The sequence below is a fragment of the Priestia sp. KCTC 13724 genome, assembly GCF_056820425.1.
Genome location: NZ_JBXDLD010000072.1, coordinates 115,343 through 202,545 on the forward strand (window position 1 = coordinate 115,343; position 87,203 = coordinate 202,545).

The 87,203-nt window shown below is 38.0% G+C and carries 103 protein-coding genes and 1 riboswitch (1 of these 104 cut by a window edge); of the genes, 9 read left to right on the plus strand and 94 right to left on the minus strand.

The genetic code is table 11. The features are described from left to right. From AC1UFB_RS10550 to AC1UFB_RS10725, 36 genes are all read right to left on the minus strand, one after another. Window positions 1–233: the 5' portion of a hypothetical protein gene (locus tag AC1UFB_RS10550; RefSeq protein ID WP_025908811.1), read on the minus strand. It extends 157 nt beyond the left edge of the window; only the first 233 of its 390 coding nucleotides appear in the window; it begins with the start codon at window positions 231–233; the stop codon falls past the left edge of the window. A 96-nt stretch (window positions 234–329) separates the two neighbouring features. After that, window positions 330–566 (minus strand): YlbE-like family protein, encoded by a 237-nt coding sequence (locus AC1UFB_RS10555; protein ID WP_100346888.1) that lies wholly within the window; start codon window positions 564–566, stop codon window positions 330–332. Window positions 567–572: 6 nt separating this feature from the next. After that, complete coding sequence (gene ylbD / locus AC1UFB_RS10560; protein ID WP_025908809.1) at window positions 573–986, minus strand: YlbD family protein; 414 nt, start codon at window positions 984–986, stop codon at window positions 573–575. 70 nt (window positions 987–1,056) lie between these two features. Further along, on the minus strand, window positions 1,057–1,659 hold the full coding sequence (gene lhaT, locus AC1UFB_RS10565) for a lipoprotein heptaprenylglyceryl N-acetyltransferase LhaT (RefSeq protein WP_061784787.1): 603 nt from the start codon (window positions 1,657–1,659) through the stop codon (window positions 1,057–1,059). A gap of 126 nt (window positions 1,660–1,785) precedes the next feature. Beyond that, on the minus strand, window positions 1,786–1,947 hold the full coding sequence (locus tag AC1UFB_RS10570) for a hypothetical protein (protein WP_326046449.1): 162 nt from the start codon (window positions 1,945–1,947) through the stop codon (window positions 1,786–1,788). Between the two features lie 105 nt (window positions 1,948–2,052). Then, window positions 2,053–2,823, minus strand: coding sequence for a menaquinol-cytochrome c reductase cytochrome b/c subunit (locus tag AC1UFB_RS10575; protein ID WP_025908807.1), 771 nt, complete (start codon window positions 2,821–2,823; stop codon window positions 2,053–2,055). A gap of 57 nt (window positions 2,824–2,880) precedes the next feature. After that, on the minus strand, window positions 2,881–3,555 hold the full coding sequence (gene qcrB, locus AC1UFB_RS10580; RefSeq protein WP_025908806.1) for a menaquinol-cytochrome c reductase cytochrome b subunit: 675 nt from the start codon (window positions 3,553–3,555) through the stop codon (window positions 2,881–2,883). A gap of 3 nt (window positions 3,556–3,558) precedes the next feature. Next, window positions 3,559–4,068: a Rieske (2Fe-2S) protein gene (locus AC1UFB_RS10585; protein WP_025908805.1), complete on the minus strand. Its 510-nt coding sequence runs from the start codon at window positions 4,066–4,068 to the stop codon at window positions 3,559–3,561. A gap of 207 nt (window positions 4,069–4,275) precedes the next feature. After that, window positions 4,276–4,734, minus strand: a complete 459-nt coding sequence (locus AC1UFB_RS10590; protein ID WP_061784786.1) for a YpiF family protein — start codon at window positions 4,732–4,734, stop codon at window positions 4,276–4,278. 91 nt (window positions 4,735–4,825) lie between these two features. Beyond that, the gene (locus AC1UFB_RS10595; protein WP_025908803.1) at window positions 4,826–5,374 is read right to left on the minus strand and encodes a ReoY family proteolytic degradation factor; all 549 of its coding nucleotides are present in this window, start codon (window positions 5,372–5,374) and stop codon (window positions 4,826–4,828) included. A gap of 97 nt (window positions 5,375–5,471) precedes the next feature. Continuing rightward, window positions 5,472–6,728, minus strand: a complete 1,257-nt coding sequence (locus AC1UFB_RS10600) for a tetratricopeptide repeat protein (protein ID WP_078989324.1) — start codon at window positions 6,726–6,728, stop codon at window positions 5,472–5,474. A gap of 208 nt (window positions 6,729–6,936) precedes the next feature. After that, on the minus strand, window positions 6,937–7,080 hold the full coding sequence (locus AC1UFB_RS10605) for a hypothetical protein (protein WP_482589164.1): 144 nt from the start codon (window positions 7,078–7,080) through the stop codon (window positions 6,937–6,939). Between the two features lie 123 nt (window positions 7,081–7,203). Beyond that, window positions 7,204–8,304 (minus strand): prephenate dehydrogenase, encoded by a 1,101-nt coding sequence (locus AC1UFB_RS10610; RefSeq protein ID WP_100346887.1) that lies wholly within the window; start codon window positions 8,302–8,304, stop codon window positions 7,204–7,206. A 64-nt stretch (window positions 8,305–8,368) separates the two neighbouring features. Further along, complete coding sequence (hisC, locus tag AC1UFB_RS10615; protein ID WP_061785467.1) at window positions 8,369–9,472, minus strand: histidinol-phosphate transaminase; 1,104 nt, start codon at window positions 9,470–9,472, stop codon at window positions 8,369–8,371. A 4-nt stretch (window positions 9,473–9,476) separates the two neighbouring features. Beyond that, on the minus strand, window positions 9,477–10,292 hold the full coding sequence (trpA, locus tag AC1UFB_RS10620; RefSeq protein ID WP_061785466.1) for a tryptophan synthase subunit alpha: 816 nt from the start codon (window positions 10,290–10,292) through the stop codon (window positions 9,477–9,479). Beyond that, on the minus strand, window positions 10,279–11,493 hold the full coding sequence (gene trpB, locus AC1UFB_RS10625) for a tryptophan synthase subunit beta (protein ID WP_025908797.1): 1,215 nt from the start codon (window positions 11,491–11,493) through the stop codon (window positions 10,279–10,281). The genes trpA and trpB overlap by 14 nt, the downstream gene beginning before the upstream one ends. Further along, window positions 11,471–12,112 (minus strand): phosphoribosylanthranilate isomerase, encoded by a 642-nt coding sequence (locus AC1UFB_RS10630; RefSeq protein WP_061785465.1) that lies wholly within the window; start codon window positions 12,110–12,112, stop codon window positions 11,471–11,473. The genes trpB and AC1UFB_RS10630 overlap by 23 nt, the downstream gene beginning before the upstream one ends. Next, window positions 12,102–12,869 carry an indole-3-glycerol phosphate synthase TrpC gene (gene trpC / locus AC1UFB_RS10635; RefSeq protein ID WP_061785464.1) on the minus strand — a complete coding sequence of 256 codons (768 nt, stop codon included), beginning with the start codon at window positions 12,867–12,869 and terminating at the stop codon, window positions 12,102–12,104. Before trpC ends, AC1UFB_RS10630 begins: the two co-directional genes overlap by 11 nt. Continuing rightward, the gene (gene trpD / locus AC1UFB_RS10640) at window positions 12,862–13,884 is read right to left on the minus strand and encodes an anthranilate phosphoribosyltransferase (protein WP_078989321.1); all 1,023 of its coding nucleotides are present in this window, start codon (window positions 13,882–13,884) and stop codon (window positions 12,862–12,864) included. Before trpD ends, trpC begins: the two co-directional genes overlap by 8 nt. Continuing rightward, window positions 13,877–15,394, minus strand: a complete 1,518-nt coding sequence (trpE, locus tag AC1UFB_RS10645) for an anthranilate synthase component I (protein ID WP_061785462.1) — start codon at window positions 15,392–15,394, stop codon at window positions 13,877–13,879. The genes trpD and trpE overlap by 8 nt, the downstream gene beginning before the upstream one ends. A 254-nt stretch (window positions 15,395–15,648) precedes the next feature. After that, window positions 15,649–16,737: a 3-dehydroquinate synthase gene (gene aroB / locus AC1UFB_RS10650; protein WP_025908792.1), complete on the minus strand. Its 1,089-nt coding sequence runs from the start codon at window positions 16,735–16,737 to the stop codon at window positions 15,649–15,651. Beyond that, window positions 16,737–17,909 carry a chorismate synthase gene (aroC, locus tag AC1UFB_RS10655; protein ID WP_100346885.1) on the minus strand — a complete coding sequence of 391 codons (1,173 nt, stop codon included), beginning with the start codon at window positions 17,907–17,909 and terminating at the stop codon, window positions 16,737–16,739. Before aroC ends, aroB begins: the two co-directional genes overlap by 1 nt. Window positions 17,910–18,036: 127 nt before the next feature. Next, a complete protein-coding gene (locus tag AC1UFB_RS10660) occupies window positions 18,037–18,810 on the minus strand; it encodes a CheR family methyltransferase (protein WP_482589167.1) in 774 nt (257 codons plus the stop codon). Between the two features lie 329 nt (window positions 18,811–19,139). After that, entirely contained in the window at window positions 19,140–19,589 is a 450-nt protein-coding gene (gene ndk, locus AC1UFB_RS10665; protein WP_025908386.1) for a nucleoside-diphosphate kinase, read from the minus strand. A gap of 110 nt (window positions 19,590–19,699) precedes the next feature. Further along, window positions 19,700–20,665 (minus strand): heptaprenyl diphosphate synthase component II, encoded by a 966-nt coding sequence (hepT, locus tag AC1UFB_RS10670; protein ID WP_100346884.1) that lies wholly within the window; start codon window positions 20,663–20,665, stop codon window positions 19,700–19,702. Window positions 20,666–20,746: 81 nt separating this feature from the next. Further along, window positions 20,747–21,454, minus strand: coding sequence for a demethylmenaquinone methyltransferase (locus tag AC1UFB_RS10675; RefSeq protein WP_100346883.1), 708 nt, complete (start codon window positions 21,452–21,454; stop codon window positions 20,747–20,749). Window position 21,455: 1 nt separating this feature from the next. Further along, window positions 21,456–22,250, minus strand: coding sequence for a heptaprenyl diphosphate synthase component 1 (locus tag AC1UFB_RS10680; protein ID WP_482589170.1), 795 nt, complete (start codon window positions 22,248–22,250; stop codon window positions 21,456–21,458). Between the two features lie 220 nt (window positions 22,251–22,470). Continuing rightward, the gene (gene mtrB / locus AC1UFB_RS10685) at window positions 22,471–22,701 is read right to left on the minus strand and encodes a trp RNA-binding attenuation protein MtrB (RefSeq protein ID WP_025908382.1); all 231 of its coding nucleotides are present in this window, start codon (window positions 22,699–22,701) and stop codon (window positions 22,471–22,473) included. A 24-nt stretch (window positions 22,702–22,725) separates the two neighbouring features. Continuing rightward, a complete protein-coding gene (gene folE / locus AC1UFB_RS10690) occupies window positions 22,726–23,292 on the minus strand; it encodes a GTP cyclohydrolase I FolE (RefSeq protein ID WP_025908381.1) in 567 nt (188 codons plus the stop codon). Window positions 23,293–23,441: 149 nt separating this feature from the next. Beyond that, window positions 23,442–23,714 carry a non-specific DNA-binding protein Hbs gene (hbs, locus tag AC1UFB_RS10695; RefSeq protein ID WP_025908380.1) on the minus strand — a complete coding sequence of 91 codons (273 nt, stop codon included), beginning with the start codon at window positions 23,712–23,714 and terminating at the stop codon, window positions 23,442–23,444. A 426-nt stretch (window positions 23,715–24,140) separates the two neighbouring features. Continuing rightward, window positions 24,141–25,619, minus strand: coding sequence for a stage IV sporulation protein A (spoIVA, locus tag AC1UFB_RS10700; RefSeq protein WP_061785456.1), 1,479 nt, complete (start codon window positions 25,617–25,619; stop codon window positions 24,141–24,143). Between the two features lie 228 nt (window positions 25,620–25,847). After that, on the minus strand, window positions 25,848–26,573 hold the full coding sequence (locus tag AC1UFB_RS10705; protein WP_100346881.1) for a hypothetical protein: 726 nt from the start codon (window positions 26,571–26,573) through the stop codon (window positions 25,848–25,850). Window positions 26,574–26,597: 24 nt separating this feature from the next. Beyond that, window positions 26,598–26,804 (minus strand): DUF2768 domain-containing protein, encoded by a 207-nt coding sequence (locus AC1UFB_RS10710; RefSeq protein ID WP_025908377.1) that lies wholly within the window; start codon window positions 26,802–26,804, stop codon window positions 26,598–26,600. Window positions 26,805–27,051: 247 nt separating this feature from the next. Then, window positions 27,052–28,092 (minus strand): NAD(P)H-dependent glycerol-3-phosphate dehydrogenase, encoded by a 1,041-nt coding sequence (locus AC1UFB_RS10715; protein ID WP_025908376.1) that lies wholly within the window; start codon window positions 28,090–28,092, stop codon window positions 27,052–27,054. A 17-nt stretch (window positions 28,093–28,109) separates the two neighbouring features. Then, window positions 28,110–29,420: a ribosome biogenesis GTPase Der gene (der, locus tag AC1UFB_RS10720; protein ID WP_100346880.1), complete on the minus strand. Its 1,311-nt coding sequence runs from the start codon at window positions 29,418–29,420 to the stop codon at window positions 28,110–28,112. A gap of 251 nt (window positions 29,421–29,671) precedes the next feature. Beyond that, entirely contained in the window at window positions 29,672–30,289 is a 618-nt protein-coding gene (locus AC1UFB_RS10725; RefSeq protein WP_100346879.1) for a YphA family membrane protein, read from the minus strand. 120 nt (window positions 30,290–30,409) lie between these two features. On the opposite strand from AC1UFB_RS10725, the gene AC1UFB_RS10730 reads away from it, so the two are divergent. Beyond that, entirely contained in the window at window positions 30,410–30,547 is a 138-nt protein-coding gene (locus AC1UFB_RS10730) for a YpzI family protein (RefSeq protein WP_064484030.1), read from the plus strand. A gap of 49 nt (window positions 30,548–30,596) precedes the next feature. Here AC1UFB_RS10730 and AC1UFB_RS10735 read toward each other — a convergent pair whose 3' ends face one another. The 12 genes from AC1UFB_RS10735 to prsW form a co-directional block, all read right to left on the minus strand. Then, complete coding sequence (locus AC1UFB_RS10735) at window positions 30,597–30,746, minus strand: hypothetical protein (protein WP_156413419.1); 150 nt, start codon at window positions 30,744–30,746, stop codon at window positions 30,597–30,599. Between the two features lie 114 nt (window positions 30,747–30,860). Next, window positions 30,861–32,069 (minus strand): MFS transporter, encoded by a 1,209-nt coding sequence (locus AC1UFB_RS10740; protein WP_076512197.1) that lies wholly within the window; start codon window positions 32,067–32,069, stop codon window positions 30,861–30,863. 167 nt (window positions 32,070–32,236) lie between these two features. Further along, window positions 32,237–33,286, minus strand: a complete 1,050-nt coding sequence (fni, locus tag AC1UFB_RS10745) for a type 2 isopentenyl-diphosphate Delta-isomerase (protein WP_328101707.1) — start codon at window positions 33,284–33,286, stop codon at window positions 32,237–32,239. 12 nt (window positions 33,287–33,298) lie between these two features. Then, window positions 33,299–34,423 (minus strand): 30S ribosomal protein S1, encoded by a 1,125-nt coding sequence (gene rpsA, locus AC1UFB_RS10750; RefSeq protein WP_482589174.1) that lies wholly within the window; start codon window positions 34,421–34,423, stop codon window positions 33,299–33,301. A 163-nt stretch (window positions 34,424–34,586) separates the two neighbouring features. Next, window positions 34,587–35,168, minus strand: a complete 582-nt coding sequence (locus AC1UFB_RS10755) for a lysophospholipid acyltransferase family protein (protein ID WP_025908370.1) — start codon at window positions 35,166–35,168, stop codon at window positions 34,587–34,589. Further along, complete coding sequence (gene cmk / locus AC1UFB_RS10760; RefSeq protein ID WP_328101709.1) at window positions 35,165–35,845, minus strand: (d)CMP kinase; 681 nt, start codon at window positions 35,843–35,845, stop codon at window positions 35,165–35,167. Before cmk ends, AC1UFB_RS10755 begins: the two co-directional genes overlap by 4 nt. A gap of 120 nt (window positions 35,846–35,965) precedes the next feature. After that, the gene (locus AC1UFB_RS10765; protein ID WP_160169862.1) at window positions 35,966–36,142 is read right to left on the minus strand and encodes a YpfB family protein; all 177 of its coding nucleotides are present in this window, start codon (window positions 36,140–36,142) and stop codon (window positions 35,966–35,968) included. Window positions 36,143–36,211: 69 nt separating this feature from the next. Continuing rightward, window positions 36,212–36,862, minus strand: coding sequence for a flagellar brake protein (locus tag AC1UFB_RS10770; protein ID WP_482589177.1), 651 nt, complete (start codon window positions 36,860–36,862; stop codon window positions 36,212–36,214). Window positions 36,863–36,949: 87 nt separating this feature from the next. Next, window positions 36,950–37,201, minus strand: coding sequence for a hypothetical protein (locus AC1UFB_RS10775; RefSeq protein WP_482589179.1), 252 nt, complete (start codon window positions 37,199–37,201; stop codon window positions 36,950–36,952). 116 nt (window positions 37,202–37,317) lie between these two features. Beyond that, complete coding sequence (gene ypeB / locus AC1UFB_RS10780) at window positions 37,318–38,667, minus strand: germination protein YpeB (RefSeq protein ID WP_061784711.1); 1,350 nt, start codon at window positions 38,665–38,667, stop codon at window positions 37,318–37,320. A 14-nt stretch (window positions 38,668–38,681) separates the two neighbouring features. After that, window positions 38,682–39,806 (minus strand): spore cortex-lytic enzyme, encoded by a 1,125-nt coding sequence (gene sleB / locus AC1UFB_RS10785; RefSeq protein WP_328100960.1) that lies wholly within the window; start codon window positions 39,804–39,806, stop codon window positions 38,682–38,684. Between the two features lie 145 nt (window positions 39,807–39,951). Next, complete coding sequence (gene prsW / locus AC1UFB_RS10790) at window positions 39,952–40,602, minus strand: glutamic-type intramembrane protease PrsW (protein WP_100346873.1); 651 nt, start codon at window positions 40,600–40,602, stop codon at window positions 39,952–39,954. A 129-nt stretch (window positions 40,603–40,731) separates the two neighbouring features. Between prsW and AC1UFB_RS10795 the strand changes: the two genes are divergently transcribed. Further along, the gene (locus AC1UFB_RS10795; protein WP_328100961.1) at window positions 40,732–41,703 is read left to right on the plus strand and encodes an asparaginase; all 972 of its coding nucleotides are present in this window, start codon (window positions 40,732–40,734) and stop codon (window positions 41,701–41,703) included. 30 nt (window positions 41,704–41,733) lie between these two features. Here the strand turns inward: AC1UFB_RS10795 and AC1UFB_RS10800 are convergent, their stop codons facing one another. The 9 genes from AC1UFB_RS10800 to AC1UFB_RS10840 all read right to left on the minus strand — a co-directional run bounded on the left by AC1UFB_RS10800 (window position 41,734) and on the right by AC1UFB_RS10840 (window position 50,535). Then, window positions 41,734–42,702: a YpdA family putative bacillithiol disulfide reductase gene (locus tag AC1UFB_RS10800; protein ID WP_119542507.1), complete on the minus strand. Its 969-nt coding sequence runs from the start codon at window positions 42,700–42,702 to the stop codon at window positions 41,734–41,736. A 158-nt stretch (window positions 42,703–42,860) separates the two neighbouring features. After that, the gene (locus tag AC1UFB_RS10805; RefSeq protein ID WP_175384180.1) at window positions 42,861–44,129 is read right to left on the minus strand and encodes a Glu/Leu/Phe/Val family dehydrogenase; all 1,269 of its coding nucleotides are present in this window, start codon (window positions 44,127–44,129) and stop codon (window positions 42,861–42,863) included. Between the two features lie 311 nt (window positions 44,130–44,440). Continuing rightward, window positions 44,441–45,046, minus strand: a complete 606-nt coding sequence (locus tag AC1UFB_RS10810; RefSeq protein WP_061784716.1) for a genetic competence negative regulator — start codon at window positions 45,044–45,046, stop codon at window positions 44,441–44,443. 122 nt (window positions 45,047–45,168) lie between these two features. Beyond that, window positions 45,169–46,089: a MerR family transcriptional regulator gene (locus tag AC1UFB_RS10815; protein ID WP_328100962.1), complete on the minus strand. Its 921-nt coding sequence runs from the start codon at window positions 46,087–46,089 to the stop codon at window positions 45,169–45,171. A gap of 108 nt (window positions 46,090–46,197) precedes the next feature. Next, window positions 46,198–46,965, minus strand: a complete 768-nt coding sequence (locus AC1UFB_RS10820; protein ID WP_328100963.1) for a metallophosphoesterase — start codon at window positions 46,963–46,965, stop codon at window positions 46,198–46,200. A gap of 19 nt (window positions 46,966–46,984) precedes the next feature. After that, window positions 46,985–47,353, minus strand: a complete 369-nt coding sequence (locus AC1UFB_RS10825) for a hypothetical protein (protein ID WP_100346869.1) — start codon at window positions 47,351–47,353, stop codon at window positions 46,985–46,987. Window positions 47,354–47,415: 62 nt separating this feature from the next. Then, a complete protein-coding gene (locus AC1UFB_RS10830; RefSeq protein WP_025908357.1) occupies window positions 47,416–47,865 on the minus strand; it encodes a DUF2663 family protein in 450 nt (149 codons plus the stop codon). 69 nt (window positions 47,866–47,934) lie between these two features. Next, window positions 47,935–49,467 (minus strand): RecQ family ATP-dependent DNA helicase, encoded by a 1,533-nt coding sequence (locus AC1UFB_RS10835; RefSeq protein WP_100346868.1) that lies wholly within the window; start codon window positions 49,465–49,467, stop codon window positions 47,935–47,937. 15 nt (window positions 49,468–49,482) lie between these two features. Beyond that, a complete protein-coding gene (locus tag AC1UFB_RS10840; RefSeq protein ID WP_025908355.1) occupies window positions 49,483–50,535 on the minus strand; it encodes a YpbB family protein in 1,053 nt (350 codons plus the stop codon). A 258-nt stretch (window positions 50,536–50,793) separates the two neighbouring features. On the opposite strand from AC1UFB_RS10840, the gene AC1UFB_RS10845 reads away from it, so the two are divergent. After that, a complete protein-coding gene (locus AC1UFB_RS10845; RefSeq protein WP_025908354.1) occupies window positions 50,794–51,042 on the plus strand; it encodes a ferredoxin in 249 nt (82 codons plus the stop codon). 46 nt (window positions 51,043–51,088) lie between these two features. On the opposite strand, the gene AC1UFB_RS10850 is transcribed toward AC1UFB_RS10845, so the two are convergent. Beyond that, complete coding sequence (locus tag AC1UFB_RS10850; protein WP_482589184.1) at window positions 51,089–51,664, minus strand: ECF transporter S component; 576 nt, start codon at window positions 51,662–51,664, stop codon at window positions 51,089–51,091. A gap of 147 nt (window positions 51,665–51,811) precedes the next feature. Continuing rightward, window positions 51,812–51,950, minus strand: a riboswitch (FMN riboswitch). Window positions 51,951–52,326: 376 nt separating this feature from the next. Here AC1UFB_RS10850 and serA point away from each other — a divergent pair. After that, a complete protein-coding gene (serA, locus tag AC1UFB_RS10855; RefSeq protein ID WP_061784721.1) occupies window positions 52,327–53,901 on the plus strand; it encodes a phosphoglycerate dehydrogenase in 1,575 nt (524 codons plus the stop codon). A gap of 35 nt (window positions 53,902–53,936) precedes the next feature. On the opposite strand, the gene AC1UFB_RS10860 is transcribed toward serA, so the two are convergent. From AC1UFB_RS10860 to AC1UFB_RS10915, 12 genes are all read right to left on the minus strand, one after another. Beyond that, entirely contained in the window at window positions 53,937–54,620 is a 684-nt protein-coding gene (locus tag AC1UFB_RS10860) for a peptidoglycan DD-metalloendopeptidase family protein (RefSeq protein WP_025908351.1), read from the minus strand. Window positions 54,621–54,778: 158 nt separating this feature from the next. Then, window positions 54,779–56,557, minus strand: a complete 1,779-nt coding sequence (locus AC1UFB_RS10865) for an ATP-binding protein (protein WP_482589186.1) — start codon at window positions 56,555–56,557, stop codon at window positions 54,779–54,781. After that, on the minus strand, window positions 56,557–57,273 hold the full coding sequence (locus AC1UFB_RS10870; RefSeq protein WP_025908349.1) for a response regulator transcription factor: 717 nt from the start codon (window positions 57,271–57,273) through the stop codon (window positions 56,557–56,559). The genes AC1UFB_RS10865 and AC1UFB_RS10870 overlap by 1 nt, the downstream gene beginning before the upstream one ends. 221 nt (window positions 57,274–57,494) lie before the next feature. Beyond that, window positions 57,495–58,673, minus strand: a complete 1,179-nt coding sequence (ccsB, locus tag AC1UFB_RS10875) for a c-type cytochrome biogenesis protein CcsB (RefSeq protein WP_025908348.1) — start codon at window positions 58,671–58,673, stop codon at window positions 57,495–57,497. Window positions 58,674–58,684: 11 nt separating this feature from the next. After that, window positions 58,685–60,307, minus strand: coding sequence for a cytochrome c biogenesis protein ResB (gene resB / locus AC1UFB_RS10880; RefSeq protein WP_100346866.1), 1,623 nt, complete (start codon window positions 60,305–60,307; stop codon window positions 58,685–58,687). A gap of 12 nt (window positions 60,308–60,319) precedes the next feature. Beyond that, window positions 60,320–60,841 carry a thiol-disulfide oxidoreductase ResA gene (resA, locus tag AC1UFB_RS10885; protein ID WP_025908346.1) on the minus strand — a complete coding sequence of 174 codons (522 nt, stop codon included), beginning with the start codon at window positions 60,839–60,841 and terminating at the stop codon, window positions 60,320–60,322. A 227-nt stretch (window positions 60,842–61,068) separates the two neighbouring features. Beyond that, window positions 61,069–61,794 (minus strand): pseudouridine synthase, encoded by a 726-nt coding sequence (locus AC1UFB_RS10890; RefSeq protein WP_061784724.1) that lies wholly within the window; start codon window positions 61,792–61,794, stop codon window positions 61,069–61,071. Window positions 61,795–61,919: 125 nt separating this feature from the next. Further along, the gene (locus tag AC1UFB_RS10895) at window positions 61,920–62,453 is read right to left on the minus strand and encodes a spore maturation protein (RefSeq protein WP_025908344.1); all 534 of its coding nucleotides are present in this window, start codon (window positions 62,451–62,453) and stop codon (window positions 61,920–61,922) included. Beyond that, window positions 62,450–63,049 (minus strand): nucleoside recognition domain-containing protein, encoded by a 600-nt coding sequence (locus AC1UFB_RS10900; protein ID WP_100346865.1) that lies wholly within the window; start codon window positions 63,047–63,049, stop codon window positions 62,450–62,452. The genes AC1UFB_RS10895 and AC1UFB_RS10900 overlap by 4 nt, the downstream gene beginning before the upstream one ends. Window position 63,050: 1 nt before the next feature. Beyond that, window positions 63,051–64,187, minus strand: a complete 1,137-nt coding sequence (locus tag AC1UFB_RS10905; RefSeq protein WP_078989305.1) for a D-alanyl-D-alanine carboxypeptidase family protein — start codon at window positions 64,185–64,187, stop codon at window positions 63,051–63,053. A gap of 167 nt (window positions 64,188–64,354) precedes the next feature. Next, window positions 64,355–64,927 carry an SMC-Scp complex subunit ScpB gene (gene scpB / locus AC1UFB_RS10910; RefSeq protein WP_100346864.1) on the minus strand — a complete coding sequence of 191 codons (573 nt, stop codon included), beginning with the start codon at window positions 64,925–64,927 and terminating at the stop codon, window positions 64,355–64,357. Next, window positions 64,924–65,685, minus strand: a complete 762-nt coding sequence (locus AC1UFB_RS10915) for a segregation/condensation protein A (protein WP_082802678.1) — start codon at window positions 65,683–65,685, stop codon at window positions 64,924–64,926. Before AC1UFB_RS10915 ends, scpB begins: the two co-directional genes overlap by 4 nt. 178 nt (window positions 65,686–65,863) lie before the next feature. Here AC1UFB_RS10915 and AC1UFB_RS10920 point away from each other — a divergent pair, with 178 nt between their 5' ends. After that, the gene (locus AC1UFB_RS10920; protein ID WP_076512182.1) at window positions 65,864–65,959 is read left to right on the plus strand and encodes a YjcZ family sporulation protein; all 96 of its coding nucleotides are present in this window, start codon (window positions 65,864–65,866) and stop codon (window positions 65,957–65,959) included. 73 nt (window positions 65,960–66,032) lie between these two features. Beyond that, on the plus strand, window positions 66,033–66,557 hold the full coding sequence (locus AC1UFB_RS10925) for a DUF309 domain-containing protein (RefSeq protein ID WP_100346863.1): 525 nt from the start codon (window positions 66,033–66,035) through the stop codon (window positions 66,555–66,557). Between the two features lie 20 nt (window positions 66,558–66,577). Here the strand turns inward: AC1UFB_RS10925 and AC1UFB_RS10930 are convergent, their stop codons facing one another. Next, window positions 66,578–66,931, minus strand: a complete 354-nt coding sequence (locus AC1UFB_RS10930) for a GNAT family N-acetyltransferase (RefSeq protein ID WP_025908338.1) — start codon at window positions 66,929–66,931, stop codon at window positions 66,578–66,580. A 201-nt stretch (window positions 66,932–67,132) separates the two neighbouring features. Then, window positions 67,133–67,567 carry a peptidylprolyl isomerase gene (locus AC1UFB_RS10935; protein WP_025908337.1) on the minus strand — a complete coding sequence of 145 codons (435 nt, stop codon included), beginning with the start codon at window positions 67,565–67,567 and terminating at the stop codon, window positions 67,133–67,135. A 270-nt stretch (window positions 67,568–67,837) separates the two neighbouring features. On the opposite strand from AC1UFB_RS10935, the gene AC1UFB_RS10940 reads away from it, so the two are divergent. Beyond that, a complete protein-coding gene (locus AC1UFB_RS10940) occupies window positions 67,838–68,701 on the plus strand; it encodes a DUF1002 domain-containing protein (RefSeq protein WP_373688723.1) in 864 nt (287 codons plus the stop codon). A gap of 31 nt (window positions 68,702–68,732) precedes the next feature. Here AC1UFB_RS10940 and lysA read toward each other — a convergent pair whose 3' ends face one another. The 20 genes from lysA to AC1UFB_RS11040 all read right to left on the minus strand — a co-directional run bounded on the left by lysA (window position 68,733) and on the right by AC1UFB_RS11040 (window position 85,360). Further along, window positions 68,733–70,052 carry a diaminopimelate decarboxylase gene (lysA, locus tag AC1UFB_RS10945; RefSeq protein ID WP_025909082.1) on the minus strand — a complete coding sequence of 440 codons (1,320 nt, stop codon included), beginning with the start codon at window positions 70,050–70,052 and terminating at the stop codon, window positions 68,733–68,735. Between the two features lie 165 nt (window positions 70,053–70,217). Beyond that, a complete protein-coding gene (locus AC1UFB_RS10950; protein WP_411831128.1) occupies window positions 70,218–71,669 on the minus strand; it encodes a spore germination protein in 1,452 nt (483 codons plus the stop codon). A 7-nt stretch (window positions 71,670–71,676) separates the two neighbouring features. After that, window positions 71,677–72,258 carry a stage V sporulation protein SpoVABEA gene (spoVAEA, locus tag AC1UFB_RS10955; RefSeq protein ID WP_061784729.1) on the minus strand — a complete coding sequence of 194 codons (582 nt, stop codon included), beginning with the start codon at window positions 72,256–72,258 and terminating at the stop codon, window positions 71,677–71,679. 10 nt (window positions 72,259–72,268) lie between these two features. Next, window positions 72,269–72,619: a stage V sporulation protein AE gene (spoVAE, locus tag AC1UFB_RS10960; protein WP_025909085.1), complete on the minus strand. Its 351-nt coding sequence runs from the start codon at window positions 72,617–72,619 to the stop codon at window positions 72,269–72,271. Window positions 72,620–72,621: 2 nt separating this feature from the next. Next, the gene (gene spoVAD / locus AC1UFB_RS10965) at window positions 72,622–73,635 is read right to left on the minus strand and encodes a stage V sporulation protein AD (RefSeq protein ID WP_025909086.1); all 1,014 of its coding nucleotides are present in this window, start codon (window positions 73,633–73,635) and stop codon (window positions 72,622–72,624) included. A gap of 18 nt (window positions 73,636–73,653) precedes the next feature. Continuing rightward, the gene (spoVAC, locus tag AC1UFB_RS10970; protein ID WP_025909087.1) at window positions 73,654–74,112 is read right to left on the minus strand and encodes a stage V sporulation protein AC; all 459 of its coding nucleotides are present in this window, start codon (window positions 74,110–74,112) and stop codon (window positions 73,654–73,656) included. A gap of 17 nt (window positions 74,113–74,129) precedes the next feature. Further along, a complete protein-coding gene (locus AC1UFB_RS10975) occupies window positions 74,130–74,552 on the minus strand; it encodes a stage V sporulation protein AB (RefSeq protein ID WP_025909088.1) in 423 nt (140 codons plus the stop codon). Then, window positions 74,542–75,162 carry a stage V sporulation protein AA gene (locus AC1UFB_RS10980; protein WP_100346861.1) on the minus strand — a complete coding sequence of 207 codons (621 nt, stop codon included), beginning with the start codon at window positions 75,160–75,162 and terminating at the stop codon, window positions 74,542–74,544. Before AC1UFB_RS10980 ends, AC1UFB_RS10975 begins: the two co-directional genes overlap by 11 nt. Before the next feature lie 144 nt (window positions 75,163–75,306). Continuing rightward, on the minus strand, window positions 75,307–76,065 hold the full coding sequence (gene sigF, locus AC1UFB_RS10985) for an RNA polymerase sporulation sigma factor SigF (protein WP_025909090.1): 759 nt from the start codon (window positions 76,063–76,065) through the stop codon (window positions 75,307–75,309). Window positions 76,066–76,077: 12 nt separating this feature from the next. Then, window positions 76,078–76,521 carry an anti-sigma F factor gene (spoIIAB, locus tag AC1UFB_RS10990; protein WP_025909091.1) on the minus strand — a complete coding sequence of 148 codons (444 nt, stop codon included), beginning with the start codon at window positions 76,519–76,521 and terminating at the stop codon, window positions 76,078–76,080. Next, the gene (spoIIAA, locus tag AC1UFB_RS10995; RefSeq protein WP_025909092.1) at window positions 76,521–76,871 is read right to left on the minus strand and encodes an anti-sigma F factor antagonist; all 351 of its coding nucleotides are present in this window, start codon (window positions 76,869–76,871) and stop codon (window positions 76,521–76,523) included. Before spoIIAA ends, spoIIAB begins: the two co-directional genes overlap by 1 nt. 107 nt (window positions 76,872–76,978) lie before the next feature. Further along, window positions 76,979–78,145: a D-alanyl-D-alanine carboxypeptidase family protein gene (locus tag AC1UFB_RS11000; RefSeq protein WP_482589194.1), complete on the minus strand. Its 1,167-nt coding sequence runs from the start codon at window positions 78,143–78,145 to the stop codon at window positions 76,979–76,981. 113 nt (window positions 78,146–78,258) lie between these two features. Next, window positions 78,259–79,563 (minus strand): pyrimidine-nucleoside phosphorylase, encoded by a 1,305-nt coding sequence (locus AC1UFB_RS11005; protein ID WP_482589196.1) that lies wholly within the window; start codon window positions 79,561–79,563, stop codon window positions 78,259–78,261. Between the two features lie 93 nt (window positions 79,564–79,656). Further along, window positions 79,657–80,484, minus strand: a complete 828-nt coding sequence (locus AC1UFB_RS11010; RefSeq protein ID WP_025909095.1) for a purine-nucleoside phosphorylase — start codon at window positions 80,482–80,484, stop codon at window positions 79,657–79,659. A 16-nt stretch (window positions 80,485–80,500) separates the two neighbouring features. Beyond that, window positions 80,501–81,685 carry a phosphopentomutase gene (deoB, locus tag AC1UFB_RS11015; RefSeq protein WP_100346859.1) on the minus strand — a complete coding sequence of 395 codons (1,185 nt, stop codon included), beginning with the start codon at window positions 81,683–81,685 and terminating at the stop codon, window positions 80,501–80,503. Window positions 81,686–81,932: 247 nt separating this feature from the next. Then, window positions 81,933–82,826, minus strand: a complete 894-nt coding sequence (xerD, locus tag AC1UFB_RS11020) for a site-specific tyrosine recombinase XerD (protein ID WP_025909097.1) — start codon at window positions 82,824–82,826, stop codon at window positions 81,933–81,935. Between the two features lie 6 nt (window positions 82,827–82,832). Beyond that, the gene (locus tag AC1UFB_RS11025; RefSeq protein WP_025909098.1) at window positions 82,833–83,060 is read right to left on the minus strand and encodes a YqzK family protein; all 228 of its coding nucleotides are present in this window, start codon (window positions 83,058–83,060) and stop codon (window positions 82,833–82,835) included. A gap of 436 nt (window positions 83,061–83,496) precedes the next feature. Next, window positions 83,497–83,955: a ferric iron uptake transcriptional regulator gene (gene fur / locus AC1UFB_RS11030; RefSeq protein ID WP_025909099.1), complete on the minus strand. Its 459-nt coding sequence runs from the start codon at window positions 83,953–83,955 to the stop codon at window positions 83,497–83,499. Between the two features lie 111 nt (window positions 83,956–84,066). Further along, complete coding sequence (gene spoIIM, locus AC1UFB_RS11035; RefSeq protein WP_025909100.1) at window positions 84,067–84,711, minus strand: stage II sporulation protein M; 645 nt, start codon at window positions 84,709–84,711, stop codon at window positions 84,067–84,069. A gap of 97 nt (window positions 84,712–84,808) precedes the next feature. Beyond that, complete coding sequence (locus AC1UFB_RS11040) at window positions 84,809–85,360, minus strand: NUDIX domain-containing protein (RefSeq protein WP_025909101.1); 552 nt, start codon at window positions 85,358–85,360, stop codon at window positions 84,809–84,811. Between the two features lie 71 nt (window positions 85,361–85,431). On the opposite strand from AC1UFB_RS11040, the gene mciZ reads away from it, so the two are divergent. Next, entirely contained in the window at window positions 85,432–85,584 is a 153-nt protein-coding gene (gene mciZ / locus AC1UFB_RS11045; RefSeq protein ID WP_076512177.1) for a Z-ring formation inhibitor MciZ, read from the plus strand. Window positions 85,585–85,699: 115 nt separating this feature from the next. Next, on the plus strand, window positions 85,700–86,608 hold the full coding sequence (locus AC1UFB_RS11050; protein ID WP_025908916.1) for an aldo/keto reductase: 909 nt from the start codon (window positions 85,700–85,702) through the stop codon (window positions 86,606–86,608). A 31-nt stretch (window positions 86,609–86,639) separates the two neighbouring features. Here the strand turns inward: AC1UFB_RS11050 and AC1UFB_RS11055 are convergent, their stop codons facing one another. Both AC1UFB_RS11055 and AC1UFB_RS11060 read right to left on the minus strand, forming a co-directional pair. Next, window positions 86,640–86,885: a YqkE family protein gene (locus tag AC1UFB_RS11055; protein WP_328100969.1), complete on the minus strand. Its 246-nt coding sequence runs from the start codon at window positions 86,883–86,885 to the stop codon at window positions 86,640–86,642. A 68-nt stretch (window positions 86,886–86,953) separates the two neighbouring features. Then, on the minus strand, window positions 86,954–87,203 hold a 250-nt coding region (locus AC1UFB_RS11060; RefSeq protein ID WP_482589200.1), incomplete at its 5' end, for a CoA-transferase.

An 87,203-nucleotide genomic window follows, 5' to 3' on the forward strand; every position in this document is an offset into this window, starting at 1 on the left:
TCAAGAAAACCGTTACCATCGTTAAATGAAAATCCGTTAATAATACATTCCACATATACATTGGCACCTCTTACATGCTGATGTACTACTAATTGTTTCTCTGTACCTATCGTTTCCATGGCAGCTTGGCCTGAAAAGCTTACCATTTCTTTATTTGTTTCCGGCTTTGGTTTATCATTCTGACACCCTACAAGTGAAAAGATACAAGCTAGCAAGCATAATATAACACGCATTCAGATCATCCTTTGCAAATGTTTTATGCTTAGCTTTCGCACTAAGGTTCTTTTTTACTCAAAAAAAGCTTCGCAAAGACGAAGCTTTCTAACAAATTATTGATTTCTCATCGACTGAAACATGTGAAACATCATGTTTGCCATCTGAATAGTGTTTGAAAATTTTTCAACTTTATGAGGAATCGTCTGCTTATAATAGGTTTTTGACTCTAAGTCAAACTTTTCTAATTCATCTGGGTTTCTTGTCAAGCGACGATACCACATCGGCTGCTCCCGAATGAATTCATTCAGTTTTGGCTTAGAGCGGATATACTCATATACATCTTCCCGCATAATCTCCTAGTCCTTCCGAAAGCCAAATGGATTTCTTGGACCAGATGGCGTGCTGCGCGTTAATGATTTTGGTGATTGAAATTGCTGCAACACCTGCTGGATATTGGTAATGGCTGAATTAATATTTGTGATATGATTTTGCATTTGATCTAAGTCCATATTTTTGAAGGATGATACAATTGTGGACATGATGTCTTTTTTACTCTCTGCTTCTTCTGCCGTCTCTGGTTCTGTTTTCTCACCTTCAGAGCGATAAGTATCCCATATGGAATCTTCAGCCCCGAATAAGTACCAGTCTTCATATAGCTCTTTCCACGTTTTTCTTTGCGTTCGAACTTCTTCCACTAGCTTCGGATGTGCTTTAACAAAGTTTTTAAATTCTACAACAGATGGATGAACCTCTCGTTTTGTCTCATTCACAGTCACTCACCTCATACATATTAGCCTACTATAGTGTAGAATATGAGGGCTTGTTTGGTTCGCCTATTTTTTAATTTTTTTCATAAGCATGCTGTTTTTTTTGAAGCGGTAAAACCGCTAATATGTATGCTAACAAAATTGAAAAGATGCTCAACCAAAACGTAAAGTAACCAATTTGAGGGATATAGTCATTTAGCATGCTATACCTTGGCATCATAAAAAACACATAGTCGATAATGTCATTATGTAAAGTCCAAACAGCCGCAATTGCTAAATGCCAAAGCTTAATTCTGTAAAACGGTGAATACAATAAACCTTGAACAGCCATAGCACCGTGTGATCCCATAAGCATAAGCATGATGGCATCCATTTGCCCTGTTGTCAAATAGACAAGGAGATTCATTACAACTGCCCAAATTCCATATTTAAATAGCGTAATCATTGCTAAAGCTTCAAATAGTGGAAGTTGTTTTTTTAATAAAAAACCAATTAAAACAATAACAAAAAACAAGCTTGCTGTCGGACTATCTGGAACAAACAAAAGGAAACGAGCAGGAGTTTGTGACAGCTGATTCCCATACCAAATATAACCATAGATTGTTCCCAAGATGTTGACGATTAGTAAAAATGTTAAAAAACGCTTATCTTTTAACGTATACCAAAACCAACTCAACGTGAACACCTCTCTTTCGCTTCATATGAATTACGATATGACAATTTCTTCATCATTATAAAGTTATTTTCCAAAAAAAAAATGAGTTTGGGACATAACAAAATGATTGCTTCTAAAAGACGAACACTAGCTGTTCTCATCTCTTTGGTTTGTCTCAACACATTCGTTCCATTGCGCTACGGCCACTCGCTTTCCGCGGGGAGGAACCTGAGCTTCTTCGCTGCGCTGCGGGATCTCCGTTTTCCCTCTCTTTCCCGCAGGAGTCGAGTGTCCTACGCTCCATTCCACCCTGTTTTCACAATCAACCAAAAAACCTGAACGATTAAAAGTTATGAACTCTCAATCGTTCAGGTATAGTAGAGGCTGAACTACTTATGTCTCAGTCTCATTTTTTTATTCTTCTTTCCCTATATTTGCTATAAACTCAGACAGCGTCTTTAACTCCTCATCCGAACCTTTAAAAATGCCAGCGGGCATACTACCTTGACCATTTTTAGCAATATCTGCGATTTCTTCAGCAGATAAATCTAATCCTGTTAGCGCTGGCGCTGCAGGTCCTCCCTGAAGATTTTCACCATGACAGGTTAAGCACGTCTGCTCTTGCATAATTTTGTAGCCGTCTGCTTCCGTATCAATCGCTACTTCTTCACGGATTTCCCCCTGAGCTTCTTTTGCTTCCCAATCCACACTTACAACTGACTCCCACGTTAAGTAAAATACCGCGGCTACTCCTAATAACATAAAGCCTGTTGCTAGCGGGCGCTTTGCTGGCCTTCTTTCAGGACCTCGATCAAGAAACGGTGCAAGCATGAGCGCACCAAAAGCGATACCTGGAATAATAAAGGCTCCAATAGCGTTATATGGACCTGAAGCATACGTATACTTTAAAAGCTGGTATAAAAACAAGAAATACCAGTCTGGTAATGGCAGGTATCCCGTGTCAGTCGGATCTGCAATCCGCTCCAATGGAGAAGGATGCGCGATAGTTAAACAAAGATAACCAATTAAAAAGACCGCACCTACCATCCATTCCTTTAATAAAAAGTTTGGCCAAAATGCTTCCGTTTTACCTGGAAATTCCGAATAGTCTTTTGGAATATTCGGTTTTCTTTCAGCAGGTACACGTGAGTCACCGACGAATTTCATCCCTTTACCACGATGCATGCCGATTCTCCCTCCCTTTCTTCACATATTTCTCACATATAAATTAAATTTTTTAACTTATAGTGGACCAGAAATACCTTGTTTACGAATCATTAAGAAGTGAGCACCCATTAATCCCAGCAAAGCACCAGGTAAGAAGAAGACGTGAATCGCAAAGAATCGAGTAAGCGTCTGGGCACCAACAATATCTGGATGTCCTGATAACAACGTTTTTATTTGTTGACCAATAATTGGCGTGGACTCAGCTATTTGTAGCCCTACTTTTGTAGCAAATAGCGCTTTCATATCCCATGGCAATAAATAGCCTGTAAATCCTAAACCTAACATAACGAAAAAGATTAAAACTCCTACAATCCAGTTTAGTTCTCTTGGCTTTTTATATGCTCCTTGGAAGAAAACCCGAAGTGTATGTAGAAACATCATGACAATAACAAGGCTAGCTCCCCAATGATGCATACCACGAACAATTTGACCAAATGCAACTTCATTTTGTAAATAATAAACAGATTCCCATGCATTTTTAATATCCGGTACATAGTACATCGTTAAAAACATACCAGATAAAATTTGAATAACGGTTACAAAAAACGTCAGGCCACCAAAACAATAAACAAACGCTGAAAAGTGGTGAGCTGGATTGACGTGTTCAGGTACTTCATGATCGGCAATATCACGCCATAATGGGGTAATATCAAGCCGCTCGTCTACCCAATCATAGATCTTATTTAGCATGCTCTATGCCCCTCCCCGTGGTTTGGCTTTTCCAAGATACAATGTACCATCTTTTACTTTTTGTACGTATCCATCTAGCGGACCCATCGGTGGAGTGCCTGCTACGTTCTTTCCGTCTTTGTAATATCTTCCGTCATGACACGGACAGTAAAACTGGTTTGGATGTGCTTTGTCACCAGCCCAGTTAACAGTACAGCCTAAGTGCTTACAAATTGGTGATAGAGCTACAATTTCTCCATCTTTATCTTTGTAAACCCAAGCTGAACGCGGTTCTTCCGACTCATGCCAACCGTCAACTTGATTTACTTTAAAGTCAACACGCTTCGGTTCAGCTGTGATGTCATCCACTTGTGCGACAGCCACTAAATCCTGGTCTACCCCTTTTTTCAACACTGGATCAACCGCAAACCTTACCATTGGCATGAGCATACCGGCAGCCATAAACCCTCCTACACCAGTAAGAGTATAGTTTAAAAACTGTCGTCTTGATACCCGATGGTCTTTCTCACTCATGATATTCCCCCCTCTATTAAAAGCTCAGCCCCTTGAACATAGTGTGGAAACATGATGATTTATTCTATTAAACTAGGACATTTTCATGATATATCAATATGCATGCAAGGTCAATATAAGCAACCCCTAAAACATGGAAATAACCTTTATTTTTCTAAATTTTTTGGTTATTTTTTGTTTACGCTTCCATTCTTATCTTATTAAGGTTTAGCTTTTCCACTTTTCCAAGAAATCTGGAATAATTTGTTCAATTTGATTTGCAACTACTCTTTGCTTATGAGCTTCTTCCATATGCTCTAAAGGAAGCGTTGGAATCCATATTAACTTTGATTCTAGCTCTTGATCATAAGCAATCCAGTCACGGTCATTCGTTAAGAAAAAAATATGCTTTGTCTCGCTAATACTCACTTGATTCTTCCAATCTATCAGATTCTTGAGAGCATGTTGAGCTCCTAATTGCTTTAAGTATGTAAAACTTGGTGCTAGTAGAACTCGTCCTTTAAATTGTCTTTCTAATTCTGATGTAATAATCGTTGTGTACTCGTTCATTGCTGCGGTTGTTTTCATGGCTGCTCCAAAATCAATTGGAATCAGCGGAATAATAATTGAATCTACATATTCTTTAGATTGTAGATATAATTCAACGTCTTTCACATGCCATTTCATTTACATTTCACCCCGTCATTGCTGTACATCTCTTTTTACATATGGAAAAAGAGATTGACTTTACTGCTACTGTAGCCAATCTCTTTTTGAATTATTTTGCTTGGTAATGCTTATTTAAATATGTCGTTAGACGCTCAAATTCTTCTCTGTTATTTTCGTCTAATGCTTTATCAATTAGCTCCATAACCTTTGAACGTTGGAAGCGTTGAATGGACTGTTCCAACACTTGCTCTGCAAAGAGCCGATCCTTTTCATTTGTTTGCACTGTTTTGGGCATATATGGGTTTTCTTCTAACACCGCAACATATTGTGTTGATGAATATAATGAGCGAAAATTAAGCTGAATATAAATGTCTTCATCACGATTTAATCGAATATCATGAAATGATTTTTCCGCATCCGTTGTCATGATGTTTTCTTTATAAAAGCGAAACGGTGGGTCTTCTACACAATGTGTTGACATGACCATTCCTCGAGGACAAAACTGTGCTTGCTCTACGAAGTGAACGCGCTGCATCAGTTGATCATGACTCATTAAATAGTTTAAAATCCATACACATTCTCGGCGTTTCAATTGATAATTTGTTAAAAACCAGCGAACAAATTCTTTCTTTTCGTTGACAGTAACAGGGGTCGTCATAGTCTCACTTCCCTCCTCTGTGTTTAATTACAGGTCTTAAACACCTTTTACAGATTAATATTCCACATGACAATTAGAAAATCCTTTGAACTATTATTTATTCTTCCAGTTGAAATAATATGTCTTGAATTTCAACTGATGATGGGTCTAAGACTAGTAATTTTTTAAACATTTCTTTGGCTTTTTCTCTATTTCCTTCTTCCAGTAGGAAATAGCCGTACTCTTCAAGAAACGCATATTCATCTAAGAAAACGCGAGATGCTGCTTCATAATGAGTTGCTGCTTTTTCATATTCTTCCGTTTCCTGATAAGCTTTTGCCAAATCCCAGTCAAAGTTTGGGTCATGCTCATTGTATTCATTAGCATGGGTAATTAACTCAATGACTTCTTCATATTTCTCCTGGCTCATATATAGCTTAGATAATGTTAAAATTGCTTCAACATATCCCGGATCCAATGCAATGGCTTGTTTAAAAGCAGCTTCTGCCTCTTCTTCTATACCGCGCTTCAACGCAATTTTCCCTTTAAAGAAATAAAGTTCTTTTTGAAATTCATCTTGAGAAATTCCTTCATTGACTGCAGCTGCAGCTTCTTCAAGCAACTCTTCGTGCTCGTATGATTTTGCTAAATATAAATACAAAGAATGGTATTGAGGATCTAACTCTTTTAACTCTACAAACTTCTCAATAGCTGTTTGATAATGCCCAGCTTGATACGCTGAAAATGCGTATTCGAATAACGTGTTGATTTCTAGCTTGTCTTGTAACGCATCATGAAAATACGGTAGAGCCTCTTCGAATTTCCCAACTCCGCTTAAACTTTCTGCCAGACGCTGTCTTAAGTCAATTCCATTTAGTTCTTTATCTGTTTTTAATACCTCTTCAAAATAAGGAATAGATTGCTGATACATTCCTTGACTACTGTAGAATTCACCTAGTGCAAAATCAATTACTTTTTCAGTTGGCAATAGGCGTTTTGCTTCAAGTAGCTTTTGCTCACTTACTTCCGTTAAACCTTGCATTTGGTATAAATCCGCCATCAAGATTAAAGCTGCTACGTAATTTGAGTCAGTCGTTGCTACTTGACTTAAGATGTGAATAGCCTCTTCTTCTTCCTCTAAATCAATTAAAATCTCTGCTTTTAATAAATGGAGCTCACCTTCGGATGGATACTTCTTAATTAACTCGTCTACTAAAGGTAACGCTTCATTTACAAGTCCCCATTCGTGAAGCTGCTCAATCATTAGAAACTTTTCTTCGTCGGTTGCTTCATGCTTCAGCTCATTGATAAGCGCTAACCCTTTTTCAACTTCATTTTCCTCTACATATCGTATAGCACGATCTAATTTCGTCATCCTATAATCTCCTTTATCACTTCGTCTATATGTTTTCATCACTTAGTATGATCGATTGTATTTACTAATGGTTATAAACAAATTTGTTAGTAGTCCCTATAATAAATGAGATTACTGTTTTGTTCAACAAAACGGATTGAATAATAAGAGTTTGGGACATAACAAAATGATTGCTTCTAAAAGACGAACACTAGCTGTTCCCATCTCTTTAGTTTGTCTCAACCCGTTCGTTCCATTGCGCTACGATCACTCGCTTTCCGCGGGGAGGAACCTGAGCTTCCTCGCTGCGCTGCGGGATCTCCGTTTTCCCTCTCTTTCCCGCAGGAGTCGAGTGTCCTACGCTCCATTCCACCCTGTTTCCAACATTGTTTTCACAATCAACCAAAAAAACCTGAACGATTAAAAGTTATGAACTCTCAATCGTTCAGGTATAGTAAGGACTGAACTGCTTATATCTCAGTCTCTTGCAACTACATTATGAAATAAACGTTTGATAACCTCGGCCCTCTAAGCACACTTTTGCTTTTTTACGATCTTCATCGGTTTGAAAACTGAGTCTTAAAACACCATAGATATCTACGCGCGTTTCTAGAATTCGGATGTTTGTAATGCTAATTTCTTCTTCTGCTAGATATCCTGTTACTTCTGAAATGATACCCAGATAGTCAGGAACATCTACATATAGATCATAAAAAGAGGGTATCGCTCCTTTTGAACGCACCGGAAGCTGATCGCGAAATTCTTTTGCCTGAGAAAAATACGCATAGATATTCTCAGCATTTCTCTTCTCAATCATACTACGCACATTGTGCATCTCATCTAACCAATAGTCGAACATTTGAAGTAACGCATCTTGATTATGAAGTAAAATATCTCTCCACATCGCTGGACTGCTCGATGCAATTCGAGTAATATCACGAAAACCACCCGCTGCTAACTTAGAAACAAGAGGATTTCCTTGCTGATAATGCTCTGCTTGATGCACAAGACTAGCTGCAATGATATGAGGAAAATGACTGATAACACCTGCAAGCTTATCATGTTCTTTTGGTGAAAGAACAATGATATTAGCTTTTGTACCTGCCAGTAATTTTTTAAGTCTATTAACAGCCTCTTTTTCCGTATGAGGAGAAGGAGTTAACACATACATTGCATTTTCAAACAAGTGAGCTTTAGATGCTGTGACACCACTTTTATGTGAACCAGCCATTGGATGACCGCCAATAAATTGAATCCCTTTTGAAAGTAAGCATGAAGCCGTTTGAACGATGTGTTCTTTTGTACTCCCAACATCCGTAACAATAACCTCTTTTTTCAAAGGAATACTTTCTAATTCTTGCACAACTTGAACGGCTTGTGTAACAGGCACAGCAATAACAATGAAATCAGCTTTTTTAGCTCCGGCTTCAATTGAACTACTTATTTCGTCAATAACAGTTAGCGATTTTGCTAGTTTTACCTGCTCTTCATTAATATCGTAACCAATAATATGCATTGATTCATATGTATTCTTTATATTTAACGCTAACGAACCACCAATTAGGCCCATCCCAATTACAAAAACTGTTCCTGTCACCTTTGTCACCTCGTATTTCACATATGAAATGAGAGTGTGATCTCACACTCTCATTTCTACATTATTATGCAAATGATTTATGTTTACTCACATACTCTTGAAGTAATTGAATAATTTGTTCATTTTGCTCTTTTGTCCCAATTGTAATCCGTGCAGATGTAGGGAAGCCTAATGCGTTGCCAGAACGAACAATATACCCTCTTTCCAATAGAAATTGGAATACTTCATCGCCTGGTTGACCAAAATCAATTAGTACAAAGTTAGTGTAAGAAGGATAGTAATTCAAACCGTTCTTTTCGCAAAATGCATAGTATTGCTGTAAACCATCTTCATTTTTACGCTTGCACTCATTAATAAAGTCTTGATCTTTCAAAGCTTCAATCGCCGCTTTTTGAGCCATACGACTTGTATTAAACGGCTCACGAGCAGGTTCTATTCTTTGTAATAATGCTTCATTTGCAATGCCGTACCCAATTCGAAGTGAAGCCAATCCATAAGCTTTTGAAAACGTACGTAGTACAATTAAATTCTCGTACTCATCCAGTAGATCTACAGTTTGTGGAAAGTCCTCTTCTTGTGCTGCGTATTCATAATATGCTTCATCCATAACAATCAGCGTATGCTTTGGAACTTGCTTAATAAATTCCATCAGGTCTTTTTGCTTTACATAGGTACCGGTTGGATTATTGGGGCTACATACCCAAACGACAGTCGTTTGTTCATCAATTGCGCTTAACATTGCCGACAGGTCGTGGTCACCGTTTCGAAGCGGAACCTCACGAATTTCAGCTCCTTCAATTACCGCATTGTGACGGTATTGAGGGAATGTCGGTGTTGCCATCACCGTATTTGTTTCTGGTGATAGTAAAGCACGGCAAATAATTTGAATAACTTCATCTGAACCGTTCCCAAAAATAAGCTGCTCACCTTTGACATGTAAATATTCAGCCAGTGCTGTTCTTAATTCTGCACTATAGCCGTCTGGATAAAGTGCCATATGATTAAGCTCTTCGTAAATAGCTTCCTTCACGCGATTTGAACAGCCATACGGATTCTCATTAGATGCTAGCTTCACAACAGTTTCTAAGTTGTATTCTTTTTTAACTTCCTCAATGGGCTTGCCTGGCTTATATGGAGATAATGTTAATAATTGCTCTTTTACTTTCAACTTGTTACACCTCGCATTTTTGTATCGGTGAAACGATGGACGCTATATACGCTTGAAAACTTGCTATTCCTTCTGACCTTGTCTCCTTATTTAAAAGTACCGATTGAAGTTCCTCAACTTTGTGAACAATTGCACTACCAATTACAATACCATCCGTGTATTCTTTTAATACTTCAACCTGGTGGCTTGTTGAAATACCAAACCCCACGGCAACGGGTATGGACGTCGAAGCCTTAACTTCCTTTAAAAATGAATCTAAGTCCTCAGGAAGCGTTTCTCGAATTCCAGTTACGCCAAGGGATGATACGCAGTATAAAAAGCCTGTTGCATCTTTGGAGATTTTTTCAATACGCTCTTTAGATGTTGGAGCAACCATTGAAATATAAGCTACTTCGTTTTGCTCAGCAAGGGTGCGAATCTCTGTACTTTCTTCATAGGGTAAGTCAGGAATTAATACACCATCAATTTCATTTTCTCGCACTAAAGCGAAAAAGGATTCTAAACCTAATTGTAACACAGGATTAAAATAGGTAAAGAGAATAATCGGAATTTCCACTCCTTTTTTTCTCATTTTTGGCACAAGTTTAATTGCTTTTGATATAGACATTCCCTGAGCAAGTGCACGGCTAGAAGCCGCTTGAATGATCGGTCCATCCGCTAAAGGGTCGGAATATGGAACGCCTAACTCCAATACAGAAGCTCCTTCTTTTTGCAAAGCTAAAGCAAGCTCTATCGTGACATCTTCATGCGGATCTCCGGCTGTAATAAAAGGAATAAATAGCGTATCATGTTTCGGTAATCGCTGCTTAAATGTGCTCATATTCTTTTTCCTTCCTTTCTAATAAATTAACAAGAGTGTGAACATCTTTATCCCCTCGTCCTGATAAACAAATCAAAATACTTTCATCTTTTGTCTTAGTTTTTGCTACCTCAAATGCTTTAGCAAGCGCATGTGCTGATTCAATTGCTGGAATAATTCCTTCTGTTTTCGACAGTAGCTGAAGCGCTTCAATCGACTCATCATCCGTTACGCTTTCATACCTTACTCTTCCTATTGAAGATAAGTGAGAGTGCTCTGGGCCAATTCCAGGATAGTCAAGTCCTGCTGAAATCGAATAAGGCTCTGTAATTTGACCATTTTCATCTTGCAATAGATACGTTAACGTCCCGTGAATAACGCCTTTAGTTCCTTTTTCCATTTTGGCAGCATGAAGCTGTGTATGAACACCTTTTCCTCCAGCTTCTACTCCTATAAGCTCTACCCTTTCGTCCTTAATAAAGTCGTAGAACATCCCGATCGCGTTGCTACCACCACCAACACAAGCAATTACCGTATTAGGAAGCTTGCCTTCCGCCTGTAGAAACTGCTGTTTTGCTTCCTCTCCAATAATTTTTTGAAAATCACGAACCATTTTTGGGTAAGGATGCGGACCAATAGCGGAACCAATTAAATAAAAATGATCCTCACAGTGCTGAACCCAGTAACGGATCGCTTCATTTGTTGCATCCTTTAAGGTTTTTGTGCCTGAAGTAGCTGGAATAACTTCTGCTCCTAATAGTTTCATACGAAATACGTTTAATGCTTGGCGCTCAATATCTTCCTCTCCCATAAACACTTTGCATTCCATACCAAACTTAGCAGCCACCGTGGCCGTAGCCACGCCGTGCTGACCAGCACCTGTTTCAGCAATGATTTTCTTTTTCCCCATGCGCTTTGCTAACAAAATTTGTCCAATCGCATTATTGATCTTATGAGCTCCAGTATGATTCAAGTCTTCGCGTTTTAAGTAAATCTTCGCTCCACCCAGTTTATTTGTTAAGTTATCTGCATAAGTTAGGGCTGTAGGTCTTCCTGAATAATTTTTAAGAAGAAATAAATACTCTTCTTTAAAAGCTGGGTCCTGCATAGCTTCATCCAAAGCTTTCTCTACTTCTTCCAATGGCTTCATTAACGTTTCAGGTACATATTTTCCACCAAATTCTCCAAATCTACCAAATTCATCTGGATGATTGTATGTCATGTAAAATCTTCCTTTCGATACGCTTTATTTTTTGTTGATCTTTTTTACCGTCACTTTCAATTCCACTTGATAGATCGATACCATCTGGGTGATAGTACATTAAGCTATCAATATTAGATTCTGTGATTCCACCTGCAATAAAGCATTTCTTGCTATAAGAGCGAGCCGTATTGGTATAGGCCGGGACAAAATTCCAGTCAAACGCAACGCCCGTTCCGCCAAATTGTTCTTTGACTTTACTATCAATTACATAGCCATCAACAACGCCTTTATAACGCTCCATGGCTTGTAGCGTCTGTGGACCATGAGGCAAAGCTTTCCAAACTTCATAGCCAACATTTTTATAAAAAATAAGTTCTTCAGGTGATTCATTTCCATGACATTGAATCACCTGTAAGTCTGCTTTCACCGCTGTTTCTAATACCTCGCTAGGAGCTTCATTCACAAACACGCCCACTTTTTTCATTTCAAAGCCTGAACAGTTCATAACCTGAACTTTTTCTGGCGTAACGTACCGCTTACTTTTCGAATAAAAGATAAAGCCTACGTAATCAGCAAGTCCAGCCTTTGCTAATTGAAAATCTTCAATTGTTTGGATACCGCAGTACTTAATGTGCATGACTTGTTTCTCCGAATAGATTTCCAATCGCTGCTTGCTGATTATCTTGTTTCATTAATGACTCTCCAACTAGAATTGCTTTTGCACCGGCTTCTTTTACATAAGTAAGGTCTTTATATTCATAAATTCCGCTTTCACTAACAAACAAGCTATCCTTTGGAATAAGGGGAGCAATATCCTTTGTTTGGGTAATGGATGTCTCAAACGTGCGCAAATTACGATTATTAACGCCAATAATCTGTGGTGTTAACACGCGTAAAATTTGTTCTAATGTCTCAGCTGAATGAACCTCAACTAAACAATCAAGCCCTAGCTCACCTGCTTGTTCATATAACTCCTTTAAATGTACAGGCTCAAGGACTTCTCCAATTAATAGAATAGCATCTGCACCAATGCGAGCACTTTCCTCAACTTGAAGCTCATCAATAATAAAGTCTTTTCTCAAAACAGGAAGGTTTACGTTTTGTTTTATTTCAGTCAAATATGCCCGGTGGCCCATAAAATACTGCTCATCTGTTAAAACTGAGAGGGCGTCTGCTTTTCCTGCTTCGTACGCTTTAGCAATCGTAACAGGGTTAAAGTTTCGTTGAATCAGTCCTTTTGAAGGGGATGCTTTTTTCACTTCTGCAATCAGTGAAAGCATACGGTTTGAATTTGCAAGAGCTTCTAAGAATGACACTTTCTCTACTTGAACAGGATCTGGTAGCACTAAGTTTGCTACTTCTTGTTTTTTGGTTTCAATAATTTTGTTAAGCACGATTAACCACCTCTTCAGATTTTAAACGCTGGAGCTGTTCGAATGCCTGACCGCTTTCGATGATTCGCATCGCTTCAACGACTCCTTGCTCTAGTGTTTGAACAGCACCACTTACATATATGGCAGCTGCTGCGTTCACAGCAACCGCTGACTGTGCAATTTTGTTCTCACCGTTTTTAAAGATTGATTGAATAAGAGCTGCGCTTTCCGCCGCATCATTTACTATAAGCTCTTTCATAGTTCCCCTTTGGACACCTAGTGATTCAGGAGACAGCATATACTCTACGACGCGCCCATCTTTCACTTCCACTACGTCTGTTTCAGTCGTTACGCTTATTTCGTCTAGACCATCTCGACCACAAACTAGCAGTACATGTTTAGCTTTAAGCTGTACTAAAGCTTGTGCAAGCTTTCTTGCTAAATCGATTGAATACACACCAATTACCTGCTTGCTGCAATTTGTGGGATTAGCTAAAGGACCCAGCGCATTGAAAACTGTACGAAACCCTAATTCCCGGCGTGTTTGAGCAACATGCTTCATAGCTGGGTGATAAAGAGGAGCGAATAGAAATGACATGTTGACACGTTCAAGCGCTTCTTCAACTTCAGTCTTCTCTCCTTGAATATCCACTCCTAATCTCTCTAGTACATCCGCACTTCCGCTTTTTGATGAAACGGCACGATTGCCATGCTTTGCTACTTTTACACCAGCTGCTGATGCCACAATAGCACTTGCTGTAGAAATATTAAACGTTGACGCCCCATCTCCTCCAGTTCCACATGTATCAATCACGTTTTCATACCTAATGGAGATTGTGTTCATGTTATTTCTCATCCCTTTAACAAAGCCGACGATTTCCTCAACTGTTTCGCCTCGGTAAGTTAACAAAGTAAGGATACCTGCAATTTGTGTAGGTGGAACTTGCCCATTCATAATGTCATTCATAAGCTCTTGTGCTTCTACAGCTGATAACGTTTCGCCATTTAAGCATTTTGATAGCAGTTCTTTAAACATACACATTCTCCTTTTTGTCGTAGATATCTTGAGCGATTTGAATCGTTTTAATTAAGGCACTCGCTTTGTTACGGGTTTCTTTCCATTCTAGCTCTGGCTTAGAGTCTGCTACAATACCAGCACCAGCCTGTACATAAGCTACTTCATCTTTTAAGACAATTGTTCGAATGGCAATACAAGAATCAATATTCCCATCAAACCCTAAATAAGCAACGGTTCCTGCATATACATTACGTGCAACAGGTTCAATTTCATTTAAAATTTGCATGGCTCTCACCTTTGGCGCACCTGATACTGTCCCAGCTGGAAAGGCAGCTAGCAAAGCATCAATTGGATGAACGCTTGGGCTAATAGTTCCTGTTACTTTAGAAATTAAGTGCATGACGTGTGAAAACTTAACCAACTCCATTAATACCGGTGTCTGTACGCTACCGTATTTAGCTACTCTTCCAATATCATTACGCGCTAAGTCGACTAGCATATAGTGTTCAGCACGTTCTTTTTCATCTTGGATTAAATCTTCGTACATATGCTGATCTTCTTCTTCGTTCCGTCCTCTACGTCTTGTTCCAGCGATAGGATGAATTTCTAATTCACCATTTTCGATTCCAATAAGCTTTTCTGGAGAGCTACCGATTAATTCCACACCGTCTACTTTGACATAAAATAAATAAGGAGACGGGTTAACTAGTCGCAATACTCTGTAAATATCAAACCCAGAAGCTTTCGTTGGAACTTGAAAACGTTGGGATAAAACCGCTTGAAAGACGTCACCGCTTTTGATATACTCTTTAATTTTGTTAACGTCGTTCATAAACTGCTCTTTCTCGTACGAAGAAGTTACACCTTTAAACGTTACGTCTTTTTGTTCTGAATTAAAGACAAGCGGTAACTTGTTTGTTGAGGGATTCACTATTTGATTAACATACGAATTGATATCTTCAACTGCAAGCTGATACTTTTTACTTTTTTCTGCCTCTGTATCCCCTTCGTTAAGCTGAACATAGCGGAGAAGAACTAACTCTTTTGATTGGTGATTGTATGCTAATAGCGTTTCGCAATACATAAAATGAAATGTTGGCATCTGTAAGTCATTTTCTTTATTGACCTGTACTTTTTCAATTTGTGAAACCGCATCATAACTAATAAAACCAACTGCACCACCTTTAAAGGGAAGCGGCAGATTAGGAAGCTTTACTTTAAAATGCTCATCCACTGTTTGAACAGCATTTTTAAAGCTAGAAGCTGAAAACCGCGGTTGTAAATAGCGGTCTTTAATGATGTACTCACCATTTTCTTCCGCAACATATAAAAAAGGATTTAATCCAATAAATGAATAGTTGGACCAAGGTGATGTATCATCGTTACTTTCAAGTAAATAGACTGCTTCATCCTGCACCCGCTGAAACAGATCAACTGGGGTCAAGCTGTCAACATATAACGTCTTTGTGATAGGAATTGTTAAAAAGTGTGAAGAGTCTTCCAGAAAGGAAGTATACGTGTTTGTCATGTGATTCATTCCTCCATTTCAAATGGAGAATGAGAAATAGTGAGGTGTTTTTAGAAGATATTATAAATAAACCCAAAGACATATCAAAAAAAAGCATGCCTTTGGGTAAACGAATGTCATATTTTAACTAGACTCAGCTCTTCTCAACTATCTCATTCTCGTCTACCCTAAACTCAACTAAACTACTTATTACTAACTCTAAACTATCTACATTGTATTACGTTCATCTAAAAATTGTCAACCATGAGACTTTTTTAATTAGAATTCTCTAATTGCTGACTTAACAGGTTTAAAATAAGACCGTCTTCCACCTTTTGAACATAAGGTTGACCAATTTCTTCGAGCAAGACCATATACACGTCACTTTGCTTAGACTTTTTATCAGCCTGCATTTTCTTTAATAAACGTTCTTTTTCTAAGTGTGAAGGAATCGATGTTTGATAACCAAACTGTTTAAACCATGAAGCAATTTCGGATACTGGAAACGCTGTTTTTCCTAAAGCGTTGCTTACATCCATGGCGAAAAGCATTCCAATTGCTACCGCTTCCCCGTGGCTAATTTTCCCATATCCACATTCTGATTCAATGGCATGACCTAACGTATGTCCGAAGTTTAAATGCGCTCGAACACCCGCTTCCATTTCATCTTCTTTCACTATCGCTGCTTTAACAGAGATTCCTTTTTTAAGCGCGTGGATTAATGCATTCTCTCGTAAATCACTTAACGTTTTAATCGTTGTTTTCAGCCATTGATAGAATTCCACGTCATGAATTAACGCATGTTTAATCACTTCAGCAAAACCGGAACGCCATTCTTTTTCAGGTAAGGTATTTAATAATTCAATGTCATAAAAGACAGCTTCTGGCTGAAAGAACGCACCAATCATATTTTTTCCTAGTTCATGATTAATTGCTACCTTTCCACCGACTGCACTATCGTGGGCAAGAAGGGTTGTTGGAACCTGAATGAATGAGATACCACGCATATAAGTTGCTGCAACAAAGCCAGCTAAGTCTCCAATTACCCCTCCTCCAAATGCAATAATAAGAGCATTACGATCTAGCTGCTTTTCTAAAGCAAACGTTTGACACGCATAGTAATGTTCGAAGGATTTCGCTTGTTCACCGCTAGGCAGTACGTATTTATAAACCGTTGAATACGAAGATAAAGCGTCCATCATTTTATCTCCGTAGCACTCGTTTACTGCTTCATCTGTCAACACTAAAATTTGTGAAGCATTTGGCTTTACGCTTTCGATAACTGATGGAAGTTTAGATAGAATGTTTTCACCTAGATAAAGAGGATATGTTTTAGACTTGGTTTCAATTTGAATTTGTTCCATTAAAATCCCCTCGCATATTCACGCATCTGCTTAATATTTTCAGCAATCGTTTCAATTTGGTCTTGACCAAACTGTTCTACGATTGTAGATGCTAACTCCCACGCAACAACTGCTTCGGCTACGACACTAGCTGCAGGAACCGCACAGCTATCTGAACGTTCAATACTTGCTTCAAATGGTTCTTTCGTTTCAACATCAACACTTTTCAATGGCTTATAGAGCGTTGGAATTGGCTTCATAACACCTCTAACAACAATAGGCATTCCCGTAGTCATCCCACCTTCAAAACCACCTAAACGGTTTGTTCGTCTTGTGTATCCATTTTTTTCATCCCACAAAATTTCATCATGAACTTCGCTACCAGGCTTTCGAGCAGCTTCAAAACCAAGGCCAAATTCAACCCCTTTAAACGCATTAATACTCATTACAGCCGCAGCAATTTTAGCATCTAATTTACGATCATAGTGTACATAGCTACCAACACCAGCTGGCATACCTTCCACGATGACTTCAACAATTCCGCCGATTGAATCTCCAGCTTCTTTTGCATCATCAATCGCTTGCATCATATCTTTTTCAACAGCTGCATCAAAACACCTAACCGGTGATCGCTCTGTAACTTCCTGGAGTTGTTCAAGAGTTTCATATGCTGGAGGATTAGCTTTAATTCCCCCAATTTCACGCACATGTCCTGCCACTTTAATTCCAAACTGAGCTAAAATTTGCTTTGCTACTGCACCAGCCGCAACGCGAACCGTTGTTTCACGCGCTGAGGAACGCTCTAATACATTTCTCATATCGCGATGTCCATATTTAATTGCGCCATTTAAATCTGCATGTCCAGGTCGTGGGCGTGAGATTTTTCGCTTTACGTCTTCGGCTTCTTCTTCAGAAATTGGCTCAATGCCCATAATCTTTGTCCAATGCTTCCAATCGTTATTTTCAACAACAAGTGCAATAGGAGATCCAAGCGTGTAGCCATGGCGAACGCCACTCACAATTTCTACCTGATCGGTTTCAATTTGCATACGACGCCCTCTTCCATGTCCTTTTTGTCTACGCGCAAGCTCTGTGTTTACATCTTCCGCAGTTAAAGGCAGCCCTGCTGGAACACCCTCTAGAATGGTCGTCAATTGTGGGCCATGCGACTCTCCTGCTGTTAAGTATCTCATCTTTCTACCTCCACTATTATGTATTTTTCAGGAAATCGTCTGAATTTTTATTTTTAAATATGACTATACCATACTCTATGTTACTTCACCACACAAAAAAAAGCGAACGCACTCTTTACTGCCCCTATTATAATTTGCGATAAAAAAACGTATCTACTACTTCCAATCCATATTTCTGAGGTTGAAATACTTGCTCTGTACTTCCCACAAAAAAGACGCCTCCCTTTCTCAATGAATCCGAAAACTTCTGATAAAGCTGATGCTTTGCCTCTTCAGTGAAATAAATAAGCACATTGCGACAAACAATTAAGTCAAACTGTTGTGAAAAGGGATCCGCAAGTAAATTATGTTTCTTAAAAGTAACCGCCTTTTTAATCTCATCGTTTACTTTGTAAAACAATCCTTGACTAGTAAAATACTTGTTTTTTATATGTACCGGCACTTCTTGTAGTGATTTTTCTGCATACAACCCTATTTTGGCTTTTTCAATAACCGTTTCATCCAAATCTGTGGCTAAAATTTTAATGTGTGAAAGCGGATAGTATGAAGATAAAACCATCGCTAATGTGTATGGTTCCTCTCCCGTAGAACATGCCGCGCTCCAGACTTTTAGCGTTTCGTTCCCCTTTGTTAACTGAGGTAGAATCGTTTCTTCTAACACTTCCCAACGCTTTCGATTTCGATAAAACTCTGAAACATTAATTGTGATTCTATCTAAAAATTCAGTCAATAAATCCTCTTGATAAGCTAGGGCTTGATAATAGGTATGGAAACTAGTAAACCCTTTCTTTTCATATAAAGATACTAACCTTCGTTTCATTTGTGCCTCTTTATATAACGACAAGTCGATACCTGTTTTCAGCTTAATTTTGCGAACAAACTCTTCATATTCATTTGTCATAAATAAGACCCCTATCTATCATATTACATATTTCTTTTTATTCCATTATATCGGAATCTCGTTTATCGATGTTAAATTTCTCCATAGAAAAAGAGTTTGGGACATAACAAAATGATTGCTTCTAAGAGACGAACACTAGCTGTTCCAATCTTTTTGGTTTGTCTGAACACGTTCGTTCCATTGCGCTACGGCCACTCAACATTGTTTTCACAATCAACAAAAAACCTGAACGATTAAAAGTGAGAAACTCTCAATCGTTCAGGTTTATCATTGGCTGAATTACTTATGTCCCAGCCTCTTTTTTTCGTGGTAATTGTCTAATTGTCTGCTTAATAAAGTAAGCTATTTAGCTGTTTGTTATATGATACTACCTCTGACTCTGAGAAAAACAGCGCAATTTCGCGTTGGGCACTCTCTGGAGAATCTGAACCATGAATAACATTTTTATCAACAATAAGCCCATAGTCTCCTCGAATTGTACCTGGAAGCGCTTCTTGAGGATTTGTTTTCCCCATCATTTGACGTGCATTTGCAATGACATTTTCCCCTTCCCATACCATTGCAAATACTGGTCCTGATGTAATAAAGTCAACTAGCTCTTTAAAAAATGGCTTTTCGCGATGTTCTCCGTAATGTGTTTCAGCCAAATCTTGTGATACGTGCATTAACTTTGCGCCTACTAATTGAAACCCCTTTTTTTCAAAGCGAGATACAATCTCTCCCACAATACTTCTTTGTACCCCGTCTGGTTTGACCATTAAAAAAGTTTGTTGTATCATTTTCTCTCCACCCCTGAAGTTATGATATGTAAAGCGAATGAAAGCGTAATCACACTCAAGAAAATCTTACCACTCTTTAGGTTGTTTTACAACGTACCAAAAATATTTTTTTAAAATTTTCTTTTACCAATGTACTTAGCAATCTGGTATAACGCTTTACGTGCTTTATTATCTGGTAACTCTTTCAAGATCATCATGGCTTTTTCAAGGTAACGCTCACTTACTTTAACAGAGCGATTAATTACGTCAGAAGAAGTAATATACGTAATAATTTCGGAAATAAGCTCCGTTTGATTGTCTGCTACAAATAACCTCTCAACTTTAAGACGGAAATCTGGATCCTCTAATGCGTAAAGAACAGGCAGTGTGATGTTCCCCTGTAACAAATCACTTCCTACCGGCTTACCAAGCTTTTCTTCCGAAGACGTAAAATCCAAAATATCATCTGTAATTTGAAACGACATTCCCACATAGTAACCGAACAGGAATAGCTTTTTATGTATAGATTCTGGAGCACCGGCCGCGATTGCCCCCAGCTGACAGCTTGCTGCAATTAACAACGCTGTTTTTCGCTTAATACGACGCAAGTACGTACGCAAGTCTTGATTTAAATCATATTTATCTTTAATTTGTTCAATCTCACCTAGCGTTAGTTCAACCATCGTATCAGATAAGATTTTATGAGCATCCACTTGTTCAATTTTAGTAATAGTTTCAAGCGCACGCGCAAAAATATAATCCCCCGTATACATAGCAATTCGATTATCCCACTTGGCTTTAATCGTTGGCTTACCCCGTCTCATATCCGCATCGTCAATCACATCGTCGTGAACTAAAGACGCCATGTGTATCAGCTCAAGGGCTACTGCGACATGCTTAATCTGATTGACATCATAAGAGCCAAACTTGCCGGCTAATAAAACAAAGACAGGGCGAATTCTTTTTCCCCCTGCCTGTAAAAGGTGAAGAGATGCATTTGTAATTAATGCCTCTTTTGTTTCAATCCTTTGCTCTAATTCTTTTTCAATTAGTGCAATATCCGTGTTTAGAAAAGTATACATCATTTTTAATTTCATTGGACTCACCTAGCATTATAAATTCATTTCAATCGTTCGATGTTACACTACTTTACACATTAATATTTATTACAATTGTCTCTATACTCGTTTGTACCCTAAATGCATTGCAGCTACTCCACCGGTATAGGTTTTAACTTCAATGTCTTCAAATCCTGCTTGTTTAAACATTTCAGCCAGTTCTTTTGGGCCTGGGAAATCGCGCGCTGATTCTTGAAGCCATGAATATTCATCGTAACTTTTAGCAAATAGCTTCCCAAATGCAGGCATAATATATTTAAAGTATAAAAGGTACGCTTGTCGGTAACCAATCATGGTTGGCTGAGATGTTTCTAAACATACCACTTTCCCACCTGGCTTTACTACTCGGTACATTTCTTTCAATGCTGCCATATAGTCAGGAACATTTCGAAGACCAAAGCCAATTGTGACATAATCAAATGAGTTATCTCCAAACGGTAAATTCATTGCGTTACCATGCAATAATTCAACATTTAAAAATGATGATTGGCTCACTTTTTCATGCCCAATCTTCAGCATGTTTTGACTAAAATCAAGCCCAATAGCTTTACCAGTTGGACCTACAGCTTCAGCCATAGCTAATGTCCAATCAGCTGTTCCACAGCATACATCCAGTGAAGTTGTCCCTGGCTGTACGTCCATTCGCTTCATCGTATCTTTTCTCCATGCTTTATGACGCTGAAAGCTAATTACTGAATTCATTTGATCATAATTTTTATATATTTTCTCGAAAACTCCATGCACACGCTCTTCTTTTGATTGCTGCATACTATCCTTCTCCTACAACATTTTTAAGACGCTCTAAGCTGCCAATCATCTCGTATAAATGCTCTTTTAACGGCTCATTAATGAAAGGTGAACCTGCTGCTAGGTATTCCTTTACCACAGCAATTGATGGTTCACTTGAAGCATAAAGCACTTCTTGAATTCCAATGCTTTTCATTCCATTTTTATAATAATTGTCTAATAAAATCGAGGCTTCTTGTTTTGCCAACTTTATTAGCTGGGTTGAAATAGCGTTTAAACGACAGGCATGTTCTAAAAGCTCTCGCCACTCCGGACAATTAAAGTAATCACATAAGGAATTAATAAGCGATGATTCACCCGTAAAGAAATTCGTCATCATATCCTGTACGTCTTGTGTTTGGTTATGATAGATGTGGATTTTAGCAATATTAATTTCTTTAATAGACGAAGCAATTACCTTAATTAAGTCAATTTGCCCCGTTTGTGCTAAGTAATAGTAATACAAACCGCTATAATAATCACCTGCTAATACTGTTAGCTGTCGCTTGTGCAGTTGTGTTCCTTCACTATCAACATCTTGAGTAGAGACCAGGTCGTGGGTATCTAGTGCAGTTTGCACAAGCATAACTGACAGCGCACAGCGACTCCATTTTTGCTGTTCAAGTGAAAGAGTCGTTAAAAACGAGCATATGTATAATAATTTATTTTCATCTACAGTTGGATGATGAATAAATTTTTGAACATATGGATGACTCAACTCAGCATGAATTTGTTCTTTCATGTCTGCAACCGTATCGTAGATGTTTTGCACATTCATCACCCTTGTCTCCCTTTCAGTCACTGCTTTTTCCAAAGTAAATTCGATAGTGTCAATTATACCATAACTAAAGGTTAATTTAACCTTTAAAATCATAATCGACGGCTAGGTTATGATTTGATTTTATCGCATTTTTATTTTTTCCATTCTTTACATGTTGTTATTCACTTCACTTGAAATGGTCGTGTATACCATAAAAATAAAAGCAGGAAACTCCTGCTTATTTTTTAACGTCGGATTCAACCTCACCATGAACCGTTTGGATAAGTGCTTTGCCTCTTATTTTAATTGCTGACGTATGCTCTGTGAATTGAGCAATCATCACTTCGCCTTTATCTAGCTTTTCAGAATGATGAAATCGTGTATCTGCACCTCTTGTTAGACCAATAACATTTACACCATCTTCCACTGCTTTGATGACGATGTATTCCGGATTCGATTTTTGTGCCATAATTTTCCCTCCATATCTAGCCAATTACGACTTGATTAATGATAATACTTCTGCGCGTGCTGCTTGGTCGTGCTCAAATACTCCTCGAACCGCTGATGTAACGGTCATAGCTCCTGGTTTCCGAACGCCTCGCATTGTCATGCACATATGTTCAGCTTCTACAATAACCATGACTCCATGAGGAGATAAGGTTTCCACGATTGAATCAGCAACTGTAGACGTAATCCTTTCTTGAAGCTGTGGGCGCTTAGAGACAGCCTCCACTGCACGTGCAAGCTTACTTAATCCAGTTACGCGACCACCTTTTGGAATATATGCAACATGAACCTTTCCATAGAAAGGAACCAAGTGATGTTCACACATTGAATGAAAGTTGATGTCTTTTACTAAAACTAACTCTTCGTGTTCCTCGCCAAATATAGTTTTAAAATGTTCGTTTGGATCTTCGTTCAATCCCGAAAAGACTTCTTCATACATTTTAGCCACGCGCTTTGGTGTATCCAATAGCCCTTCTCGATTTGGATCTTCTCCAATCGCTTCTAAAATCTGCCTTACTGCTTGTTCGATTTGTTCTTTATTTACAGTTGACATCCTGTAGCCTCCCATTCGTTGCATTACGACGTAGTTAAAAAAAATTCTAGCATATGTATGTACTAAAGGCAAAAAAGAAAGGTCGCAAAATATGCGACCTTTCAAAGCTCTTGTATTATGACTATAAAAATAGACATTTTATGTAAATATTATTTTACAGCGTCTTTAAGAGCTTTACCTGGTTTGAATGCAGGAACTTTGCTTGCAGCGATTTCAATCTCCTCACCCGTTTGAGGGTTACGACCTTTACGTGCAGCACGCTCACGTACTTCAAAGTTACCAAAACCAATTAGTTGAACTTTGTCACCGTCTTTTAAAGCATCTAAGATTGTATCAAAAACAGCATCAACTGCCTTTGTAGCATCCTTTTTTGAAAGCTCACTCGCTTCTGCAACAGCATTGATTAATTCTGTCTTGTTCATGCCATTCACCTCCTCCCAAAAATCGGATTATATAAAAACTAAAATCCCATTACAAAAGGAATCTAGTAATCGACGATATCTCATTTGTTAACAAAATTAACGAATATTATACATAACCTATGTATCAACAAGCCTAATAATAAACGATTGTTATGAATAATTCAACGTTTTTCATTTTGTCTCGGAGACTTCCATACCAAAACTAGTATGTCCAATCGATTTCTTTTAAAAGATTAACATATCGCTAATAGCATAGCAAGCAGAAAATCGTTATATAGTAAAAAAACAGAAACATATGTTCTTTCACATACTTTTTACCCTTTATTCGTTTTGATAATATCCAACACTTTTCCAGCCTTCAGCTTTTAAACATAAGAAAAAGGCTCCTTATTAAAAGAGCCTGCAACCGTCTATTATTAATCAATGTTATAAAATAATCGCAATTAAACCACCTGAGCCTTCGTTGATAATACGCTCTAGCGTTTCTTTTAGTTTGTAGCGTGCATTTTCCGGCATTAGCGAAAGCTTTCCTTGTATACCTTCTCTTACAATAGAGCTTAATGATCTACCAAAGATATCTGAATTCCAAATTGACAGTGGGTCATCTTCAAAATCTTGCATTAAATAACGGACCAGCTCTTCACTTTGTTTTTCTGTACCGATAATTGGAGCAAACTCAGATTCTACATCCACTTTAATCATGTGAATTGAAGGTGCAACGGCTTTTAAGCGAACTCCAAAACGAGATCCTTGACGAATAATTTCCGGCTCATCTAGGCTCATATCTGCTAAAGATGGTGCTGCAACCCCATACCCAGTTTGCTTCACCATACGAAGCGCATCTGATACTTGATCATACTCCATTTTAGCATGCACAAAATCTTGCATAAGCTGTAATAGGTGGTCTCGCCCACGAATTTCAACACCTACAACCTCTTTTAAGATTTGATCATATAAGTCATCCGGAGCATATAAATCAATCTCAGCAATTCCCTGCCCCATTTCAATCCCTGCTAATCGAGCTTGCTCAATGAATTCGAATTCTGTAAACTGTGCCACTACCCGATCAACATCGCGTAATCTTTTAATATCTTTTACCGTCTCTTGAACTGCTTCTTGGTAACTTTCACGTAACCAATGCTTATCTTTTAATACCATAACCCAGCTCGGCAAGTTAACATTAACTTCTAGCACAGGGAATTCATATAGGGCTTCTCTTAGCACATTTAGAACGTCTGTATCACGCATACTTTCCACGCTCATGGCCAACACTGGAATGTCATACTTCTCGTTAAGATTTACTCTTAGCTTCTCCGTATCTGGGTGGTAAGGCTGAACGGTATTAACAACCATGATAAAAGGCTTTCCTACTTCTTTTAATTCATTGATTACTCGCTCTTCCGCTTCTAGATAGTCATGGCGTGGAATATCTCCAATTGTGCCGTCTGTTGTAATAACAACACCGATTGTAGAATGCTCTTGAATTACTTTTCGAGTGCCAATTTCAGCAGCTTCATGAAACGGAATCGGCTCTTCATACCAAGGAGTATTAATCATTCTAGGACCATTTTCATCCTCGTAACCTTTCGCACCTGGAACTGTATATCCTACACAGTCTACCAATCTTATGTTAACATCTAGCCCATCGTCCACTTGTACGCTAACCGCTTGATTTGGAACAAATTTGGGCTCAGTTGTCATAATCGTTTTTCCTGCTGCACTTTGAGGCAATTCATCTTGCGTTCGTGCTCGCTCTGCTTCATTTTCAATGTGAGGTAATACCATTAGCTCCATAAACTTCTTTATAAAAGTTGACTTCCCTGTTCTTACTGCACCAACTACCCCTAAATATATATCGCCTCCTGTACGTTCGGCGATATCCTTAAACACATCTACCTTTTCCAAAAGATCCCCTCCGATCTATGAGTTCATAGGATATGACATCCATTGCGAGAGTAAATTAGGACATTATATAGTTATGACGTTGTCCTATTAAAATATGACTTTCGATAGAAAAATTTATAATTTTTTTCATGCACATGCTGACTCAATCACAAGTTAGGCTAAAATTTCTTATAAGAAAGAGAAAACCCCTTCTCTCTGAATTTTATTCAGCGAGAAAGGGTTCATGACTCATTTTTCTAAAAATATTGGCTCATTTGTTTTTTCGTCGATGGTATAGGGCAATGAATAAGCCGGAACAAAAGAAGAATGCTCAACTAGAAGATTCCGGATATCTTCTCCTTCTTTATATGTATGTTTATGCTTTTGCAATACTTCATATAAGTCCGATGAATAATCTACAAACAGCTCACCTTTGCCATTTAATACAAGAGGAAGTAATTGACCGCTATAAGGACTTACAACTGTAGGTGGCTCTTTCATATTTAATTTTTTATAGTCAATAGAAAAAACACCATCGGCAATGACCTCTTTAAATGGCGCATAACCACTATGTTTTTGTCTGTATAGATTCAGATGAATATTTACCTCTTTGATTTGTTCAGCCATTCGTAAATCTATTAATTTAACGGTTGGATTCTCCTCTACATCCACCAGCATATATGAAAAAACGCCTCCGCTTTCAAACGCTGTACCGGGTGGCTCTTGCATATAGCGTGGGCTGATCTTGTTAAATTCAATGGGATACTTTTGATAAATAGGCGTATTGTTATCCCTTGTTTTAATTGGTAATAATCCTCCGCTATCTTTTTGAAAGTCATCAACCGCTTGTTGCACAGCTGCAAGCTGATCTTTATAAGGCACCTGATTTTGAGATAGATTAGCCTCAGGGTATAAGCAAGCTGATAATAAGAATGTTATGCTACAAAAAATTATAAATAGTAAGATTTTTCTCATTAAACTTCACCCTATCAGTTTTTGTTATGCTCCAGGTGTTGGTCCACTAAAGACAACAAGCACCATAATGAATCCCGCAATAATCATTAATGTATAGGCAATGAAAGCGAGTACATATTTAAATATAACATTTTTAATTTTGTAACGACTCAAATAAATAGAAAATACAGAAATAAACATAAATACAATTGAACCAAGTGAAATCCACATTTTTAATAACGCTGGCGACACCGCTCACCCACTCCCCTTCTTGCTCTCATTATAGCATAGGAGGTCCATATTTCGTGTAAAAAGAGGGAATTTAAGGATTCTATTAATTGACTCCAAATAAAAACCGAAATAAAGGGGGCACTTTATTTCGGCTACAACTAAATATTCCCATGAAGAGTTCCACTCATCTTTATTTACATGTTATTTTATGCAACTACAAGTGATTCCGCATCACGAATTGCCTATTTTTTCTACATTTCTTTGCAAGTTAGTTCTTTCGTTCTCCTAAAATGTTCGCTAAATCTTCCATTTCATGAGTTTTCGTACGAGACATTAAAGAATCTACAGCTGCTTTTGCACTAACATCATTAAACAGCACATCATATAACGCTTGGGTAATTGGCATTTTTACATCATATTTTTCAGCTAGCTGGTAGGCAGCTTTCGTTGTCCGAACACCTTCTACTACCATCCCCATATTATCTAGCACTTCTTCCAATTTATGACCTTTGCCTAGCATGTTCCCCGCACGCCAGTTTCTTGAATGTACGCTTGTACACGTTACGATTAAATCACCGATTCCAGTCAATCCTGAAAACGTAAGTGGGTTTGCACCTAATACACTACCAAGTCGCGCAATTTCTGCTAATCCACGCGTCATAAGTGCAGCTTTAGCATTGTCACCATAACCAAGGCCGTCAGTAATTCCAGCAGCTAATGCAATAATGTTCTTCAACGCCCCTCCAATTTCTACCCCTATTACATCTGGGTTTGTGTATACGCGAAAATATTGGTGATTATTAAACAAATCTTGTACTTTTTCGGCTGCTTTCATATTCTTAGAAGACGAAGTGACAGTAGTAGGCTGTCTTCTACTTACTTCCTCTGCATGACTTGGTCCAGATAAAACCACTACGTCCTGTAATTTAGCAGGCTCCATTTCTTGTTCAATCATTTCAGAGATGCGAAGCAGCGTATCTGGTTCAATTCCTTTACTAACATGAACAATTGTTAACGGATTGGTCGCAACCTTTCCAAGGCTTTGTAACACTTCACGAATTGCTTTTGTTGGAACAGCTAGAATAACTGTTTCTACTCCAAGAATTGCTTCTTCTAATGATGTGTAGCCTCGCATAGTCATTGGAAGCTCTACGCCGGGAAGGTATTTTTTATTTTCATGCATTTCATTAATACCATCAATTATTTCTTGGCGATGTCCCCATATACGTACATCATGACCATTATCCGCTAATACAAAGCCCAAAGCTGTGCCCCAGCTTCCTGCACCTAATACCGCAATTTTCTCCATGTTATCTGCACTCCTTTTTATTTTCGTGATCGAGCAATAATTCGAATTGGTGTTCCTTCAAATCCAAACGCTGCGCGCAGTTTGTTTTCTAAGAAACGCTCATAAGAGAAGTGAAGTAGTTCAGGATCATTTACAAACACAACGAAAGTAGGTGGTTTAATCGCTACCTGCGTTGCGTAATAAATTTTAAGACGTTTACCGTTATGTGTTGGTGTTGGGTTCATCGCAACTGCATCCATGATCACATCGTTTAAGATACTTGTTTCGACACGCATTGCATGATTTTCATTTACCATATTAATAACTGGTAAAAGCGTATGCGTACGTTTTTTTGTTTTCGCTGATAAAAAGACAATTGGCGCATACGTTAGGAATTGGAAATGTTCACGAACGTTTTCTTCAAACTTTTTCATCGTCTTATCGTCTTTTTCTACTGTGTCCCACTTATTGATAACGATAACAACTGCCTTACCTGCTTCTTGTGCATAACCGGCAATCTTTTTATCTTGTTCAATAATTCCTTCTTCTGCGTTTAATACAACTAAGACAACATCTGAACGTTCAATCGCTCGTAACGCACGAAGCACACTATATTTCTCTGTGCTTTCGTATACTTTACCGCGCTTTCTCATACCAGCTGTATCAATAACAACATACTCTTGTTCTTCTTTTGTAAACTTTGTATCAATCGCATCACGAGTCGTACCTGCAATATTACTTACAATAACGCGGTCCTCACCTAGCACAGCATTTACAAGTGATGATTTCCCAACATTTGGTCGACCAATCAAGGAAAACTTAATAACATCGTCTCCATAGTCTTCATCTTCATCTTTTGGGAAATGCTTAGCTACTTCATCCAATAAGTCTCCTAAGCCCAAACCATGCGTTCCTGAAATAGGGAATGGCTCTCCATACCCTAAAGCATAGAAATCATAGATTAATTCTTTCATTTCAGGGTTATCAATTTTATTAACTGCTAATACAACAGGTTTTTTAGATTTGTATAGAATCTTTGCCACTTCTTCATCAGCTGATGTAATACCATCTCGTCCATTTGTTAAAAAGATAATAACGTCCGCTTCATCAATAGCAATTTCAGCTTGTTGCTTAATTTGCTCTAAAAACGGCTCATCTCCAATATCAATTCCTCCTGTATCAATGATATTAAAGTCCATATTAAGCCACTCTGCTGAGCTATAAATACGATCGCGCGTTACGCCTGGAATATCTTCAACAATTGATACGCGCTCTCCTACAATTCGATTAAAAATCGTTGACTTCCCAACATTTGGTCGGCCTACAATCGCAATAATTGGTTTTGGCATGCGAATCTTTCCTTTCTTTGATCTGTTCTATGTATAAATAGTAACCTTTTGCTTATTCGTTTCACAATTGAATATTTTTAATAGATAAGATCATTCATTTTCAAAAACCGAGGTCATGCAAACATGCATGACCTCAAATTATTGCCTACTAGTCAATATGTTATTTACATGTATGCAACAATTAAGAGTACTCTCTCAATCAAACAATTCTATCAAAAAAGCTGCTTCACAACAACAAATTTTTCAGAAAATCAATTATTAGGCTTGACCGGACTATGCTTTTGACGCTGGAATTTTCCTAACAACCAATCGAACTGTGATGCAAGGGACCGCACAACTTTCCAAATAAAAAGAAGCATTAGTACAGTAGCTACAAGGTCAAGGAGCATTGGCTGTCCCACGGGATGCGGCATTGAGATATTCGTGACTATTAAGCTATATAGAAAATCTCCCCCTAACAATCCTAGCAAAATAACGATATATCGCATGTGATCATCTTTTACTAGAAGAAAACCAATATATAAAATAATAGCTGTTAACAGCCATTGTCGGTTCACAAAAATCCATACTGGATCATACAGTTCTAACAAACAAAAGCCTACATAAGCAAACATGACAATCAGTGAAATAAATAATACGTATAATTGCTTTGAGGTTTTAAGCCTTGAAATATCTACACACACCATAACTAATAAGAAAAGATAAGTATAGCTAACGAAAAATGGACCTATCCAAACGGACGTTGTTGATAGCATAATGCTTATCAACAACAACATCGACACCTTCCACCGTAAAGACGTTTTATGCAAAAAAAATGTTGAAATGACCCATCCAATCCAAGCAAACCAATAGAATAGAAAACCTTCCATCTTCTCAACTCCCTATTTCTTCATTATGTATCAGTTTTACAAAAATTAACCCTTTGCATAAGCATAGAAACATAAACTTCGGTAAACCTATAATGAATCTAAATAAGGGAGGTGAAAATTATGGGAAAAGACCGTCAAGAGAAAAAGCTAAAGAAATCAAAGCGAGTTGAATCAGATCGCGACCAAGGCTTGCATTATCCAGGTGCAACTAGTTTACAAAGCCCTGAAGAAGGGAGAGATACCAATGGACAAAGATAAGAGGCTGATGATTCTTTCTCAAAGACGAATCGTGACGTTTCTAAACAATTTAAGTTGTAGCAACCAGTCCGTTCCATTGCGCTGCAGACACTCGCTGTCCGCGGGAAGGAGTCTGAGCTTCCTCGCCGCACTGCGGCGGGGTCTCAGCCTTCCCTCTAGTTTCCGCATGATTTACTTGTCCTACGCCGCTCCATTCCATTAGTTTTTTGAATTGGTTTTCCAATTTTAAAAAAAGCCAAACTATAAAAGGGGTTACCCCTCAATAGTTTGGATATAATATTGACTTAAATACTTATGTCCTAGCCTCGTATTTTCATTTTAAAACAGGATTCGAAACGGAATAAACAGATTTCTGTTGTCCTGTAAGTAAAAAGAGTAGCGCTCCAATTAAGAGAAGTCCACCTGATAGATAAAATCCTAACTCCATGCTTCCTGAGCGATCAGCAAAATAACCAGTGATATATGGTGCAAAAATAGATGAAAGCATCCCGCTAAAATTAAAGAATCCATACACTTTAGAATACATTGTAGATGGCGTAATAGATGCAATGTATGAAATGAGGATTGGATCTAACGCTAATTTCCCAATCAGCCCATACACTATGAGTCCAACTAACAGCCAAACATAGCTATTTGTGTAGGGGATAAAAAATTGACATAGTGCCCCAGCAATTGACAAACTAACAATCAATGCTTTTTTATTTTGAATTCGATCGGACATATAGCCAAAGAAAATGGCTCCAGGAATAGATGCCCAAGGTACTAATGAAGCAATAATACCTGTTTCCGAAGCTTCAAGACCCCTAGAGCTTTGTAGGTAATACGGTAGCCATGTTAGCATTCCAAAAAAACCGTAAAGTGAGCAAAAGATTAAAATGTACACTAGAATATGGTTTTTCGTAAATAGTTTCCGCAGTGGTTCTTTTTCTTTTGCTTGTACCTTACTCTCCTTTGCTCTCCCATCTTCCACAAACAGTGCAATTAAAATAGCTACAATTATAGTTGGTACAGCAAAAAGATAAAAAGTGAACTGCCATCCTTTATCAAGCGTATATGTAATATACGATGAGCCGATAAAACCTAGTGAAATACCAAATGCCATACCGCTGTTAATCAATGCCGACACAAGCCCTCGATATCTTTCTGAAGTGATGCTTGAAGAGATACCGTACTGTGATCCATAATAAGTACCTTCTCCAAGGCCAGTTAGTGCACGCATTAGTAAAAACATGCCGAACGTCGTAGCCAAGCCAGTTAAAAAGGTTGCTACCCCAAATAAGATATATCCAATAACAAGCACCTTCACTCTTCCAAAACGATCTGCTAAAAAGCCCGTGGGAATCTGCATAGCTGCATAGGAGGCAAAAAACACCGTAGACATTAACCCGAGCTCTGTTTTTGTCAGCCCCCACTGCTCTCCAATATCTCCCATCACCGGAGATAAAATATTGCGATCTGCATACATAAAAACCCAGCCTAAAAAGAATAGAAAAATGGTCAGTACAGGATGTCCTTTTTTCATAACTACACCTCTTTTTCTGTATTTTCAGACTATTATATATAATAAACGTTTGTTATTTCATCCAAGTTGTCAGGTTTTCTGCCTGCTTTTTTTACTATGATAGTAAAAATCCGATTCAAAACAACAAAACAAGCACACGGTATCGTGTGCTTGTTTTGTTGTTTTGGCTATCTATTATTAAACTTTTCAATCGACACTGGTCGCTGACATAGCCAATCATAAGTTTTTCCCCTAATAACAAGCGGAACTTGCTGAAGCTCTGAAATAGAACCAGTACCTAATGCAACCATGATGAACCTTAATTCTTCATGGAGTTCTAAAACTTCTTCGATAACAGCTTCTATACCTGAATCCATTAAAACAGACAGTAGACGCCCAGCTAATCCAGTTGCTGAAGCACCTAAAGCGAGCGATTTGGCTACATCCATTGCTGTTTGAATACCTCCAGAGCCGATAATTGAAATACCGCCTACACTCTGTGATACTTCTGCTAAAGATGCTGCGGTTGAAATTCCCCAATCGTTAAAAAAATGAAAATGATTCTCACGCCTCTCATTTTCGATTTTCGAAAAATTCGTACCGCCGTAACCCCCAACATCAATAATACTCACGCCGACTTCTTTTAGTTTAGTCGCTGCCGCAGCGCTCATCCCAAAACCTACTTCTTTTGCTATAACAGGTACATCTAAGGCATTCACAATTTGTTCAATGCGCTTTAAAGCTCCCGTAAAGTCCCGATCTCCTTCTGGCATAACTAGCTCTTGAATTACGTTCAAGTGGATTTGCATCCCATTGGCTTCAAGCATATCAACAGCCCGCTTTGCCTGATCCACTGTCGCTTCGCTTCCAAGGTTAGCAAGGATGATTCCAGTTGGGTTTTCTTGCCTTACTACTCGATATGTTTTTTCTTCTTCTTCGTTTTTAATCGCAGCCATCTGTGAACCTACAGCCATCGCTAAATTACAAGCGCTAGAAACTCGTGCTAGAGAACGGTTAATTTCTTCCGTCTCTAACCCGCCGCCTCCAGTCATTGCATTGATAAAAATTGGCGAACTCAGTGAAAGTTCGCCAATCTTTGTATTTAACTGGACATCTTTTACACTTTTATCTGGCAAGCTGTTATGCACAAACTGAATGTCGTCGAGTCCGTGTAAGCGATGTTGTCCGATTTGAATCGCATGATGAATGTGATCGATTTTTCGTTTCGCTCTACTCACCAAACATCACCATTATTTTAGTTTTTTTAATTGATCTCCAATCATGTCGCCTAACTGAAAACCTTTTGATTCTTCTTGAATATTGTAGTCACCATAATCCACCGGCCCTTCTTCCTCAAGGTCACGAATGCTTAATGAAATTCGACGTTCGCTTTCGCTCACATCTAATACCTTTACTGTAACCTTTTCTCCTTCAGTTAATACTCCAATATGTTTGTGAGAAATGTGAGAAATGTGTACAAGCCCTTCTACACCAGGTAATACCTCGACAAAAGCTCCAAACGATACTAATCGGCGAACAGTTCCATCGACTACATCACCTTGTTTAAGCTTTGAAGAAATATTGTCCCATGGTCCCTCAAGCGTATCTTTAATTGATAAAGAAATACGTCCGTTTCCTTTATCAACTGATAGTACTTTTACCTTTACGCTATCTCCTTCTTTTACTACATCAGAAGGCTTTTCTACTCGCTCGTGTGAAAGTTGAGAGATGTGAACAAGACCATCAACGCCTCCAACATCAACAAAAGCTCCAAAGTCTGTTAAGCGCCGCACTGTTCCTTCCAGTACTTGACCTTCCGCTAAAGAACTAAGAGCTGTTTGTTTCTTTTGCGCGTTTTCTTCTTCAACAACAGCACGGTGTGATAGGATAATACGATTTTTTTCACGATCGAGTTCTACGACTTTAACCGTTAACGTTTGGTCTTGATAGCTAGCAAAGTCATCAACAAAATGCGCTTCAACTAAAGATGCAGGGATAAATCCTCGCACACCAATGTCTGCTACTAATCCACCTTTAACAACTTCCTTTACAACAGCTTCAAACACTTCGCCTGTGCTTAGTTTTTCTTCTAAATCATCCCAAGCTTTTTCTGCATCGACTGCTTTCTTAGACAAGACTAATAGCTCTTCTTCAACTTTAATTACCTTTGCTTGAATCTCTGTACCTTCTTTAATTACATCACTTGCTTTTTCAATATGTAAACTTGATAATTCACTGATTGGAATAACACCATCTAGCTTGCTGTTGGCAACTTCAACTAGAACTTGCTTATCTTCAACTTTCGTTACAGTTCCAGTTACAGTTTCGCCAACTTCTAATGCTTTTACTTCTACTTGATTCATATCTTCTACCATCGTCTTTTCCTCCTTCAATATCTAGCAGCAATATATTTTCAGATAAAAAGCAGCGAAGCTCTTATCACTATATATCCTTGTATCTATTTTTGTATAGAAAAAAACTCTCTTTGTTACTAACTTCTAATAAATAGAATCTTTTGTCAAGCGAAAAGCTTATTAACTATTGGTATTTTTCAATCAATTTAGCAATTTCACTCATAATTGCTTCCGTCACTTCATCAGCAGATGCACGGCGTTCTCTAAACTCTGACATATCTAATGGCTTTCCATACACTACTTTCACTTTAGAAAATGCTTTATATGGACCAATAATTGCACACGGTACAACATCAGCTGTAGAACGCAGTGCAAAAAAACCTACTCCCGCTAACCCTTTTTTTAGTTTACCGTCTTTACTTCTTGTTCCTTCAGGGAAAAGGCCAAGCACTTTTCCTTCTTTTAGAATTCCTAATCCTTTTCGCAGAGCTTCACGATCTCCCACGCCGCGCTTTACTGGAAATGTTTCTAATTTAGGTAAAATGGTTTTTAAGACGGGTGCATCAAACAACTCTGCTTTGGCCATGAACGAAATCGGACGAGGGCATGTAATCCCTACGGTAGGGGGATCAAGGTTATCAATATGATTTGAGCACAGCAATACCCCACCTTCTGATGGGATATTCTCTGTACCAATTACTTCATAACGATAAACAGGTTTTAATATACCGCGTACTACTGAACGTGCAAATGTATAAAAGCTCACAGCATTCCACCCCTTTCATGTATAATAGAAAGTATTTTTTCAACGACACCTTCAATTGACAATGCTGTTGTATCAATTTCAATTGCATCATCTGCTTTTTTCAAAGGCGCGACTTCACGCTCTGAATCAATTTTATCTCGACGAGCAATGTCAATTTTATGCTGTTCTAGATTAGATGGGAAACCTTTTCTCACGTTCTCTTCATGACGACGCTGAGCTCGCTCTTCCACTGATGCAAGTAAAAAGATTTTCACTTCTGCATGGGGAAGGACGTGCGTACCAATGTCACGCCCATCCATTACAACGCCTCCATTTTGAGCTAACTTCTGCTGTCGAACGACCATTTCTTCACGCACTGATCGGTGTTTAGCAACGATTGATACTGAATTTGTCACCTCTGCTGAACGGATCTCGTTGGTTACTTCTTTACCATTCACACTAACAATCTGTCCATTTTCAGAAGGTTTAAGTTCAATCTCTGTTTCATTTAATAAACGAAGTAACGCTTCTTCGCTTTCTAATTTAACCCCTTGCTGCAGGGCTTGATACGTAAGGGCACGATACATCGCACCTGTGTCTACATAAATATATGATAAATTTTCTGCTATAATCTTTGCTACTGTACTTTTCCCAGCTGCAGCAGGTCCATCAATAGCAATTGAAATTCGCTTTTCCATAAATCCTCCTTGACGTGCTAACAAGAACATATTTTTCATTAATTTCTTTTTACACGAAAAAAAAGAGCAGGTTGCCCCCTGCTTTTTTAATCATTGTTTCTATTTTATCATATCGCTGCTTTACTGGTCGAACGTTTCAATAATTTTGTTGAAATTATTTTTTGCTACTCCTTCATACTGTATAACCTTTGAAAAATAGGTTGTATGTTCGCTGTAAAATAAAAGAGCCTGAGCAGCAAACAAAAAGAAGAACTGAACAATAACAAATTTCACTAATAAGCTTTCAATCCGCTTCATGTTAATCTCTCATTCCATTATTGTATTTACATACTAGTTTGGAACGAACAGGTTTAATTTATACTTACTTTATAACAATCCCTTTCTTCTTAACTCGAGCTGACGCTTTAACGTATAGCGCATTAGTAGCTGTTTTGCTTTTATATTTGAACTCAAAAACTCTACGGATAGCTGCCCTTGCTGTTCGTTAATTGGCTGTTCAACACGAACAAGCTTACCTTGCAGTTCAAGAGTTACCTCTTCCTCTTCATGCTTTAGTAATAAGCCTACCTTAACTTCTTCATTCACTTTAAAATCACTTCTTTCAGACAGGTTAATACAAACCCCTCCGGCACTTAAGTCTCTCGTAAAGCTCTGCAAGGAGTTTTTCGCTTCACCATATTTCTCCATAACTACCGTTAGCGTTACGGGAACTCGAAAGAAATTTCTTCTCTGTACAGCTTCTAAAGAATCGTCTCCCGGATAGTCTAATTCAATAACAGGTATATCTTTAATTGCTCGATCTTTTACTTCTGTTGAGAATCCATAAACGGCTTTATCTTCCCCTACGAACATGGCGTTTAATTTTGTTCCCTTCATTAGGAAAGCTGTTTTTTTGGTCTTTTCGTTAAATGGATAATCAATTATCAGTTTGTGTTCTGTACAATCAACCACTTTACATCGATAGGTGATTTGATCTTCTTCACTTTCTAAGTTAAGCGGCATTCCAACTTTAATCATATAAAAGCCCCCAATTTCATTAGTATTCCTACTATTAAAAATAGTAAAATATACTTAATTTGTAAACATATTTTTAGCCCTATATACTCATTTAACCTCCAATAAATAACATGATTCCTTATATAAAATAAAAAGAGTTTGGGACATAACAAAATGATTGCTTCTAAGAGACGAACAATAGCTGTTCCAATCTTTTTGATTTGTCTCAACACGTTCGTTCCATTGCGCTACGGTCACTCGCTTTCCGCGGGGAGGAACCTGAGCTTCCTCGCTGCGTTGCGGGATCTCCGTTTTCCCTCTCTTTCCCGCAGGAGTCGAGTGTCCTACGCTCCATTCCACCCTGTTTCCAACATTGTTTTCACAATCAACAAAAAACCTGAACGATTAAAAGTGAGAAACTCTCAATCGTTCAGGTTTATCATTAGCTGAATTACTTATGTCCCAGCCTCTTTCGATTAAACTTCGTCATAGATTGGTTCAGCGTTTTGTAATTTATCTACTTTTTCTTCAAATCCTGTTTTTGCATTTACAAAGATTCGATACGTATCGTCATTAATTGTACCAAGAAATTCGTAACACAATACTTCTTCCTGTAAGTCGTTTTCAATAATGGCTAAGCGATCTTCCATCACTTTAAGGTTTGGATTTAATTTTGATTTAGCTTCTTCTTTTGTAATCGTTGGTTCAGGAATGTCCCGTGTACGATGGCGTAATAAAAACTCTTTTGCTGAGAAGCCAGCTACCGTTCCATCATCCAACGCCATTTTCATCTTTACAGCATCGGGATAAATACGCACTCCACTTTCAGTTTCTTCAACAAATGTAAAGACACCAAGATTATCGTACTGAGCGCTTTCAGACATTACAAGGCTTTCAAAGCGATGATCTTTTAAAAATTTATTGGCTTTTTCCATTGCTTCGTTTAGGCTAATATTTTGTTTTTTGACGTCTCTGTTTTCTAATACCCAAATCGGATATCCACCTTTTTTCGTAATATCCATATAAATCTCTTTCTTTGTTGAAGGGTCTTTAATTGTTAAGCTGTAAAAAGGATAATTAGCCCCCTTACCACTTTCCGCAATGTGCATTTCTTCTTTTCCTTTTAAATCTAAAAACGATCGTGCTACTTCTTTGGCAACTCTTTCATCTACTTCACGACCTTTAAGCTGGCCAAATGCTTTTTTCTCGTCTTCGTTTGATGTATTTGTAATACCTAAGTCTGATTCAGCATAGGAATCCATGCTCTTTTCGACAGTTTTCAAGCCATCAATAATGGTATTGTCACCCTGCTTTTCTTTTGTTGCTAAAGCTAGCTCTACATCCATCCATCTTAAATTATTGTCAATAACCAAATGCTGAACTGTACGCATTTCGTTCTGAATTTCAGATGACTTCTCATACAGAGCGTTCAATGTCTTATACTCTTTATCTGTAAGCGGTGATTTACTGAGATCTCTAACAGCTACCTCGTATGCAAAATCGCCAATATCGGATAAGAACTCTTCCGTTTTATTAAAAGGTAACAGCGCTAATGGCAATTGTCCTACATTGCTATGCGCTTCTGAAGTTAAACGCCATACTTCCGCAAGCGCTGGCGATAATTGATCTCGAGAACTCATCGCTAATGTCCCGCCGATTTTATCATTTAATAAATCAAGCTCGTACGATAAATCATGAAACGCTCGTTGATACGTATTTTCGGCTTGTAATAAAACAGCATCTTTTTCTTGATGCTCTGTATACCCCCAATATCCGACTCCTACCACACCAACTGCTAAAATTGTAATTAAAATTGTTCGAATCATTATTATCACCTCTCTTAATTACAGAAAATGTGTTTACCGATTTGTTTAATTTGCGGTCGTGACCAAATCCATGCGCTAGTTGCTGTATCTGGATTAAAGTAATACATTGCATTACCAGTTGGATCCCAGCCGTTAATTGCGTCCAATACAGCTTTTTTTGCCGTTTCATCTGGTTCTAGCCAAATTTGTCCGTCTGCTACAGCAGTAAAGGCTCTCGGTTCAAAGATAACGCCTGCTACTGTGTTTGGAAATGCTGGACTGTTAACTCGGTTTAAAATAACAGCTGCTACCGCTACCTGTCCGTTATACGGCTCGCCTCGCGCTTCTCCATATACAGCATTAGCCATTAGCTGTATATCATTTTGTGAAAATCCATTTGGAACATTTAAAGCTGTTGGCTTTTGCGCTTTTTCTTGCTGTTGTTCACTGCCTCCATTAGTAGCAGCTTTGTTAGTTTGATTTTGTTGAGGAGTAGCTTGATTATTATTTCTACCTTCTGATTGCTGCTGTCCTCGTGACTGTTGACCTGTCGGCTGTTGTTCACTGCCTCCATTAGTAGCAGCTTTGTTAGTTTGATTTTGTTGAGGAGTAGCTTGATTATTATTTCTACCTTCTGATTGCTGCTGTCCTCGTGACTGCTGTCCTCGTGACTGTTGACCTGTCGGCTGTTGTTGCTGACTTTTGGATTGTGATTTTGCATTTTTTTGTACATTGTTCTGACTAGACTTTGCTGAAGAACCTTTTTGTTTATCAATTGGAACTCCACCGTAATGGGTAAATTTATTTCCTTTTTTCAACTCAGTCTTTACATGATACTCATAGTATTTCGTTACGTCTGCTAACTTTTGTTTGGTTTGCGCTCCGGCTAATCCATCAACCTTTTTTATACCAAACTCATACTGGAAATTTCGAAGTGCCCAGTACGTACTCCATCCAAAAACACCGTCAATTTTCCCATTATAAAAGCCGATGTACTGTAAGCGAGACTGCAATTCAATAACGTCTTCCCCTACTGCGCCCCGTTGAATGACTTGATTGGTAAATGCTGATGAAGATTGGGGATTAATCATTGTTATTGCTAATAAAGAACATACGCAAGCTGAACAAATATACTTTGTAATTCGTCCCATTAAAAACATTCCATAACCTCCTACATCGTATGTAAGTGATAAGATGATAAGAGTATTTTTTGTAAAGGATGTTTTTTTATACAGGCTAGGAGAAATTTGCTCAAATAAACAAAAAAAAAAAGTAGCTTTCTTATGAAGAAGCTACGTCTTTTTATTAGGCAATAAACACTTTTTTCGCTTGCTTTACTTTGCGTAATCCCAACCACCATAAATAAATCATAAATGGAATAATAATAAAAATCCAATTATCCATGGTGATAATAATATAATCATAAATACCATGTAATAAAAATGGTGTACCGATTGAATAGAGCGTCCATTTTATTTTTTCATGTCCTTTTGAAAATTTTGCTTTTCCTAAGTAATAACCCATAATAACTCCAAATAAGGCATGGCTAGAAACCGGTAGAATCGCTCGACCAATTGCTGATTCTAAACCGTTAGCAAACAAGTAAAAAATATTCTCAACAGTAGCAAATCCTAACGAAACAGAAACACCGTATACAATGCCATCATAATGCTCATCAAACTCAATGTGTTGATATACTGTAAAAAATAAAATAAACCATTTAAAAAATTCTTCCAAGAAGCTAGTGGAAACGAACGCTTCTACAAAAGGGGAATGAAGTAAATTTTCTTCTTGAAGCACATATTGGATAAACATAATCGGCAACACAAGCAGCGCGCCAAAAATGAAAGTTTTTAAGACCATTGAAATGGGTTCAGTTTCATACTCATCTTTTAAATAAAAAAAGCTCAGTAAAGCTAGTCCAGGCGCAATACCTGCAGATAAAATCGCCAACATAAAGCAGCGCCTCTTTTCATCTGTTTTTTTCCATCGTATCATGTTATTGTTAGAAAGAAAATCATTTATCTACTACCTAATTGAAAGTAGCAAAGACTTTTAACAATTTGATAACGAAAGGATGTCATTATGAAAACTCTTTATATCATTCACACTGGTGGAACTATTTCAATGAAAGAAGATGCTCAAACTGGATCAGTAAAACCTGATGATCATAATCCTTTGCAACACTCAACACCTTTCATCGCTAGCTTAGCAAATGTAATTGTTGAAGAAGCGTTTCATTTACCTTCGCCCCATATTACACCAAAAGAAATGCTTACGTTAGCAAAAAAAATTCAGCAAAAGATTGAGACCGATCAAATTGATGGCGTCGTGATTACACATGGTACTGACACGCTTGAAGAAACTGCTTACTTCCTGGACTTAACAACTAAAACAGATATTCCAATTGTATTAACAGGTGCCATGCGCTCTAGCAATGAAATTGGATCAGACGGGCCTTATAATTTTATTTCTGCAGTTCGCGTTGCTTCAAGTGATGCAGCTAAAGGAAAAGGCGTTCTCGTTGTCATGAACGATGAAATTCACACAGCTAAGAATGTGACTAAAACACATACAAGTAATGTAGCTACCTTTCAAAGCCCTCAATACGGACCAATTGGTATTGTGACAAAGCAAGAAATATCTTTTCATCATATGCCAACAGAGCACGAATTTTACCCTGTAGATAACATTGACAAGCAGGTCATTTTACTGAAGGCTTATGCGGGTATGGATGAACAACTTTTTCAATCACTGGCATCTTTCCATATTGATGGCTTGATTATTGAAGCTCTTGGTCAAGGAAACTTACCTCCACGCACCTTACAGGGTTTACAGCAACTATTGGATAAAAACATTCCAATTGTATTGGTATCTCGTTGCTTTAATGGGATTGCACAAGATGTATATGGATACGAAGGTGGAGGAAAACATTTAAAAGAATTAGGCATGATCTTCTCAAATGGACTAAACGGCCAAAAAGCCCGAATTAAACTGTTAGTTGCTCTTCAAAGCTCTTCAAACCAAGAAGAAATCCAAGAGATCTTTCATAATTAATAAAAAGACAACCATAAAGGCACAACACCTTTATGGTTGTCTACTTGCTAGATATTCAGCAATTTGCCTTCCATGAAAACGCCCATTTTCAATAAAAATTTCATTTGCATTATTTCCTGCTGCAATTACTCCCGCAATAAAAATACCTTGCACATTCGTTTCCATTGTATCAGGGTCAAACAGCGGACGACCTGATTCAAAATCAATCTCAATGCCCATTTTCTCTAAGAATGAATGATCTGGATGGTAACCGGTCATCGCAAAGACAAAATCGTTTGGAATTGTAATTTCTTCTTTTCCATTTGAATACGTTACCGTATGCTCATCAATACGAGTTACAACTGCATCAAAAATCATTTCGATGGTGCCGTTTCGAACCAAGGCTTCAAACTCTGGTAAAATCCAAGGTTTTACGCTCTTTGAATACTCCGATCCTCGGTAAATTACCGTCACGCGAGCGTCCGCCTTTACTAGTTCCAATGCTGCATCCACACTAGAGTTTTTTCCGCCAATGACAACCACATCTTGATTAAAGTATGGATGCCCCTCTTTAAAATAATGATGGACTTTCGGTAGATTTTCACCAGGAACGCTCATATAGTTTGGTGAATCATAATAGCCAGTTGCAACAATAACATGCTCTGCTTCGTATTCACCCTTTGAGGTGGTGACAACAAACTGTCCTTGGTTGTTCTTGTGTACATGTGTTACAAGTTCAAATGAGTGAATTCGTAGATTTTTGCGTTTGACTACTTCACGATAATACGCAAGAGCTTGATTTCGCACAGGTTTTCTGTTTTCTGTAATAAACGGAACATTTCCAATCTCTAACTTCTCACTCGAACTAAAAAACGTTTGATGGGTAGGGTAATTATAAATAGCATTTACAATATTCCCCTTCTCAATTATAAGAGCATTGATGCCGACCGCCTGCAATTCCAAAGCTGCAGAAAGTCCACAGGGTCCCCCTCCGATAATAATTGCTGTTTCTTTTTTCAAACTGCTCACTCCTTTACTTCCAACGAACTTTAGCGTTATACCAAGCTCTTTTCCAACTCCATTCTTTCCTACTAACTAAATTAATTATCTTTACGCACAAAAAAATCTCCTATCTTATGATAGGAGATTTTCTATAAATACGCAAATCTTTCTACTTATTAAATCCAGCCTCTAAAACGTGATGCTTCCGCCATTTTGCGCACGCCTACCATATAAGCAGCCAAGCGCATATCTACCTTACGCGTTGTCGACGTTTCGTAAATAGTATTGAATGATTTAACCATTACTTTTTCTAGCTTTTCTTCTACTTCTTCTTCTGTCCAATAATACCCTTGGTTGTTTTGAACCCATTCAAAGTAAGAAACCGTAACGCCTCCAGCACTAGCTAATACATCAGGCACAAGCAAGATGCCACGCTCAGACAGAATACGGGTTGCTTCTAACGTAGTTGGGCCATTTGCTGCTTCCACAACAATACTTGCTCGAATCTTATCAGCATTTTCTTCTGTAATTTGGTTTTCAATTGCTGCTGGAACAAGAATATCACAATCCAGCTCTAATAATTCTTTGTTACTAATTGTTGTATTAAATAACTTTGTTACCGTACCAAAACTATCTCGTCGATCTAATAGATAGTCAATATCTAAACCGTTCTCGTCATGCAAAGCACCATATGCATCTGAAATACCGATAATTTTAGCACCTGCATCATGCATAAATTTCGCTAAAAAGCTTCCAGCATTTCCAAACCCTTGCACCACGACTCTTGCACCTTTTAAATCAATTCCACGTTTTTTAGCCGCTTCTCTTATACAGATTGTAACCCCTTTAGCTGTTGCTGTTTCACGTCCGTGAGAACCTCCTAATACAAGCGGTTTACCTGTGATAAAACCTGGTGAATTAAATTCATCAATTCGACTATATTCATCCATCATCCAGGCCATAATTTGCGAATTCGTAAATACGTCTGGTGCTGGGATATCTTTTGTTGGACCTACAATTTGACTAATTGCTCTTACATATCCACGACTTAACTTTTCTAATTCTCCAAATGACATATTACGAGGGTCACACACAATTCCGCCTTTCCCCCCGCCATAAGGTAAATCTACAATTCCACATTTCAAGCTCATCCAAATAGAAAGAGCTTTTACTTCTTTTTCGGTTACGTTTGGATGAAAGCGAATTCCACCTTTTGTGGGGCCAACAGCATCGTTATGCTGAGCGCGATAACCTGTAAAGATTTTAACCGAACCATCATCCATTTTGACAGGAATTTTCACTGTCATCATGCGAAGCGGTTCTTTTAACAATTCATATACTTCCTCAGGATAGCCCAATTTCTCCAACGCCTTATGTATGACCGTTTGAGTGGATTTTAACACATCATTTTTCTGTTCTTGTCGATTGCTTTTGCTCTCTTGCATTTTGTCGGCTACCATCTGTAAACCTCCTAAAGTGGATCAAAAAATTAGTAATTCATTAATTTGGTGCATCTTTCATGACATAGTATACACCCTTACTTTTGCTATGCAAAGGGAAATATGAAAGTTTTATGATATTTTGTAGGACAAAACGAAAACGCTTCCAATTAATTGTGTAATCCTCATAATTTTTAGCATTTCTTATAGAATTGCGTGGGATGAATCCCAAAAAACTCCCTTTATTGCCGTAGGTTTACGTAACACCCACAGCAACAAAAGGAGCTGTTACATTTGAATGTACCTTAGCTCTAAGTTTATGAAAAAGTATCTGCAATGTACGAAAGAGCTTGATTATGAATTAACTGCTTTCCATACTCCTGTACCCGATGTTTCGTAATTGTAGAGGGACTTCCATATTCCGCTAACAACGCTATAATATTCCCGATCTCTTTCATCGTCAGTTTTTCTTCTCCTACTAATACATAAAACCGATTTTCAAACGAATAGAGAATAGTTTCAATATCATAATATTGATTAATTCGTTTTGCCAATTGAATAACGTCTTCAAACGTTTGAAATTCAAAAAATAAATCGTGACTTTCATCCAACATCACTTGCATCTCGATAAATTCTTCGTACATATCTTCATGTTCATCAATAATTTCCATTTCATCTTGACTATCTTGTTTCGTCACAAACACGACCATCCCCTGAGCTTGAAGGGAAAAAATCTCTACTGAAAGCGAGCTTGTCGGTTCAAAATTTAATTCTTTGGACGCCTGCTCAATCATCTCACGAAACAGCTGTTTAACCTTAAATGTATCAGTCCACAAATCTTCTTTTGTGAGCCCTCGCTCTTTTAAATCATCGTACGTGACAAAGACTTTTAACTTATTATAATTTAAACGCTCAAGTCTCATTTGCGTCCCTCCCCGCTTGCACTCATAACCACATGGTTTGATAATGCAGTATATGTACCTTCTAGAAAACGGTTCGTGATGTTTACTTACGAGTTTACAGGTTTACACAGTTAAAAACAAGCCTATTGATTATGATGTTCGGCTAATTTTTCAGTTAACCATTCATTCCATTCGTTTTTTGAATTACCTAATAAAAACGAAGAAACTCTTTCCTTATCCTTCCCGTCTAACATTTCAAAAACAAAGCCACCAAGACCAATTTTTAAATGTGGAAACTCTCCTTGCACATCACATGCCAAATCAACGGTTTTCTTAGCATTCTCCATCATTGTACAGGACATAAAGAAGAAGGTTGGATCCACTTCTTTTAAAATGAGATAAATATCTCTTTCTTCAATGCTGCTCCCTAAGTAAATAACTTCAAACCCTTTTCTTCTCAAGAACAATGTAAAAACAAGCAGCCCTACTTCATGCGTTTCATTTGGACCGCACACCGCGATGGCTTTTGGTAATAAACCACTTGAAGGAAGAGAATAAAATAACATGCTGATTCTTGTTTTCAGTAACTGCGTAGCATAGTGTTCATGGGCACTTGTAATCTTACCTTTTTCCCACATATCTCCTACTGTAACTAATAAAGAACCTAGTATATCAATTACTACTTGCTCCACGGAATATAAGCTAAAAGCATGATTGATTAGTTCTTGTGCTTTACTTTCTTCAAAAGATAATAAATGATGTAAAATTTGATCTTTTAAACGTTGAGGTGTTTCCACTTCACTTTGGTCAGCAGTTTGGTGAATGTTTGCGCTCTCTGTTTCTAACAATGAGACAGCTTGACTAATAGTAAAGCCGTTGCTCACTTTATCTGTTAACCACTTTAATTTTTTAAAATCTGCCTCTGTATACAAACGATGACCCGACTCGTTTCGCACAGGGTTAAATATTTTATAACGACGCTCCCATGCACGCAACGTTCCGGGTTGGATTCCGACCATGTTTGAGATGGCTTTAATATTATACTTTCCTTCTTGTGAAGCCATATGTAACCTCCAACGACTCTTCGTGAACTATAACGTATTACTTGCATTATAGGATAAGTTACACGTTGTGTAAAATCTGTATATGCTATGTTCAAAAGACGCTTAAAGTTAGTTTGCTCTAGTAATTGTTAGAACATGCGCCTTGGCTTTGGCTTCCAAACGAAGAGGTAAAGAAGTAGTTCCATACCCATTGCTCACAAAGTAAACTATATCTTTATGCGTTTTAAGTCCACCTAATTCATAAGGGCCAAACCCAAGCAAACGGATTTGTCCACCATGAGTGTGACCGCTAAGCATTAAGTCAACACGCTGTTTTTCCACTTCAAAGACTGCATCTGGATTATGGCTAAGCAACAGTGTGAAATGTTGTTGATTTACACCGTTATAAGCTTGATTAATGTTTAAGTGCCCTTCTGACAAGTCATCAACTCCCACAATATTGTAAAAAACCCCTTCCTTCTCGATACAAATTGCTTCGTTTTTTAAAGCTACTACCTCATGCTTTTTGAAAAGAGCAGCTAGACTCTGTTGATTAATTTCATAGTCGTTATTTCCCCATACAAAGTAAATAGAACCTAGCTGTCTTAACTGCTTGATATTCGCTTCAATCTGTTGTGGCGAGACACCTTTTTCCGCTAGGTCTCCTCCAATAACAACAAAATCAATATGTCCCTTTACTTGTTCAATTAAGGATTTTGTAACCGTACGTTTATGTATATCTGAAATAAAGAAAATACGCAGTGACTGCCATTCCTTTGGAACACCCTTCACTTCAATATGTTCTTGTTCGACAACTGTACGCTGTGCCTCTTTGGCCATGTAAGTAAGTAAAACAATAGCAGCCACTACTAACACACCGATAATTCCTACAATCATAATCATGCTCACTCCTTTTTTATTTACTTTGTGAAGCAGCACCTATACCGTAAATGAATGAGACCAACATAACTGGTAATAGTACATAATATTCAAATGAAATAAACGCTACGCAACCCACTAAAGAAAGCAATGCTACAAGAAATTCCACTCTGTGCAACCTTGTTCCTTGTATCCAGCGGTACACATTTTCAATTAACACCTGCACCCAAATAGCTTGACACGTACAGCTAATTAAAAAGAGCAAAACCGTTGCAAACAGATTCTCTGGATTTTCCAGAAAAAATACAATGGTATCTAGAGAAGCTCCTTCTCGTTCAAATACAGAGGTTGTAATGAAATAATAACTACATACCCACCCTATTACAAATAATAACCACTTTCTCATAATACAAGCCTCCCCTCACTACAACTTGTATGTGAGAAGAGGCTATTGCATGTATTGAATGCTTATTTATTTTCATGATACAAATTAATATCGTAGGTTTGTTTCATTGCCGCATACAAATCTTTTCGACTTTCCCACTGTGCTGGAGTTGACCAAATGTCCTTGCTTTTTTGAATAATTTCACACCGCAAATCATTAAATTCTTTTTCCACCTTATCGCATTGCTTTTGCATTTGTATCATCCTAAAATAGGTAGAAAAAATGATGATAAGCAAGAGAAGATGCTTACTATCACCGAGAAAAAATTGAATAAAGTCACTAAAAGCTATCAGGTTTAAGCGCGAAGTAAATACAAATAAATAACTTATCCCAAACAGCAAGCATACAAAAAATACCCACTTCCATTTATTCATTGATTTTTGAGTAGCCGATAACTTTTCTTTTTTATTTATAACGCTTTCTAATATATATTGAGTAGGTTCATCAACATGATAGCGAGACAGCTCTTTCACTTTCTTCAACTCCCCTTTATAAGGCTAGTACAACAGTATGAAGAAAGGTGAATGTTTATGTTTAAAATTTCAACAATGGTCTTTCGAGTGAACGTCTTGTTTGAGCAATCTCGCTAGTTCGGCTTGCCATCCTAAAAATGTAGATTCTGTACGCTCATGTTCGGATTGCTTAAATTCATCTAAATCAATGCTGCAAAGATCACAACAATTGTGCCTCTCTGAAATGCCCTCTTCTTCAAAATATCTCATTAAGGCTTTTCTTCTACATTCTTTTGTATGGATAAACCCTTTCATTGCATGGTATTTTTTCTGCTTAGCGTTTAGGCGTTTATTTACAATCTCCACCAGTTCTCCATATAGAGATTCCGTAACCTGTTCTGGATAAATTATTCCATCATGAATCGCACCAATGTTTTCTAAATAGTGGCGAATAAAACGCCAATGCGTCTCATAAACACCAATTGTAAATAAAAAGTGGGCTTCAACGTCTCGAACTCCAACTGGACTGGAGCTTGAACGAATTTGTGACAAACAATATAAAAGCGTATCTGGAGAAGGAAGCTCTAAGTCTAACAAAGCCTGTGCAGACCCATCATCTTCTTCACTATATAATAAAATTGCTAAGCTCGGTAAGCCATCACGGCCTCCTCTTCCAATTTCCTGAACATAGGATTCAAGCTGCGTAGGCGTTTGAAAATGCAGGACAAAACGAACGTTCGATTTGTTAACTCCCATTCCAAAAGCACTTGTACAGCAGATGAAGTCGAGCTGATTTTCAAGAAATTGTCGCTGAATGAGCATGCGATCGTTAGCTTCCATTCCTCCATGGTAATATTGGACTTTTTCGACACCATTTTCTTTTAAGTAGTGCGTTAACGACTCCGTTAACGCTCGGCTAGAGCAATAAATAATACCTGGTTTTTGAATTTTCGTTACGTATTCCAGTAGCTTTTTCTTTTTTTCTTCAAGACCATGCACATGCTCTACGCTGATAGCAATATTTGAACGATTCATTGAATATAAATGCTCGTTGACTTGATCAAGGTGTAGATAAGTTTTAATATCACTGAGCACTTCACTCGTTGCTGTACCTGTTAGCGCTAAGCAAGTCGGTTTCCCTAGGTTTTCCCATACCATGCCTAAGTTTAAATAATCTAACCGAAAGTCATGGCCCCATTGCGAAATACAGTGTGCTTCATCTACAACGAACATACCAATATTTGCTTGTTTGAGAGCCTGAACTACATACGGATTCTGTAAGATTTCAGGAGAAGCATAAATGAAACGATAGCTATTTAAGGAACGAAGCGCCTGCCGCTTTTCATCTTCACGTAAAAAACTGTTAAGAGCAATAACTCGTTTTTCTCCCTTGGCTTTGAGCTGCTGAACCTGATCTTCCATTAAGGAAAGCAACGGGGACACGATAAGGATTGGCCGCTTTAAAAAATAGCCAGGGAGCTGGTAACAAAGTGACTTTCCTGTTCCCGTAGGCAAGACGGCCAAAACATGATTGTTATTTAATAAGTCCGTTATAATTTCTTTTTGACCGTTCCGAAAAGTAGAAAAGCCGAATTTCTTTTGAAGCACCTGTTCTAACTGCATCGTCTTACTCCTTTCTTAATTCGTTACGCACTTAGCCAATACAAGACGAATTTGAAAATAAGTAAGGTGATCACTAACCCTTTTTTTGATTTCTTTTAGCTGATTGGTATTTAACGCTTCAAAAGCATTCATAATTTCCTTTTGATCCTCCACTTTTACATAATCATCAATAGTAAAATTAGGAAGAAACAGCGCCAATTCAGCAATATGATCTTCAATGGTGCTCTCTTTTAACCGTCTAATTCGAGCTACTTCTTTTAATGATTTTCCTTTTTGTAACCACTCGTACGTTTTAACTGTTGAAGCCGTTAGTGGCACAGTCATATGTACGTCCTGTATAAATTGTTGAAGAACTGGAAATTCACTTCGACATTCGCTAATTTGCTCAATGATTTGATGAACGACGCTGATCATTAATAAATGAACGTAGTGTTCGTTCATCTTATAATATTCAGCAAGCTGACTTTTGGTTAAACCAATTCGCTTATATCCACTCAGATGTTGAACAAACACATCAGCGTTTTGAGAAGAACATTTCGTTAAAATACATTTTAATTCATTAAACAAGCGTTTGGCCAACTCTTCTCTTGAATACGACTGAGAAAATAAATAAGCTTTCACCCATTGAATGATCTCAGGATCTTGGGTGATTGGCAAAAATCCCTTTTGAAAATACTGTAGATTAGAGATTGTTTGAATGAACAAGGTCAGCCTCGATAAAAATAATTGTGTGCTACTCGCAAATTGCCAACCGCTAAGCTTAGCTGGCAGAGGCCATTCACGTAATTGTTGGTGAAGTGCCTCTTCACCCTTGCTTGTTAGCATATATTTTTGATGGTCCACTTCTTTAATGAATTGATGAGAAGTAAGCTCTTTTACGTATAGAGAAAATGTTTCTTTTTTCAAGTAACTAAATGATTGAAATAAAAAAGACAAGCCAAAGATTTTACCGTCTTGAATTGTTTGCGCTGATTTTTTCCCAGTTACTATATGATAAATCCCGTAAACTGTTCGTTCACCTTTTAGTTGTTGCATACTATATAGCATAACGGTTTGAATATAGTTCACAATCGTCAACTTCCTTTCTCTTTTCATTTTACCAAAACTTTAACAGAAAGCACCTTTTTGTCATTGCACGAATTGAGGTGAACGAAAAAAGTGGCACTATAAGTCATGACAAACCCTTGTCTGATAAGCATTATCAATGACTTTTCTATTGAAAAGTTTTAAAAATCGTCTTACAATGGGTAAAGAGAAATTTCACGCTTATGTTGAAAAGAGATTATATAACACGAAATTTTCGAACACTTTACAGGAGGTCTTGTTATGCCAAAATATACAATTGTTGACAAAGATACATGTATTGCATGTGGAGCATGTGGAGCAGCAGCGCCAGATATTTACGATTACGATGATGAAGGAATTGCGTTCGTAACATTAGATGATAACCAAGGGATTGTGGAAGTTCCTGAAGAATTAGAAGATGATATGATGGATGCATTTGAAGGTTGCCCAACAGATTCAATCCGCGTAGCAGATGAGAAGTTTGACGGCGACTCTAACAAATTTGAATAAAAAACAATAAAAGACCTGTACATCCACGTACAGGTCTTTTTTCTATTTAAACAGCGACTCGCTTTGTAATCCAATATTTCATTTTATTAAATAAAACAACGAAAATTAAGCCAGTAATAATTCCTTTAATCATGTTAAATGGCAGAATGCCCGTTACGACTAGCTGACGTGTTTCCTCACTTGACAGCGCCGGTGACTGTAAGAAAAGCGTATATGCAGGTAAGAACACATAGCAATTTAAAAACGCCATTCCAACTGACATCACTACTGTTCCAACTACTAAACCTGTTGTAATACCTTTTGTATTTTTAAATTTATGAAACATAAGAGAAACCGGTAAGATAAACAATAGCCCTGCTACAAAATTTGCTAATTGGCCTACAGGGACGCCTGTTGCACTTCCTTGAATGAGATAATGCAGCAAATTTTTAATTCCTTCGACAATAAGACCTGCTACAGGACCAAAGATTAATGCAGCAAGCAGCGCCGGTACCTCACTAAAATCAATTTTTAAAAACGGTGGTATACCTGGTATTGGGAAGTTAAGCATCATTAATACATAAGACAAACCGCTTAGCATCCCTAGAATAACAAGCTTTTGTGTTTTCTTGCTATGTTCCATTTTCCTCTCTCCTTCTTGCGATCCATTCTTCCAAGAAGAAAGGTTCATTGCACATGCACTCCATAAAAAAACCTCAACAAATTTGTTGAGGGAAAATGCAGGCACATTCAATAAACGTTCAACACATTTGTTTTTGAACGTTTGAACCTCCACCTTCTCCCATCCAGACTTTACTGTCGGCTTTGGAATCACACCAAATCCTGCTCCACATTTAAAGAGCTCGCGGGCTTAAAACAATTTGTTTATCACCGCCGGTCGGGAATTACACCCTGCCCCGAAGATAGATCAATATTTAATGATGTTCACATTATATGATACCTTGAATTAAAAGTAAATCATTTGATACAAAAAATACTGCAATTCCGATTTCTTTCAGTCATTATTTTTTCATGATGAAAAAACAGCGCAATAACGAAAGATTGTCAGGTATTCTTTCACCGTACTTTCTTACATATAAAACTCCAAAAAGTACGTATTAAAAATATTTTCACAAAAACAAAACCGCTAAAATACCAAGTTTTTCACTAAAAATCCGAATATTAAGTAACAAATTAAAAATGAAAACGTTACCAATTGTGAACTTTTCTACAATCCAATTGACAGAATTTTTTTAACGTGATAAATTATCAGATATTTGAGTTGTGAAAGGGAGATGTTAATACATGTATGAAGTGTTAGTAGCTGATTCAATTAGCAATGAAGGTCTTGCTCCATTATTAGAAGCATCAAATGTTAATTTAACAAGAAAAAAAGTAACGGAAGTTGAAGATTTATTGCATACATACGATGCACTGCTTGTTCGAAGCGCAACGACTGTGACAGAAGACTTGTTAGACAAAATGAAGAATTTAAAGATTGTTGCTCGTGCAGGTGTAGGTGTCGATAACATTGATATTGAAGCATCAACTAAACGAGGCGTTGTTGTCATTAATGCCCCAAATGGAAACACTATTTCTACAGCTGAGCATACTTTTGCCATGATGGCTAGCTTAGTTCGCCATATCCCTCAAGGGAACATTTCCGTTAAGTCTCGCGAATGGAACCGATCAGCTTTTGTTGGTACGGAACTCAATCGCAAGCATTTGGGAATTGTTGGTTTTGGTCGTATCGGCTCTGAACTTGCAAAACGTGCGAAAGCCTTTAACATGACGGTACATGTATATGATCCATTTTTAACAACATCTCGTGCAGAAAAACTAGGAGTTGACCTCTTATCGTTAGATGATTTATTAGCAGTAGCTGATATTATTACTGTTCATACGCCATTAACGAAAGATACAAAAGGTTTATTGAATCGCGAGACGTTAGCCAAAACAAAGAAAGGCGTTTACTTACTAAATTGTGCACGAGGCGGTATTATTGATGAAGAAGCACTTGCACACTATTTAGAGATTGGTCACGTTCAAGGCGCTGCAATTGACGTATTTGAAGTAGAACCACCTACTGATAATCCACTTTTAAACTTTGACCAAGTTATTACAACACCACATTTAGGTGCTTCAACAAAAGAAGCGCAGTTAAATGTAGCAGAAGATGTTGCCTATGACGTGCTACGCTTCTTAGAAGGCAACCCAGTAAGTTCGTCAATTAACTTACCGACGCTTTCAAAAGACGTATTTGAAAAAATCCAGCCGTTTACTAGCTTAACGAAACAGCTTGGTGCCGTTCTATCACAATGCATGAAAGAACCTGTTCAAGATATTTCTGTTACGTACGCAGGAACAGTAGCAGACTTAGAAACAACCTATATTACACGAAGCTTGTTATCTGGATTTTTAACTCATCGTATTGACCGTTCAGTCAACGAAGTAAACGCGTCAATGATTGCCAAAGAAAGAGGCATTACGTTTGGTGAGAAGATTTCTGATAACACTCAAGGCTATGCTAACATTATTGAAGTTGTTGTAAAAGGAGAGTCTCGCACATTCTCTATTACTGGTACGTATATTAAAGATTATGGTCCTCGCGTTATTAACATTGATTCATTCGACATTGATTTTTATCCAGAAGGACATTTATTATATATCCGACACACAGACCAACCAGGTGTTATTGGAAATGTTGGTAAAGCGCTTGGTGACTTAGATATCAACATTGCAACAATGCAGGTAGGACGCAAACAAAAAGGCGGAGAAGCCATTATGATGCTTACGTTCGACCGTCTTATTGAAGACGCAACGATTGAATCATTAAAGCAAGCAAGTGAAATTGTTACAATTCAACGTATTGAACTATAAAATAAAAACAAGAAAGGTCTAGGCCTTTCTTGTTTTTATTTTGTTATCTTTAGATGTTGACCTGGATAAATATCGCTGGTCGTCATATGATTCCTTCCTTTTAAATCGTCTACATTCATTTCATATTTTTGTGCGATTTTAGATAACGTGTCTCCTCTTTTTACAACGTACCCTTCATTCAACTGTCTAAATACAGCAGTCTCTAAATCTTCCCTTACGTAGGCTGATAATTTCCCTTGATCAAGCTTTGCAATCGGGTTAATAGCATTCGTTTTATTAATATTCCATGTTCCCTTATGAACCTCAAAATGCAAATGAGCACCCGATGATCGCCCTGTGTTACCTACTTGTCCAATTGCCTGACGAATAGAAACTCTTTCACCTTCTGTAACATCTCGACTATTCAAGTGTGCATACACCGTTTCATATCCGTTATCTTGCTTAATAAACACAACTTGTCCATATGTATCAGAGTAATAAGACTTTGTAACTCTTCCACTATATACTGCATACACCTGTGTCCCCACAGGCGCTGCAATATCAATACCAAAATGCTTTGCGTTACGAGAGCCAAACACATCTGTAAGCGTTCCTTCTTCAGTCGGCCAGTTCCACTGTGTAGAAGCTTCTGCTTTAGCCATTGTTCCTCCAACAAACAATAGCCCTATACACATCCCCATAATGACTACTACTAATATTCGCCTTACAATATCAAGCATACATGTCCTCCTATATACTAAGCGTTTCTTGACACATAAATATACTATATGCAGTTTCGAAAATTCTAGACATTTCCAGTAAAAAAGGTTAGAAAATATTTTACTATTTTCTAACCTTTTACTCTTTGGTCTTTAAAACACAAGTAGCATTTATCTTATTAGTAGTGTTTAGGTAGCTTAATAAAAAATGTTGTTCCCTGATTTAAAATGCTGTTTACCACAATGACTCCACGATGTGCTTCTACGATATTTTTTGCAATCGCAAGCCCGAGTCCCGTACCTGATTTCCCTCTTGTTCTTGCCTTATCTGCTTTATAAAATCGTTCAAAAACAAATGGTAAATCTTCTTCTGGTATTCCTACACCTGTATCTTCAACTGAAAGATGAACTTCCGTTTGGTTACTGTTAATACCAAGGGTCACTTTTCCACCTTTAGGGGTATGACGAATCGCATTGTCAATCAAGTTGGTCAATACCTGTTCTATCCGATCTGCATCGATGGTTGCCGGGAGCTGTGTTTGTGAATTGGTTTGGAGTTCCAGCATAACATCCTGCTCTTTGGCAATTCCTTGGAATTTACGAACTACTCGCTCAGCAAGTTCAACCATCTCAATTTCAGCTACGTGAAGCTGAACATGTCCTGCTTCCATTCGAGCTAAATCTAATAGTTCGTTAACAAGTCGCCCCATCCTTAAGGATTCATCGTAAATAACTTGGGTAATTTCTTTTTTCTCTTCTTCCGTGCTAGCAATGTCATCAATAATCGCTTCACTATAACCTTGCAGCATCGAAATAGGTGTGCGTAACTCATGTGAAACATTGGCGATAAAATCTTTTCGGAGCTTATCTAATTTACGCTCTTCTGACATATCACGTAAAACCGCAACGGCTCCGCGAATCTTCGTTTGGTTATAGAGTGGTGACATAAGGATAACCCACGTCTGTCCTTGTATCGTTAGCTCTGCGCTCTGTTCTTTTTCACTTTTAACAACGCTCTCGAACAAACGAACCACTTTTAAAGGAAGCTCTGGAATGGACTGGTTATTCATATTTTGCTCATAGTACCATGCTTGTAAAAACTGATTGGCAGGTGGGTTGGTAATTAAAATCGAACCATTTTGACTAAATGTGATAACCCCATCCGCCATACTACTTAATATACTTGAAAGCTGCTCTTTTTCTTGATTTAAAGCATTAAGGTTGAATTTCAACTGCCTTCCCATCTGATTGAGGGCAATTGCTAGTTCGCCAATTTCATCGTGTGTTAAAATTGGCACTTTCGTCTCAAAATTTCCTTTTGTAACCTCAAAAGCTGCCTGCTTCATTTTTCGAAGCGGAGCGGTAATTCGAGTTGATAAGAAAAAAGCAAAAATTGTAGTTAGTACGATGGCAATACCCGCAGCTAAGATAATGAACTTTGTTGTATAGCGTGCAGGCTCTTCAATTTCAGCTAGTGATTGGTATAAATAAACCCCGCCATTCCCTTGACCATCTGCAGATAACGGAACGCCTACAATAAACATAAGGGGACTTTCTGAAGTACCTCTATTTTCAGTCATGTACATTTCTTCGTGTACAACTTCACCATGCGTGGTCACTCTTTGAAGATTTTCATCTTCAGAAATGAGCGATATGACAGTGTCACGACTCTCTTCTTCCGGGTGAGTGGAGTTCCAATACTTCTTATCTCCCTGTACAATTAAGATACTGGCTTGGTCAGCTAATTCGCGTGCAATTGAAAGCCCGAGCTCCTGGTCTTTGGTTTCCTTTACGATAGTAGAAATTTTAGCTGCAGTTTTAGTTAGTCGTTTTTCTGCGGCATCTACATGATAATTTTCAAAGAACTGCAGCAATAAAACCGTTAAAATAAATAAAACAAACGTAACCAGTAATAGGATAGTGAACCAGAGTTTACCAACAACACTCCGCCAAAACATCAGCTGTTTCCAACCTCGAATTTATACCCTACACCCCAAACGGTTACAATCATTTTAGCAGCGTCTGGAGAGACGCGATTTAATTTTTCTCGCAAACGTTTGACATGAGTATCTACCGTCCTTAAATCTCCAAAGAAATCATAGTGCCAAACTTCTCTCAGAAGCTGCTCACGGTCGTACACTTTATCCGGTGTTTTTGCTAAGAAGCACAGCAATTCGTACTCTTTTGGCGTTAGGTTGACTTCTTTATCATCAGCAGTCACACGATGTGCATCATTATCGATTGTTAAATGGTCAAACACAATCATATTTTTAACCGAAGGTGTTGGCTCCATAACAGGTGTAGACGAAGATCGTCGTAACAAGGCCTTGACGCGCAGTACAACTTCTCTAGGACTGAAGGGCTTAACAATATAGTCATCCGTTCCAACTTCAAAACCTTGAACACGGTTTACTTCTTCACCCTTCGCTGTTAGCATAATAATCGGTGTTGTTTTTTTCTCACGAATTTGTTTACACACTTCAATTCCATCAATTCCAGGCATCATTAAATCTAAAATAATAAGATCATAATTTATATGTAACGCTTTCTCAATAGCCTCATGGCCATCAGCAGCTTCTTCAATCGTATATCCTTCTTTTTCTAAATACATCTTTAACAAACGACGAATACGATCTTCATCGTCCACAAGTAATAATCTTTGTTCAGTTTGCATGTTCTCAACCTCCTATGTTTAGTTTACAAAAAAAACGGGTGAACCGCTACCAATGTCTAATCAACATTGTGACAATCTATGTAACAAATGAACGGGACTTAAAAGGTGTCTCTATTATTTATACTTTTTTATATCATTTTTCATTTATGCCTAATTTCCACATCTGATTGGATTCATTATGACAAAAAAAACTCGCTGTCGCAATGACAGCGAGTTTTTTCTTACGCATATGAGTGTAGGCCTGCAATGACCAAGTTAACCGCAACGAGATTAAACATAATAATAGCAAAGCCACCAACTGCTAGCCATGCTGAACGTTCACCTTGCCAGCCTTTGGCTAAGCGCAGATGTAAAAAGGCTGCGTAAAATAGCCACGTAATTAAAGCCCACACTTCTTTTGGGTCCCACCCCCAGAAGCGTGTCCACGCAATTTGCGCCCATATCATGGCGAAAATTAAAGCACCTAAAGTAAAAACAGGAAACCCAATAGCAACTGAGCGATAGCCTACTTCATCTAATAGTTCACTGTTTACTTGCTTGACTAACGGCTTTAAAGCAGCGCCGATTCGTTTGCGAAGAACAAGACGAAGTAACCAATATAGGACAAAACCACTCATGAGTGACCATAAAACCGTATTTAACTTTTGTGCATTAATAATTGCAGGTACTGAAACCGCTGGCTCTAAACGATCAGTCGTTACTAACTCTCCGTCATGTGGACCAACTAGAGCCGGGAGATGATACACCATTTCAGCCTGCTTTTCATTTTTATCGACCCATGTAAACGTAGCATCATAGTTTGATAAACTAAAAGCTGTTGTCATGATAATAAATCCAACCGTACTCAGTAAAGAATATAAGATAAATTCTAGCCAAAATGTTTTTTTGGTTGCTTTCGTTTGATCAATACATTTAATAAGATAAATCAGTCCCGCTACAAAGCTGATAGCTAAAATTGCTTCGCCGGCAGCAGCCGTTGTAACGTGAATATGTAACCAGTTTGTTTGAAGCGCTGGTATTAAAGGTGAAATTTCCGTTGGAAACATACTTGCATACGCAATGATTAACAGCGCAATAGGAAGAGCAAATACGCCTAGAATACTTAATTTATAGATAAAGTAAATAATAATAAATGCCCCGACAATCATCATGCCAAAGAAGGTTGTAAATTCAAATAGATTACTAACCGGCGCATGGCCTGAAGCAATCCATCTCGTAATAAAATATCCAACTTGTGCAATGAATCCAACAATCGTTACGCTAATTCCAAATATCGGCCACTTGTTTGCCTTATGCTTTGAATTCTTTTCTCTAATGGCTCCACCAAAGAAAAAAGTAGCGACTAAATAAGCAATGAAAGCTACATAAAGCAAGTTACTACTAACGCTAGCAAAATCCATTCTGTCTCCTCCTATCCCTTGTCTTTATCTACTTGATCATGCAACGGCATAATCTTAGTTTGTTGAACTGCTTGATTTAACTCATTTTTCAAACCATACCAGTTTTTATTTGTGTGAGCGGCTAACCACAGCTCATCCCCAATCCTTTGAATCCACAAACGTCGATGATTCCAATACATTCCTTGAATGACACCGATCATAAAGATCGCACCTCCTAGGCCTAAAATCCAAAGCGTATAATCCTTTCTGACTGTTAACCCTGTTACATTTTTTGTATCTACGCCTGCAAAGGACATCTTATAATCATTTTCACCAAGTGGCTCTAGGTTCTGTTGAATAGCGACAAGTGCTACCTCACCTTTTGGATGCTCAGGTGAAAACATTTTAAACACAAAGGCTGGGTTGTTCGGTACCCGTGTTTTGGTATCTGGGTTTCCATCATCATTCAAATAAAAGTCTGGGAAATAGCTAATTAAATCTACTTTATAGCCATCCTTGAGCGTATATGTTTCCTCGGGATTATATAAATCAACTGTTAATTGGCCAATATTTTCTTCCGTTTCTTTGTTTGTTAAATGAAACGACATGGCGTTGAATTCATTAAGCTTATAATCCACCTGGTAAATGGCATAGCCTTCATGCTTTAAAGGTTCATTTACGCGAATGCTCTTATCCTTTAATTCTTTTAATTCTGGCGTTTGCCCAGGAATACTGTCCCCTTCACGCTCGTATAGAGTCACATCGGCTTGATAGTTCTTTACAATGGCTTGATTGCCCACGCGGTCAATTGCTTGTTGAAAAACTTCTTTTTCCGTCTCTTTATCATACATTTCGACTTTAAACGCATTGTTTTTCAAATAGTATTCCCCATCAGTACCGGGCACTACCTTTGTTTCACCTTCTCGTACCCACAGTACTTCATCAACGTACATGCCAGGTACAAACCGAAGCATAGCACCGATTAAGAAAATAATAAGACCAAGGTGATTGACGTAAGGTCCCCATCTCGAAAACCTTCCTTTTTCAGCCAATATATTTCCGCTTTCTTCTCGAATTGTATAACGATGCTTTTTCAACTGCTCTTTCATAGCTTCATAGTCTTCATCTGCCCATGACTTCGTGACGCTAAATAAACGCTGCTTTTTCAAGAAATTGGCGTGTTTTTTTACTCTTTGATACTTTAGTGATTTATAAAGTGGAACAACTCGGTCTAAGCTGGCGATGACCAATGATATACCGAGCGATGCAATTAAAAGCATGTACCACCATGAACCATATAAATTGTGAAATCCTAGTTCGTAGTAGAGTTTTCCCGTCCATCCGTATTCTTGTTCATAGTATTGAACTGCTGTTGTTCCTGGTGGTATGTACATTTCTTGTGGATAAATCGTTCCTAGAGCTGATGCTGCAAGTGTAAGGATAATAATCCAAACACCTACCTTTACTGAAGAGAAAAAGTTCCATATCTTATCAATGATTGTTTTATTGTATGTTTGTGAGCGCCTTGCACTACCCTCATATCGCATATCAACCAGTTGCTTTGAGGACTCTTCATTCAGCGGCTTCCCACACGCTTCACATAATACGGTTCCTTCTTTGTTTTGATGACCGCATTCACATCGTATTTGTTTCATAGCAAAAACTCCCTACGGCTTAATTAATTCCATGTACTCTTGAATTCGTTGTTCATCTAACCCTCCAATAAACACATCGACAATCTTTCCATTCTTATCAATTAAAAACGTAGTTGGTAACGGGTCTACACCGTATGCATGGAGAACTTGTGAATCCCTGTCCATTAAAATCGGAAAGGATAATCCATAACGGTTTGCAAACTGCTTAACAGCAACATCTGTTTCATCAACATTTGCAGCCAAAATTTCAACACCTTGGTCTTTATACTTCGCGTATTGTGCTTCCATTACAGGCATTTCTTTTTCACAAGGTTTACACCACGTGCCCCAAAAGTTTAAAAAGACGCCTTTTCCTTTGTAATCCGACAGCTTATGTTCATTCCCCTCTAAATCTTGGAGAACAAAGTTAGGAGCCTGGTCACCTACTGAAAATGCTTGCTTGTCAGCTATAAACTGCGTATATAGAGTATAGCCCACAGCAACTAATAAAATAGTTAGAATCGTAGTACGAATAAATAAGCGACGTTTTTTCATCCCAATCGAACTCCTCTAAATCGTTTTCATTATGCGTTTTCTTACAATTATAGCATTTTTTCGCATTAGTAAAGGTAAAAATATTATGAAGGTTATGTGACACAGCAACGCTTTCAACAAAGAATGGACAACTCATTTATTTATAATTTATGCGCTTACATCTTTATTCATAAAAAAGCACGTTTAGCTGATCGAATGATCTACCAGCTAAACGTGCCTTGTTATACTTACTTACCTGTTTGTGCTTTCGTATACAGCTGCTTTACTTCATGAGCCGTTAATTCTCTTGCTTCTCCTGCGTTTAAGCCTCTTAAATCTAAATTTGCATAGCGTTCGCGCTTTAATTTTAAGACAGGATGACCAATCGCTTCAAACATGCGACGCACTTGGCGGTTTTTACCTTCATGAATCGATAGCTCTACGATGGCTGTTTGCTTTCCTTTATCAATAGACAGAACTTTTGCACGCGCAGGCGATGTTTTTCCGTCTTCAAGCATAATACCTCTCTGTAGCTGTCTGATTTTTTCACGCGGTGGAATACCTTTAATTTTTGCCACGTACACCTTATCAATTTCGTACTTTGGATGCGTCAGCAGGTTGGCAAATTCACCATCATTTGTTAAAAGAATTAGCCCCGACGTATCATAATCTAAGCGCCCAATTGGATAGATACGTTCTTCAACGTGAGGGAAAAAGTCCACAACCGTTTTTCGATCTTTATCATCCTTCGCTGCTGAAATAACGCCTCTTGGCTTATATAACATAAAATAGACGGGTTCTTCGCGTTCTAATGGTACACCGTCCACTTCAATTTTATCGTTAGGTCCTACCTTTGTTCCTAGCTCTTTTATTGCTTTTCCGTTCACCGTTACTCGTCCTTGCGTAATAAGCTCTTCAGCTTTACGCCTTGAAGCAACACCCGCATGAGCAATTACTTTTTGTAATCGTTCCATTTATATCTCACCTCTTGTAACATCTTACTTGTTTACTCTCTAATATACAAGCCTGTACAGCAAATAGCTATTAATTTTCTCATGCAAAAAAGAAAGCATGTCAAGCCTGCTTTCTTTTACCTTTATTATGACCCAAAAACAAGAATAACAATTACCACTGATGCGACAATGCCTACTAAATCCGCTAACAAGCCAACCTTTAGAGCATCGCCCATTTTTTTTATGCCTACCGCTCCAAAATAAACGGTTAAAATATAAAATGTAGTATCAGTACTTCCCTGCATAGTAGAAGCTAATCGTCCAATAAAGGAATCCGGCCCATACGTTGCAATTAAATCGGTTGTAATACCCAAAGCGGCAGTTCCTGAAATTGGCTTGATTAAAGCAAGTGGTACTATATCAGCTGGCACGCCAACTGCATCTAAAAATGGCTTCATAAAGTTTAAAAAGAAATCTAAAGCTCCAGATGCTCGAAAGATTGAAATACTTACGAGCATCCCAACGAGATAAGGAATAATAGAAAACGCAATTTGTAGTCCATCCTTCCCGCCTTCTACAAATCGTTCATAAGTTGGGATTTTTTTATATGTTCCATATAAAAGGATACAACCTACAATAAGAGGGATAAACATAATGGAAATTTGATTCAATAAGGTCATCTACGCCCCCCTCCTTTTCTCATACGGCGATGGTAGAAATAACGATCAATGATAATGGCTCCCATTGTAGCAACAACCGTTGCAAGAAGTGTCGTTCCTACAATCTCTGTGGGATTGGCGGAATTATACGTGATACGAATGGCAATAACAGTTGTTGGGATTAATGTTAGACTGGTTGTATTGAGCGCTAGCAAAGTAATCATTGACCTACTCGCTTCATCCTTATTACCATTTAGCTGTTTTAACTGTTCCATTGCTTTAATCCCAAGCGGTGTCGCTGCATTACCAAGCCCAAACATATTAGCCATCATATTAGATAGTATATATCCTAAAGCAGGATGATCTTTTGGAATGTCAGGAAACAACCTCCCAATAATAGGACGAAACAACTTGGCTAATTTCTCCAATAATCCAGCGTGTTGCGCAATGTTCATAATGCCTAGCCAAAATACCAATACACTTATTAAACCGATACTGATGGTAACCGCTTCTCCTGCCCCTTGAAAGATTGCTTTATTAACCGCATCCATCTTTCCATTAATGATCGCAAACACAATTCCAATAACCGTTAGCAACATCCAAATGACATTAACCATCTTATCGTGCTCCCGGATAAACGAAAAATAAGTTCTTTACCTTAGTGAAAAATCCCTCTTCTTTCTTTTGCTCATTATGGAAGTAAATCGGTATATTCCCTATTGACTCACCATCTTGTGTCACCTGTAACTCTCCTACAACGCTTGGAACAGGCTTTCCTTCTTTCCACTCTTTTTGGGGTTTAATTAAAATCGTTTTCAACTTAATGGTTTCTTGCTCATCTTTTGTTAATGGATATATAACATCTCTTTTAATTTCAAGCTTCTTTTTATAAAATGAATCTTCGATGCCTTTCAGCTCTCCTTTTGGAGCCAAGCTTGTCATTTTATAATTATCAAAAGCCTCTTCGTACATAGAAATGTGATCATTCCAATCACTAGGTGCGTTAATTGTAACAGCAATTAAATCCATTCCATTTTTTGTGGCCGTCGTTACCAGCGTTCGCTTTGCTAACTTTGTATATCCCGTTTTACCACCTGTGCAATATGCATATAAGCTTGTCAGTAATTTATTTTTATTTTTCCACACGCGGTCCCACTTTTCTTCTGGATGAGCGGTTCTGTAAACTTTTGTTCCTGAAATTTCTCGAAACGTTTTATTATTCATTGCGTAGCGCATCAAGATCGCCATGTCATAGGCTGTTGAACGATGATTTTCATGATTATCTAGTCCATGAGGATTTTGAAATGTGGTATTAGTCATTCCAATTTCATTTGCTTTTTGATTCATTAAATAAACAAATCCCTCTTCGCTGCCCCCTACCATTTCAGCAATCGCTACAGCTGCATCGTTTCCAGATCTCATCATAAGTCCATATACCAAGTCTTTGAGCTTAATTTTTTCACCCTCAATTAAGTAAATGGATGACCCTTCTACTCCCACTGCTCGAGAGCTAACCGTTGTTGTTTGATCAATTTTGCCAGATTCAATCGCTAAAATAGCGGTCATAATTTTCGTAATACTCGCTATGCGGCTAATCGCATCAGCATTTTTCTCATATAAAACTCTTCCAGACTTTTGTTCAATTAAAATTGCACTATGGGCGCTTACACCTGCTGCATATGTAGTAGGAGGTAAACTGCTTAGACCTAAAAATAAAATTATGAAACATATAATGCTTTGCTTTATTTTCCGCATGTCATCCCCGTCCCTTTATCTGTTTGTACAAGTTTATGCACTTGTTTTCATGTTATGAATTATTTACGTAAAGGCATCTTTCAACTTTTATCTTATTTGTAATTTTTTTCTTTTTTTATTCATAAAAAGAACACGATGTATGCTCATCGTGTTCTTTACCAAGTGAGTTATTCTGTTTCTTGAAACGTCCGAAAAAACAAATCTGCTTCCTGTTCAGCGCCTGCTTCATCTTCTGGAAGCGGTGGCAGTTCGCTCAAGTCTTTTAAGCCGAAATAAGCTAAGAATTCTTTTGTTGTTCCATATAGAATCGCTCGGCCTGCTCCTTCTGCGCGTCCTGCTTCTTTTAAAAGCGCTTTGCCAATCAGCGTTTGAAGCGGCCTTTCAGTTTTCACACCGCGAATTTCTTCAATTTCAGCTCGCGTAATCGGTTGACGATATGCTACAATTGCTAGCGTTTCAAGCGCAGCTTGAGATAGCGATTGTGCAGGTGGTGCTTCAATTAATTTTTCCACATACGAAGCATATTCCTGCTTCGTTGCGAATTGAAACTGTCCAGCAATCTGTACTAGCTGAAGACCACGCTTCTCGTCTTCATACTCTTTCATCAGTTTATTTAACTCTATGCTCACTTCATCTTTTGACACATCAAGAAGCTCTTGCAGCTGTTTAATCGATAGCCCCTCATCTCCCACAACGAATAGTAAACTCTCGATAGCCGCAGAAACATGTTGTTTACTCATCTTTCATCATTCCTTTCTTGATATGCAACGTATAGTTCATCTAAGTTATTGGACTGCTCTACGATGACTTCATTCTTTTTCATTAATTCTAAGATGGCTAAGAACGTTACCACAATATGATTGCGCTCAGGATAAGGAAAAAGCTTATAAAAACTTTGTTTGCCCTTTGTTTTTTGGAGTACCGATACAATTTCCGTCATTCTTTTTTCAATTGGAACGTCTTGACGGGCTACTCTTGCTTGCGCTGGCTTCTGTAACTGTTTTCGCTTCATCAACTTCTGTAAAGCACTCAGCATATCATAAAGCGAAACATCTAAATCTCCGCTATCTTGCTGCGGCGATTTTTCATCACTTATTTGCTGTAAGTTACTAGGGGCCTTTGCGTAAATATGGGTTTGTGTTTCTTCAAGCTTTTGAAGTTCAACGGCAGCTTCTTTAAATTTACGATATTCAATTAACTGCTGCATTAACTGTTCGCGAGGATCTTCTTCTATATCATCCATACTATCATCTATATCGTCTTCATCATATGTTGGCAGTAACATTTTACTTTTAATTTGAATAAGCGTAGCAGCCATTACTAGATATTCGCTTGCCACATCTAGCTGAAGCTCGTTCATCGTATGTATATACATCATGTATTGTTCGGTAATCGTTGCTACTGGTATGTCATAAATATCAATTTCAAATCGGTTAATAAGATGCAATAAAAGGTCTAGCGGTCCTTCAAAAGCATCTACCTTCACACTATATTCCAATTCTATCCCACCAAAATTATCATTTAGTCATAAGTCGTACTATCATTAGTATAGAGGATTCTAGACACATGTCCAATATAATTTCTAGGAAAGATAGGTCATTCGCCCATACCAAACGTAAAAATGAACATATGATGTCAGGGTAATAGCATTTTGATAACTCGAAGGAGGAATTCTCATGACTCACAAGCATGATTATAACGGAGGATTTTCTTTAATTATTGTATTGTTTATTTTATTAGTAATTATCGGATGCGCTTGCTTACACTTTTAATAAAATGACCCAAATGTGTTCAGTTTAGCTGGACACTTTTTTATGTTACACTGGCATTAGGAGGTTACCAGTTATGTATCCAAAACCGTATATAGATTATCTTGTTTATTTTCATACAAACAGAGATTATTTCGAATGCCATGAAGTACTAGAAGAACATTGGAAAGTCGCTGATCCTAGGCATCGAAATGTTTTATGGGTTGGGCTCATTCAAGTTGCCGTTTCGCTGTATCATCATCGTCGAAGTAACTACGTAGGTGCTGAACGTACGATGAAAAAAGCAATTTCAATTCTTGATGCGCACCATCAAGAGCTATTTCAGATTGGTTTACAGCCAATCGATTTAATCAGCATACTCAACAAACATTTGCGCTTAATACAGGCTTCAAAACCGTATCAAAGCTTAAATATGCCAATTATAGATGAACACCTTGTTCAGCAATGCCATGCACACCCTTTAGCTCAGACATTCGGATGGCTTACACCATCTAATTTGCAGGATGAACACCTTATTCACCGTCATAAGCTCCGTGATCGAACAGCTATCATTGCAGAGCGGGCAAAGAAACTACGAAAAAGCAGAGCTTCTCGTAGTTAAGACTACTGCAGCTCTGCTTTTTATTGTTCACTTTGACATTTTTCATAAAACGGTGCAATTAACTCACTAGGCTTAATTTGAGCATTAGAATACATCTGCTGAAGTGCTTTAATCATTTCTTTTCCGATCCCCTGCTGGCGATGAGATGGATTGACACTCACATGTTGAACCTCAACTAAATCTTGATCAATAATTGAAACTCCAACAATACCGATAAAGTCTTCTCCCTGTTTCCATAAATATAGCTGGCGATTTTCGTTTTGCTCATAATCTTTCATCGTTTGCTGAAGTTTTTTTAAATCCTTTTCAGTTGGCACAAACGACAGAAGACCCATAGCAATTTTTTCATGACTTCTTTTATAGCGAATAAGCATAAAATTCTCCCTCGTTCTCAAACTTTCCTACGATGTGTTCGTTAATTCTAATGCTTTTATCATACAAAATTTATGAAATAATAGCAACACCGCTGTAAATTCACATAAAAAGAGCGACATGTAAAGTTGATTTCACAACTTACAAGGCGCTCTATTATCACTCTTTTCAACCTAATGTTGAATTGTTACAGCATGAGAATATTACTCTTCCCACACCTTAACTTCTTTCATCACATCACCGTTACGCATCTTCAATACTGTATCTAACCCTTCTGTTACTTTACCAAACACAGTATGAACACCATTTAAGTGTGGCTGTGGCTCATGTACGATAAAGAATTGACTTCCGCCAGTATCTTTTCCTGCATGAGCCATTGATAATGAACCAGCTTCATGCTTATGAGGATTACCTTCTGTTTCACACTTAATTGTATATCCAGGACCGCCAGCTCCTGTGCCTGTAGGATCTCCACCTTGTGATACAAATCCAGGGATAACGCGGTGGAACGTTACGCCGTTATAAAAACCTTCAGCTGCTAATTTTTCAAAGTTTTCAACTGTTCCAGGCGCTTCATTTTCAAATAAATCAATTAGAATTTTTTCTCCATTTTCCATTAAAATACTTGCTTTTTTCATGTATAAAACCTCCAAATTATGTATTTCAACACTTATGGTTGTACATAAGTAACTATGCACGCTTTAACAATGTTTCATCTTATTGTACTATAAGTGAATATCTAAATTCAATGAATCACTTTTCTCCAATCAATTAGCGAATTTTTCTTTTTTTGAAACTTTCTTGTTGTCTCTTCGTTTAATAAGTAGCGCGAGATGAAACTATCGCATTATCTAAAATCGTATTATAATAGGATATGATTAAAGGAGGAAAAAATTATGAAGCCTTATATAAAAATAGCTTTGCTTACTATGAGCTTGATTTTGTTTTTAACAGCGCCAATAAAAAGTCTTGCAGACGCAGCTGTAGGTGACGTCATTGTTACTTTAGGAGAAGATTTAACAATTGCGCAAAAAGAAAAAGTATTAAAAGACCTTGAAGCACCAGATAATGCGCAAACCATTACTGTGTCTAACGCAGAAGAACATGAGTATTTAGGTGACTTTATTCCAAAAGCAACCATCGGCTCTAGAGCGATTTCATCTTCAAGCATTACGCTTACTGCAAAAGATTCAGGCTTAAGCGTAGCCACCCAAAACATTACATCCATTACGGATGATATGTACCTAAACGCGTTAATGACTGCAGGTGTAAAAGACGCTGATATTAAAATTACTGCACCTTTTGAAGTATCAGGTACTGCCGCATTAACCGGAATTATGAAAGCCTATGAAGTACAAACAAATAAAAAAATACCTGAAGAGGTTAAAAAAGCGGCCAACGAAGAGATGGTTCAAACAGCTGAACTTGGTGAAAAAGTAGGAAAAGAAAAAGCAGCTGAATTTATGGCAACAATAAAAGAAGAAATTGCCAAAGAAAATCCACAAACAAAAGATGATTTGCGTGCTTTAATCGAGCGTGTAGCCAATGATTTAGGCATTAGCCTAACAGACTCTGAGCTGAACACACTCGTTGACTTTTTCAATCGTTTAAAAGACTTAGATATTGATTGGAATCAAGTTAAAGATCAATTATCAGCTACTAAAGAGAAAGTCACAACATTTTTGCAGTCTGAAGAAGGACAGTCATTCCTTGATAAACTAAAAAACTTCTTTATTAGTATCATTGATGCTATTAAAGCTTTATTCTCATAAAAAAACGGTTGCCTCTAAGGCAACCGTTTTTTTACTTTTTTAACGCAACGTTATACTTTAAATCATTTTTAATAATATCTTCATATGTTTCACGTTGTACAACTAACTGAGCATCTCCATCTTCAACAAACACGACCGCTGGTTTAGGCAAACGGTTATACTGACTCGCCATTGAATAACCATATGCACCTGTACAGAACATCGCTAGAATATCACCTGGACGTGCTGTTGGCAACGACAAGTCCCACATTAGCATGTCTCCAGATTCACAGCATTTCCCAGCAATCGATACAAGTTCATCTTTCACATCATTCATTCGATTCGCAAGAGCAGCTTCATACTTTGCTTGATATAATGCAGGACGGATATTATCATTCATCCCCCCATCAATCGCAACATATTCACGAATATTCGGGACATGTTTGCGTGAACCAACAGAGTAAAGTGTTGTACCTGCATCTCCTACGAGTGAACGGCCAGGTTCAATCCAAATTTCAGGAATTGGAACATCTAGTTGAGCTGATTGCTTTTTAACTTCTTCAATAATCACTTCTACATATTCGGAAACAGGAATAGGCTGATCTTCCTCTGTGTAGCGAATTCCGAACCCTCCCCCAAGATTAAGTACTTCCGGTACATAGCCAATTGTTTCCTTCCACTCTTTCATTTTTGAAAAAAGCTTCTGAGTCGCCATGACAAATCCTGTTGTTTCAAAGATTTGTGAACCAATATGGCAGTGAATTCCTAACAGGTTAATTCCACTGGTTTCCATCACAGCTTTAATTGCTTCATCAGCTTGACCATTTTGCAAATCAAAACCAAACTTTGAATCTTCTTGTCCTGTGAGAATGTAGTCATGAGTATGAGCTTCAATACCTGGTGTTAAGCGCAATAATACAGGCATCGTTTTGCGATACTGTTCTGTTAGTTCTTGTAACAGCGCAATCTCATAAAAGTTATCTACAACAATGCACCCAATATCTTCTTTAATAGCCATCTCTAACTCAGCTCGGCTTTTATTGTTTCCATGAAAATGAATCCGTTCTTTAGGAAAATTAGCCGCCAGCGCCGTATAAAGCTCTCCTCCAGATACAACATCTAAGGACAGGCCTTCTTGGTCTACCACTTGTACCATCGCAACGGTCGAGAAGGCTTTACTTGCATATGCTACCTGTGCTTTTATATTGTGTTTTTCAAACGTTTCTTTAAACCCTCTAGCACGTTGACGAATTAAAGCGACATCATATACGTAAAGAGGCGTTCCAAACTCTTTACCAAGCTTAACCGCGTCTACACCACCGATTTCAAGATGACCTTGTTCATTAATGCGACTTGTACCATGTAAAAACATCCTTCTACCCCGTTCCTTTATATATTGTAAAAAAGACAGCTGACAGCATAAAGAGCTGCTAACTGTCTAAAAATTTATTATTTTACATAATTAAAACAAATCTATCACATTTTTTTACAGGTTTCAACTACATATTGCTAAATAAACAAGAGATGGCTACCAGATTTACGACTCTGCTGGCTGACGATCTTTATCTTGTGGGTGTACAATGCTAGGTCTGGATTTCGCAGACGGTACCGCTGGGCGAATAATAATCTGAAGCAGCGCGTTAGGATTAAATGGCATAAACGGCCATAGATAAGGCGTGTTCAACGACTTTAAGCTCACGAGATAGATTAAATACAGCGTAGACATAATAACAAATCCAGGCGTGTGAAAAGCAGCTACACCTATTAAGAGCATTAAACGAATTATTTTATTCGCAATGGCCAATTCATAACTTGGAGTAGCAAATGTACCAATTGCTGCTACCGCTGTGTATAAGATTACCTCAGGTACAAAAAGTCCTACATCAATGGCAATCTCCCCAATGAGAACAGCGGCGATTAAGCCCATGGCGGTAGCTAGAGCAGTTGGTGTATGAATGGCGGCCATCCTTAAGAATTCGATGCCTAAGTCAGCTAAGAAGATTTGAATAACAATTGGAATATTCGTTTGCTCATTGGGTCCTATAAACTGAAGTGCCGGCGGCAAAAGCTGTGGTTCTAGAACAAATAATAGCCATAGTGGTAATAAAAATACAGATGCTAAAATCCCTAATAACCTTACCCACCTAATAAACGTCCCAACAGCAGGAGATTGCCTATATTCTTCTGCATGTTGTAAATGATGAAAAAACGTAGTTGGCGTAATAATGACACTTGGTGATGTATCTGTAATTAAAATAACGTGCCCTTCTAATAAATGCGTAGCAGCTGTATCTGGTCTTTCCGTATAGCGAACCATAGGAAACGGATTAAAACCTTGTTTGACCATATACTCTTCTAGCGATTTATCTGCCATCGGTAGACCGTCTACTTTGATAGAAGTAAGCTCTTTTTTTATAATTTCCACAAGTCCAGGATCTGCAATTTCATCTATGTACCCAATTGCTACGTCCAGTTTGGAACGTTCACCTACTTTAAAGATTTCAAAGCGTAGTCTTCCATCTCGAATTCGACGACGAGTTAGTGCTGTATTGATAATAATATTTTCTGTATATCCATCGCGCGCACCGCGAATAACTCTTTCTGTATCTGGTTCTTCTGGCGAACGCCCTGGATACATCCTTACATCAACTTCAAAGCCTACTTCTTCTCCATCAATAAGTACAAAAATGAGACCTGATAAAATGGTATCCATTCCTTCATCCAGTGTTCTTAGCGGCTTAACCTGTTGATGAATTAAACGGTTTTCAATAATATCTTTTAATTTTGCCTGCTCAACTTCATTATCATTAATTTGAACAAGTACTTTGGTAATTTCAATGATAAATGCACTATCACATAGGCCTGTTACGTAGTATACATGCACTTCTCGACCTAGGATAAGAAGTTTACGAACACCTACATCAAAGCTTGTAATCATACTAGCGTTTTCTTTGTACCATTCATCATTTTGTTGAATCTTTGGGAAAATCTTTGTTTTATTTTCCACTTTGTTGCTCACGGAAGCCACTCCTTTCTAAAATCAGTTGTACAGCTTGCTCTGTAATTGGACAACCAGCTTTTACATCATCCATGCGTGCCATTTTACCAATGTCTCCAATTCCGACAACCAGCGGAACATCGAGCTCATCTAAACAGTACACCGTGTCACCATTTATTCGCCCAACCTCCAACTCTTGAATACCACTTTTATCCACACCATAATGCGTTAGTTCACCAAAGCGGTCGATTGTAACATCTACTTTGGACCATTCACTTTGATGAGTTCTAGAAGCTACCGCAATAACACCTAATACATCCATTTGTTTATTTGTCGCTACATACTTAAGCGCTTGTTCTCCAGCACCTTCGCCAACAAAGCCGCTGTCATCGAACATAACAAATACAGGATCATACGGTGCTTCTAAAATCATGCCAACAATTTCTTTACCCGTTAGAGTCGTTGGATTTCCGTAGGACTTTGAAATACATCTGCCGCCCACTTTTTTCGCAATGTACTCAATGTTTTTTCGTGCGTATTCATCTCCATCTGTAATTAAAATAACTTGCCTTTTTTTCATATCACACCTCTTATCCTTTTGGTTTAAAGATTAGCGCGATGATAAAAGCAAATAAAATAGCTGCTGAAATACCTGCCGACGTTAGCTCAAACATACCGATACCAATTCCAATAAACCCATGTTCATCTGCTTGATGCATAGCTCCGTGTAATAGCGAGTGTCCAAAGCTTGTAATTGGAACTGTGGCGCCTGCTCCAGCAAATTCGATAAATTTATCATAAATCCCAAATCCATCTAAGATTGCTCCAATTACTACAAAGGAACTCATAACGTGAGCAGGGGTAAGCTTGGCAAAATCAAGCAACAGCTGACCGATTACACAGATTGCTCCTCCTACCACAAAAGCAATAACATAATCCACAATTACCCCTCCTCAACATGTTCCATTACAACACCGTGTGCAATGGTTGGTATTGATTCTTTTTGCTGCGTCATCGTTGGGCTAAGCAGTGCTCCCGTTGCAACAACAAAGATTCGTTTTAAGTTTCCTGACTTTAATTCATTAAGCAGATGTCCATATGTGACAACAGCAGAGCAACCGCATCCACTTCCACCAGCAAATACGTTTTGGTTCGGCCGATAAACCATCAAGCCGCAATCATTATGATTCTCTGAAACGTCATACCCTTCGTCTTTTAATAACTGTTTCAAAATTGGGCTACCGACGCCTGATAAATCTCCAGTAACGATCAAATCGTAGTGATCCGGAGAAATCTGTAAATCTTCAAAATGTTTTTGAATCGTATCCGCAGCCGCTGGAGCCATAGCTGAACCCATATCAAAAGGGTTTTTAATTCCATAATCCATTACTCGTCCTACAGTAGCAGAGGTCAAGCGAACAGGACTCTTTTGTCTAGAAACAAGTGCACTTCCTGCTCCCGTAATTGTTGCAGTTGCAGTGTCTGGTTTTTGCCCTCCGTATTCAGTCGGGTACCGAAACTGCCTCTCTGCCGTTGCATTATGGCTGCTGGCAGACGCTATAATACGGTTGGCGAACCCTGCATCTACAAGCGCAGCTCCCGTTGCTAACGTTTCCATTGAAGTAGAGCAAGCTCCAAACATACAAAGAAAAGGAATTTGGTGATCTCTTGCGACAAAATTGGCCGTTACGTTTTGATTTAAAAGATCACCAGCTAAAAATAAATCTACGTCTTCATACGATAAATTCATCTTCCCCAAACATGAGTCGATGGATTCGCGCATAAGCTTACGCTCAGCTAACTCCCAATTTGCTTCTTCACAGTGCAGATCTTTATGCGTGATATCAAAGGTACTTCCTAATGGACCGTCAGCTTCTTTGGGTCCAACAGCTGTACCAGCTGCGTTAATATAAACAAGATTTTCATATACCCATGTTTGTTTTCCAGCCTTTCTCATTTACTTTCTCTCCTCTATCTAAAAAAATGTTTTAAATATATATCGAATCATTCCGACGATATAAGCAGCCACAACACCAAAAACGATGACGTTTCCAGCTAGCTTAAACATATTTGTTGCAACTCCTAAAACAAGCCCTTCACTTCTATGTTCGAGGGCTGCACTTGTCATTGAATTCGCAAACCCAGTAATCGGTACGGCAGATCCGGCACCTGCAAATTGACCGATTCGATCGTATACACCGATACCTGTTAAGATTGCTGAAATTAAAACAAGCGTTGCGGCTGTTGGATTTCCTGCTGTTTTTGTCGTGAAATCAAAAAATGTGATATAAAAGTTTTGTATAGCTTGCCCAAACCCACATATCAACCCTCCAACGATAAAAGCTTTGAGACAATTCAACACATAAGGAGGATTTGGTTGAAATGATTTTATATTCTCTTGATAGTTATCTTTTAGCTTTTGATTACCTGCCACTTATTATCCACTCCTTTTTATTGATTAACAAAATAAACCCAGTGAAAAAGCGATCCAAAAACCTTCCCCAGTACAATCGCCATTAGTAATAGAATAAGCTTTCCATCCATTCCTATTCTTTTTGTTAAGATAGGCAATACATTCAGCATCTCAGTTAGAGCAGCTGCTAGCATACCAAAGAAAATTCCACTCGCTAACCCGATAATGCCAATAAACAGTGAAGGAACGCTCCATGTATACTGATGTAAACTACACCAACCACCAGCTACTGCTCCCCCAACAACAGCCCACTCATAAAATTGAATATATTTCATTGTTTTCGTAAGCTGCATCAACCTTGGAATAATGCCTAGCACTGTTAAAAAAGCCACAAATCCTCCACCTACAGCTAGCCCACTAGCAAACCCTACAATTATGGTAAATACGATGTTAGCGATCATCTAAATTCTTCATACTTTCTTTGTTCTCATGCATAATGACATACTGATCTAAATCCTGTTGATAATTGAACATTTCAACTTCTAAAGGGCTAGGTTCTTCATTAATTCGCTTGCGAAACACGTGGTTAAAAAAGAGAATCATGCCTAAACCAAGGCCAAATGAATAGGGGATTTGAATGACTAAAGGCTGCTTATCCTTTATTCCTGTGAGCATATAAAACAGTTTTTGATGCACTTGCTGCATGCTAACATCTTCATGAAAATTCATGACGGCCATGGCCGCACCAATAAACAATAGAAACCAGACAGCTATAAATGCGATAAAAGACGATTGTTTTTTTTTATAAACAACTTCAACAATCGTTTGAGCAGGACCAATTGTTTGAACATCAAGGTGAGGACAAGCCTTCTTTATTAATGCAATTACTTTCATTAAATCAATGATGATAATGTTACAATCACTCTTTTTCACCTTATACACGCTGAGCTGAGCAAGTTCTTTCTCAATTGATTCTTCACTTATCAAGAGAGCTAGCTGTCCAAGGTTGACCACTGCATTTGGTTCGACCTGCACACGATGTCTCATTTTGATATATAAAGTATTATCCATTTACATCACACCTACAATTCGTTATCCTCCTTGTACGTGTAGTATGTATTCACATAAATTTTCTAATTCAAAGTTTCACAACATACCATTAATTACCAAAAAAAAAAAAAAAAGAGCAGCAGGTTATAGATAACCTGCTGCTCTTTATTCATTCATTTGACTCTTCATTTGCTTTAAAATTTTCTTTTCAAGCCTTGATACCTGCACCTGAGAAATCCCCAATCGAGACGCAACCTCTGATTGAGTTTGATCTTTGTAATAACGCAAATATACAATGAGCTTTTCACGTTCCTCTAACTCTTCAATAGCTTCTTTTAATGCAATTTTATCAAACCATTTTGCTTCACTATGGTCAGCAATTTGATCAAGAAGCGTAATTGGGTCACCATCGTTTTCATAAACGGTTTCATGTATAGAAGACGGTGCTCGATTTGCTTCTTGCGCCATAACCACTTCTTCAGGTGTAAAATCCAAGTGTTCAGCAACCTCTGCCACAGTGGGAACCCGTCCAAGCATTTTTGATAATTCATCTTTGGCTTTTCGGATTTTATTGCTCATTTCTTTTAATGAACGGCTTACTTTCACCGTTCCATCGTCTCGAATAAAACGTTGTATTTCACCAATAATCATTGGAACTGCATAGGTTGAAAATTTCACATCATAGGATAAATCGAACTTGTCGACTGACTTGAGCAAGCCAATACAGCCAATCTGAAACAAATCATCAGGCTCATATCCTCGATTAATAAATCGCTGTACAACTGACCAAACCAACCTCATATTTTTCTGAACGATTGTATCCCTAGCATTCTGATCACCTTGTTGACTGCGCTTGATGAGGTCTTTCACTTCATGATCTTTTAAATACGGCTCATTTTTCTCCTTTTTGACCTCCACATCCATCGGCAAGTCTCCTTAATTACATAGCGCTTTACTATTTGTTAATTGTTTTTTTAAGTAGACAGTTGTTCCCGCTAAAGGCGCAGATACGACGTTAATTTCATCCATGAAGTTCTCCATGATTGTAAAACCCATTCCAGAACGCTCAAGTTCAGGTTTTGTTGTGTAAAGAGGCTGCGTAGCTTCATTAACATCATCAATTCCCACACCGTCGTCCTTAATAATAAGTTCAACCATTCCATTATCATGAAGCGTAACGTCAATGTGTACAATACCTTCTGCGTTATTGTTATAACCATGAATAATGGCGTTCGTTACGGCTTCTGACACAACTGTTTTAATTTCCGTTAACTCATCCATTGTAGGGTCAAGCTGCGTGATAAAAGCAGCCACCGTAACCCGTGCAAATGATTCATTTTGACTAAGAGCTGAGAATTGAAGGTGCATTTCGTTTTTCATCATGCCACCCCCAACTTCTGCAGCGCGTTTTGTTCACTTGGCTCAAAGCGAATAATTTTAAATAACCCAGACATATTGAAGAGGCGTTCAACCGGTGGAGAGATTGCACATACAACCATTTCTCCTCCGTTGTTTCGAACCTGCTTGTACCTTCCTAAAATAACCCCGAGACCTGAGCTATCCATAAACGTTAATTTCTCAAGGTTTAAAATTAAGTGCTGAATCGCATTTTGTTCTAACTCTTGTGTAATGCGGGTTCTTAAATGCTCTGCAGCATGATGATCTAACTCTCCACCCAATCGCACTAACAGCACATCCTGTTTTAATTCAAGTTCTATAGAAAGACTCACTATACAAACCTCCTAATCAGTCGTATAGTCAATCTTTCGCTATAGCGAAGACGTATTCCTTCTGAGTGACAAAACTAGTAGCATTTCGTCAATGTTAGTCGTTTTTTTTAAGATGTTTGTGAAAATAGTGAAAATGTACGCTTAAATAGCTGCCAATACGAGGCAATTTCAACGTCTTCTTCCGCAACAAGTGGAGATTTGCTCATAACTTTACCATCTTTCTTGATGGTAATAGTGCCGATTTCATCACCTTTTTTTACAGGGGCATTCAAATTTTCATCAAGTTTGACTTCTGTCTTCATGTCCTTAGCTGTTGTTCCTTTTTTCGCAAGAACAGATAACGGCTCTGATGTTACGGCATTTACGTACTTTTGCTCTCCTTTATTAACTTCTACCTTTTTAATTGGTGCGTCCTTTTTATATAAAGGAGTTGTTGTATACTGACTAAATGCATAATCTAACATTTTTGTTATTTCATTATTTCGCTCTTTAGGCGTATTCGCTCCAAATACAACTGCAATGACACGCATATTTCCCTTTTTAGCAGTAGCCGTTAAGCAGTATTTGGCTTGCCCTGTGAACCCTGTTTTCAAACCGTCAACACCCGGATAGAATTTCACCAAGCGATTTGTGTTAACGAGCCAGAATTTCTTATCAGTATCTTCCCTTAAGTAATCTTCATATTTACTTGTATAATTAATAATATCTTCATATTTCAATAATTCTTTTCCCATCATTGCCATGTCATGGGCAGTACTATAATGATTGTCAACAGGCAGTCCTGTTGGGTTTTGAAACTTTGTATGTTTTAAGCCAATTTCTTTAGCTTTCTTGTTCATCATTTCAACAAACTTATCCTCTGAACCAGCTAAGTGCTCAGCCATCGCCATTGATGCATCATTTCCAGACCCAATTGCAATTCCCTTTAATAATTCATTAACGGTCATCTCTTCACCAGGCTCTAAGAAGATTTGTGAACCTCCCATAGAAGCTGCATATTCACTTGCTCTAACTTTATCTTTGAACGTAATTTCACCTTTATCAAGCGCTTCCATAATTAAAATCATTGTCATAATTTTAGTCATGCTTGCAGGTGGGAGGGGTTGATCACTATTTTTTTCATATAAAACCTTCCCTGTATCTCGTTCAATTAAAATTGCCGATTTAGCTTGTGCCGCTAACTCCGTAGACTTTTTTTCACTCGCTAAAACAGGCTGTGTCATAAGTGAGAATAAAAAGATGACAACGAGTAGTTTCATAAAATTACACTTCATCTACACAAACCTCCATTCTTTATACAAACCTATTTTTTCCACCGTTGTAAGACTTTATACTCCGCTCCAAAATAAAAAAGCACTGAGAGTTACCTCAATGCTTTTTCAATCATTTATTTAGGAATTGTATCGTATACAAGTGGAGGTGCCTCGACCGCTTCTTCACTTAGCTTGATGCTTTCATAAATTCTTTCTTTTACTTTGGCAATATCTTCTGTGTTGCTATGAATCGTTACAAGTGATTCTCCAGCCTTCACGTAGTCTCCGATTTTCTTTTGAAGAACCAGTCCTACTGCCAAATCGATTTCCGATTCTTTTGTTGCTCTACCAGCGCCTAGCCACATGGCAGCTGTCCCAATAGAATCAGCAATAATTTCCGATACATAGCCATCCGTTTTTGCTTCAACTTCCACGATATGTTTCGCCTGTGGTAATTTTGTTGGATCATCTACAACAGAGCCGTCTCCACCTTGTGACTCTAAAAAAACTTTAAACGCTTCAAGCGCTTTTCCATTAGCTATTACTTCTTCTAGTTTTTGGCGTGCTTCTGTGAGCGATTCTGCTTTTTCAGCTAATAGTACCATGTAACTTCCTAATGTTAAACACAGCTCTTCTAAATCTTTTGGTCCTTTTCCTTGTAGAGTATCGATTGCTTCTTTTACTTCAAGTGCATTTCCAATTGCATAGCCAAGCGGTTGGCTCATATCTGAAATGACAGCCATTGTATTACGCCCTACGTTATTACCGATATTCACCATCGCTTGAGCCAATTCTTTTGCTTCATCCAAGCTCTTCATAAAAGCACCAGCACCTGTTTTTACATCCAACACGATTGCATCTGCCCCCGCAGCAATTTTCTTACTCATAATTGAACTTGCGATAAGAGGAATGCTGTTAACGGTTGCAGTTACATCACGAAGCGCGTACAGCTTCTTGTCAGCTGGCGTTAAATTTCCTGTTTGACCAACTACAGCCACTTTGTTTTTATTAACCAAATCAATAAATTCTTGCTTACTAATTTCTACATCAAAGCCTGAGATAGCTTCTAGCTTATCAATTGTCCCACCTGTATGTCCTAAGCCACGTCCCGACATTTTCGCTACCGGTACACCTACAGCTGCCACTAAAGGCGCCAGAACAAGAGTTGTTGTATCTCCTACTCCTCCTGTACTATGTTTATCAACTTTAATACCTTCAATTGCTGATAAATCAATGACATCACCGGAGTCCACCATTGACATTGTTAAATCTGCACGCTCTTGCTCTGTCATCCCGTTAAAGAAAATAGCCATAGAAAGAGCACTCATTTGATAATCGGGAATGTCTCCATCTGTAAAACCTTTAACGATAAACTGAATCTCTTCTCTTGTAAGTTCTTTGCGATCACGCTTTTTTTCAATTAAATCTACCATTCTCATGTTCGTAAGTCCCCTTTAAAATAGTTTTTTGAAAACGGATTCACCATTAGGTAAAAAGCAGCTGTCACATGATATGTAACAGCTACTCCCTTTTTATGAGTGTTGTGGAATTTGTTTTACAACTTCTTTTACTAGTGCTAGGAACTGTTTTTTTACTTTTTCTGTTGTTTCAATTACTTCATCATGGTGAAGGGGCTGATCTAAAATTCCTGCAGCCATATTTGAAATACATGAAATACCCAGGACGCGCAAGCCTGCATGACGAGCAACAATTACTTCCGGCACAGTTGACATCCCCACTGCGTCTCCGCCTACAACGCGTAGCATACGAACTTCAGCTGGCGTTTCGTACGTAGGACCAGTATTTCCTACATATACACCCTCTTGAACAGCAATATTTAGCTCACTAGCTACGTCTTTTGCTAATGCACGTAGCTTTGGACAATAGGCTGTTGACATATCTGGAAAACGAACGCCTAGTTCACTGTCATTTGGTCCAATTAAAGGATTTGTTCCAAAGTTGTTAATATGATCTGAGATAAGCATTAAGTCTCCAGGATTATAGGATTCATTTATGCCTCCCGCTGCGTTCGTCACAATAATTGTTTCAATTCCAAGCTCTTTCATAACGCGCACTGGAAATGTTACTTTTTCTAAAGAGTATCCTTCGTAAAAGTGAAAGCGCCCTTGCATTGCAATGACAGGTACATCTTGAATTGTACCAATTACAAGCTGACCCGCATGACCTTCAACTGTTGATACCGGAAACTCGGGAATATCATTATATGGAATTTTTACAGCGTCCTGAACCTCATCAGCTAATACGCCTAAACCTGATCCTAAAATCAATCCAATTGTTGGTTGAATTGTCGTTTTACCTTGAATATATGTTGCTGCTGTATGAATTACATCTCGCTTCATCTTTTTCCCCACTCTCTTAATTTAGTTCACGTAAAAAACTTTTTCCAAACTGTGGCATCTTCACACCAAAGTTCTCAGCTACCGTCGCTCCAATGTCAGAAAACGTTGAGCGCACGTCAATCTCTTTACCAATTTTCATACTTGGGCTATAGGCTAACATTGGAACATATTCACGCGTATGATCTGTACCATGATGAACTGGGTCATTTCCGTGGTCTGCTGTAATGATTAATAAATCATCATCGTTTAATAACGGGAATACCTCTGCTAAACGATCATCGAATTCTTCAAGAGCTTTTCCATATCCTTCTGGATCACGACGATGACCAAACAACGCATCAAAATCAACTAAGTTTAAGAAACTTAATCCATTAAAGTCCATTTTTAATGTGTCGATTAGCTTATCCATTCCATCCATGTTTGACTTTGTACGAAGTGATTTTGTCACACCTTCACCATCATAGATATCAGAGATTTTCCCAATAGCAATAACATCAAAATTGCTATCTTTTAATTCGTTCATGACTGTGCGTCCAAACGGCTTTAGTGCATAATCATGTCGATTTGCTGTACGTGTAAAGTTCCCCGCCTCTCCAAGGAATGGACGAGCAATAATACGCCCAATCATATATGGGTCGTCTAGCGTAATTTTGCGAGCATACTCACAGATTTCATATAGTTCTTCAAGCGGCACCACTTCTTCATGAGCTGCAATCTGTAGCACTGAATCTGCTGAAGTATAGACAATTAACGCACCTGTTTTCACATGCTCTTCTCCAAGCTCATCTAAAATTTCTGTTCCTGACGCAGGCTTGTTACCAATAATTTTACGTCCTGTCTTATCCTCTAGCTTTTTAATAAGCTCATCTGGAAATCCATCTGGAAACACGTTAAATGGTGTATCGATATTAAGCCCCATAATCTCCCAATGACCCGTCATTGTATCTTTACCCGCTGAAGCTTCCTGCATCTTTGTGTAAACTGCTAACGGCTGTTCTGCTTTTTCAATTCCTTTAATTGGACGGATATTACTTAGGCCAAGCTTGCTCATGTTCGGCATATCCAAGCCGTTACAATGCTCTGCAATATGCCCTAGTGTATCTGCTCCCAAGTCATTGTACTTTTCCGCGTCTGGTGATTCACCAATTCCTACAGAGTCCATCACAACTAGAAATACGCGTTTGTATGTAGATGATAACATCTTCATTCCTCCATCTTTGTTGTAAAATTCACTTCACTCATGAAGCTATAATAAACAATACTGTAATCGTATAGTTTCCAATATATTATAAAATTCCCTTTAAGGAAAAGTTTAACCATAATCTTTATTGGTCAGAAGTCTGACCTCCATAGTATAAAAGGTTTTTTCTTATTTGTACATAGAAAATGAAAGTGTTTTCATTTAAAGAACGACATTGCTATAAAACAATGCCGTTAACCTTTTACCTTTAAGCACGCGGATGGAATTGATTATAGACATCTTTCAAGCGTGTTTTTGTTACGTGCGTATAAATTTGAGTCGTCGAAATATCTGCATGCCCCAACATTTCCTGAACTGCTCGTAGATCCGCCCCATTTTCAAGCAAGTGTGTAGCAAAAGAATGTCGCAAAGTATGAGGCGTTAATTCCTTTTCAATACGCGCATCTTTCGCTAATCCTTTTAAAATCTTCCAGAACCCCTGCCTTGTTAGTCGCTTCCCGTGATGATTCACAAACAAAGCGTGTTCTCCTTGCTGCTTTTTCGTTAAAATTGGACGAGCTTGTGCCAGGTATGCTTCGATTGCTTCCGTTGCCATTCGCCCAAGTGGAACAATTCGCTCCTTACTACCTTTTCCAAAGCAACGAACAAAGCCCATTGTTAAATGTGCATCTTCTATGTTTAAATTCACAAGCTCTGACACACGCATTCCCGTTGCGTAGAGAAGCTCAAGCATCGCTTTATCTCGCAATCCAAATGGCGTAGACGTATCAAAGACTGACAGAAGTGCTTCTACTTCCTCTGCATTTAATACTTTCGGTAGTTTTCGTTCAAGCTGCGGTGTTTCAATATGAACGGATGGATCTTGTTCAGTCACTTTCTCGCGAAGTAAAAATTGGTGAAACGAACGAATCGATGCGATATGTCTAGCAATTGTTTTGGATGATTTTTGCTGATCTGTTAAATGCTTAAGAAAACTCACAATATGTGCTCTTGTCACAGCATTTAGATGATTTAACTGCTCAACATGTTCTAAATACTGACTATATTTCTTTAAATCCCGCTCATACGAATCGATTGTGTTTTTAGCTAAACCTCTTTCTACTATTAAATAGTGAATAAAATCTTGAACTTGATCCTTCAATTGCCTCTACTCCCCGTTTTGATAAAACATAAATAATCTTTCAATCCACGTTTGATCTTCATATACGTTCATTTGCATTACTTTCACTGCGGAGCCGCTCGGCTCATCATAACGTTTATAATCTTGATATTCTCCTGACACCCATACCATACCAAAATAAAACAATAGTGTGCAGCCTGTAAATAAAATAAACACCTTACAGCTATTATATACTAGCTCAACCCATGATTTCATTAGACATATCCTCCAATTTTCAACACTATTAAAAGATATGCCAATCTGGACATGTTTTATACCTACTTTACCTTGCCTAATTCAACTCTAACTTATGTTAATAACTTATAAATATGTTAAAATACATTTATATTGCTGAAGGAGGTAAAAAAGCTGACTACCACTATGCTATTACTGATTGCCTTAATATCAACCGGAATATGGTATAAAGTATCTCGCGAAACGATGAAATCCTCTAAAGAAATAAATAACTACAAGCTTATTACGCTATTATCTGCGGGTACTCTACTAGCAATACCATTAACGATTTCACTTTTTCACAATCTTCCATTCCATTAACTCCGTATGACTAAGCTACGCGTTCGTAAATACAGCGCCGAGCTTAGTCATTTTCATAAAAAAACAAAAACCTTCTCCCAAAAGGAAAAGGCTTATTTCACTCGTCTTTGTTTTCATCTTCGCCTTGACAACGATGACAAATGCCATGAAACGTCAAGCGATGATCTTTAATTTTAAAGCGCCACTGCTTTTCAACAATCTCTTCTACATCTTCAAGCAAGTCTTCTTGAATTTCGTCCACTGATCCACATTCGATACAAACTAAGTGGTGATGAAAGTGTGCAGCTCCTTCTTGACGAAGGTCATAGCGAGACACGCCATCACCAAAGTTTATCTTATCAACAATTTTTAATTCTGTTAGTAATTCTAAAGTTCGATAAACAGTTGCTAAACCAATTTCCGGAGACTTTTCCTTGACGAGGAGATACACATCTTCGGCACTCAAATGATCCTCTTCGTGTTCAAGGAGTACTCTTACAGTCGCCTCACGTTGAGGTGTCAATTTGTAGCTTGCTGAGTGCAACTGTTGCTTTATTCGCTCAACTCGATTTTCCATAACATTCCCTCCCTCGCCATTCACTCATTTATTATATCAAATGTCGAAGGGGTGTCAAAATAAAATTATTATAACGTAAATAAAAGAATGTTTTTAAAATAAGAATAACTATTATTTATTCACTAAGCTCATCATTGTTTTCATTAATGTAGGAGAAACATAGCCTTCAATTAAGGATGCACATGCAATTAAAACAAATACTCCTACTAAAATACCGCTGTAACGAAAGAACGAAGCAGCAACCTGTTCCTTTGCTCCCTTAAAGAACTGCTGACGAATAAGCTTTAACGAAAACGCCACGGAAGCTGTTGTTAAGATTAAAAACGCAGGTATTAAGAAAATGTTTTGTGGCATTACCGACACAAAAGATAACGCAAAGCCGGAAAGTCCCATGCGATTTACTAAAAAGCCAACCGTAAATCCGATCACCATTCCTTTAATAAAAAGTAAGATTAACACGACTGGTAAGCCAATGATAGCTATACCCAAAATCCAAATAAGCCCGAGGTATTTTACGTTATGAAAGAAGCTTTGCTGAAACATTTCGGTACTCGTGGCCACTTCTCCAGTTTTAACAAGGCCAAAGAAACGGTTTAGGTAAAAATAAAGATCGTCTTTTTGATCGACTGTTAAGCTATTTACCACGATAGCTCCAAAGATAATCCCCATTAAAAACAGCACCGTGACAAATAGATAAATTGAACTGTTATCGCGCAAGTGCTGTGTATAAGCACGCTTAATCCACATTTTTCTCATCGTCTTCCCCCTATCAATCACTCGATAGAGTATATGATAGATTCAGCGTAACTATGACAGAGATTATTCTACTTTTTATAGTAGAAACGAATGGTAGTTACTCACCTAGCGCACTTCTAAGCTGTAAATATTGAACTGCGTACGCTGTTTTTGCATCGTAAATTTCATTTGTTTGAATCATTTGAAGCGCTTCTTCAATGCTTGTTTCTATCACTTCAACAAACTCATCCTCATCCAGGCTTGCTTTTGTTTCCATAACCTCTAGCTTCTCGGCTGTATAGAGATGTACAAGCTCATCTGCAAATCCCGGTGACGTATAGAAGGAAATAATATGTTTCAGTTCTTTACATGTATAACCCGTTTCTTCTTCTAGCTCACGTTTAGCTGTGACGATGGGCTCTTCACCTTTTTCAAGTTTACCTGCTGGAATCTCGACTAGGACTCGATCCATTGCTTTGCGATATTGTTTGACCATTACTAGCTTATGGTCAGCCGTTAATGCAATAACAGCAACTGCTCCAGGATGCTTAATAACTTCTCTCGTACTCGTTTTCCCATTTGGAAGCTGTACTTCTTCCACTTGTAAATCAATGACTCTTCCTTTAAAAATCTCTTTTTTCGCAAGTGTCTTTTCAATTAAATGATCCATTTTATCCACCTCGTTCTAAATTTAAACCCTTTACATATATTCTATCATACGACTTTTAGGAGGTAGAAGAAATGAAAGTTTATGTAGAGGGTAAACAAGTGATTTTAGTAGGAAAAGCATGGGAAATCCGCCAAAAGCTAAAAGAATATGGTACGCATTTTCAATATGTTCACGAATGGGTTTCTACTATTTCAAACGAACCTAAAAAGATAATAAAAAGTTAAGCAGCGCTAGCAAAGCGCTGCTTTTTCTGTGCCTCTTTGAGTCAATTAGTTGAGTTTATAAAATTATCCAGGCTACAATATAATAGATAAAACGTATTCCAAAGGAGTGGATAGGATGAAAAAGAGGCAGCTAGGTTCCTCCAATCTATTGGTTAGTGAAGTTAGCTTGGGGTGTATGTCGCTAGGAACGGATGTTAAAAGTGCTCAGCGAATTATAGATGAAGCGGTTGATCTTGGTATCAATTATTTTGACACCGCTGATTTATATGACTTCGGTCTCAATGAAGAGATTGTTGGTCAAGCGCTAAAACCAAAGAGACAAGATATCATTTTGGCTACAAAAGTAGGAAACCGCTGGAATGACGTTGAGGACGGTTGGCGTTGGGACCCATCGAAAGCATACATAAAGGATGCCGTAAAGGAAAGCTTACACCGATTAAAAACCGATTATATTGATTTATATCAACTGCACGGAGGCACAATTGAAGACAACATTGACGAAACAATCGAAGCGTTCGAAGAGCTAAAAAAAGAAGGACTCATTCGTGAATATGGGATTTCGTCTATACGCCCAAACGTTATTCGTGAATTCGTAAAAAAATCTTCAATCGTTAGCGTAATGATGCAGTATAGCCTATTAGACCGTCGACCTGAAGAAAGCGTGCTTCCTCTTTTAAACGAATATAACATCAGCGTGGTTGCAAGAGGTCCCGTCGCAAAAGGTTTGCTAACAAATCGCGCTCAAGAAAAGCTTGCTACAAACGAAGCAGGTTATTTAACTTATACGAAAAAAGATTTGGAACAGCTTATACCTGCTCTACAGGGCGTTGATTCAGACTTAAATCACGCAGCGTTAAACTACTGCCTTTATCATCCTGTTGTTGCATCAGTAGTAGCAGGAGCAAGTAGTCCAGCTCAGCTTCGAGAAAATGTACAAGCTGTTGAAAAGCTCCCTTTAAGTGAACTACACTATGAAAAGCTTCAATCATTAACTAAAGCAAATAAATACGAAGCACACCGCTAAATAAAAGCTCTTGCCTTATCGGCAAGAGCTTTTATTTAAATTCATTCCATTTTAAATCACTTTCATTAAATAGTTCTTCAAATGATTTATTTTTTTCTTTTTCCTTTCGAGCGCGCTCTTTCTCTTTTTGCTCTTCCTCAATTCTCTGCTCTTCACGCTTCACGAGCGCATGTTTCTTTGCTTGAAGCTGCTTTACTAAATCGCTATTCAATTGATCTTTTAAACTAATTTGATTTTCTTGTTTCTTTTGACTGTTCTTTTGCTTGTGTTTTGCCATCATTGTTCACCCACTGCAATTAAATTATGATAGACATTTTACCATAAGCAAATATCTACAACAATTAATTAGAACGCATCCAGCTTTACATTTTCGTCTATTACTAGACCTGGAGCGGTTGATTGAATAATATCATCGACCGTATATCCTGATGCTACTTCAATTAGCTTTAGCCCGGTATCAGTTACATCAATAACAGCACGATCTGTAATAATGCGGTTTACAACACCTTGACCTGTTAAAGGGAGCGTGCATTCTTTTAAAATCTTTGGTTCACCTTTTCTTGTCACATGTTCCATGATAACGATAATGCGCTGA

What these genes read in the sequence shown, in the direction of transcription:
- AC1UFB_RS10555 (WP_100346888.1), bottom strand. Translation starts at nt 566, where the DNA reads ATGCGGGAAGATGTATATGAGTATATCCGCTCTAAGCCAAAACTGAAT.
- AC1UFB_RS10575 (WP_025908807.1), bottom strand. Translation starts at nt 2,823, where the DNA reads ATGCATCGTGGTAAAGGGATGAAATTCGTCGGTGACTCACGTGTACCT.
- qcrB (WP_025908806.1), bottom strand. Translation starts at nt 3,555, where the DNA reads ATGCTAAATAAGATCTATGATTGGGTAGACGAGCGGCTTGATATTACC.
- AC1UFB_RS10585 (WP_025908805.1), bottom strand. Translation starts at nt 4,068, where the DNA reads ATGAGTGAGAAAGACCATCGGGTATCAAGACGACAGTTTTTAAACTAT.
- AC1UFB_RS10590 (WP_061784786.1), bottom strand. Translation starts at nt 4,734, where the DNA reads ATGAAATGGCATGTGAAAGACGTTGAATTATATCTACAATCTAAAGAA.
- AC1UFB_RS10595 (WP_025908803.1), bottom strand. Translation starts at nt 5,374, where the DNA reads ATGACGACCCCTGTTACTGTCAACGAAAAGAAAGAATTTGTTCGCTGG.
- AC1UFB_RS10600 (WP_078989324.1), bottom strand. Translation starts at nt 6,728, where the DNA reads ATGACGAAATTAGATCGTGCTATACGATATGTAGAGGAAAATGAAGTT.
- trpA (WP_061785466.1), bottom strand. Translation starts at nt 10,292, where the DNA reads ATGAGCACATTTAAGCAGCGATTACCGAAACATGATACGCTATTTATT.
- trpB (WP_025908797.1), bottom strand. Translation starts at nt 11,493, where the DNA reads ATGACATACAATCATCCAGATGAATTTGGTAGATTTGGAGAATTTGGT.
- AC1UFB_RS10630 (WP_061785465.1), bottom strand. Translation starts at nt 12,112, where the DNA reads ATGCACATTAAGTACTGCGGTATCCAAACAATTGAAGATTTTCAATTA.
- trpD (WP_078989321.1), bottom strand. Translation starts at nt 13,884, where the DNA reads ATGTTTAAAGAACTGCTATCAAAATGCTTAAATGGCGAAACGTTATCA.
- trpE (WP_061785462.1), bottom strand. Translation starts at nt 15,394, where the DNA reads ATGACAAACACGTATACTTCCTTTCTGGAAGACTCTTCACACTTTTTA.
- aroB (WP_025908792.1), bottom strand. Translation starts at nt 16,737, where the DNA reads ATGGAACAAATTCAAATTGAAACCAAGTCTAAAACATATCCTCTTTAT.
- aroC (WP_100346885.1), bottom strand. Translation starts at nt 17,909, where the DNA reads ATGAGATACTTAACAGCAGGAGAGTCGCATGGCCCACAATTGACGACC.
- AC1UFB_RS10660 (WP_482589167.1), bottom strand. Translation starts at nt 18,810, where the DNA reads ATGACAAATGAATATGAAGAGTTTGTTCGCAAAATTAAGCTGAAAACA.
- ndk (WP_025908386.1), bottom strand. Translation starts at nt 19,589, where the DNA reads ATGATACAACAAACTTTTTTAATGGTCAAACCAGACGGGGTACAAAGA.
- hepT (WP_100346884.1), bottom strand. Translation starts at nt 20,665, where the DNA reads ATGAAATTAAAAATGATGTATACTTTTCTAAACACGGATATTGCACTA.
- AC1UFB_RS10675 (WP_100346883.1), bottom strand. Translation starts at nt 21,454, where the DNA reads ATGCAGCAATCAAAAGAAGAGCGTGTGCATGGAGTTTTCGAGAAAATA.
- AC1UFB_RS10680 (WP_482589170.1), bottom strand. Translation starts at nt 22,250, where the DNA reads ATGAATGTGCAAAACATCTACGATACGGTTGCAGACATGAAAGAACAA.
- mtrB (WP_025908382.1), bottom strand. Translation starts at nt 22,701, where the DNA reads ATGGCACAAAAATCGAATCCGGAATACATCGTCATCAAAGCAGTGGAA.
- folE (WP_025908381.1), bottom strand. Translation starts at nt 23,292, where the DNA reads ATGTCAACTGTAAATAAAGAACAAATCGAACAAGCAGTAAGGCAGATT.
- hbs (WP_025908380.1), bottom strand. Translation starts at nt 23,714, where the DNA reads ATGAACAAGACAGAATTAATCAATGCTGTTGCAGAAGCGAGTGAGCTT.
- AC1UFB_RS10705 (WP_100346881.1), bottom strand. Translation starts at nt 26,573, where the DNA reads ATGAGAAAAATCTTACTATTTATAATTTTTTGTAGCATAACATTCTTA.
- AC1UFB_RS10715 (WP_025908376.1), bottom strand. Translation starts at nt 28,092, where the DNA reads ATGGAGAAAATTGCGGTATTAGGTGCAGGAAGCTGGGGCACAGCTTTG.
- der (WP_100346880.1), bottom strand. Translation starts at nt 29,420, where the DNA reads ATGCCAAAACCAATTATTGCGATTGTAGGCCGACCAAATGTTGGGAAG.
- AC1UFB_RS10725 (WP_100346879.1), bottom strand. Translation starts at nt 30,289, where the DNA reads ATGGAAGGTTTTCTATTCTATTGGTTTGCTTGGATTGGATGGGTCATT.
- AC1UFB_RS10730 (WP_064484030.1), top strand. Translation starts at nt 30,410, where the DNA reads ATGGGAAAAGACCGTCAAGAGAAAAAGCTAAAGAAATCAAAGCGAGTT.
- AC1UFB_RS10735 (WP_156413419.1), bottom strand. Translation starts at nt 30,746, where the DNA reads ATGGAATGGAGCGGCGTAGGACAAGTAAATCATGCGGAAACTAGAGGG.
- AC1UFB_RS10740 (WP_076512197.1), bottom strand. Translation starts at nt 32,069, where the DNA reads ATGAAAAAAGGACATCCTGTACTGACCATTTTTCTATTCTTTTTAGGC.
- rpsA (WP_482589174.1), bottom strand. Translation starts at nt 34,423, where the DNA reads ATGGTAGAAGATATGAATCAAGTAGAAGTAAAAGCATTAGAAGTTGGC.
- cmk (WP_328101709.1), bottom strand. Translation starts at nt 35,845, where the DNA reads ATGGAAAAGCGAATTTCAATTGCTATTGATGGACCTGCTGCAGCTGGG.
- AC1UFB_RS10765 (WP_160169862.1), bottom strand. Translation starts at nt 36,142, where the DNA reads ATGAAGCGGATTGAAAGCTTATTAGTGAAATTTGTTATTGTTCAGTTC.
- AC1UFB_RS10770 (WP_482589177.1), bottom strand. Translation starts at nt 36,862, where the DNA reads ATGATTAAAGTTGGAATGCCGCTTAACTTAGAAAGTGAAGAAGATCAA.
- ypeB (WP_061784711.1), bottom strand. Translation starts at nt 38,667, where the DNA reads ATGATTCGAACAATTTTAATTACAATTTTAGCAGTTGGTGTGGTAGGA.
- sleB (WP_328100960.1), bottom strand. Translation starts at nt 39,806, where the DNA reads ATGTTTTTAATGGGACGAATTACAAAGTATATTTGTTCAGCTTGCGTA.
- prsW (WP_100346873.1), bottom strand. Translation starts at nt 40,602, where the DNA reads ATGTTGGCGATTTTATCTGCAGGTATTGCGCCTGGACTAGCTTTACTG.
- AC1UFB_RS10795 (WP_328100961.1), top strand. Translation starts at nt 40,732, where the DNA reads ATGAAAACTCTTTATATCATTCACACTGGTGGAACTATTTCAATGAAA.
- AC1UFB_RS10805 (WP_175384180.1), bottom strand. Translation starts at nt 44,129, where the DNA reads ATGCAAGAGAGCAAAAGCAATCGACAAGAACAGAAAAATGATGTGTTA.
- AC1UFB_RS10810 (WP_061784716.1), bottom strand. Translation starts at nt 45,046, where the DNA reads ATGAGACTTGAGCGTTTAAATTATAATAAGTTAAAAGTCTTTGTCACG.
- AC1UFB_RS10815 (WP_328100962.1), bottom strand. Translation starts at nt 46,089, where the DNA reads ATGGCTTCACAAGAAGGAAAGTATAATATTAAAGCCATCTCAAACATG.
- AC1UFB_RS10820 (WP_328100963.1), bottom strand. Translation starts at nt 46,965, where the DNA reads ATGATTGTAGGAATTATCGGTGTGTTAGTAGTGGCTGCTATTGTTTTA.
- AC1UFB_RS10825 (WP_100346869.1), bottom strand. Translation starts at nt 47,353, where the DNA reads ATGAGAAAGTGGTTATTATTTGTAATAGGGTGGGTATGTAGTTATTAT.
- AC1UFB_RS10835 (WP_100346868.1), bottom strand. Translation starts at nt 49,467, where the DNA reads ATGCAGTTAGAACAGGTGCTTCAAAAGAAATTCGGCTTTTCTACTTTT.
- AC1UFB_RS10845 (WP_025908354.1), top strand. Translation starts at nt 50,794, where the DNA reads ATGCCAAAATATACAATTGTTGACAAAGATACATGTATTGCATGTGGA.
- AC1UFB_RS10850 (WP_482589184.1), bottom strand. Translation starts at nt 51,664, where the DNA reads ATGGAACATAGCAAGAAAACACAAAAGCTTGTTATTCTAGGGATGCTA.
- serA (WP_061784721.1), top strand. Translation starts at nt 52,327, where the DNA reads ATGTATGAAGTGTTAGTAGCTGATTCAATTAGCAATGAAGGTCTTGCT.
- AC1UFB_RS10860 (WP_025908351.1), bottom strand. Translation starts at nt 54,620, where the DNA reads ATGCTTGATATTGTAAGGCGAATATTAGTAGTAGTCATTATGGGGATG.
- AC1UFB_RS10865 (WP_482589186.1), bottom strand. Translation starts at nt 56,557, where the DNA reads ATGTTTTGGCGGAGTGTTGTTGGTAAACTCTGGTTCACTATCCTATTA.
- AC1UFB_RS10870 (WP_025908349.1), bottom strand. Translation starts at nt 57,273, where the DNA reads ATGCAAACTGAACAAAGATTATTACTTGTGGACGATGAAGATCGTATT.
- ccsB (WP_025908348.1), bottom strand. Translation starts at nt 58,673, where the DNA reads ATGGATTTTGCTAGCGTTAGTAGTAACTTGCTTTATGTAGCTTTCATT.
- resB (WP_100346866.1), bottom strand. Translation starts at nt 60,307, where the DNA reads ATGAAACAAATACGATGTGAATGCGGTCATCAAAACAAAGAAGGAACC.
- resA (WP_025908346.1), bottom strand. Translation starts at nt 60,841, where the DNA reads ATGAAAAAACGTCGCTTATTTATTCGTACTACGATTCTAACTATTTTA.
- AC1UFB_RS10890 (WP_061784724.1), bottom strand. Translation starts at nt 61,794, where the DNA reads ATGGAACGATTACAAAAAGTAATTGCTCATGCGGGTGTTGCTTCAAGG.
- AC1UFB_RS10895 (WP_025908344.1), bottom strand. Translation starts at nt 62,453, where the DNA reads ATGACCTTATTGAATCAAATTTCCATTATGTTTATCCCTCTTATTGTA.
- AC1UFB_RS10900 (WP_100346865.1), bottom strand. Translation starts at nt 63,049, where the DNA reads ATGGTTAATGTCATTTGGATGTTGCTAACGGTTATTGGAATTGTGTTT.
- AC1UFB_RS10905 (WP_078989305.1), bottom strand. Translation starts at nt 64,187, where the DNA reads ATGCGGAAAATAAAGCAAAGCATTATATGTTTCATAATTTTATTTTTA.
- scpB (WP_100346864.1), bottom strand. Translation starts at nt 64,927, where the DNA reads ATGAGTAAACAACATGTTTCTGCGGCTATCGAGAGTTTACTATTCGTT.
- AC1UFB_RS10920 (WP_076512182.1), top strand. Translation starts at nt 65,864, where the DNA reads ATGACTCACAAGCATGATTATAACGGAGGATTTTCTTTAATTATTGTA.
- AC1UFB_RS10925 (WP_100346863.1), top strand. Translation starts at nt 66,033, where the DNA reads ATGTATCCAAAACCGTATATAGATTATCTTGTTTATTTTCATACAAAC.
- AC1UFB_RS10930 (WP_025908338.1), bottom strand. Translation starts at nt 66,931, where the DNA reads ATGCTTATTCGCTATAAAAGAAGTCATGAAAAAATTGCTATGGGTCTT.
- AC1UFB_RS10935 (WP_025908337.1), bottom strand. Translation starts at nt 67,567, where the DNA reads ATGAAAAAAGCAAGTATTTTAATGGAAAATGGAGAAAAAATTCTAATT.
- lysA (WP_025909082.1), bottom strand. Translation starts at nt 70,052, where the DNA reads ATGTTTTTACATGGTACAAGTCGCATTAATGAACAAGGTCATCTTGAA.
- spoVAEA (WP_061784729.1), bottom strand. Translation starts at nt 72,258, where the DNA reads ATGAAAAAAAGGCAAGTTATTTTAATTACAGATGGAGATGAATACGCA.
- spoVAD (WP_025909086.1), bottom strand. Translation starts at nt 73,635, where the DNA reads ATGAGAAAGGCTGGAAAACAAACATGGGTATATGAAAATCTTGTTTAT.
- AC1UFB_RS10975 (WP_025909088.1), bottom strand. Translation starts at nt 74,552, where the DNA reads ATGATCGCTAACATCGTATTTACCATAATTGTAGGGTTTGCTAGTGGG.
- AC1UFB_RS10980 (WP_100346861.1), bottom strand. Translation starts at nt 75,162, where the DNA reads ATGGATAATACTTTATATATCAAAATGAGACATCGTGTGCAGGTCGAA.
- sigF (WP_025909090.1), bottom strand. Translation starts at nt 76,065, where the DNA reads ATGGATGTGGAGGTCAAAAAGGAGAAAAATGAGCCGTATTTAAAAGAT.
- spoIIAB (WP_025909091.1), bottom strand. Translation starts at nt 76,521, where the DNA reads ATGAAAAACGAAATGCACCTTCAATTCTCAGCTCTTAGTCAAAATGAA.
- AC1UFB_RS11000 (WP_482589194.1), bottom strand. Translation starts at nt 78,145, where the DNA reads ATGAAGTGTAATTTTATGAAACTACTCGTTGTCATCTTTTTATTCTCA.
- AC1UFB_RS11005 (WP_482589196.1), bottom strand. Translation starts at nt 79,563, where the DNA reads ATGAGAATGGTAGATTTAATTGAAAAAAAGCGTGATCGCAAAGAACTT.
- AC1UFB_RS11010 (WP_025909095.1), bottom strand. Translation starts at nt 80,484, where the DNA reads ATGAAGCGAGATGTAATTCATACAGCAGCAACATATATTCAAGGTAAA.
- deoB (WP_100346859.1), bottom strand. Translation starts at nt 81,685, where the DNA reads ATGTTATCATCTACATACAAACGCGTATTTCTAGTTGTGATGGACTCT.
- AC1UFB_RS11025 (WP_025909098.1), bottom strand. Translation starts at nt 83,060, where the DNA reads ATGAAATCATGGGTTGAGCTAGTATATAATAGCTGTAAGGTGTTTATT.
- fur (WP_025909099.1), bottom strand. Translation starts at nt 83,955, where the DNA reads ATGGAAAATCGAGTTGAGCGAATAAAGCAACAGTTGCACTCAGCAAGC.
- spoIIM (WP_025909100.1), bottom strand. Translation starts at nt 84,711, where the DNA reads ATGAGAAAAATGTGGATTAAGCGTGCTTATACACAGCACTTGCGCGAT.
- AC1UFB_RS11040 (WP_025909101.1), bottom strand. Translation starts at nt 85,360, where the DNA reads ATGGATCATTTAATTGAAAAGACACTTGCGAAAAAAGAGATTTTTAAA.
- mciZ (WP_076512177.1), top strand. Translation starts at nt 85,432, where the DNA reads ATGAAAGTTTATGTAGAGGGTAAACAAGTGATTTTAGTAGGAAAAGCA.
- AC1UFB_RS11050 (WP_025908916.1), top strand. Translation starts at nt 85,700, where the DNA reads ATGAAAAAGAGGCAGCTAGGTTCCTCCAATCTATTGGTTAGTGAAGTT.
- AC1UFB_RS11055 (WP_328100969.1), bottom strand. Translation starts at nt 86,885, where the DNA reads ATGGCAAAACACAAGCAAAAGAACAGTCAAAAGAAACAAGAAAATCAA.